This window comes from Pseudomonas sp. A214, from assembly GCF_900156295.1.
Classification (GTDB): domain Bacteria; phylum Pseudomonadota; class Gammaproteobacteria; order Pseudomonadales; family Pseudomonadaceae; genus Aquipseudomonas; species Aquipseudomonas rhizophila.
The window spans coordinates 5,137,876-5,253,218 of record NZ_LT707062.1; the positions used below are offsets into that span (position 1 = coordinate 5,137,876).

The following is a 115,343-nucleotide window of genomic DNA, read 5'->3' on the forward strand; positions in this document are numbered from 1 at the left end:
AGGATGATCGACACCAGTGGCCGTTCGGCGTGCTGATAATCGATCTGGTAGGTCAGCGGCTGGGCCGAAGTGACCTGGGCGCGATAACCCCGGGCAGCCAAGTGACGGGTCAACACCTGACGCTCTTGAGGGTTTTCTTCCTGCGCCGGGGCGTTGCAGATCAACAACGGCTCGGCCAGATGCGCCAGGCCGCTGAGCCCTTCGTCCTCGATCAGGCGCAACAGCAGGTCCAGTTCCAGGGCCTGGGTGTATTGCGCGGTAAAGCCACGGGCCTGGGTCAGCACCTCACGGCGAATCAGCCAGTGCCGCGCCATCAACGAAGGCACCGATTGCAACAGATCGAGGTTGACCCCCGGACGGAATACGTCGGTGAGGCCGCCATCGGCCTTGCGCTGGATTTCATCCATGGCCACCGCGCGCACGCCCTCGGCACCGATCAGTTCGAGACTGGCGCGCAGCAGGCCGCTTTGGGTGAACTGGTCACCGGCTTCGGCCAGCAACAGCCAGTCGGCGGTGGATTGCCCGACGATCTGATTGATGCGCTCGACGTAATTGGTGGTGCTGACTTTGACGAAGTGCACGGTGTCACGCGCGGTGGTGGTCGCCGGCAAGTCACCCGTGGTGAACACCACGACGTTGAATGCTTTGCAATGGCCGTTGACCAGGCTGTCGAAGGTAGCCTGCAACTTGAACATGTCAGCGTCCAGATCCAGCAACAGGATGCCAAACCGCGGCCCGCCCTGATGCTCGGCCAGGTGGGCGGCGATGGACTTGAGTTGCTGTTCATCGGGGTTACGTGCTTCAAGCCAGCTCAACAAGCGACCGGAGTGCATGTTCTCCAGTAACCGGCGATCCTGCTGCCCCGGCACCGAGTCCAGACGCTCGAGCCAGGCCTGCAACTTCACCGATTCTTCAGGCTCGTCGCTGTTCTTCAACGACTCGGCCAGGCGCTTGACCACGGTACGATTGAACGCGTACAGGCCTTGGGCCTCCCACAAACGACTGCGCAATGTGCGCTCGTCGTCATTGGGTTGCACCTGCATCAATTCGTGCTGGCGCAGCAGGATGCCTTCCAGTTGCTGAAGCTGAAGGCGACCGGCCGGCATTGCATGCAGCAGGAATTCAAACTGGGTCAGCAGATCGAAAACCCTCTGATTATAAAATGGCATTTCGACAAACTGTTGTGGGCCAAACGAACGTATCGGCTCGCCCCCTGCTTCCAGCCAGGCGGAACGAATGATCTGTGTACCTTTGAGTGAGCGCCCCTGCTGCAAGCAGTCAGCCATGGCCGCAAAACTGTCCAAAGCAATCTGTTTGATACGCTCCGGAGCCTGCTCGGTAAGCTGGGTAGGCACGGATGCGAGAAACTCGGCGAACTGTTCCCGCTCGGCAACGCTTTTGGCGTCCTTGTAGCTAAGCACGGTCAACACATTGGTGTTGTGTTCGGAACCGCCGTAGTTGAGTTCGCGCACGGCGAACGGAATCGGCAGGATCCGCGCCTTGGCGCACGCCAGCAAGTAAAAGGTATGACCGATTTCCTGCCATTCGAAACTGGTGCCTGGCGGCAGCATGCCGTACCACTGCTGCAGCAGGTCGGTGCGGGTCACGGCGTAGAACGGCGGAAGGAACTGATCCATGAAACGGATCACACGGTCCTCGGCCAGTTCGCTGTTGTAGTCCTCATGCACCTTGCGATCACGACGGAAGTAGCAGACTTCTGTGGCGCAGGACAAATACATGATCCCGTAGCCATGGCACAGGCCATAGTCAGGGTTGGCTTCGAGGAACTCCACCGATTCGGTCAAGGCATCGTGCAGCAGGAAATCGTCATCGGCGGCGAACACCATGTAGGGCGTCGTGACCTGATTGACGCCGTACACCAGCTTGTCTTGCAGCCCCTTGTAAGTGAACTGAGGCAAGTGCCGGTAATCGACCGAGGGAAAATCCCGGGCAATTTGCTCATCGCGCTCGACCGATGAATCAAGCACCAGCACCGAACACGGATAGCCGCTGTAGTAATGCAATGTCCGGCGCAGGAACGCACTGCGGTTGTGGGAGATCACCACCACTGTGAACCGCTCGTTCAGCGGTGCCACGTTGCTTTGAGCATTGTTTCGAACCTGCATATTTCCTGTCCCCACAACCTGCCAGACGCCAATGATTTGATACGGATGAATTAACGAACCCGGCGCAGATAGCCATCCGGTGCAACGGTGATCAGCAGCTTGTTCTGCAACTGCCGGTCAATTTCGAAATCGCCATTTTCCTCGAGGTATTTCCACACCGCGGTTTTCGGGTTGTCGCCCGGGCCCCATGGACGATCCGGGAAAAAGTCCGCCGGCATGTCCTCGACCACGGTGTCCATCACCACGCAATAGCTGCCTACCGAAACCAGCGGCGCGTACAGACGCAGTTCTTCGAGCACATGGTCGTGGGTGTGGTTGGAATCGAGCACCAGGATGACTTTCTTGCCTTTGGCCGCTGCATGGACCTGCTCGGCGATGGCCGGATCGATGCTCGAACCCTCGATCATCGAGATGCGTTTGCTCATCGGGTGGCTCTCGATGGCTTCACGGTTATGGGGGCGGATATCCAGGTCGATGCCCAGCACTTCACCGTGGCCTTGCAGCTCCAGCAACGAGGCGTAATAGATGATCGAACCACCGTGGGCGATGCCGCACTCGATGATCAGGTCAGGCTTGATCTGCCAGATCAGTTCCTGCATGGCCATCATGTCCTGCGGCAACTGGATGATGGGGCGGCCCATCCAGGAAAAATGGTAGCTGTACTTGTGACGGGCCGATTCGTTGAAGAACTCTTTGGCCAGGCCAACGAGTTTCTGGTCTTGGCCTTGACCGGCGATTTCGGTCTGGCATTGGGCTTCGAAGGCTTTATGGATCGTGTTGTCGGTCATGTTCGAATCTCGTGGTTATTGGAACGAAGCACTGTCAACGGCGTGGTAGACGTAACGCCCACCGGTCATCCGCTTGATCTCTTCAAGGTAATTGGAATTCATCACAAACACGTGCGCCCCTTCAGGCAAGGTATCCATCGCCTCATCCGGTGAGCAGACACGCGCGCCACTCAAGGGTAGATACCGTCCCTGCTTGGCCGGGTTGATATCCACCACGCAGTCCACCGCCACACCAGCGCGTTGCAGGAACAGCGAATAGATCACACCTTTGGACGAAGCCCCCCAGATCGCCGAGCCCTGCTGCGGCGCAGCCTGGATAATCTGCACCGCGCGCCCGAGACTGGCAGTGAAGCCGTCCGGCAACGCGAGTTCCGCCGCGGGTTCTTCCGGCGTCAGGCGCAACGTAGCCAGGTCAGCCACGATGTACAGGTACTGGCCGCCGAACAGATGTCCGGCTTCATGCACCGTGCCGAACATTCGGCGCAGGTCATCGAGGCGGAAATAATTGACATGCTCGTAGAACAGGTCGAACCAGGCGCGATGCTCCAGGATCCAGTCCAGGCATGGCACTTCGATGTAGATCTGGCCGCCCTGATTGGCCGCTGCGATTTCGGTGAGAAAGCTCAGCGGGTCCTGGATGTGCTCAAGCACATGACGAAGCACCACCGCGTCGGCCGACAGGCCCAGGTCACGAGTGAACGGCGCCTTGATCACATCGGCGTTATCGCCCTCGTAGGCCGGGTCGATGCCCGTGATGGCGTAGCCACGCTGCTTGAGCAGTTCCAGGAAATAGCCCTTGCCACAACCGACCTCGATCAGCTCCTGGGCGCTGAAGTGCCGGGCAATGATGCCTTCTACCTCAGACAGATGCCGCTGGAACTGAGCCGAGTGGGCCTGTTCGTTCTGATAATCACTGTTGTAGCTGAGCTTGTCGGCATCGAATGCCTGGTTGAAGACCAACCCGCTCACTTCGTCCTGGACGAGTACCATATCGGCACACGCCGAGGCTTTGGCCGACTGCTCATCGGCAAAGGTCCGGTTTTGCAAAACCGGAAGACCGGTGGCCCGGTACAGCTCACGCGTCATGTGCGGCTCCCAATAAGTTTTGCAAACGGTCGGCCACGCCCCAGAACGCCATGGGTTCGTGAGTCGGGTAAGGATAATGGCCCAGGTTCAGGCGAAGGGCGGCACCACGCTCGCGCAGGTGTGCTTCCACCAGCGCGCGCACTGACACCGGTTCGCCGCTGGAACAATTGACCACGCCATTGAAACGGCGCCGCAGCAGCAGGCCAGCCAAATGGGCGGCCGCAGTCTCGATCGGCAGGTAATCGCGCAACTGCTCCCCCCCGGACATATCGAATACCGCTGCTTGCGCATCGATGGCCCGGTCCAGCGCCGCCAGCAGGCTGTTGGGGTTCTGGCCAGCGCCATGCAGGTAGAACAAGCGGGCCCACTGCAAGGTAAAGGGATGCTCGCGTTGCAGGTGTTCGAGAAACAGGCGCAAGGTGTTTTTCGCCAATCCGTAAGGATTGGCCGGTTGCGGCGCAGTCTGCTCGTCGAGCGGCCCGCTTTGCAGGCCGTATTCGAAACAGGTGCCAGTGACCAGCACTTGGGAAATGCCTGCCTCGACGGCCTTTTTGATGAAGCGATAATCAGCCATCAAGTTGTGTTCGAAATGAAACAGTGCCTGGTAATTCGGCAACCCAGGCCAGGCCAGGTGCGCCAACGCATCGACCCCTTCGACCAGCGCCGCGACGTCCAGCGCCTCGTCGTGGACATCAGCCGCCACGAACTCGACCTGGTCGAACCAAGGCAATGCTCTCGCCGGTTCGACCCGACGAGCAACAGCCCTTACCTCACAGCCACGCGCTAGCAACGCCTGGACCAGATGACGGCCGACGAACCCTGTAGCGCCAGTCACCAGGACCTTCATAGCATCGTCAACTCAGGCACGGCTATCACGAACTGCCCACCCCATTGACGAACCTCGGCCAACTGCTGGCTGACTTCGCTCAACAGGTTCCAGGGCAGGACGAGGACGTAATCGGGTTTCTCCCGCGCGATACGCTCGGGCGATACGACCGGGATTCGGCTGCCCGGCAAGTACTTGCCCTGTTTGTGCGGATTGGCATCGGCTACCCATGCCAGCAGGTCGGGTTTGACCCCGGCATAGTTGAGCAACGTATTACCTTTGGCGGCCGCGCCATAACCGACCACATGCTTGCCATCAGCCTTGGCCTGCAACAGGAAGCGCAGCAAACCATGCTTGATGGCCTCAGCGGCCGGCGCCAGGGTGGCGTAATACGCAGAGGTTTTCACGCCAGCGGACAGCTCAGCCTGCAATTGCTGTTGCACCGTGGCCAGCACCGGACGACGCTCGCCATCGGAGCGCTGGACGAACACCCGCAACGAGCCGCCGTGGGTCGACAGTTGGCTGACATCGAATACTTCCAGCCCGTTGCGCTCGCACAGTGTTTGCACGGCCGTCAGCGACAGGTAGGAAAAATGTTCGTGATACAGGGTGTCGAACTGCTGCCCGGCCATCAGCGTGAGCAATTGCGGAAACTCAAACGTCGCGACGCCCGTCGGCTTCAGCAGCGTGGCGAAACCAGCGAGGAAATCATTGATGTCCGGCACATGGGCGAGCACGTTATTGGCCGCCATCAGGTCGGCTGCCCAACCCTCACCCATGAGTTGCAACGCGGTATCGCGGCCAAAGAACAGCTCGCGAATTTCCAGACCTTTTTCACGAGCCGCCTCGGCGGTGCTGCGGGTCGGCTCGACGCCCAGGCACGCAATGCCGCGCTTGGCCACGTACTGCAACAGGTAACCGTCGTTGGCGGCAATCTCCACCACGCGGCTGTCCGGGGTCAAATCGAAGCGTTCGACCATCTCGGCCACATAGCGCTCGGCATGGGCCAGCCAGGTACTGGAGAACGAACTGAAATAGGCGTAGTCGGCATCGAACAGACTGTCGGCGCGGGTGTAATCCTCGGTCTGTACCAGCCAGCACTGCTGGCATACCGCAACCTTGAGCGGCACCCACTGCTCGGCCTGCTCCAGTTGGTCGGCCCGCACGTATGCGTTGGACGGCGGCGACGTGCCAAGGTCAATCAGTGGCAACACCAGGGCAGTCCCGCAACCTCGGCAATTCATACACGCACTCCAGCGAAATGCTCGTCGAGCAAGGGATGGCTGCTGTCCCGCATCGACAGATTATTGACAGGCAGCGGCCAGGCAATCGCCAGCCGCGGATCATTGACCGATACGCCACCCTCATGCTCCGGGGCGTAATCGGCACTGTGCAGATACAGGAGCTCGGCATCGTCGGTCAGGGTCTGGAACCCATGGGCAAACCCGGCCGGGATCAACAGGCTGCGGCCGTCACCCGCCGTTAAATGTTCGGCATGCCAGTGCAGGAAAGTGTCGGAATCGGGGCGCAAATCCACCGCCACATCCCAGACCCCACCGCGCAGGCAAGTGATCAATTTGGCCTCCGGTTGCGCCGCGCTCTGGTAATGCAGACCCCGTACGCTACCTCGCTCACGGGTGCAGGAATGGTTGATCTGACGGATATGAAACGGTTGGCCGAACGCGCTCAGACTGCCCTCGCAGAACAGCCGGGCAAAATGCCCGCGCTGGTCTTCGAAGCGTTTGTGCTGGACGCTGAACAGCCCGGCAAGAGGCAATGCCTTTAACAAAAACTCGCTCACAACGCGCCTCGGTACAGGTTCAATTGGCCGAGGGTGACCTGACGCATGTCATCGCCGTTTTGCCACGCCAAATGCCAATCGAGGGTCTGGGCAAGACACTGCTGCAACGACCAGCGCGGTTGCCAACCCAGCAACTGACGGGCACGGCTGCTGTCCAGGCGCAGCAGGCCGGCTTCATGCAAATCACTCGGTTCGATCCGTAGGCCCGGGGCCAGCGGCCAGCGCTCGGCGAGCAACTGGACGACTTCGCCGACGCTGCACATGTCGGCCTCGCCGGGGCCAAAGTTCCAGGCACCGGCAAACTCCGGGCCTTGCTCATAGAGGCGTGCGGCCAATTGCAGGTAACCGGCCAGCGGCTCCAGGGCGTGCTGCCAGGGGCGTACGGCCTGGGGATAACGCAGCGTCACCGGTTCGTCCGCCGACCAGGCCTTGAGCACGTCTGGAATCAGCCGTTCAGGGGCGAAATCACCGCCGCCCAGCACATTACCGGCCCGGGCCGTGGCCAGGGCCAGGCCGTGTTCGGCGTAACGATCGGCGGAGAAAAACGAGGCGGCATAGGACTGCGCCAGCAACTCGCAGCAGGCCTTACTGCTGCTGTAAGGATCGTGGCCACCCAGGGCTTCGTTTTCGCGGTAGGGCCACAGCCATTCCTGATTGGCGTAGACCTTATCGGTAGTGACCAGGACACAGGCTCGCACGCCGCCAATCTGGCGGACCGCTTCGAGCAGGTTCAGGGTGCCCATGACGTTACTGGAATACGTGCCCAGCGGATCGCGATAACCCTCGCGTACCAATGGTTGAGCCGCCAGGTGCAGGACGATCTGCGGCTGCACGTCGGCGAGCACTTCCAGCAACGCGCCGAGGTCGCGCAAATCACCGCGCCGATCATCGATGCCCTCGCCTACCCGTGCCAGCTCGAACAAGCTGGGCTCGGTGGCCGGATCCAGGGAAAAACCGCTGACCCGAGCGCCCAGGCTTTGCAGCCACAGCGCCAGCCAACTGCCCTTGAAACCGGTGTGGCCGGTGACCAGCACCCGCTTGCCGCGCCAGAACTCCGGGCTCAACCCCATTGTTTCCATGGGGCCTCCCCGCTTTGCCACAGGGCCTCAAGATGATTTTTATCGCGCAGGGTGTCCATCGGGTGCCAGAAACCGTCGTGCTGGAACGCCTGCAGTTGCTGTTCCGTTGCCAACGCTGCCAGCGGCTCGGCCTCCCAGGAAGTCTGATCGTCAGCAATGTAAGGCAGGACCTTCGGCGAGAGGACAAAAAAACCACCGTTGATCCAGCCACCGTCACCCCGAGGTTTTTCGGTGAAACCCAGGACGCTATCGCCGTCACGCTCCAGCGCACCGTAACGTCCAGGAGGCTGGACTGCCGTCACCGTGGCGAGCTTGCCGTGCGCCAGGTGAAAATCCACCAGCGCACCGATGTTGAGGTCCGAGACGCCGTCGCCATAGGTAAAGCAAAACGCCTCTTCGTTTTCCAGATAACGCGCCGCCCGCCGCAGCCGGCCGCCGGTCATGGTGTCTTCACCGGTGTCGATCAAGGTCACGCGCCACGGCTCGCTGTAGTTCTGGTGAACGTCCATGCGGTTGTTGCACATGTCGAACGTGACATCGGAGGTGTGCAGGAAGTAGTTGGCGAAGAAGTCCTTGATGGCGTAGCCCTTGTAGCCCAGGCAAATGACGAAGTCGTGGATTCCATGGGCGGAATACTGCTTCATGATGTGCCAAAGAATTGGCTTGCCACCGATCTCGATCATCGGCTTGGGCTTGAGGTGCGACTCCTCGCTGATCCGCGTGCCGAGACCACCTGCCAAGATAACTGCCTTCATCGTCTCCCCTCTTGTCCATCACCGGGCTCGGCCAAGCGTTGTTTCGCTTTGCGGGCGCGGGGATTACACCTTCGATGCCGATCCGGGCGCCGCGGAATGCCGCAAGCGCTCGTTTTATGGCGATATGAGGGGGGCTTGCAGGAAACGCGCCAGCTCGCCGGAGGGGATTTGAATCAAAACAGGGTTGAATACTGATCTTAGTGGCGAGGGAATTTTATCCCCTCGCCACAGGCCTTCCGGCCCAAACAGCTCATGCTCAGTCCGGCAACCAGCCCCACAACCAATGCTGCAAGTTGTCGCCGCTGAGCATGAAATCACGAAGCACCGCTTCGCGCAGTTCATCGCCCATGCGGTAGCTGGCGTCAGGGTCGGCCAGGTGCATGCGGATTGCCGCGATCCATTCCTCGGTACTGTTGCTGCGCACCTTGGTACACGGCAGGAAGCCGTCGTAGGCCTTGGTGTCGGTGCAGATAACCGGATAGCCGCAGGCGCCGTACTCCAGCAAGCGCAGGTTGCTCTTGCAGTCATTGAAGATATGGAATTCCAGCGGGGCCAAGGCCAAGTCCAGGTTCAGGCTGGCCAATTTGGAAGGATAAGTGCTCAAGGCAACCGACCGGTGGAATTCATGGATGTACGGCCGCAGCGCATCCGGACACATACCAAAGAAGACCCACTCCACCTCGCCTGCCAGCTCGCGAACCACGTCCGCAATGATCTCCAGGTCGCCGCTGTGACTTGTCCCACCTCCCCAACCCACTCGGGGCTTGGAGGACGTACCGCGGCGACTGGTCAACCGACTCCATGGCTTGGGCGGCAGCATGTTGGGCACGATACGGATCTCATGGTGCATGCTGGACAACGCATCAGCGAGCGACGGCGTCGTCACTACCACGCGATCACACAATCCGATCCCTTCGCGCAGCATCTGCTCGATATTGACCGGCTTGTTGCGCGCATGAGTGTTTTTCTTGGGCGCATTGACGACGTAATCGTCAAGCTCGAAGATCCGCAGGGCATTGGAATACTTCTTCATCCTCAGGATATCGCCGGCGGCACCTTCACTGTAGCGCCCCTGCAAGACGATCGTATCCGGCGACAAGCGCTCGACTTCAACGGTCGAAGGCGATTCGTAGGCGACTCGGGCAATCACCCGTCCCGCAGCCTCCAGTTCGGCCAACGGAGCCGTAACACGATAATGGCCGACCGCGGTGGCGTTGACCGGCAAGCCAAGCACCAATGGCAACGCGCGGGTGCAGAACGGATTCCAGTTGTTGCGCAGCGAAGGCTCCAGGCTGAAGCTTGATGCCCCCAGGCTCAGCGCAGGATTGTAGGCAGGATCCCGGGCAATCTGCGGCAACCATCTACGAGAGAAGATTTCGTGTTCGCGCTCCATCAACGTGGTTTCGTCCGGCCGGACAACGCTCGATTGAGGGTCGATTTTCATCACGGTGGCGTAAGGCGTCCAAACCACCAGATAGCCGTGCTGGCCAGCGCGCAAGCACAGGTCGGCATCGCTGAGACCGAGGGTAAAGGACGCTTCGTCCAGGTAGCCGAGCTCATCGAAAACCTGCTTGCGCACCATCAGGCAGTCGCTGCTGACCGAACTCCAGTTCTGGGTGGTGTGCAAACGTTGCATATAGCCCCGGGAAGCCGCTGGCTCACCGTAGAACGGCGTCCCCACCGGCCCGGCCAACCCGAGAATCTGCCCGCCGCCAACAAGAGCGCCTTGAGGGCTGAGGATCCTGGCACCTACCACCGCGACCTCAGGTCGCTGGGCATGATTGATCATCTCATCCAGCCAATCATTATCGCGGACGATCGTGTGCGCACTGAGCAGTAGCAAGTATTCACCACTGGCTTGGCTGGCGGCAAAATTACGCACGGCGGCGTCATTGGCCTCGCCGACATGACGCAGTACCCGCAGCATGCTCGCCCCCAACTGCGCCATGCTCGCCAGCCAGTCGAGCATAGCCGGATCCTGAACGCCGCTGTCCACGATCAGGATTTCATAATGGGTATAGGCAGTACGCTCGATCAGGCTTTCGGTGCAGTGTTGCAACGCCGCAAGCGAGTCGCCGGTACGCACGATAATCGACACCAGCGGACGTGCACCGTGTCGATAGTTGATGCGATTGATCAACGGCATCGTATCCGGTGAGATCTTGTGTTCGATGCCGATACGATCCAGATGCGCGCCAACCAACCGGGCATTGCCTTCGATGACCTCGGGCAGCGACAACCATTGGGCGAAGCTCAGGGCCGACTCGACCTGGATTTCCGGAATGTGTTCGATGGTCTGAGGGCCGGCCTCTTCCACCAGGCGCCAGAGCAGATCGTGGGGCGCCAGTTCGCCCTGGGTCGGCTCGAAGCCGCCCGCGGTCATGAACCGCTCACGCTCGAAAGCCAGGGTCCGACCGACATAGGGATAGGCGCGCATCAGGTCCAGATTGAAGTCCGGCTTGAATACCGGCTCGAAGGACTCCCCGTCCACCAACGCACCTTCATCACTGTAGACGCAAAGAATGCCCTGCCTCCCGGCCACGCGCTCGGCCAGGATCAGCAATGCCGAATCGCGCAAGACGTCGCCCGCTCGCAGCAGATAAAACCAGTGCGCGCCTTCCAGCTGTGGAACGATGGCATTGAGCTGACGCGGCCAATCGGCCTGATAAGGCAACTGCAGCACTCGCTCGTCGACCTCGCAATGCGCATCGGAAAGCACCACCACGGCCTGGGCGCGATACAGCTGGCCCTTGATGCTACGCAACGTCGCCGCAAGCGACGTCGCATCACCGAGGGCGTCGATGATCACAGGCACGATGTTCGGCTGAAATGGCCAGCTATCGATGCGCGCGGGCATGACACGCCGCTCAACCTCGCTGAACTGGCGGACGCTCAGCCATTCGCGGTAAAAGTCGGCGTAGCTCTCACTTTGCGCCCCTACCCGACCATTGACGACGGTATTGCGGTTGCCCAGCACGCGGGTTACGCAGAGTTCCTGCCAGGCATGAGGCTGGTCAGTGATTTTGTTCAAATCGATGCAGCGCACCCAACCCGAGGCCGGAGCCGCTTCGCCGCTGCGCGCAACAAGCATCTGCGCCAGCCACCCCCCTTCTGCCTTCGCGGCCTTGAGCATTTCCGGAGTCTTGCTCAAACGCTCCGGGTACAGCCGCTCGACACTCAACACGGTATTCAAGGCAATCAAGTTGCCACGACGCATCAGGCAGACGAACAAAGCAAAGTCGAGCAAAGCGACAAAACCGGCACCGTCCTGAAGGAGCGCCGGCAGCAATTCCAGCACATCGGCGCGGCGCATCAGCGTCGAACTGAAATTGCCAACAAAGTTGGTCAGCGTGCTCTCGAAAATCGCCAGCATGTCATCGCCCTTGAGCAGGGCATCGTTCGGCGAGAAGCGGCAATTGTCCACACGAGGCGGCAAGATGAAGTTACCCGCGTCACACAACAACCGAAGCGCGAACACAACGCTGACGTCAGCATGATCCATCAACGCCTGGGCCTGCATCGCAATGCTCGGCGCAAACAGCCGATCATCGTCGCACAGCACTTTGATGAACTCGCCCCTGGCCTCTTCGACACAACGCAACAGGTTGCCCTGAAGCCCCAGTCGCTGCGGATTTCGCAGATAGCGGATCGGATGGGACGGCTCAGTGAAGGAATCGACTATCCGGCGAATCTCATCGCCAGGCGAATCGTCGCAAACAACGATTTCGATCTGCTCGTAAGTCTGGGCCAGGGCACTGAGCAGTGCCTGATCGAAGAACCGGGGGTTGTACGCAGGAATGACAATACTGACGAGGGGCAATGGTTTCACGGCGAAAACTCTCGAGCGGCGGGCCCCGACCTTTTCAGGCCGGAGCCCCGGAACCGCTTAAAAAAGACGGTTGGCGGCTCGGTCGATACCGGCTCAGATCTTGTTGAACAGGCCCAGTTGGGTGATCTTGCTGAAAGCCAGTTGCGAGGCTTGCAGCATGGTCTGTTGCAACGTCAAGCGGGTCATCACTTCGGCCGGATCGGAATCGCGGATCGACGATTGGGTCTGGCTATTGGCCAACAACAAGCTCTGGTTCGTGTCGCTTTGGGTTTCCAGAGCCTGACCACGCCCACCTACCGAACTCAAGGCGCTGGACAACTGATCGGTGCCGCTGGCCAGGTTGCCAATACCGGAGGCCAGCGAAGCCTGCAGCTTTTGCAGCGCAATCGGATCGTTGTTGGTTGGCGTGCTCAACGCGGTTTTCAGTTGGTTCACGGTGTCCAGAATGTTCTGGGTCTCGTGGGTATTGACCGCGATGCTGAACTGATCGTCCGCACCGGGCGTACCGTCCAGGGTGAAGCTCACGCCCGAGGCGGTGGCCACGTTGCCGGCCAGGGTGCCGCTGGACACCGGCTGGCTGTTGGCGGTCAACGGCGCGGCGTACAGGTCGAAGTCGGTGGCGCTGGTGAACTTCAATACGGCCGAACCGGTAGGGAAACTGGCGTGATACGCCACCGGGTCGGTGATCTCGCTGCCCGTGACCTGGACGGTGGTCGGGTTGCCCGGGCTGCGGGTCGCGGCAAAGGTGTCCGGCTTGGCGGCCAGGGTGAAGGTATGGCCCGGCAACACGGTATTGGCATCATCACCGGTTTGCAGATTGATGTTCAGGGTCAGTTCCAGACCACGGAACTGCACCGCCTGACCTTTTTTGCTGCTGGGATCAAAAGCGCCGCCCTGGCTGGCTTCGGCGGTGACGTCGTTGCCGCCGGAGTCGGTGATTCTCAGCTGCGTGCCGCTGGTGAATTCAACGGTATAGGGTTCGCCGCTGCGGAATTTGCTGTTGTAGCTGACACTGGACGAGACCTGACCGTTGGACAGCACCACGCGACCATCGTCCACCGCCGGCGCGGTCATGGTGACCTGGCTGCGGCTGGTGTTGACGGCCTGCTGGAACACTTCCCAGCCGGTGCTGTTGGTGGCCATCGACATGGTATCGCCGACCGGCAGGTCGAGGGTCACCTGGTCACCGTTGTAACTGTAGCTGCCATCGTTGTTGCGGGTGAACGGGATGGTGTCGCCCTTGGAACCGGCAAAAATGTACTTGCCGTTTTCGTCCTTGCTGTTCATCAGGCTGAGCAACTGCTCTTCGATCTGCGCCAGCTCCGAGGCGTTGGCCTGGCGGTCGGCGTCGGTGTAGCCAGCGTTGCCGGCACCGACGGCCAATTCCTTGGCGCGCTGCAGCACGTTGCCAATGCTGGTCATCACCGCTTCAGTGGTGCCCAGCGTCGCCTTGATGGTGTTGGCGTTGGTTTCGTACTGAGCCAGCATCGAGGCCTGTGTGCCCAGTTGCAGCAGACGTGAAGCCCCTACCGGGTCATCGGCAGCGGTATTGACGCGCACCAGGCTGCTGGCCTCTTCGCTGGTCTTGACCACATTGGCGAAGTTTTTCTGATAGTTCGCAGCCGTGGATTCGTAAAACTGGGCGGTAGAAATTCGCATGGGCTACGACTCCTTAAAGACTGTTGATCAATGTGCTGAAGATTTCCTGCGCAGCCTTGATGATCTGCGAAGACGCGGTGTAGTACTGCTGATACTTGACCAGGTTGCCGGTTTCTTCGTCCAGGTCCACGCCCGACAGCGAATCGCGAGCGCCCTTGGCGTTATCCAGGATCGCGCCGGTGGCAGCGCTGTCGAGCTTGCCCTGGGCGGCCTTGGAACCTACGCCCTCCACCAGCTTGCCGTAGGCATCGTTCAACGAAATGCCCTTGCTGGCGGAACCGGTGTCCACGGTCTTGGCAGTCTGCAAACCGGCCAGGACAGTGCCGTTACGGTTATCCAGGCTGCCGGCCTGGCTGACGCTCACATCGATCGCGGCACCGTTGGACGGTGCGCCAGCAATCGACATGTCGAAGGTGACGGTACGCTGCACCGGCGGTGCCGAGGAGTCCATGATCGGGTTGCCGCTGGCATCCTTGAGTGGAACGCTCAGGCTCAAGGTATTGCTCTGGCCGGGCTTGATCGTGCCATTGCTGATCTCGACACCCGTGGCATCGAGCAACTGGTAAGCCTGGCTGGTACCGTCGGCGGACGTCGCGCCGAAGACCACCTTGACTGGCATCGAGGTCTTGATGCCGTTCTGGATGATGGTGGTGGTGGCTTCGTCGTAGATGTCCAACTGCGACGTCATGGTCGGCTGGCCGCTGGCCGGAATGGTCAGCGTACCGCTGCCGCCCGGCACGATGGCTGCGCCCAGCGGCGCGGCAATCGCCAACCGCTTGGAGTCGGTCATCTCGGTCTTGATACTGGTCGCCGCGTTGCGGGTCGGGGTGATCTTGAACGAATCGCCAGCGGCAGCGGTGCCATTGGCGAAGGTCATCGAAAAGCCGTCGATCACCGGCGGCGGCGTCGTCGCGGTATTGAACGAACCCATCGAAGTGCCGTCAGGCAGGCGCTGGACCGTGTAGTCGGTGGCGCTGGTGAACTTCACCTTGTAATCATTGGTGGTCAGCGCGCCGGTGTCTTCGATGGCCACGTTGAAGTTGCCGGAACCGGCGCTATTGTTCAACGCGGCAATACTGCGCTGACTCATCTGCGCGGCACTGTTGATGTTGGTGAACAGGTTGGAACCGAAGGCGCCGTTCTTGTCGATGCCCGAGGCCTGGATCGCGTTCATCTGGTCGGCGACCACCAGGGCCACGCGGCCCAGTTCATTCATGGCCGGGTCAAGCACAGTGCTGCGATAGCGCATCAGGCCGCCGATCTCGCCGCCGGTAAGTACCTGGGTGAGGTCCATGACACTGGAACCGCTATTGAGCTGGATCCCCAGGCGGCCCGGATCGTTCTTGTCCGGCACGGTTTCCAGGGTGTTGACCGTATTGCCCATCACCAACGGCTGGCCGGAACCCAAGTAGATGTCCAGGCTGCTGCCGTTCTCCACGATCTGAGTGCCGGTGAAGGCCGAGAGCTGGAGAATGGTCTGGTTGCGGGCGTCGAGCAGGTCGTTGGGAGCACCGCCGGAGTTGGAGACTTCGGCGATTTTCTTGTTCAACTGAGCGACGGTGGTAGCCAGTTTGTTGACCTGATCGACCATGCTCGACAGGTTGCCGTTGATGTTCTGATTCTGCTCCGTCAATTGGCTGGCGACCGAATTGAAACGATTGCTCAAGGCTTGCGCATCGCTGAGCAGCAACTGACGGGACGCATCATCGCCCGGCTTGGCGTTGACGTTCTGCACCGAGGCGAAGAACTTGGTCAGCGCGCCATTGAGGCCCGTGCCGCTGTCCGACAGCAAGGCATCGAGCGGGGTGATCTGCCCTTGATACGCGGCCGCATCGCTGTTGAGCGAGGTCGTGGTCTTCAACTGCGCTTCAAGGTAGGCGTTATAGACCCGGCGCACATCGGCCAGGGTGGTGCCGGAGCCGATGAAGACGTTGCCGTATTGATTGGACGCCTTGGTGGTCTGCACGGTCTGCTGACGCGAATAACCGGCGGTATCAACGTTGGCAATGTTGTTACCCGTGGTCACCAATGAGGTCTGACTTGCGGACAGACCCGACATCCCGATGTTGAGCAAACTCATGGTTCAGACCTTATAAAGTCGTAGTGGCGCCAGCCGAAGCGTAGTTTTGGTAACTGGTCATCTGCCGGGCTATATTCGAAATCTTGCTGGCGTAGTTCGGGTCGGTGGCGTAACCGGCCTTCTGCAACTCACGCACAAACTGTTCCGGGTTATCGGCCGACTTCAGCACATCTTGATAGCGACTGTTGCTTTGCAGCAGATTGACCAGGTCATGGAAGCTGTCGCGATACGAAGCGTAGGAACGGAACTGGGCCGTCTCCTTGACCATCTCGCCATTGCGGAATTCGCTGGTGATCGCCCGCGCCGAATCGCCCGTCCAGTTCTTGCTGGCCTTGATACCGAACAGGTTGTGGCTGCTGCTGCCATCAGGCTGACGCATGACCGACTTGCCCCAGCCGGTTTCCAGGGCCGCCTGGGCCACCAGGTAACGAGGGTCCACGCCGATACGGTCCGCGGCTTCCTTGGCCATTGGCAGCATGGCATCGACGAACTCGTCAGCATCGCGGAAGGCCTTGCGGGCTGGCGCCAGGGGTGGCTGCGCCACGGCACGCCCGTACACCTGCATGGACTCGCTCGGCTCTGACGCCTTGAGCGCGGCCAGCCAGTCGCCATTGGCCAGTTCGCCGGTGGCAGGCTTGACGGCGGTGATGGCACGATCCGGCAAAATATTCTGCGCCTTGACGTCAGGCGCGACGGCAGCCGAAGGCACCAACCCGGCAAGCAGCCGATCGGCCAGTTTGGGCGGCAAGGCCAGGCGGCGCTGGTTGAGCAATTCCATGTCGTTGCGGTGAACGCCCTCGCCCACCCCTTGCGGCGCACTCACGGCCCGCGAAGCCCACAGCGGACGCTGGCCGTTGGAGCGCGACAATGGCCCGTCGGGCAACGTGCCGGCGGCAATGGGCGTCGGCACCGGGGCCTTGACGGCCTCGTCCAACGCTTGCTCCTGCTTGCCGGCCGACAGCGTTGCCGCCTCGCCTGACACCAGGGGTTTGTTCTTGGACATCTGGCGCAGCAGCACGTCGGCCAGGCCGATACCACCGCCCTCGCGAGACATGGAAACGGCCAACTGCTGGTCGTACATTTCCTGGTACTGCTTGGCTTCAGCGGTATTGAGCGGATTGTCCTTGCCCATCGACTCGGTCGCCGCACGCATGGACTTGAGCATTTCACCGATGAACAGCGACTCGAATTCCTGCGCCACTTTGCGCAGGTTGCCGTCACTGTTCTTGTCGCCGACCTTGAGCTGGTTCAGGCGATTGAGGTCCGAGTAGGAACCCGAATCCCCGCTGATCAAAGCGCCCTTGCGCATATCCATGGCTCGTTCCTTAAATCACGATCAGGTCGGCTTGCAACGCGCCGGCCTGCTTCAAGGCTTCGAGAATCGCCATCAAGTCGCCCGGCGCCGCGCCGACCTGGTTCACCGCCCGGACAATTTCATCCAGGGTAGTGCCCGGGCCGAACTTGAACATCGGCTTGGCTTCCTGCTCGGCATTGACCCGCGAACGGGGCACCACGGCGGTCTGGCCGTTGGACAAGGGTCCAGGCTGGCTGACGATCGGGTCTTCGGTAATGGTCACGGTCAGGCTGCCGTGGGTCACCGCGGCGGGTGAAACCTTGACGTTCTGGCCGATCACAATGGTGCCGGTGCGCGAGTTGATGATGACTTTCGCAACCGCCTGGCCCGGATCGACTTCGAGGTTCTCCAGGATCGACAAATAGTCGACCCGCTGACTCGGATCCAGAGGCGCGGTGACGCGCACCGAGCCGCCGTCGATGGCCTGTGCCACGCCAGGGCCGAGCATGTCATTGATCTTGTCAACGATGCGCTTGGCGGTCGTGAAGTCATAACGGTTGAGGTTCAGAGTCAGGCTGTTGCCTTGGTTGAAACCGCTCGGCACCGCACGTTCCACCGACGCACCACCAGGAATGCGGCCAGCCGACGGAACGTTGACGGTGATCTTGGAACCGTCACGGCCTTCGGCGTCAAAGCCACCCACCACCAGGTTGCCCTGGGCGACGGCGTAGACGTTGCCGTCGATACCCTTGAGCGGCGTCAACAACAGGGTGCCGCCGCGCAGGCTCTTGGAGTTACCGATGGACGAAACAGTGATATCCACCTGCTGCCCGGGCTTGGCGAACGCCGGCAGGTCGGCACTGACCGACACCGCCGCCACGTTCTTCAACTGCACGTTGCCCGAACCCGCCGGCACCTTGATGCCGAACTGCGACAACATGTTGTTGAAGGTTTGCAGGGTGAACGGGGTCTGGGTGGTCTGGTCGCCCGTGCCATTGAGACCCACGACCAGGCCATAGCCGATCAACTGGTTGGAGCGCACGCCGGAAATGCTGGCGATGTCCTTCAGACGCTCGGCTTGAGCGGTGAAGGCCGCCGACATCAGCAGTGCCCCCATCAACAGCTGCTTGAGATTCAACCGCTTAAGATTCAACTGGGCCACCTAGAAAGGGAACTTCGGGCTGAGGAAGAAACGGTCGAACCAGCCTGGCTGACTCGCATCGGCAAAAGCACCGGTGCCCGAGTAGGTAATACGTGCATCGGCTACACGGGTCGACGAGACGGTGTTGTCGGTAGCGATATCATCGGCGCGAACCATGCCGGCGATGCGCACCAGTTCGTCACCGGTGTTGAGGGTCAGCCACTTCTCGCCCCGCACAACGATGATGCCATTGGGCAACACATCGGCGACGGTCACGGTGATCGAGCCGGTCAGGCTGTTGCTCTGTCCGGACTTGCTGTCGCCCTTGGTGGCCCGGTCGGAGCCATAACCGGCGTTGAGGCTCAGGTCCCCGCCACCGATGGGATTGTTGGTGGTCAGGCTGGAGCCGAACAACGACGTCAGGCCAACGCTGGTCTCGCTGGTCTTGTCGATCTGCGAGTTGGCGTTCTTGCTGGCCTGGGTCCGTTCGTTCAGGGTGATGGTGATGATGTCCCCAACCCGGAAAGCCTTACGGTCGCTATACAGGTTCTGCTCGAAGCCAGCCTGGTAGATCGAACCGTTGTTGGCAGCGGCCGGCAACGGCGTGCGCGGCAACACCGGAGCGTAGTACGGGTCATTGGCCTTGGGCGTTGGCGCGACACAGCCCGCGAGCGCAGTAACTCCACTCAGTGCCAGAACAGATACGAAGCGATTCATGACCCTACCTCTTGGTGTTGCAGGTGGCCTCAGGCCGCCCTATAGACGTGATTACAGATTCTGCGTAACGAACGAGAGCATCTGGTCGGCGGTGGAGATCACCTTGGAGTTCATCTCGTAGGCGCGCTGGGTGGTGATCATGTTGACCATCTCCTCCACGGTGCTCACGTTGGACGTTTCCAGGGTGTTCTGCAGCGTGGTACCGAAGCCGTTCAGGCCTGGCGTGCCGACTTGTGGCGCGCCGCTGGCCGCGGTTTCCAGGAACAGGTTGTTACCCACCGCTTGCAGGCCGGCCGGGTTGATGAAGTCGGCAGTCTGCAGGTTGCCGATCACCTGCGAAGCAGGGTTGCCCGCCACAGTGATGGACACGGTGCCGTCGCGGCCCACGGTGAACGTTTGGGCGTCGTTCGGGATGATGATCGCCGGTTCCAGGGCGAAACCGCTGGCGTTGACGATCTGGCCATTGGAATCGAGGTGGAACGTACCGTCACGGGTGTAGGACGTGGTGCCATCGGGCTGCAGGATCTGGAAGAAACCGCGACCGTCGATGGCCATGTCCAGCGGCTGCTCGGTGGTTTGCAGGCTACCGGCGGTGAAGTTTTTCTGGGTGCCGACGATGCGCACACCGGTACCCACTTGCAGGCCCGACGGCAATTCGCTGTCCTGGGTCGATTGGGCGCCTGGCTGGCGTTTGACCTGGTACAGCAGGTCCTGGAACTCGGCGCGATCACGCTTGAAACCCGTGGTCGACACGTTCGCCAGGTTGTTGGAAATAGTAGAAAGGTTGGTGTCCTGGGCGGACAGACCTGTTTTGGCAACCCAAAGAGCCGGAAGCATTCGATTCTCCTCGTACGCCTGTTTTTCGGCGCGACGCTGTAATTAATGATTAGATCTGCAAGACCCGAGCCATGGCTTCGTCGCCTTCTTTGGCGGTGTTCATCATCTTGACGTGAAGCTCGAACTGCTTGGCCAGGGCCAGCACCGAAGTCATCTCGTCCACGGCATTGACGTTGCTCGCTTCCTGGAAACCCGACACCAGTTGCACGTTGGCATCAATGACAGCCGGCTGGCCGTCCTTGGTGCGGATGGTGCCGTCCAGGCCCTTGGTCATGTTGCGAAGATCCGGGTTGACCAGCTTGATGCGGTCGACTTCAGCCATCACGCGCGGGCCTTCACCCATGGCGCGGATACTGATGGTGCCGTCCTGGCCGATTTCGATTTTCTGCTCTGGCGGCACGGCGATCGGACCACCGTTGCCCATCACCGGCATACCGTTGCCGGCCCGCAGCACGCCCAGGGCGTCAACGTTGAGGCTGCCGGTGCGCACGTAGCTTTCACCGCCTTCAGGGTTCTGCACAGCCATCCAGCCCGGCCCGCTGACTGCCACGTCGAGGTCGCGGCCGGTTTCCACCAGCGCGCCAGGGGTGAAGTCAGTGGCTGGACGCTCGGACATGGCAAATGCCCGCGCCGGAAAGCTGTCGCCAAACACCGGCATCGAACGAGCCTGCTCCAGGTCTTTCTGAAAACCGTTGGTGGAGATGTTCGCCAGGTTGTTGGCATGGGCCCGCTGCGCCAGTGCGTTCTGGCTGGCGCCGGTCATTGCCACATAAAGGTACTTGTCCACTGTCGTTCCTCTGCATGCCGGACGTTTGCCGTCCACTGCTGTACTGCTGAGCACTAAGCAATTTGCAGACCAACTTTTTTCTGGCGCCGTCGAGCCGCACAAACAAAGGGCTTCAGGGTTATTGAAGGGATTTGGGGAAATGTATCGAAGACGAAAAACCGGCGGTGTCATGCCGTTTGGTGGCAACGCTTGACCTTCTGGCAACGGCTACTGCCGTCATCGCGAGCAGGCTCGCTCCCACCATGGATCTTGGGTGCTCGCAGGATTTTGAACACTCGATACCCCTGTGGGAGCGAGCCTGCTCGCGATAGAAGTCCCCACCAAACACAACAGGTAAGCAACTATTATGAGCCGGCCTTACCCACCTCATACTCACGCAACTTATTGGCAATGGTCGTATGGGAAACCCCCAGCCGCTTGCCCAGTTGCCGGCTGCTGGGGTGTTCGGAATACAGCCGCTCAAGCACGGCTTTCTCGAATCGCCCGACGATGTCGTCCAGCCCACCCTCCAGGGAAAAGTCCCCCAGAGGCTGACGCACGCCGTAGTCCGGCAGACGGATATGCTCGGCTTTCACCGTTGCGCCATCACACAGGGAGACAGCCTGGAACAGCACGTTCTCCAACTGCCGAACGTTGCCTGGCCAGTGGTAGTGGCTGAGACGGTCCATCGCCGCCGGGGCCAGTTTCGGTAGCGCACAACCAATCTGCCGACTGGCCTGGTCAAGAAAATGCTCCACCAGCGGCATCAAGCCATCGAGGCATTCGCGCAGGGGCGGGATGTGCAGCGAAAGGACGTTCAAACGGTGGTACAGATCCTGACGAAATTCCCCTCGGGCGCAGAGCTCAGACAAATCCACCTGGGTCGCACAGATCACCCTGACATCCAGGTACACCTCTTCATCGCTGCCTACACGACGGAAGCAACCGTCCTGCAAAAAGCGCAGCAATTTCACTTGCAGGCGCGGGCTCATTTCCCCTACCCCGTCGAGGAACAGCGTGCCTCCGGCGGTCAGTTCGAGCAAACCGAGCTTGCCTTCGGCCCGGGCCCCCTCGAAAGCACCCGGGCCGTAGCCGAACAGTTCGGTCTCGGCCATAGACTCAGGCAACCCCGCACAGTTGAGTGCCATCAACGGTGACTGCCCGCGCGGACTCGCCAGGTGACAGGCGCGAGCCAGCAACTCTTTGCCAGTGCCGGTTTCGCCTTCTATCAACAGCGGCGCATCCAGTGGCGCCATGCGCCGGGCTTCCCGGACGACCGCGGCCATCACCTTCGAACTCTGGAAAATGCTGTCGAAGCCGCGCAGTTCCTGCTTGCGCACGTTATAAATGCGCTCGCCAACCCGGTCCGCCCGATGCAACGTCAGCACCGCACCGGCCATGGCCTCGCTGTCGTCGTGCTCCGATTGCAGTGGCGCGATGTCCGCCAGAAACACATCGCCCCTGACCTTGACCCGCAAGCCGTTGATGCGTGACTGATTGGCGCGCACCAGCTCCGGCAGGTCAAAATCCTCGGCGTACCGGGACAGTGGGATCCCCGGCACTTCATCCACCCGCACCCCGAGCAACTGCGCCGCAGCCCGGTTGGCGGCGACGATGGAACCCCCCATGTCGATGGACAGCACCGGAAACTCCAGGGCGCCGAGCAGCGCGTTGAGCTCCATGTGCCGACGCTCACTGGGCATCAACCCCACCCGCTTGACGCCGAAGACCCCGGCAATGCCTTCGAACTTCGGGCGAAGCGCCTGAAACTGGATGTTGATCAGATTCGGGCAGTGCAGATAAATCGCATTGCCGTGCTCACCACCCACTTCCCCGCGGGCGACGTTGATGCCGTACTCCACCAGCAGGTTGAGGATGTCCCGCAGGATGCCGATGCGGTTCTGGCAATGGACTTTGATGCGCATGAAAAGGCCCGATATCAATGTGTATGCAAGCATGGGAGAGCGGACTGCTTCGCAGCCCAGCGGGAGCAAGCTCCCTCGCTACAAGTTTTTCTGCTTGGCAGCGCAAATAAACGTCAAGATTATGTGACAGTTGTAGGCCATTTCCCAGTCGAAAAACCCGACAATAGCGAAGAACAGCTGGAGCCGTAACGAAAACTTTACGAAACCACACCTTTATCGCGATACCCACTCTTGCCTGCCTGCTGCACACATCCCTGCTTCGGGTTATCTCTAATGCATCGCTGGATATAACAACAAACAAGCCGTCCCCCAGAGGGAAATCAGCAGGAGAGCAGCATGAAGCAGACGCAATACGTGGCCCGCGAGCCCGATGCGCAAGGTTTTATTCACTACACCGCCGAAGAACACGCGGTGTGGAACACGCTGATCACCCGCCAGCTCAAAGTCATCGAAGGCCGTGCGTGCCAGGAGTACCTGGACGGTATCGACAAGCTGGGCCTGCCCCACGACCGTATTCCTCAATTGGGTGAAATCAACAAGGTGTTGGGTGAAACCACCGGTTGGCAAGTGGCCCGGGTACCAGCGCTGATCCCCTTCCAGACCTTTTTTGAATTGCTCGCCAGCAAGCAGTTTCCCGTCGCGACGTTTATTCGTACCCGCGAAGAACTGGATTACCTGCAAGAGCCGGACATTTTCCACGAGATATTTGGCCACTGCCCGCTGCTGACCAACCCCTGGTTTGCAGAATTTACCCACACCTACGGCAAACTCGGCCTACAGGCTTCCAAGGAAGAACGCGTCTACCTGGCGCGCTTGTACTGGATGACCATTGAGTTCGGCCTGGTGCAAACCCCGCAAGGCCGACGCATCTACGGTGGCGGCATCCTGTCTTCGCCCAAGGAAACTGTTTACTGCCTGTCGGACGAGCCGGAGCATCAAGCCTTCGATCCGCTGGAAGCCATGCGCACGCCGTATCGCATCGACATCCTGCAGCCGGTGTATTTCGTGCTCCCCGAGCTCAAGCGCCTGTTCGACCTGGCCCACGAAGACATCATGGGCATGGTCAAGCGTGGTCGCGAACTGGGCCTGCACGCTCCGAAATTTCCGCCAAAAGCTGCGTGAACCGCGTCTTTTAATCTCAATTGAGTCTGTTGCACAACGCGGCTTTGCTTTAGCGTGAGTGCATCGACGTTTTTCAAATATTCGATCCGGGAACACACCATGAACACTCTGAACCAAGCCCATTGCGAAGCCTGCCGCGCCGACGCGCCACAAGTCAGCGACGAAGAACTGCCGGTACTGATCAAGCAGATCCCGGACTGGAACATCGAAGTGCGCGACGGCGTGATGCAGCTGGAAAAAGTCTTCCTGTTCAAGAATTTCAAGCACGCCCTGGCCTTCACCAACGCCGTCGGGGAAATCTCCGAGGCCGAAGGTCATCACCCGGGTCTGCTCACCGAATGGGGCAAAGTCACCGTGACCTGGTGGAGCCACTCCATCAAGGGCTTGCACCGCAACGACTTCATCATGGCCGCCCGCACCGATGACGTGGCCAAGACCGCCGAGGGCCGCAAGTAATGCATTTCGATGCCATCGGCCGGGTGCCCGGCGATCCGATCCTCGGCCTGATGGAGGCTTACGCGGCGGACAGTAATCCGGGCAAGTTCGACCTGGGCGTGGGCGTCTATAAAGACGCCCAAGGCCTGACGCCGATTCTTGCGGCAGTCAAACAGGCCGAGCAGCGCCTGGTGGACCGCCAGAGCACCAAGACCTACATCGGCGGTCATGGCGACGCCGCGTTCGGCCAGTTGATCAATGAACTGGTGCTGGGCGCCGACTCGACGCTGATCAAGGACAAACGTGCCGGTGCGACCCAGACGCCGGGCGGCACCGGCGCCCTGCGCCTGAGTGCCGACTTCATTGCCCAGTGCCTGCCGGGCCGCGGCGTTTGGTTGAGCAACCCGACCTGGCCGATTCACGAAACCATCTTCGCCGCCGCCGGGGTCAAGGCCAGCCATTACCCCTATGTAGGCACCGACAACCGCCTGGATTTCGAAGCGATGCTGGCGACCCTGAGCCAGGCACCCAAGGGCGATGTGGTGTTGCTGCATGCCTGCTGCCATAACCCCACCGGCTTCGACTTGACCCAGGAACAATGGCGCCAGGTGCTGGAAGTGATGCGCAGCCGCAACCTGCTGCCGTTGATCGACTTCGCTTATCAAGGTTTCGGCGATGGGCTGGAGCAGGACGCCTGGGCCGTCCGGCTGTTTGCCCAGGCACTGCCTGAAGTTCTGATCACCAGTTCCTGTTCGAAGAACTTCGGCCTGTACCGCGACCGCACCGGTGCGCTGATCGTCTGCGCCGGCGATGCCGACAAACTGGTGGATATCCGCAGCCAACTGGCGAACATCGCTCGCAACCTGTGGTCGACGCCACCGGATCATGGCGCGGCGGTAGTGGCGACGATCCTGGGCAACCCGGACCTCAAAAGCCTGTGGGCCGACGAAGTGCAGACCATGCGCCTGCGCATTGCACAGTTGCGCAGCGGCCTGCTGGAAGCGCTCGAACCCCACGGTTTGCGTGAGCGCTTCGCCCATATCGGCGTGCAACGGGGAATGTTTTCCTACACCGGCCTGACGCCGGAACAGGTCAGACTCCTGCGCGAACGCCACAGCGTGTACATGGTCGGCACAGGCCGGGCCAACGTGGCAGGCATCGACGCCACGCGCCTGGATTTGCTGGCTGAGGCTATTGCTGACGTGTGCAAGTAACCAGCCTTTGAATAGCTGAACACATCCCCTTGTGGCGAGGGGATTCATCCCCGCTGGGCTGCGCAGCAGCCCTTAAATCCGTCACCTCGGAGAGTCAGGTTGCCTTGTATCGAAGGTTTTGGGGCTGCTACGCAGCCCAACGGGGATTTATCCCCTCACCACAGATAAGTCCTTTTCACCACAGAAGCTGCGCCAGACGCTAGACCTGCGGGCCCGTCCACTCCCGGACAAACTGCCCGACGTCTTCCTTCGGCGCCGTGCGTGCTTCTTTCTGCGGTGTGCCCAGGTAGAGAAAACCGATCACCTCTTCACCGTCCTCAAGACCAAGCCCCTTGGCCACATGAGGTGAATACGCCAGCTCACCCGTACGCCAGACTCCGCCCACCCCTTGGGCGTAAGCCGCCAACAGGATTGCGTGGGCTGCGCAGGCGGCCGCCAGCATTTGTTCGGACTTGGGGATTTTGAAATGGTCCTGCAACCGTGCAATCACCACCACGACCAGCGGTGCGCGCAGCGGGCCGTTGAGCGCCTTCTCCACGACGGCTTCGGCTACCAGCGGATCATTGAACCGCGCCGCTTCGGCCAGGAGCTCGCCCATGCGATGACGCGCCTGCCCTTCGACCGTCAGAAATCGCCATGGCCGCAACTGGCCATGATCCGGAGCCCGCATCGCCGCGGCGAACATGACCTCGCGCTGTTCGGCGGTAGGCGCCGGGTCCACCAGGCGCGGGACGGAAACACGGTTGAGCAAAGCGTCGAGAGCCTGCATCGGCCACCTCCTGAAAAAATGTCCAGCTATTCTAGTGGCTTGTACGGCGAGTTCGTTAGCTCAAATTCCGCAACCAGAAGTCCATTGCGCAGGCCACTGGACTCACGCGCCACCGGGTGCCGGTTTACATGCCGCTTGTCGCGGGTAGAATGACGCCCTTCCCTTTCAGCCCGAGCGGACTTCATGGCGTTGCCGACCCTACGGATCATTGGTTTCATCATCGGCATCTTCCTGATCACCCTGGCGATCTTCATGGTCGTGCCCATGGCCACCTTGCTGATCTTCGAGCGCACCAACGACCTGCCATCGTTCCTCTGGTCGAGCATGATCACCTTTGTCGCCGGCCTGGCCCTGATCCTTCCCGGACGCCCGGAACACGTGCATCTGCGGCCCAGGGACATGTACCTGCTGACCGTCAGCAGTTGGCTGGTGGTGTGTATCTTTGCCGCGTTGCCCTTCCTGCTGACCCAGCACATCAGCTACACCGACTCGTTCTTCGAAAGCATGTCCGGGATCACCGCCACCGGCGCCACGGTCCTGAGCGGCCTGGATAACATGTCCCCCGGCATCCTGATGTGGCGGTCGTTGTTGCACTGGCTCGGCGGGATCGGCTTCATTGCGATGGCGGTGGCGATCCTGCCGCTGTTGCGCATCGGTGGCATGAGACTGTTCCAGACCGAATCCTCCGACCGCTCGGAGAAAGTCATGCCCCGCTCCCACATGGTGGCGCGGCTGATCGTGGCGTCCTATGTAGGCATCACCATTCTCGGCACCCTCGCACTGTGGTGGGCGGGGATGAACCTGTTCGATGCCATCAACCATGCGATGTCGGCGATCTCCACCGGCGGGTTCTCGACGTCGGACAAATCCCTGGCCAAATGGACCGAACCGGCGGTGCATTGGGTCACTATCGTCATCATGATCCTCGGCAGCCTGCCGTTTGCCTTGTACGTCTCGACACTGCGGGGCAATCGCCGGGCGCTGATCAAGGACCAACAGGTCCAAGGCCTGCTGGCGGTGCTGCTGGTGACCTGGGTGGTACTGGGCACCTGGTATTGGGCGACAACCGACCTGCACTGGCTGGAGGCCCTGCGGCACGTGGCGTTGAACGTGACGTCGATCGTCACCACCACAGGCTTCGCGCTGGGAGACTACAGCCTGTGGGGCAATTTCTCGCTGATGTTGTTCTTCTACCTGGGTTTCGTCGGCGGCTGTTCCGGTTCGACGGCCGGCGGGATCAAGATCTTCCGCTTCCAGGTTGCCTACATCCTGCTCAGGGCCAACCTCAAGCAATTGATCCACCCGCGCGCGGTGATCAAGCAGAAATATAACGGCCACCGCCTCGACGAAGAAATCGTACGCTCGATTCTCACCTTCTCGTTCTTCTTCGCCATCACCATCTGCGTGATCGCCCTGCTGCTCTCGCTATTGGGCGTGGAATGGATGACCGCCCTGACCGGCGCGGCCAGCACCGTGTCCGGCGTCGGCCCGGGACTGGGAGAGACCATCGGCCCGGCCGGCAACTTTGCGCCGCTGCCGGATGCGGCCAAGTGGATTCTGTCGGCTGGCATGCTGCTGGGCCGACTGGAGATCATCACCGTGTTCGTGCTGTGTATCCCGGCGTTCTGGCGTCACTGACCGGGCTGGCCGTTTGACCGCGCCCGGTATTCGCCGGGCGTTGTGTCGAACCAGCGTCGAAAGGCCCGGAAAAAATTGCTCGGGTCGGCGAAGCCCAGCAGATAGGCGATTTCCAACAGGGTCAGGGCCGGCTGCGCCAGATACTGTTCGGCCAGTTCGCGGCGGGTGTCATCGAGCAGGCTCTGGAACGTGGTGCCCTCTTCCTGCAAGCGTCGCTGCAAGGTGCGCTGGGACAGGTGCAGCGTCTGCGCCACCACGTCACGCTTAGGCTCGCCCCGTGGCAGCAGCCGGCACAACACTTGCCGGGTCTGGTGGGTCACGCGGCTTTCGGAAAAACGCGCCAGGTATTCACCGGCAAACCGGTCGTGGAGCTGCGCCATGGCCTCGTTGGCGGTGGGTAACGGTGCCTCCATGTCGCTACGTTCGAAGATCAACGCGTCGTAAGGTGCGCCGAACATCAGTGGCGCGGGAAACGCCTGTTGATAAGGCGCCAGATCAACCGGTTCGGCGCCCTGGAACAGCACCTTCATCGGGTGCAAGGTGCGTCCGGTCAACCAGTTGCACATGGCCAGTGCACAGGCCAGGGAAGCCTCGGCACTCTGGCGGGTGGGCGGGAGATGGTCGCCATGCACTGTCAGAACCAACCCGTAGCCCCCCTCCATCTGACGAAAGCTCAGGTCGGCGCTTTCAGCGATGATCCGCTGATAACGCACGAGCCGCTGGAAACCCTCGACCAGCGTGCGGCTGGACATCAAGGCATACCCGACCACGTGAAACGACGCCGGGCGCACCACTTTACCCATGTTCAAAGCGATGGCCGGGTTGCCCGACAACTCCACGGCGCGTTGCCAGAGTCGGGTCATCGAATCCTGGGGGAAACGTGCATCCGGATCTTCCAGCGCGTCATAGTCCAGCCCCAGCTGTTTGAACAGCATCCGACAATCCAGGCCGTCCATTTCCAGTGCCTTGACAATCCCCATCGCCCAGCTTGAAGAAGTCGTTCGTTCGCTCATGACGTTTTACTTGCATGACGAGCCGCAGGGTACGGCTGGATTTGCGAAGGATACTAAAGTGGCGCCCATTGTCACTGGTCGTTGCAAGTGATCGCTCTAGACTTCAATCAAACCGTTGGTCGCCCAGAACCAACAGAACAATAACCACAGAGCCCGCAGTCGTGGAAAACACCAGACGCTTCAATACGTTCGCTGAGTTCTATCCCTATTACCTCAGCGAACACAGCAACAGCACCTGCCGGCGCTTGCACTTTATCGGCACCTCTCTGGTCATCCTGATTGTTGCCCTGGCTCTGATCGTCGGCAACGGCTGGTGGCTGATCGTCTTGCCCATTGCCGGCTACGGCTTTGCCTGGGTCGGGCATTTCTTCTTTGAAAAGAACCGTCCCGCCACGTTCCAGCACCCGTTCTACAGCCTGCTCGGCGATTTCGTCATGTACCGCGACATGCTGCGGGGCAAAGTTGCGTTCTAGCCACTCTCAAAGGACTGCCCATGAACTCCCACGCGCGCTTTACCCACATGAAGGACGGTACTGAGGAAGACTGGGCAATCATCGCTGCCGACTTCAGCGCCTATGCCCGGCAATTACCGGGTCGAATCCTGACCCATTTGGAGTTGCTGGACGGCGATTTCGGTGGTTTTCCGGTGGATCGCCTGACCCATTCCCTGCAAACCGCCACCCGCGCCTATCGTGACGGACGGGACGAGGAATATGTGATCTGCGCCTTGCTTCACGACATCGGCGACACCTTGGGCAGCTACAACCACCCGGACATTGCCGCCGCCATCCTCAAGCCGTTCGTCAGCGCCGAAAACCTGTGGATGGTGGAGAAACACGGGATATTTCAGGGCTATTACTTCTTCCATCACCTGGGCATGGACCGGCACCTGCGCGAGCAATTCAAAGCGCATCCCCAATACCAGGCGACCATTGATTTCTGCGCCCGATACGACGCCGCGGCGTTCGATGCCGAGTACGACACCCTGCCGTTGAGTTTCTTCGAGCCGATGCTGGAAAGGCTGTTTGCCGCACCGAAGCAGTCGATCTACAAGGCGGCGATGGCTGAACAGGCTCAAGCCTGACTGATTGCTGGGATCGCTATGCGGTCCATCGCGGGCAAGCCTTGCTCCCACAGCTGGTGCTTGCTCTCGCAGGCTGTGAATACCTGTGGGAGCAAGGCTTGCCCGCGATGGCTTCAGATCGGCTCACGCCGGTTCGGTGACTTTCAACTCAGCCCGGATCAACGCCTCCCGCGCCTGGGCATCGGCCAACCGATACAACTCGATCGACCCGTCCCAATGCTCGATCAGCGCCGTGCACGACTCGACCCAATCGCCACAATTGAGATACTCCACCTCGCCCACCCTGCGCATCTCGGCATGGTGGATGTGTCCGCACACCACACCGTGCAGTTCACGCTTCACACATTCATGGGCGATGGCTTCTTCGAAGTCGCTGATGAAGCTGACCGCCGTCTTGACCTTGTGCTTGAGGTACGCCGACAACGACCAGTAACCGTAGCCATAACGGGCCCGCCAATGGTTGAGCCAGCGGTTCAGGGTCAGGGTGAACTCGTAGGCCGAATCGCCAAGGAACGCCAGCCAACGGTGGTACCGGGTGATGACATCGAACTGATCGCCATGGATCACCAGCAAATGCCGGCCGTCCGCGGTGACGTGCACCGCTTCGTCCACCAATTGGATATTGCCCAGGATCAGCTTCGAATATCGCCGCAGAAATTCGTCATGGTTACCGGTGACGTAGATCACCTCGGTGCCGCGCTTGCTCATGGTCAGCAAGCGGCGAATGACGTTGGTGTGAGCCTGTGGCCAGTACATGCCGCCGCGCAGCTTCCAGCCGTCGATGATGTCACCCACCAGGTAGATCTTGTCGGTATGGTAGCCCTTGAGAAACTGCGACAAATGCTCGGCCTGGCAGTCCCGGGTGCCCAGGTGCACATCGGAAATCCATAAGGTGCGAACACGCTGTTTGCGGCTGGGTCTGGCGAGCTCGGCGCTGGTCATGGGCAACCCTCTGATCGTTTTAGCCACTGTGCCTCCCTGCGGTTAATACCCCATGACAAACACAAGTCCGTTATATGACAGCGCGAAGCAGCGTGGCCTCGGTGTATGCTGACGGCCTGCCCCGGGAGACCGAGATGAGACCGACCCTGACGCTACGCCATTACAGCCACGACCTGATTGTCCACAGCCACGACCACGCCCAACTGGTGTTCGGGTTGTCCGGGCTGTTGGATTTCGAGGTCGAAGGTTGTGGCAGCCAGGTCGTGCAGCAGAGTTTCGTGGTGATACCCGCCGGTGCCCATCACGCCTGCGGCAGCCCCCGTGGCAGCCGTTGCCTGGTGCTGGATGTGCCGAGCGATGACTGGATCGGGCAAGCCTTGGGTGATCACGCCGACGCCAGCCGCCGATTGCTCGACAATGCCGCGCGCAGGCCCCTGGATGCGGGGCAAAGCCAGTTGGTCAGTTGGCTGGCGGGCAGCCCGGTGGACGACCCGGTGATCGCCCAACAAGGGGCCGTGCTGCTCCTGGCCAGCCTCAATGGCACTGGCCAGGACATCGTCGGCGGCCGGCGCCTGCCCTATGCGGCGCTCAACGCCCACATTGACCAGTACGCCGCCTATCCGCTGCAAGTGGCGGACCTGGCCCAGGTCGCCGGGCTCTCCAGTGCCCGCTTGCATGCACGCTTCGTCGCTGAATGCGGGCAAACCCCGATGGACTACATCCGCAGTCGCCGTCTACACAAGGCGGTGGACCTGCTGCGTGATTCGCAACTGCCCATCGGTGAAATCGCCCACCGGGTCGGTTATAGCTCGCAAAGCGCCTTTGCCGCCGCAGTGCTGCGCGAATTCGGCGCCTCACCGGGCAAGCTGCGGCGCCAGCGCTAGCTTCGCGCTAAAAAACGCGAGGATCGCGACAGACATGAACGGCCGGTAGCGGGTTCAATACCCAGACGCTCAACCGTTGGACAAGGATCGCAATGACTCCCCGTACCGCCCTCGGCGCCCTGCACATTGGCGCACTCATGTTTGGCCTGACCGGTGTATTCGGCAAGCTCGCCGCCGCCTCGCCAGCGGTCATTGTGTTCGGCCGCGCCGTATTCGCCGTGCTGGCCCTGGCGTTTTTTGCCCGCTTCGCCAGCAGCGCCCGCTGGCACAAGCTCCACGCACAGGACCTTCGACGCCTGCTGCTGGGCGGCCTATTGCTCGCCGGACACTGGGTGAGCTTCTTCATATCGGTCAAAGTCGCCGGTGTGGCAATCGCCACGTTGGGCTTTACCAGCTTCCCGGCCTTCACGGTGTTGCTCGAAGGGTTGATTTTCCGCGAGCGGATCCGTGCCAATGAAATCCTGTTGGTGGCAATGGTAAGCATCGGCCTGGTGCTGGTCACACCGCACTTCGACCTGGCCAGCGGCGCCACCACCGGCCTGCTGTGGGCCGTGCTTTCGGGGTTGCTGTTCTCGCTGCTTTCGCTGGTCAACCGCGCCGGTTCCACACGGGTGCCGCCGGTACAGGCCGCTTTGTGCCAAAACCTGGTGGTCGGCTTTTGCCTGTTGCCAATGGCAGCGCCGCAACTGATTGACGTGCGCCCTGTCGACTGGCTTTGGATCGCCCTGCTGGGGGTGTTCTGCACCGGCCTGGCCCATAGCCTGTTTGTCGCCAGCCTGGCGGTGATCAAGGCCCGCACGGCGGCGGTGGTGTTTGCCATGGAACCGGTCTACGGCATCACCATCGCCTGGTTGCTATTCGATGAAAACCCGACGTTGCGCATGCTGCTGGGTGGCGCGCTGATCATCGTCGCGATCGTGATGTCGAGCCAACTCAGTGGCGGCACAAAGAAACCGGGTGTAAGCGCCCAAGCCGCGTCTCACTGAACCCGGTCGTTGTGGCCCAGGTCCCGCTCCGGGTCGATCCGGTCGCGGACCCGCTGCTTGAGAACCTTGGCCTCGGGAAAACCACCATCGGCCTTGCGTTCCCAGATCTGCGTGCCATCGCAACTGATATGAAACACCCCACCGGTGCCCGGCACCAACGACACCTTGCCCAAGTCGTCGCTAAACGTGCTGAGCAGTTCCTGAGCCAGCCAGGCGGCGCGCAGCAGCCACTGACATTGGGTGCAATAGGTGATGACGACTTCCGGTTTGTGCTCGGTCATTGCGGGTGAACTCCTGGGGGCAAAGGCATCGCTATAATACCTGCCTTTGATTGCCCGCCCCGAGATTGACGATGCGCCGCCTGCTGCCTTGCCTGCTTCTGCTACTGCTGCCCCTGCTCGGCCATGCCAACGAGCCCGCCGTCGAGGCGCCGCGTCCGAAAATCGGCCTGGTACTGTCCGGCGGCGCCGCCCGGGGCCTGGCCCACATCGGGGTGCTCAAGGCCCTGGAGGAGCAAGGCATCCAGATCGACGCCATCGCGGGCACCAGCATGGGCGCAGTGATCGGTGGACTGTATGCCTCAGGTTACAAAATCGACGAGTTGGAAAAACTCGCCCAGGGCATCGACTGGCAACAGGCCCTGTCCGACGCTCCGCCGCGCAAGGACGTACCGTTCCGGCGCAAGCAGGACGATCGGGACTTTCTGGTGAAACAGAAACTCAGCTTTCGTGATGACGGCAGCCTCGGCCTGCCCTTGGGCGTTATCCAGGGGCAGAACCTGGCCCTGCTGCTTGAAAGCCTGCTGGCCCACGCCAGCGACACCCGGGACTTCGACAAGCTGCCAATCCCTTTCCGCGCCGTGGCGACCGACATCGCCAGTGGCGAGAAGGTGGTGTTTCGCAAGGGCCACCTGCCCAAGGTCATCCGCGCCAGCATGTCGATCCCGGCGGTATTCGCGCCGGTGGAACTGGACGGCCGGTTGCTGGTGGATGGCGGCATGACCGACAACATCCCGCTGGATGTGGCCCGGGAAATGGGCGTGGACAGGGCCATCGTGGTGGACATCGGCACCCCGCTGAGCACCCGCAAGCAATTGGTCACCGTGATCGACGTCCTGAACCAGTCGACCACCCTGATGACCCGGCGCAACTCCGAAGAACAATTGGCAACGCTCAGAGAAGACGATGTGCTGATCCAGCCGGCGCTGGCGAGCTTCGGCGCCACAGACTTCGGCCGCGCCCAGGAAATGATCGACGCCGGTTACCGTGCCACCCAAATACTCGAGGCCCGCCTGGCGCACCTGCGCCCCACGGAGCCGGCCGACCCCGAGCTCATGGCGGCGCGTACCCCAAGCGAGCGCACGCCGGTCATCACCGCCATTCGCGTGGAGAACGACTCCAAAGTCGGTGACGACGTGATTCGCTATTACGTTCGCCAGCAAGTCGGCGAGCCGCTGGACCTGGGTCGTTTGCAGACCGACATGGGCACGTTGTACGGGCTGGATTACTTCGAGCAGGTGCAATACCGCGTAGTGCACAAGGCCCCGGACCATACGCTGGTCATCAGTGCCCGGGGCAAACGCACCGGCACCGATTACCTGCGGCTGGGGTTGAGCCTGTCGGACGACATGCGCGGCGACAGCGCTTTCAACCTTGGCGCCAGCTATCGGGTCAATGGCATCAACCGCCTGGGCGCCGAGTGGCTGACCCGGGCACAGATTGGCGACAAGCAGGAGCTGTACAGCGAGTTCTACCAGCCGCTGGATGTCGGCTCGCGCTACTTCATCGCACCCTACGGGCAATTCGAATCCCGCAACGTCGAGTCCATCCTGGACAACGACCCGGTGGCCCAGTACCGCGTCGAACGTTATGGCTTTGGCCTGAACCTGGGCCGGCAGATTGGCAACAGCGGCGAAATCCGTTTCGGTGTCGGCCAAGCCTGGGGCGAGGCAGATGTACGCATTGGCGATCACGACCAGCCCAGCGAAAGTTTCAATGAAGGCTTCTACGACCTGAAGTATTCATTCGACTCCTTCGACAATGTGTACTTCCCCCATGAAGGCGAAGACATCGGCCTGACCTGGCGCCAGTATGAGCCGGGATTGGGTTCCGACCAGCGTTACCGCCAATGGGAACTCAATCTGGACAAGGCGCTGAGCCACGGCCCGGACACCTTCATCCTCGGTGGGCGTTACGGGCGTACCCTGGACACCGCTGAAGTGGTGACTTCAAGCTTTGTGCTCGGTGGTGCGCGGCAACTGTCGGGCTTTCGCCAAGACGGCATCTCCGGGCAGAACATAAGCCTGATGCGCGCTGTGTATTACCGAAGGCTCACACCGCGAGCCTACCTGCCGCTGGATTTCCCGCTGTACATCGGCGGCTCCCTGGAACGCGGCCGGGCGTGGAACAACGACAATGAGTTCGACAGCGGCTACATCAATGCCGCCAGTATTTTCCTGGGGTTTGATACGCCGTTGGGGCCACTGAATTTCAGCTATGGGTTTAACGATGATGATGAGCGGGCGGTGTATCTGAATCTGGGGCAGACGTTTTGATGGCCCTGTATCCGCAAGCCCCCACATTGGTTTCGTGTCGTTCGCGGGCTTGGCGTTCACCGCAAATCCCCTGTGGGAGTGAGCCTGCTCGCGAAGGGCCAGCAGGCTCACTAATAAAGGACTTCAGCGAATCCCCGCCAGGAGCACGCGCGCGGTTTGCCTGAGAGGTTCGTTGCCCTCTTCGAGCAACTCTTCCAGCAGTGCGACGGCGGTTTTCAGATCGCCATCGTCAATGCAGTTCTGCGCTTGCTCCAGCTTGTCGGAGTGTTCCGGTACCTGAAGCTCTTGGTGGACAGGCTCAAGGACCATCGGCTCCAGTTCCAGCGACTGCTCTTCATCGGCAAACCCGTCGAGAAATGCATCGTCCAGCGATTCGGTTTCAGACGGTGCGCTCCACTGCAGGTCGGGCTCGTCGAAACTCGAAAGCGACAAGTCCCCAAAGCCTTCGGGCGCAACAGGGGTTTTTTCAGTGGCGCTGTGCTGCGGCTCGGCAAGATCCCAACTGGTTTCCATGGACAGCGCATCCAGATCGAGTTCGAACTCGTCACTGGACGCAGGAGCGACGTCAGTCAGCGGCGGCTGAGGTTCTGTGACCATGGGCGCGGCCACCGCGGCGACCTTCGGATAACGCCCGCGGATTTCTTCGAGTGTGCTGACGTCAATGCCCTGCGCCAACAAATGATGTTCCTGGGCCTGGAAACCGATGGTATCGCCCTGCTTGCCCAGCACTTCCAGCAACTTGAGGCCCAAGTCGGTGCGCGCGGGCTCCGTCAGCAGCGCGGCGCGCAGCAATCCCGCCGCTTCGGTGAAACGACCGTAGGTCAGGTAAATCCCGACCCCTTCCAGCACGTCCCCCAAAGGTGCATCACCGTTGCTGAACGACGTGGCGGCCTCAGGCTGTTCCGTGTCGGCGGTCGAAGCGTAGGTTTGGGTGTCGTCTTCCAGCATCGGTTCAGGACGCTCGGGCAGGGACTCCATTTCCGCCTGTTCTTGCTGCCGCCGACGAAGGAACAGCAATAACCCGAGCAACCCCAACAGCCCCACCAGCGCTGTTATCCACAGCCAGTTAATGCCCTCCTCTGGTTCCGGGACCGGTTCTGTGACGGGTGGTGCTTGATCTGGCGGCGCGGGGGTTGCGGCAGGCACAGACTCCGGCTGCGCAGATTCAGCAGGGGCTGGCGTGAGCTCGGCCAGTTGTGTCTGCAACTCGCTGATCTGCTTGCGCTGACTCGCGATTTCTTCGTCCTGGGACTGGAGCAGCGCCTGCAGTTGCTCGATGGTTTTTTGTTGCTGCTCGTTTTGCAGCACGCTGGCGGCCAGTTGCTCGTCGGACATGGCGGAGGCCGGGGCGGCAGCCGTTTCTGTCGCTGATGGCAGAACCGCAGAATCGGGCAGCAATAAACGCTGGCCCACGGAAAGCCGGTCACTGCCGGGGTTCAGGGCCTGGATGCCCTGCATCAGCTCATTGACCGAAGCATTGCTGCCGGCGTCATGCAGGCGTTTGGCGATGGACCAGGGGTTGTCTCCCTGCACGACGGTATAGCGCTTGCCTTGAGTAGCCGCAGGCGGCTTGACCGCAGGCGTTGCCTGGGCCGCGGCGGAAGGCTCGTCCCGCGCCGGTACGATACCCGGCGTGCCCGGTGGGTCGATCAGCACGGTGTATTCGCGCAGCAGACGCCCGTTGGGTTGATTGAGCTGCACCAGGAAATTGAGGAAGGGTTCCTCCACCGGTTTGCTGGAGGTCACCCGAATGTAGCCGCGCTCGCCGCGCAGCACTGGCGTGAAGCGCAAGCTATTGAGATAGAACACCCGCTCCACGCCGGCACGGCTGAAATCGTCCGCGCTCGCCAGGCTGGCCGACAAATCGCTTTCACTTACCCCGGTCACATCGACCAGGGCGATATCGGCACGCAACGGCTGATTCAGGGCGGAATGGAGGGTGATCTCCCCAAGCCCCAGCGCCGATGCCAACGCCGAATACCCCATGGCTGCCACGACTACCAACACGTTGAGCCAACTGCGCAACGTGAACTGCAAACTTACAAGCATGGGCATCCCTTTTGATTACCAGACTGAGCGCCTAAGTACTGGTTATAGTTCGCGAACCGCCGAATCTCAAAAGTCTGACGCCTGGGATATGCCTCAGGATTTTTCCAGATTGGCCAGAATCGTGCCGTGGACCCGCATGCACACTCGCATGTCGGCTTCATCGACCCCCTCGAACAACTCGCGGCGCAGTTGCGTGGCAATGGTTTCGATCTGTTCGATCAGCGGCAGCGCCGGTGCACAAAGCACGATTTTCTTGGCACGACGATCCTCGGCCACGGCCTGACGCTGCACCAGGCCCTGAGCTTCCAGGCTGTCGAGCAACCGGGCCAGGGTCGGGCCTTCGACAGCGACACTCTGGGCCAGTTCGCGCTGGGTCGGCGCCTGTTCGAAACGGGCCAGGTGCAACAGCACCAGCCAGCGGGCCTGAGACAGACCCAACCCGGCCAGGCGACGATCCAGCTCGGCACGCCAGCCTCGAGACATTTGCGCCAACTGCATGCCAAAACGGTGTTGATCGGTTAACGGCATAAAAAAACTCATCAGATCTGAAATAGAGAAAAACTAATTATTAGTCAGCTAAGCATGAGCTTCGGATTCAGGCAAGGTTTACCCTGTAGTGAATCGTTAAAGGAAGGTAACTCACTGATCAGACTTCAAATTCCGACTGCAACGCAGCCCTGACGCAATACAGGACACCTTCTGGAACCCGACCGACAAACAGTGCTGCAACTTCCGACACCGGTGGCAACTCGCCTTCGCCGTCCAGAAACGCATCCTGCACCTCGCCCATCAATTCCTCGGGTAAATCCAACGCCTGCTCCAAAGACAACTGCTGCTTGCCGATGGCCTCGGCCAGCATCGTATAAACGTTCTTTTCCGAGCATTGCAGTTGCCCGGCGATCTGCAACGGGGTCATGCCAGCGCGGGCCAGGGTGATCAATTCGTGGCGAACATCGGCCACCGCTTTCGGCGCTTCGGCCTCGCCGCCCAGCACTTGGAGGAAGGCTTCGCCGTAACGCTCCAGCTTGCGCGCGCCCACGCCACTGACCCGGGCCATTTCCGCCAGGGAGGTGGGTTGGCTGCGGAGCATCTCCAGCAGCGTCGAGTCGGGGAAGATCACATACGGCGGCACGCCATGCTCTTCGGCCAGCTTGCGACGCAAGGCGCGCAAGGCTTCCCACTGGTCGCGCTCTTCGCCGCGCACCAGTTGGCTGGCCTGGCTCTTGCTGTTCTTGATCGCCGTTGCCGGCTTGAGATCACGGCGCAGTTCGAGGGAGACCTCGCCTTTGAGCAACGGCCGGCAACTCGCACTCAGGCGCAGGCCGCCGTAGCCTTCCAGGTCGATATCGGCCAGCCCGCGGGCCACGAGCTGGCGGAACAATGAACGCCACTCACTTTCCGTGCGTGCCTTGCCCACACCGAACACCGAAAGATGCTGGTGGCCAAAGCTGCGCACTTTTTCGTTGTCCTTGCCCAGCAGCACGTCCACCAGATGCCCCACGCCATAGCGCTGGCCGGTGCGATAAATCGCCGACAACGCCTGGCGGGCCGGTTCGGTGGCGTCCCAGGTTTCCACGCCGTCGACGCAGTTGTCGCAATGTCCGCAAGGCTGGGGCATGTCTTCGTCGAAATAGGCCAGCAAGGTCTGGCGCCGGCAGCGGGTCTCTTCGCACAGCGAAAGCATGGCGTCGAGCTTGTGCTGCTCAAGACGCTTGTGGCGCTCGTCGCCCTCGGAGTTCTGCAGCATCTGCTTGAGCATCACCACGTCTTGCAGGCCGTAGGCCATCCACGCGTCGGCCGGCAAGCCATCACGGCCGGCGCGCCCGGTTTCCTGGTAATACGCCTCGAGGGATTTGGGCAGGTCCAGGTGCGCGACGAAACGCACGTTGGGCTTGTCGATGCCCATGCCAAACGCCACGGTGGCCACCATGATCAGGCCTTCCTCATTGAGGAAGCGCTTCTGATGATAGGCCCGCAAGTCATTGGGCAGGCCGGCGTGATACGGCAACGCCGGAAAACCTTGCTCGCAGAGAAACGCCGCCACTTCATCGACCTTTTTGCGCGACAGGCAATAAACGATGCCGGCATCGCTGCGCCGCTCGGCAATAAACGCCAGCAACTGCTTGCGCGGCTGCTCCTTGGGCACGATGCGGTAGAAAATGTTGGGTCGGTCGAAGCTGGAAAGGAAGCGCTCGGCGTTCTGCAAATGCAGGCGTTCGACGATTTCTTCGCGGGTGCGTTTGTCGGCGGTGGCGGTCAGGGCGATGCGTGGCACGTCGGGAAACAGTTCGGCCAGTTGCCCCAGTTGCAGGTATTCACGGCGGAAGTCGTGGCCCCATTGGGACACACAGTGGGCTTCGTCGATGGCAAACAGAGCGATTTCCAGGCTCTGCAGGAAGGCCAGCATGCGCGGCTGCACCAGGCGTTCCGGGGCCAGGTAGAGCATTTTTATTTCACCGCGCTTGATTCGCGCCGCCAGGTCCCGTTGCTGCTCGGCGCTGAGGGTCGAGTTCAGCGAAGCGGCTGCAACCCCCAGTTCTTCAAGGGTCGCGACCTGGTCGTCCATCAACGCAATCAGCGGCGAGACCACTACCGCCAGGCCGTTGCGCAACAGCGCCGGCACCTGGAAGCACAACGATTTGCCGCCGCCGGTGGGCATCAGCACCAGGGCATCGCCACCGCTGGCCACGCGCTCAATAATGGCACCCTGGCGGCCACGAAAACTGTCGTAGCCGAAGATGTCCTTGAGGACGCGTTGAGCCTGTTCGAGCATAAAAACTCCAAAAATCACCGAAACATCCCTGCAAGGCTGGTTCAGAATCAAAAACGCTGCACCGGCAAATCGTAAGTGCGCGTTTCGAAACGCCGGGACGCCGCAGGGCATCACAAAACGCGGCAGTATACCCGAGGGTTTCGTTGTAAAGGGTGATGCTGACAAGAGGTGTCGGGGGGCTTCCGGTTGCCATCAGTCCCTGTGGGAGCGAGCCTGCTCGCGATGACATCGGCCCATTCAACATCAATGCAAGCTGCTCCACCGCTATCGCGAGCAGGCTCGCTCCCACATTTGATCTGTGGGCGAGCGCAAATTTGTGTCCACCCCGGGCATTGGAGAGGCAAATACACCACGCGGCTGGCCTGGGCGCTCAAGAAGGCCTAGAATTCCCGCATTGTTTATTCCCCAAGGTAGCCTGTAATGTCCTTCGCTGAGCAACTGACCCGCCTGCAAGTCTTCCTCGACGCCGATGAGCTGCACGAAGAGGCGCTGGATTACGTGGCCGCTCACGGCTACCTGACCGCCCTGTCCATCTGCTCCGAACAGGTGCCGGAGCGTGAGTGGATCGACGCGCTGTTCGCCGAAGAGCCGCATTACGCCGACGATGCCGAGCGTGAGGTCATCGAAACCACGCTGGTGTTGCTCAAGGCCCACATCGCCCGTCAGTTGGCTTCCGACGAAGAATTCGAATTGCCATGCGAGCTGGACCTGGGCGATGACCCGGACGATTCGGAACTGCGTGGCTGGTGCATCGGTTTCATGGAAGGCGTGTTCCTGCGCGAAGCCGCCTGGTTCGAAACCGCCGAGGAAGAAGTCAGCGAAATGCTGCTGCCGATCATGGTCGGTTCCGGTCTGTTCGACGAGCAACCGGAGTTTTCCGACATCGCCGCCGACGCGAACCTGATGGACGACATGATCGTGCAGATCCCTGAAGCCCTCACCGCCCTGTACCTACTGTGCAACGCCCCGGACGAGAAACCGGCGATCCTCAAGCCGCGCCACCACTGAGCCACCGGGTGCCCGCGCCCATCGGCAACCGCTCGCTGATCCTGCGCTACGTTCTGCTGGCCATTGGCTGGTTGAGCGTGGTGCTGGGGGTCATCGGGATCTTCATTCCCGTATTGCCCACTACCCCTTTCCTGCTACTGGCCGCGGCCTGCTTCGCCCGCAGTTCGCCACGTTTCTATCGCTGGCTGGTGGGCCATCCGCGGCTCGGCCCCTGGATCGCTGACTACCTCAGCGGCAACGGCATCCCGCTCAAGGGCAAGGTCTACGCCATCGGGCTGATGTGGGTGAGCATCCTGTTGTCCTGCTACCTAGTGCCCCTGCCGTGGGCGCGCGCATTCATGCTGACCAGTGCGGTGCTGGTGACGGTTTATATCCTCAAGCAAAAAACCCTGCATAAGCCCTGAAGACGCGCCCACCTGCCCACGCTGTCCGCGCATCCCCTCGCCACAGGGGCCTGTACTCCGAGCAAAAATCTGCGTGTCCATCAGCCAGCCCCTCACCAACCATTCGTCTTAAACCCGCCTTCACCTGTTAGTTCTGTCAGTAGTCAGCTTCCTCGGTCTGGCGTGTGATAACCGTGCCCGAGAGGCCGCGCCTCGTCACCTGCCAGGAGAACATGATGGACATCCATTCCTCTGAGTTAGACGAACTGTTCAAGATGGTCCCTGTGATCATTCCGGGTTGGATAACGCCAGTGAAGCCGGCCGGCCTCGCCCATGGGGGCATTCCCAAGAGCCTCTACGACGGTCAGGCGCGGGGCCTTCAATGCCTGATTGAGCCACTGGTGGAAATGCAGCGGCACGCCTGGACGCTGGAGGCTTGGGACCGGGTGGACCTGTATGTCAATGACGACCCCACTCCTGCCGCTGGCGATACCGTTCAGCCGGGGGAGGAAGCAAACCGCATGCCCTTGTATATCCCCCACGGACGCTTGAACCATGGGGTCAACAGGCTGCACTACCTCGTGACCCGTCCCAGCGATAACTCTTCGCAGCCCTCCGAGGACTTGTTCGTGCTGTATCACCTGCGCGCGCCGGGTGAGCCCGCGCCCGATGGCCTGGATCTGGTGATCCCGTCCGATGTTGTCATCGAGGGCGTCAGCGCCGAGCGCGCAGCGCAAGGCGTCGAGTTCGGTTTTACCTACACCAACCCGCGGGACTACGACCGCATCAACTTTTTAGTGGGAAATTTCCCCGTCCCCTTTGAGGTAACCGACGCTTCGATGCCGGTGGTAAAAACCCTGTTCACCGACACCTTCCAACAGGCGGGGGACAACCCCAATACGCTGCTCGAATACCGGGTGACGGACCAATTGGGCAACTCCAACCAGTCGCCGATCAAGCGTTTGAATATACATCTTGGCCAACCGCTGGAGCTGTTTCCCCCGAGCATTGACGAGGCCCTGGGCGACCAGCTCGACCCTGCCAATACGCCCAACGGCGCCACGGTGCGGATACCGGCCGAGGTCAATCTGCTGGAGGGTGATTCCGGAGAAGTGCGCTGGGTAGGACTACCCGGTGCGGGCAGCATCAACGTGCCGTTTACCATTTCAGCCAGCGAAGCTGGGCAGGCCAAGACCGTGCCCGTGCCGAAGTCGGTGGTGGAGGCGAATATCGATCAGACCATCACGTTGGACTACACGCTGCGGCGTCAGGGAGGGTCGCCTCTACCTTCGGATCCGGCGGTTTATGACATACGGCGGCAGGTGGGTTCTGGACAGTTGTTGGTCATGGGTGCGCGTAGTGTGTTTTTCAAACATTGGGCAACCAGCGAGATACGTCAGCTGACGGCATTGGATTCAACGACGCGCAAGCCACGCGAGGCGCTGTGGCAGTACGACGGGGACAGCGAAAGTGTGAATGCAAGCCACTTTCCGGATACCCAACCATCAAAATTGCTGCACGTGCGCAGTGGTAATGATTGGGTTCGTATCAATCCCGTTAATGTCTTCAGCAATGGCAACAATGTGTACACCGACCACATGGCGCCCTATGCCGCTTTTGTGGCTCGCCGTGACAGTGGTCATCTGGTCGGATGGGGCATGGCACTGTATGGCGGTGATATCCCGTCGACAATCAGGACCTTCACCGACATTGTCGAAGTCGCTGGTTCGGCCTTTTCCTTTGCAGCGTTGCGCGCCAATGGCCATGTGGTTGCCTGGGGCAGTTCAGTGCATGGTGGAGAGGTACCGGAGTCGATCGCCAGGCTCAAAGATATCAATGCGGTATACGCTAACGCTTACGGGTTTGCGGCGCGGCGCACCGATGGCAGATTGGTTGCTTGGGGTGATGAGAGATTTGGTGGCGCGCTGCCAGGGCCCATCGAGGCACTGGCTGGCATTGATGAGGTCACAGGAGCCCACTGGACCTTTGCTGCGCGCCGCACCAATGGTCAGGTGGTCGCCTGGGGTCCTGCTTTTGCAGGCGGCACGGTGCCGAACGACCCCCAATACAACAACGTAGAACGGGTAGTAGCCTCGGCCGCGGCTTTTGCAGCACTGCGTACCGATGACAGTGTGGTCGCGTGGGGCCATGCCGGCGGAGGCGGTGAGGTGCCGCGCGACATCGCCACGCTCGACGACATCATCGACGTAGCCGCCACCCATGTGGACGCTAATGCCGATCTCGACCACGGCGCCTTTGCCGCACTCCGTGCCAACGGGCATGTGGTCGCGTGGGGCCATCCATCTCTAGGTGGATCAGTGCCTCAGGATATCGCCGAGCTGAACGACATCTTACAGCTGACATCCAGCTCGGGGGCCTTTGCTGCGTTACAGGCCGATGGACATGTAGTTGCCTGGGGCCACCCGGAATATGGCGCAGCGGTGCCGGGGCCGATCCTCACACTTGATAACATCGTGCAAGTGACCTCCACACGAGGCGCTTTTGCTGCTCTGCTGGCCGACGGCACAGTGGTGGCATGGGGGCTTACGGCCTGGGGCGGCGACACTGGGGCAGTGGCTGATCAGCTCTTCGACGTTCAAGCTGTCTACGCCAACAATCAGGCATTTACGGCGCTGACAAACGATGGACGCGTGGTCACTTGGGGCTTGGCCGATGCTGGCGGCAACAGCGACGCCGTCCAGAACCAACTGCGCGGTCAAGTTTCCTACTACGCCACCCCGGCATCACGCGGTGCCGCGCTCACGCTTCAGGCTCGCAGCCAGGAAACCAGAAGCAGTTGAAGGAATAATCCACTAAACCGGTGAGACGCCCCGCGTGCCTCACCCTCAAACCACCGATTCTTGCGCCATTGCCTACAACTGCGCCAGAATCCGCCGGCTTGTGCGCCTTGGGGTCGGGCTTTATCGTTTCCTGGTCGCTGATGAATCAGCGATCGGGTTTAGCAGCTCGAACCATCAAGGCACGCCAGTGTCGCCATTGATCAGTCGATCATCTTCGGCTGGTCAGCATTATGGCGGCTATGCGTGGGGCACTTCGGTGCGCCGGGTTCCTTGATGCCTGGTCTGCTAACCCGCGTACAGCCGCCACCTTCTTCGTTTAGCAGCGATGGATGACGGCTCCACTCATCAAGGAGTTTCATCATGTTCAAAGTAACCCCCAACCCACCAGACACCGCCCCGTCATCCCCCTGCGACACTCTCGATTCGAAAGCATTCGACCAAGCCGCCGAACGCGCCCTCGACTTTTACCTGAAACCCAAACCGACCCAACCCGAAACTGATCCGCCTCCAGGCCAACTCTTCACTGTCGTCAACGGCGTCGACACCGAATGCCTGCTCGCCAACCTGCGCGAAACCCTGGCTTCGGCCGACGCCATGATCAGCGATTTGGCCTTCGAGCTGAACGGCTCGCGACGGCATGTGGCGCTGGGTATTCAGCAATTGATCGAACTGGGCGGATTGCTGGCAAACCGCGCGCTGGATAACGTCGACCCGCGCTAGTCGACACCTTCTCCCTCGCCACAAAAGCATGCATGCCGTTCACGCCAAAAGCGTGCATCCCCTCAAAAACACAAACCCGCCATGTCCTATTTGAACATGACGGGTTTTGTCGTTTCAGTTCACCTCACACGGTGTCCACCTTCAACGAGTGATCATTCAACATTCCGTTGATGATGGTCGCCGTATCCGCGCCGGCGATCATGCCGTCCACGCCCGGTGTGACGCCGTAGTAGCTGGCGAGGTTGACGCCGGCCAGATCGATGGTCTGGTTCGGCGCGGCGCCGGCCGTGGAGCTGACGTCGATGCTGGTCATGACCGACGCACCACTGCCGGTGACGCTGAAGTGCAGGTAATCGTCCAGGGACGCGCTGCTGCCGTTTTCCCCCAGCAACAGTTGCGACAGGTCAAGTTTGTCGAGGCCTGGGGTGAAGTCCGTGACCAGGTCATGGCCGCTGTTGCCCACCTGCCATTGGAAGGTATCAGCGCCGCTGCCTCCGGTCAGGGTGTTGTTGCCCAGGCCGCCGATCAACACGTCATCGCCACCACCGCCATTGAGCACGTCGTCGCCCAGGCCGCCGTTGATGCGGTTGCTGGCACTATCGCCGGTGAGGGTGTCGTTGAAGTTCGAGCCGACCAGGTTTTCGATGCCCGCCAGGGTGTCGATGCCGGCGCCCACGGTGTTTTGCGCGGCTAACAGACCCAGGTTCACCGTAACCCCGGCACTGGCGTGGGCGTAGCTGGCGGTGTCGTTGCCGGTGCCACCGTCGAGCAGGTCGTTGCCGGCGCCGCTGTAGAGCAAGTCGTTGCCCGCCTCGCCATGCAAGACGTTGTTGCCCGAACCGGCGCTGAGTATGTCGTTGCCGTCACCCGCGTTGAGGATGTTGTCCCCCTCGCCGGCGATCAGCACGTCGTCTCCGGTCGTGCCCGTCAGGGTGTGGCCTGCCTGATAGCTGATGCCGACCGCTGCGCTGTCGCTGCCACCGTGATTGTCGCTGGCGGTGTAGCTGCCGTGGTAATCCGGCGTACTGTCCTGGGCGCCGGCGTAGTTGACGGTCAAGGTCAGTTGGTAGTTTTCCGCGCCGTTGGGGTTGCCACCACTGCCATTGGCGATGTTGGTGACGTGGATCTGGTAGTTGCCATCGGCCGCCGCGGTGAACGAGGCACCGTCGGTGATCGTGATGAAAGGCCCGCCGTTGAGGGAGTACTCCAGGGCGATGCGTCCGGCCGCCAGATTGTGGTCCAGGGTGAGGGTTTCCCCCTGCTTGAGGCTGATGTTGAGCCGGTCTTCATCGTTGGTGTTGTGGTTGGACACCATCCCCAGCGCACCGCTGACCACCAGCACCGCGGTCATGGTCGCGGCATTGGCGACAAAAGCGCCGCGGTTGAGGTTGATCGACTGCACGTTGTTACCGGTGAAGCTGACCGTGCCGGTACTGCCGGTGAAGTCTGCGCCCCTGGCAACCCAGCCGGTGTTGAAGCCGGTGGGCGACGCCGTGAGCGGGTCGCCGTTGGCGTCGCTGTCGTTGCCCAGCAGCATTTCTCCCGGGATCACGATGTTGCCCGACAGGACGTTGGTGATGATGTTGTCGTCGACTGCCACGGGCGGGCTGTTGGGGAGAACCTTGACCACCAGGCTGGAACTGGCCAGGTCGCCGTCGTTGTCGCTGACAGTGAAGCCGATGGTCTCGGTGATCAATGTGCTGGTGGCGGTCTGGGACGTGTAGCTGTACTCGCCGGTGTCGAGATTCACTACCAGGGTGCCGTCGTGGTCAGTGGCGATACTCAGCGTGTTGTTGGCCGTGTTGAAAGTGCCATGGTTGGCCCCGCCGCTGGCGGTCAACGCACCCTGACCGGCGTTGGCGGCCGGATCGTAGCTGTAGGTGGTGCCATCGACCACTAGGCTTTTGACAAACCCGCCGTCGGCGCCGAACGAACCGCCCTCGCCCAGCAGGCTGCCAGTGACTGGCACACCCTGCACGGTGCCGGAGAGCACCGAGTTGAGCTGGTTCAGGTCGGTGACCAGCACCGCGTCGGTGTTGGTGTGGGTACTGCCGTCGTAGGCCAGCGGGTCAAGGTGAGTGTCACTGACCCCACCGCCCAGGCCGATGGCGTAGTTCTTGATGCCATTGGCGTCGAGGAATGCTTTCCACGCCGCTTCGTCCGCCGCATCAATCCCCTGGCCCGTCGTGGGCTTGCCGTCGGAGAAGAAGTAGCCAATGTTCTGTGCTCCGGTCAGTTGCCCCGAGGTGACAAACGCGGTCTTGGCCGCCGCTACCGCCGCATCGTAGTTGGTCCCACCGCCCGCTGACAGGCCGGAGAGGAGCGACTTGGCGGTCGCCACGTCCACCCATACGGAAGTCTGGTCGGTGGCGCTGCTGCTGAAGGTCACGAGCTGGACTTTCACATCCCCCAGATCGTCGTATTTATCGAGCAAGGCACTGATGGCCTGTTTCGCCAGGTCCAGCCGCGAGAGCCCCGGTACACCCGAGGGGTCGGCCATGCTCCCGGACACATCGAGCACGATCAACAGGTTCGAGTCGATCTCCACCGCCGTCACCGAACGCTCGGACGCGACGGCCGTGGGCACGTCGTCGACGATGCTCACCACCAGGTTGCCGGTAACACTGTTGCCCAAGGCGTCCGTGGCCTGGTAGGTGAAGCTTTCGCTCAATACATTCGGGCCGTCGTTGGCGTTGGGCGCCGTCGTGGCGGGCGAAGTCAGCGTGTAGGTGTACGAGCCATCGGGGTTGAGCAACAACTGGCCGTAGGCGCCGGTGGCGTTGCCCACCAGACTGAACGTCAGCGCACCACTGGCACCAGTCACCGAACCGACCAGGCTACCGCTGGCGGTTTCGCTGGTGGCGCTCGGCTCGCTGCCGGTGACGGTACCGGGGGCCAGGTCCTGGCCGTCCTGATTCAGGTCCAGGGCTTTTTCGTAGACGGTAATGTCCTGATCGGTTTCAGCGACGAGGCAACTGTTGTAGACATCGATGGTGATGGTGGTGGTGCTTTCATCGCCGTCGGCATCGCGCACGGTGTAGGTGAATACGTCAGTGGCCCCCGGCGCGCCGACGGCGTCCGGGTTGCTGTGGTAGACCGCGTTGCCATTGGCGTCCAGCGTGAGATAGCCGTAGGTGCCGTTGATCTGGGTGTTGAGGCCACCTGTTGCAGGGGTTGAAGTGTCGTTGCCGGCACGTACGCCGATCACTGCGCCACCGTCGGCGCCGAGCACGTCGTTGTCCAGCACATTGCCATTGACCGTGCCGCCCTCCACCACCGAAGCCAAATCGGCATGGGCGTTGGGCACGTCGTCAACGATGTTGATAACGATGGTGCTGGTGACGGTATTGCCCAGTGAATCGGTGGCTTGATAGGTAAAGCTTTCGCTCAGGACATTCGGACCATCGTTGGCCGAAGGTGCGGTGGTGGCTGGCGAGGTCAGGGTGTAGGTGTACGAACCGTCGGGGTTGAGCAGCAGTTGCCCATAGGCACCGGTGGCGTTGCCTACCAGGGCGAAGGTGACGGCGCCGATTGCACCTGTGACCGAGCCGACCAGGCTACCGCTGGCCGTTTCAGTGGTAGCGTTCGGTGCGCTGCCGGTGACGGTGCCGGGAGCCAGGTCCTGACCGTCCTGATTCAGGTCCAGGGCTTTTTCGTAGACGGTGATGTCCTGATCGGTTTCAGCGACGAGGCAGCTGTGGTAGACATCGATGGTGATGGTGGTGGTGCTTTCATCGCCGTCGGCATCGCGCACGGTGTAGGTGAATACGTCAGTGGCACCGGGTGCACTGACGGTGTTCGGGTTGCTGTGGTAAACGGCGTTGCCATTGGCGTCCAGCGTGAGATAGCCGTAGGTGCCGTTGATCTGGGTGTTGAGGCCGCCAACCGCCGAGGTTGAGGTGTCGCTGCCAGCACGCACACCGATCACCGCGCCGCTTGCGGCGGGTCCGTCGGCACCGCCCACATCGTTGTTCAGAACGTTGCCGCTGACCGTCCCGCCTTCGTCCACCGAGGCGGAATCAGCATGGGCGGTGGGCAAATCATCAACGATATTCACATCCAGATTGCCAGTGGCCGTGGTGCCGTTGTCGTCGGTGACCACGACGGCAAATTGCTCGCTGAGGCTGTTGGCGCCATTGGCGTTTGCGTGGGCTTCGTTGTCCAGCAAGGTGTAGCTGTAACTCACCACACCCGTGGCGGCGTTGAAGCCGGTGATGGTCAGTGTGTTGCCCAAGGCCGTGGTGATGGATTGTGGGAAACCGGCCGCAACACCACCCGTGACGACATTGATGCCACCTACGCTCAGGGTCTGCACACCGTCCAGCGCGGTGATGGTGAAGGTGCCGCTTTGGGTCAGCGCTGGAGCGTCCGGGCTGGTGCCGTCGCTGAGGTTTTTCTCCTGAAGGCTCAGCTCACCGCCTTCGGTGTCCAAACCTTCGATGATCACCGGGTCGTCGTTGTTGTGCACCTGCAACACCAGATTGGCGGTGCTGGTATCGCCGTCGGCGTCAGTCAGGGTGTAGGTGAAGGTTTCGCTACCGCTGCCGCCGCCGTGCAGGCCTTTGAAGTCGGCGTCGGCGGTGTTGAGCGTGTAGGTGTAGGAACCGTCGGCGTTGAGGACCAGCGTGCCGTATGTCCCGATAAAAGTGCCGGGCGTGACCGGGCCGGACGCCACGCGATCCGCACCTTCGGTGTCATTGGTCAGCACGCTGCCCGTCAGGGTCAAGTTGGTTTCCGAGGCGGTGCCGGCGTTGCTGTCGTCTACGGCTTGAGGCACATCATCAACGATATTCACGTCCAGATTGCCGGTGGCCGTGGTGCCGTTGTCGTCGGTCACCACAACGGCAAATTGCTCGCTGAGGCTGTTGGCACCGTTGCCGTTTGCGTGGGCTTCGTTGTCCAGCAAGGTGTAGCTGTAACTCACCACGCCCGTGACGGCGTTGAAGCCGGTGATAGTAAGCGTATTGCCCAATGCCGTGGTGATGGACTGTGGGAAACCGGCCGCAACACCGCCCGTGACGACATTGATGCCGCCCACGCTCAGGGTCTGTACACCGTCCAGCGCGGTGATGGTGAAGGTGCCGCTTTGGGTCAGCGCGAGAGCATCCGGGCTGGTGCCGTCGCTGAGGTTTTTTTCCTGAAGGTTCAGCTCACCGCCTTCGGTGTCCAGGCCTTCGATGATCACCGGGTCGTCGTTGTTGTGTACCTGCAGCACCAGATTGGCGGTGCTGGTGTCGCCGTCGGCGTCGGTCAGGGTGTAGGTGAAGGTTTCGCTACCGCTGCCGCCGCCGTGCAGGCCTTTGAAGTCGGCGTCGGCGGTGTTGAGCGTGTAGGTGTAGGAACCGTCAGCGTTGAGAACCAGCGTGCCGTAAGTGCCAGTGAAGGTACCGGGCGTGACCGGGCCGGACGCCACACGATCCGCGCCTTCGGTGTCATTGGTCAGCACGCTGCCCGTCAGGGTCAGGTTGGTTTCCGAGGCGGTGCCGACGTTGCTGTCGTCCACGGCTTGAGGCACATCATCAACGATATTCACGTCCAGATTGCCGGTGGCCGTGGTGCCGTTGTCGTCGGTCACCACGACGGCAAATTGCTCGCTGAGGCTGTTGGCGCCATTGGCGTTTGCGTGGGCTTCGTTGTCCAGCAAGGTGTAGCTGTAACTCACCACGCCCGTGGCGGCGTTGAAGCCGGTGATGGTCAGCGTGTTGCCCAAGGCCGTGGTGATGGACTGTGGGAAACCGGCCGCAACACCACCCGTGACGACATTGATGCCGCCCACGCTCAGGGTCTGTACACCGTCCAGCGCGGTGATGGTGAAGGTGCCGCTTTGGGTCAGCGCTGGAGCGTCCGGGCTGGTGCCGTCGCTGAGGTTTTTCTCCTGAAGGTTCAGCTCACCGCCTTCGGTGTCCAGGCCTTCGATGATCACCGGGTCGTCGTTGTTGTGTACCTGCAACACCAGGTTGCCGGTGCTGGTGTCGCCATCGGCGTCGGTCAGGGTGTAGGTGAAGGTTTCAGTGCCACTTCCGCCGCCGTGCAACGCCACGAATTGCGGGTCGCTGGTGTTGAGGGTGTAGGTGTACGTGCCGTTGGGCTTCAGCACCAGGGTGCCGTAGGTGCCGGTGAACGTGCCGCCAATGATCGGCCCGCTGTCAGGACCGGTGGGGATGCGGTCGGCGCCTTGATGATCGTTGGGCAAGACGTTGCCGGTGAGCGTGACAAGACTTTCCGATGCGGTGCTGGCGTGGCTGTCGTCAATCGCCTGGGGTACGTCGTCGGTGATGTTGACGTCCAGGGTCCCCGTAGCTGTATCGCCATCGCTGTCGACGGCCACGACGGGGAACTGCTCGCTGATGGTATTGGCCCCGCCCCCGGCGGGATGGCTTTCATTGTCCGTCAGGGTATAGCTGTAGCTGACCACACCGGTCGCGGGGTTGTAACCGGTGATGGTCAACGTGTTGCCCAGCGCCGAGGTGATGGATTGGGGAAAACCTGCGGGCACGCCACCGGTGATCACGGCGATTCCACCGATACTCAGGCTGCTCAGCCCATCGGGCGCGGAAATGGTGAAACTGCCGCTTTGCACCAGCGCGCCAGGATTGCTGGCGGAACCGTCAGACAGGTTCGCCTCATTGGCGGTCAATTCACCGCCATCCACGGTCAAGCCATCAAGGATAACGGGGTTGTCCGGGGTTTCAGGGTCTACCGGTGGCACGATTGCATCGTCGCCGCCGTCATCCGGATCACCGGCCAGACGCAGGTCTGGAAACTCGGGTATCCCGTTGAACCCGGCGGTGGGAAAACCGATCTGCGGATCGACCTCCCCGCCGACCTCTTCCAGCAACACAAAACTGTGGCCGCCACCCACGCCCCCCGGATTACCGCCCTCGGCGCCTGCAGCCGTCGCCTCGCCGGTCTGGGTCGGGTCAGCGCCGGCGGCGATGGCTTGTTGCAGTTTTTGCACATCGGTCAGTTGCGCATCACTGGGGGTGGTGGCCTCAGGCGTATCGCTAGCAGAGGCCTGGTTGGCGAGCAATTGCGGGCTCAGCGTCAGGTCACTTCCGCGGCCCAGGGTCAACTCCTTGCCGTTTTGCAACTGCACAGCCACCGCCCCTTCGGCCCCGGTGATCAGGTGCTCGCCGGCATAGAGCCGATCACCCTCAACCAGAGGTCGCCGCAGACCGCCGACGGCTTCTGCGAAAACCTGTCCTACCACCTTGCTGACGGTACCGATGAGCGCTGCCATGTGCATTCCTCCGTTGCCAACCGCAGTCGGCACCTGTCTGGGTGAAGAATTGGTGCTCGGATTGGCAGCCAGGGAATCTGGAAAATCTGCCAGCTTTCGGGGACGTAAAAGGCGCTAGCTATTCGCCACAATGACAAAAAACCGTCACTTAAAATCGCCTTTCAGGTCGTCCTTTTCGGCACCTCTTCACATCGCTTCAAAATGATTATGGAACTTTATTGACGCCCAAAATCCGTCAGGACCCGCAGATTCAAAGGCTTTCGCTTTGAACAATGTGCCGCTTTTTTCCAAGCACATAAGTTTTTTTTGGCATAAGTCTTATGAGAAATTCTTCTTAGGTTTTGCGCAGGATGTTCTTAGCTGTGTTGTTACAAGCTTGAAACGGTTTTGATCTTAAATACGTCAATATTTTGGCGACAGCGAAGCACAACAGACCTTAGGAGATGCACCCCATGCGCGTTCTTTCCCCCCTCTGCAGCGCGGTTTTGCTGGCCATGGCCTGCTCTTCTTCAGCGCAGGCCATGTCGTTGACCGAAGCGATCCAGAGCACCATTGCTACTCACCCGGAACTGGCGCAACGGGTCGATAGCCGTCTGTCGGCCAATGAAGACGTCAAGGTCGCCAGAGGGGGGTTCTTCCCGTCGGTGGACTTGAATGCCGGCTACGGGCGCGGCTACAGCGACAACACCAACACCCGGGCGCTGGGCAATCACCACACCAATATCCTGACTTACACCCAGTCGGAGCTGCGCCTGCGGCAGATGCTGTTTGACGGGTTCAACACTGCCAATGAAGTGGAACGCACCAAAGGCGTGGTCAATTCCCGGGCCTACTACGCCCAAGGCACCGCCCAGGACCTGGCGCTGCGCACCATCGAGGTTTACCTGGAAGTGCTCAAGCGTCGCGAGCTGGTGACCCTGGCCAAGAACAACCTGCAAGCTCACCTGCGCGTCAACGACCAGATCGGCCTGCGCACCGAGCGTGGCGTGGGCAGTACCGCCGACTCCGATCAGTCCAATGCTCGCCGGGCCCTGGCGGAAAACAACTACGACACCGCCCAGGTCGACCTGGCCGACGCCGAGGCTAACTTCTACAGCGTGGTCGGACGCATGCCCGATGAGCTGGAAACACCGCCCTCGACCAAAGGCGAGATGCCCGCTGACCTGCGCGAAGCCCAGCAAAGCATGGTGGACAACAACCCGTACCTGAAATCGGCCCAGGCCGACGTACAGTCCGCCGAAAGCCAGTATGAAGTGGCCAAGTCGCCGTTCTATCCGCGGTTCGACGCCGAGGCGGCGGTGGGCGCCAATAACAACCTCGGCGGCGAAGAAGGCCACGACAACAACTGGCGGGTCGGCGTGGTGATGAACTACAACCTGTTCCGCGGCGGCAGCGACAAGGCGCGGTTGGCGTCCAATGCCCACCAGATCAACCAGGCCATGGACATCCGCAACAACGCCCTGCGCCAGCTCAACGAAGACACCCGCCTGGCCTGGAACGCGATGCTCAACGCCCGCAAGCAGACCCCCACCGCCCGGGAATATGCCGAAACCACTTCCCGTGTACGCGCCGCCTATCAGGATCAGTTCGGTCTCGGCCAGCGGACCCTGCTTGATGTGCTCGACAGCGAAAACGAGCTGTACAACGCCAACCGTCGCTACACCGAAGTGCGCTACACCGAGGAATACTCGATGTATCGGGTATTGGCGAACATGGGCCAGCTGTTGAGCAAACAGCGCGTGGTGCTGCCGGCCGACGCGGTCGCTCAAACAGAAGTCAAAAACGAAGCGCGGCTGCCAGAACTGAAGTAGCCCCCCAAAAAAATGGGAGCGATCAATGTGACCAGCATGGAACCCGCAACCCTCAGCACCGATCCGCGGCTGAATGTCGATGATCCCTTGCTTGACGGTCTGTTGATCCTCTGCAAACTCCATGGCGCGACAGTCAGCCGCGCCAGCCTTGGCGCCGGGCTTCCAATGGCGCACCAACGTCTGAGCCTGGACCTGCTGCCGCGCGCAGCGGCCCGGGCCGGTTTGCAGGCGCGCTTGCTGCGCCGAGAGCTAGCCGATATTTCGCCACTCAACCTGCCGGTGATGCTGATTCTGGCCGGTGGTCGTTGCGCCGTGTTGCGGCGCTGGAGCGAGGACGGCCAGGCGCTGATCCTGCCCAGCGAAGCCGATGGCGGCGAGCAGTGGGTAAGCCGCGACGAACTGAGCGCCGTCTACAGCGGCCAGGCTTTGTTCGCCCGGCCGCGCCATGAACTCGAAGACCTGCGCGCGCCCCTGGTTCCACGGGTCGAGGCCTGGTTTCGTGACACCTTGAAACTGTCGCGCTGGCTGTACAGCGACGCGATCCTGGCAAGTTTGCTGATCAACCTGCTGGGGCTGATGGTGCCGCTGTTCGTCATGCAGACCTATGACCGCGTGGTGCCGAACCAGGCCACGTCGACGTTGTGGGTGCTGGCCGTGGGGCTGTTGATCGGCACGGGATTCGAACTGGTTTTGCGCGTGGTGCGCGCCCATCTGCTGGACACCGCCGGCAAGAAAACCGACGTGATCCTCTCCGCGACCCTGTTCGAACGCATCACCGGCATGGCGATGAAGGCCAAACCGGTGACCATCGGCGGGTTCGCCCAAAGCATCCATGACTTCCAGGGTCTGCGCGAATTCCTGACCGCTGTCACCCTCACCAGCCTGATCGACCTGCCCTTCGCCGTGCTGATGCTGGTGGTGATCGGGTTGCTGGGTGGCTGGCTGGTGGTGATTCCGGTGGTGGCTTTTCCGCTCACCATTATTTTCGCCATGATCATCCAGGCACGCCTGCGTGACACCGTGCAAAAAAGCCTGGCCCTGGGCGCCCAGCGCCAGGCATTGCTGATTGAAACCCTCGGCGGCCTGGAAACCCTCAAGGCTTGCAGCGCCGAAAGCGAGCGCCAGCATCAATGGGAAAGCACCCACGGCGCCCTCACCCGCCTGGACAGCCACGCCCGCAGCCTCTCGGCGCTGGCCACCAACGGCACGCTGTTTTTGCAACAACTGGCCGGCATGGCGACCATCGTCGCCGGGGTCTACAGCATCATCGCCGGTAACCTCAGCGTCGGCGCGCTGGTGGCGACCTACATGCTCGGCAGCCGGGTGCTGGCGCCGCTGGGGCAGATCGCCGGGCTGATCACCCGCTACCAGCAGGCACAACTGACCATGCGCAGCACCGATGCGCTGATGGCGCTGCCCCAAGAGCGCGATGCCAAACAACGGCCGCTGGATCGCACCCAATTGCAGGGCGCGCTGGACGTCAGCGGCGTGACCTTCCATTACAACGGCCAGAACGCCCCGGCGCTGGCGAATGTGAGTTTCAGCCTCAAGCCCGGCGAACGGGTCGGGATCATCGGTCGCAGTGGCTCGGGCAAGAGCACCCTGGCGCGCCTGGTGATGGGATTTTATGAGCCCCAGGAAGGCCAGTTGCTGCTTGATGGGCTCGACCTTCGGCAACTGGACGTGGCGGACCTGCGCCAGCAGATCGGCTATGTCGCCCATGACCTGCCGCTGCTGGCCGGCAGCCTGCGGGACAACCTCACCCTCGGCGCCCGCTACATCAGCGATGCACGCATGCTGGAAGTGGCGGAACTGACCGGCGTCACCGAACTGGCCCGCCAGCATCCCCAGGGCTTCGACCGCCCGGTGGGCGAGCGCGGGCAGTTGCTCTCCGGTGGGCAACGCCAGGCCGTGCTACTGGCCCGCGCCCTGTTGCTCGACCCGCCGATCCTGCTGCTGGACGAACCCACCAGCGCCATGGACAACAGCAGCGAAGACGTGTTGCGGCAAAAGCTCCATACCCATGTGCAGGGCAAGACGGTGCTGCTGGTGACCCATCGCACGTCGATGCTCAGCCTGGTGGATCGGCTGGTGGTGCTGGACAACGGCCGGGTTGTGGCCGATGGGCCGAAGGAAGCGGTGATCGATGCACTGCGTAAAGGACGGGTGGGGTCTGCGGCGGTATAGAAACAACACCGCAACCTGTGGGAGCAAGGCTTGCCCGCGATACAGGCGCCTCGGTTCCAGTGAGACCGCATTAGCTTCATCGCGGGCAAGCCTTGCTCCCACAGATAACCCCCTCAAGCCACAGGTATGTGTTCGGCTTTATTTTTTCTAACTGACGGGTATCGCCCATGTCTGCTCAAACACCCGATTCAGCGGCCCGAAGCTACTTCGGCAGTTTCAGCAAAAGCGCCGAAAGCGAGTTCATGCCGGAAACCGCCGGTGCCGCGCTGCAGGATTCGCCCCGTCGCTCGCGGGTCACGGTGTGGCTGGCGGCCGGACTGATCATCACCGCGTTGGTGTGGGCCAAACTGGCAGTCTTGCAGGAAGTCACCACCGGTGAAGGCAAGGCCATTCCTTCGAGCAAGATTCAGGTAATCCAGAACCTGGAGGGCGGCATCGTCACCGAGATTTTCGTGCGCGAAGGGCAGATGGTGAACAAGGGCGACACCCTGCTACGCCTGGACGACACACGGTTTCTGTCGAACAAGGGCGAAAGCGAGGCCGACCGTTATGCCCTGACCGCCCAGGTCGAACGCTTGTCGGCCGAAGCCGAAGGCCGACCTTTCGAACTGTCCGCTGAAGTCATCAGCAAGGCCCCGCAAGTGGCCGAGGACGAACGCTCGCTGTATGAACAACGACAGCGGCGCCTGGCCAGCGAACAGCGGACGCTGTCCGAACAACTGCGCCAGAAAACCCAGGAGCTGGCGGAGTTTCGCTCCAAGCAGGGCCAGTTCAGTTCCAGCCTGGCCTTGCTGCAAGAAGAGATGAACATGTCGGCACCACTGGTGCGCACCGGGGCGGTGTCGCCGGTGGAAATCCTGCGGCTCAAACGCAGCGCAGTGGAAATCCGTGGCTCACTCAACGCCACCACCCTGGCGATTCCTCGGGCCGAATCGGCGATCAACGAGATCAAGAGCAAGATCGACGAATCGGAACAGTCCTTTCGCTCCGAAGCGGCCAAGGAACTCAATGAGAAACGCACGGAGTTGTCAAAAATCACCGCTTCGAGCATTGCCATCGACGACCGCGTGACCCGCACCACCGTGGTCTCGCCGGTACATGGGGTGATCAAGCAGCTAAAGGTCAACACCATCGGCGGCGTAGTGCAGCCGGGCAGCGACATGGCAGAAATCGTGCCGCTGGAAGACAACCTACTGATCGAAGCCAAGGTCCGCCCCCAGGACGTGGCCTTCCTGCATCCGGGCCAGAAAGCCATGGTCAAGTTCAGTGCCTATGACTACACGATCTACGGCGGGATGAGCGCCAGGCTCGAACTGATCGGCGCCGACACCATCACCGATGACAAGGGCAACAGCTTCTACCTGATCCAGGTGCGCACAGATAAAAATCACTTGGGCGGCGATGCCAAACCGTTGTTGATCATTCCTGGGATGGTGGCGACGGTGGACATCATTACCGGGGAGAAAAGTGTCCTGGATTACCTGCTCAAGCCGGTGTTGAAGGCGCGGACTGAGGCGATGCGTGAGCGGTAGACCTTGAGCTGAGACTTTGGTTGATTGTGCTGCCGCTATCGCGAGCAGGCTTGCTCCCACATTGGATCTGTGGTGTTAGCAGATTTTTGCATGCACTGGAGATCAACTGTGGGAGCGAGCCTGCTCGCGATGAGGCCAGCAAAGGCACCACTCATTTCTCGGCATGATTACGCCGAAAAACCTCCTCCCCCATCGCCGCTATCTGCCCCTCGATCAACGCTTCGAACGGCCTCAGCAACGGCTCAAAACAGGTCGGTGCCTCAAGGGTTTGCAGCGCCTGGACAACCGCCTCCACCGTCGACAACGCCCCTGGCCCTGGCGCCTTGCGCAAGCGGTATCGAGACACACTGCCCGCGGCCAGTGTCACCCTCGGCAGCGCCGCCAACAGAGGGTTGAGGTGCAGCAACTTGCGCGCCTTGCGCCAGGTGCCGTCCGGGACGACCAGTAGTAGCGGATCCTCAGACGGAGCATAAGCATGCATGGGCTGCGCCTCTTCGCCGGGAAACAAAAGCCGCGCCTGATAACCCGGTTGATTGAGCAGCCCAGGCAAATCCTCGAACACCTCGCCCACGATCAACTCGGCATTATTGAGCCCCAACGCCGCCAGCCGCGCGGTGTTCAGGGCATGGTTCACCTCGCTGGGATGCTGCAACAACAGCACCCGAGTGCGGCTGTCGAGGCTGGGGATCAGCGGGCACAAACAATGGCTTTGCGGCCTGTGGCAGCGCGGACAATGAATTCTGGACATGACGGCACCTCAGGCCTGGTTGAGCTGCGCCTTGAGCAGATCGCGAAAAGTCTGGATCAGCGGCTCACGGCTGCGGCCACGGCGTACGATCATCGAAAACGGTGCCTGATAACCAAAAGTGGCCGGCAACAACACGCGCAAATCGCCCTTGTCCACCCAGGCCTGGGCATAGTGTTCGGGCAGATAGCCGACGTAGGCACCGGACAATACCAGGATCAACTGCGCCTCCATGCTCTCCACCGTCGCCGCGCTGTGCTTGAAACCGTGGCGGGCCAGTTCGGCCTGGCTCCAGTAACCGCGCCCGACCATGCGTTGCTGGGTGATGAGTTGCTCAGGGATACGCCGCTCGTTGAACAGCGGGTGACGGTTGCTGCAATACAACCAGTGCTGCTCACGGTACAGCGGCATGTAGACCAGGCCGCTCATGCGCGTGGAAAACGCGCCGATGGCCAGGTCCAGGCGGTTGTCCTGCACGCCCAGTTGCAGTTCGTACGGGCTCATGACCGACAGGTGCAGGTGGACTGCCGGATGCTCCTGGCTGTAGGCGCCGATGGCTTCGGCGAACGGCAGGGCTTTGTCGCTGACGGTGGAATCGATCACCCCCAGGTTCAGCGTGCCGCGCAACTCACCCTTCAGCGCGGCGGCGTATTGCTCGAACCCTTCAAGCTCGCCCAAAAGACGCAGGGTCTCCTGGTGGAACAACTCGCCCTTGCTGGTCAGGCTGAACCCACCCCGCCCACGATGACACAACACCAGGCCCAGGGCCGATTCGAGCTGGCTCATGTAGGTGCTGATGGCCGACGTGGAAAGGTTGAGCTCGTGCTGGGCATTGGCGAACCCCTGGTGCCGCACGACGCTGACGAAAATGCGCAACAGTTTCAGGTCGGGTAGAGCGTTGGCCATGGGGTCTCTCCATACAGGCGGGTCACTGCACACTTTGTGGCAAGGGGGTTTATCTGTGGGAGCAAGGCTTGCCCGCGATGAAGTCAACGCGGTTTCCCCCTTGGAACCGAGGCGCCTATGTCGCGAGCAAGCTTTGCTCCCACAGCTTTGCTTGCACAGCTTGCAAGCATGGTGTTGCCCCCAGAGATCAATCGCGAGTCTATCGCCCCATCCCGCATTAGTTTAGAAAAATCTGAACTAAGTATTTGCCCCCAGCGATTCTTCCACTCCCAGGCTTTTCGCAGAATCGGCCCCTGATAAATAAAACAACGATGAGGCCCTACCCGTGGACAAGATTCTTCACCAACCACTGGGCGGCAACGAAATGCCGCGCTTCGGCGGCATCGCCACCATGATGCGACTCCCCCATTTACAAACCGCTGCCGGCCTGGACGCTGCTTTCGTCGGCGTGCCGCTGGACATCGGCACCTCCCTGCGCGCCGGCACCCGTTTCGGGCCCCGCGAGATCCGCGCTGAATCGGTAATGATCCGTCCCTACAACATGGCCACCGGTGCCGCGCCGTTCGACTCGCTGTCGGTGGCCGATATCGGTGATGTGCCGATCAATACCTTCAATCTGCTGGACGCCGTGCGGATCATCGAAGAGTCGTACCACAAGATTCTGGAACACAACGTCATTCCCCTGACCCTGGGCGGCGATCACACCATCACCCTGCCGATCCTGCGGGCGATCCACAAGAAACACGGCAAGGTCGGCCTGGTGCACATCGACGCCCATGCCGATGTGAACGATCACATGTTCGGTGAGAAAATCGCCCACGGCACCACCTTTCGCCGCGCCGTGGAAGAAGGCCTGCTCGATTGCGACCGCGTGGTGCAGATCGGCCTGCGGGCCCAGGGCTACACCGCCGATGACTTCAACTGGAGCCGCAACCAGGGTTTCCGCGTAGTCCAGGCCGAAGAGTGCTGGCACAAATCCCTCGCCCCACTGATGGCCGAAGTCCGCGAGAAGGTCGGCGGCGGCCCGGTGTACCTGAGCTTCGATATCGACGGCATCGACCCGGCCTGGGCCCCTGGCACCGGCACCCCGGAAATCGGTGGCCTGACCACCATCCAGGCCATCGAAATCGTGCGTGGCTGCCAGGGCCTGGACCTGGTCGGTTGCGATCTGGTAGAAGTCTCGCCGCCCTACGACACCACCGGTAACACCTCGCTGCTGGGCGCCAACCTGCTGTACGAGATGCTCTGCGTACTGCCCGGTGTGGTCCATCGCTGAGGCGCGGTCATGAACGATCAGGCTCAAGTGCTCAAGGCCGCCGCTGAACTGGTGTCGGCCTTCGCCCGCAATGACCGTGACGCCTACTTCGGCGCCTTCACACCCGACGCGAGTTTCGTGTTCTACACCCTCGAACAACCTCTGCTGTCTCGCGATGCCTACCAGGCGTTGTGGGACCGCTGGCGGTCCGAGGATGGCTTCGAGGTGCTGTCGTGTACCTCGAGCAACGCCTTCGTCAGCCTGCAAGGGGACGTGGCGATTTTCATCCATGACGTGGCCACCGAGTTGCGCATGCAAGGGGAGCGACACTTTAGCCAGGAGCGCGAAACCATTCTGTTCCGCAAGCAGGAAGGACGCACACAAGAACAACAGGGCCTATGGCTGGCCTGCCATGAACATTTGTCCGCTATGCCGGAAGGGCTGCCACCCCCTTAGCCAAACAGACGACGCTCGCACACGATGGGCGCGCCTTTATGATCGGAGCAGATCATGCATAACAATAACGACAAAAGCCTTACGCAAATCGAAACCAACGGGGTCGAACAGATCCCGGACCATGAGCGAACCGCTGGCCCGACGGATCTGTTTCGACTGATCTTCGGCGGCGCCAACACCTTCGCCACCGCCGTGCTCGGCAGTTTCCCGGTGCTGTTCGGCCTCTCGTTCCAGGCCGGGGTCTGGGCGATTGTGCTGGGGGTGGTGCTCGGTTCGATCATCCTCGCGCCCATGGGCCTGTTCGGCCCGCTCAACGGCACCAACAACGCGGTGTCCTCCGGGGCGCATTTCGGCGTACACGGGCGGATCGTCGGCTCGTTCCTGTCGCTGCTGACGGCCATCGCGTTCTTCTCCCTGTCGGTGTGGAGTTCGGGAGATGCGTTGATCGGTGGCGCCAAGCGCTTGATCGGCGTACCGGAAACCGACTTGAGCCTGGGCCTGGCCTACGGCCTGTTCGCCTTGCTGGTATTGACGGTGTGCATCTACGGCTTTCGTTTCATGTTGTGGGTCAACCGCATCGCCGTGTGGGCCGCCAGCCTGCTGTTTCTGCTGGGCATCGCCGCCTTCGCGCCGGCCTTCGACAGCCAGTTCGCCGGCACCGTCGGCCTAGGCCAGCCGGGCTTCTGGGCGGCGTTCATCGGCGCGGCACTGGTCGCCATGAGCAACCCGATTTCCTTCGGCGCGTTCCTCGGTGACTGGTCGCGTTACATCCCGCGCAACACGCCCAAGCGACGCATCATGCTGGCGGTGATCGCCGCTCAACTGGCGACGCTGATCCCGTTCCTGTTCGGCCTTGCCACGGCCACCATCGTGGCGATCAAGGCACCGGACTACATCGCAGCCAATAACTATGTGGGCGGCCTGCTGGCGGTTTCGCCGGGCTGGTTCTTCCTGCCGGTGTGCCTGATCGCGGTGATCGGCGGCATGTCCACCGGCACCACGTCGCTGTATGGCACCGGGCTGGACATGTCCAGCGTGTTCCCACGAGTTCTGTCGCGGGTCAAGGCCACGCTGCTGATCGGCGTGCTGTCGATTGCCTTCATCTTCATCGGGCGCTTCGCCGCGAACCTGGTGCAGAGCGTATCGACCTTCGCCGTGCTGATCATCACCTGCACCACGCCATGGATGGTGATCATGATCATCGGCCTGCTGGTGCGCCGCGGCTTCTACTGCCCGGATGATCTGCAAGTGTTCACCCGTGGCGAAACCGGCGGGCGCTACTGGTTCAGCCACGGCTGGAACTGGCGCGGCCTGGGGGCCTGGATTCCCAGCGCGCTGGTGGGGCTGTGCTTCGTCAACCTGCCTGGGCAGTTCGTCGGACCGCTGGGCGAACTGGCCGGTGGCATCGACATCGGCCTGCCGGTGACCCTGGGCCTGGCCTCGGTGATTTACCTGGTGCTGCTTGGGTTGTTTCCGGAGCCGGCGGCGGTGTATGGGCCGGATGATCCGCGTAGCAAGGGTTCTTCGGTGCCAATCGAGAAACCCTCCCTCAGACAGACCGCCTGACCTGAGCAAACGAAATACCCGTGGCGAGGGAGCTTGCTCCCGCTCGGCTGCGCAGCAGTCGCCATCAGGGGCAGCTTCGCAGCCCAGCGGGAGCAAGCTCCCTCGCCACAAAAGCGCGTTCACACAGAGGTTGCAGTGCCAGGGCACGGTACCAACCGACTTCACTATAAAAAAGACAATCGGAGACACGCCATCATGGCTTTGGATTTAATCGTCGTTCTCATCTATGCCACCGGCATGATTGCCCTGGGTTGGTACGGCATGCGCCGCGCCAAGACTCGTGACGACTACCTGGTCGCCGGGCGCAACCTCGGCCCGGGCTTTTACCTGGGTACCATGGCCGCCACCGTTCTGGGCGGCGCCTCCACCATCGGCACCGTGCGGCTGGGCTACGTCCATGGGATTTCCGGTTTCTGGCTGTGCGGCGCCATCGGCCTGGGCATCGTCGGGCTGAGCCTGTTCCTCGCCAAACCGTTGCTCAAACTCAAGATCTACACCGTGACCCAAGTGCTGGAGCGCCGCTACAACCCCGCCGCGCGCCACGCCAGTGCACTGATCATGCTGGTTTATGCGTTGATGATCGGCGCCACCTCGACCATCGCCATCGGCACGGTGATGCAGGTGTTGTTCGGCCTGCCGTTCTGGGTGTCGATCCTGGTGGGTGGCGGCGTCGTCGTGCTGTATTCCACCATCGGCGGCATGTGGTCGCTGACTCTCACCGACATCGTGCAATTCTTGATCATGACCGTCGGCCTGGTGTTCCTGCTGATGCCGATGTCCATCAGCGATGCGGGCGGCTGGGACGCGATGGTGGCGGCCTTGCCGGCCAGCTACTTCGATTTCACCGCGATTGGCTGGGACACCATCCTCACCTACTTCCTGATCTACTTCTTCGGCATCTTCATTGGCCAGGACATCTGGCAGCGGGTGTTCACCGCCCGTAGCGAAGGCGTGGCGAAAGTGGCCGGTACCGCCGCAGGCCTGTACTGCGTGCTGTATGGCCTGGCCGGAGCCCTGATCGGCATGGCGGCCAAGGTATTGCTGCCGGACCTGGAAAACGTCAACAACGCCTTTGCCAGCGTCGTCCAGACCAGCCTGCCCAACGGCATTCGCGGGTTGGTCATTGCCGCCGCCCTGGCGGCCTTGATGTCCACCGCCGCGGCCGGCCTGCTGGCAGCCTCCACCACTGTGGTCCAGGACCTGCTGCCGCGTCTGCGCCAGGGTCGTGAAAGCGGCAATGGTGACGTTCATGAAAACCGCATCGCGACCCTGCTGCTGGGCGTGGTGGTGTTGGGCATCGCCTTGGTGGTGAGCGATGTGATCAGTGCCCTGACCCTGGCCTACAACCTGTTGGTGGGCGGCATGCTGATTCCGCTGATCGGCGCCATCTACTGGAAACGCGCAACCACGGCCGGCGCGATCACCAGCATGTCGCTGGGCTTTTTGACCGCGCTGTTCTTCATGATCAAGGACGGCCTGGACGCCAATACGCCGATCTACTACAGCCTGAGCGTGGCGCTGGTGAGTTTCGTGGTGGTGAGTCTGTTGTCACCACGGTCGAAAATGATGGCCAAGGCGGTCTGAAAGCAGTTTTTCTTCGAGGGTGTGGCGTCGGTTGCCACACCTTTTTTTTTTGCCCTTGTATCGCTCAGTTCCAGACGATGAAAACCCTGTGGGAGCGAGCCTGCTCGCGATAGCGGTGTATCAGCCAATATCAATGGTGGCTGATCCGCCGCGATCGCGAGCAGGCTCGCTCCCACAGAGATTTTCCTTCAAAAACAAAAAAGATCGCAGTCTCAGGCTGTTTCAACTGAAACAGCCTGAGACTGCGATCTCTCCGATATTCGCGGTGTCTTTACCGACGGCGCGGCTGGCGGCGGCGCTGCTCGTCATCGGTGCGGATAGGGATCGGTTGCATGGGCGGCTCGATCAGGCCGAGCGCGACACCCAAGTCATGAAGCCAGTTCTGGATTTTCTCTTTCATCGTGGTGCCCCCTTCAGGGTGGTACGAGCGGCAAAATTCTGTGGCCCCTTCGCACTGATAATAGTCCGAAGTCCTACGCAATGCTCGTCACACATTGCAATGATCTGTTACTGAATTGATCCAAATCCACCTCCCGGAGTTCAAGCTGATCGCGTCGTCATCACGGGCGCCCGCGGCCAGGCCTGTTGCTGCAGTTCAATCCAGGCGGTGAGATTGGCCCCCACCATCCCTTTGCGCCACATCAGCCAGGTCGTGGCACTGGCAAACGGCTCGGCCAACGGATGCATCCTCACACGCTCGCGGCCCGGCAGGCTGGCGAGCATCGACTCGGACATCAGCGCCACCCCGGAGCCGGCAATCACACAGGCCAGCATCCCCTGATAAGACTCAATCTCCATCGCCCGGCCCATGGCCGCATGGTCATGGGCAAACCAGGCTTCCAGACGCATGCGGTAGGAACAGCCCTGGCGAAAGGTGAATACCGAGCGGCCCTGGACATCCAGCGCACTGCGCACTGGCGGGTGATCGGCCTCGGTGATCAGCACCAGCCGCTCGTCGCACAACGGCACCCCGTCCAACCCCGCCAGCTCCAGCGGGCCGTCCACCAGCGCCGCGTCAAGGCGCCCGGTGAGCAAGCCTTCGAGCAATTCACCGCTGGGCGCCGACTGCACCTGCAAGTTCACCGCCGGGTACGTGCGGTGATAACCGGCCAGCAGGTCCGGCAAATGAATCGCCGCCGTGCTGTACATCGTACCCAACACAAAATCCCCGGCCGGTTGCCCGCCCTGCCCGGCAGCATGGGCTTCGTCGTGCAGAGCAAAAAGCTTGATCGCATAGTCCAACAGGACTTTTCCCGCTGGCGATAGCTGCAAACGCTGACGCTCGCGCAGGAAAAGATCTACGCCCAGTTGCTCCTCAAGCTGCTTGAGCCGGGTCGAGAGGTTCGACGGCACCCTATGCAGCCGCTCGGCGGCGCGGGTAATGGAGCCTTCCTCGGCCACGGCCTGGAAAATCCGCAATTGGCTGAACTCCACGACATTCTCCAAAAATGAACAAGTTACTCACTATTATTCATTTTTAATGAAAGTCAATCAGTCCTAGCCTGACGGTCATTCGCCTCAACGCTGGAGACCCGCCATGTCACCTCTGATTCGCCTGCTCGGCAGTTTCATCGCCCTGATGATGGCCATGGGCATTGGCCGCTTCGCCTTAACACCGCAGTTACCTCATTTAATCGGCGAAGGTCAGATCGACTTGACCGCCGCCGGTCTGATTGCCGCGGCCAACTACCTGGGTTACTTCCTCGGCGCGCTGGACGCCATGTTCGCCCGCCGTCCGGAACAGGTGCGCCGGCGTTTGATCGGAGGCCTGTGGCTGTGCGTGCTGCTGACCCTGGCTTCGTTCTGGGCCTGGGGCTTCTGGCCACACTTGGTGCTGCGCTTTGGTACCGGAGTGGCAAGCGCCTGGGTGTTGGTGATGATCACCGCCCTGAGCCAACCCTTGGCTGCGGCGGCGGGACGGCCACGGCTCGGCGCCCTGGTGTTTGCCGGCCCAGGGTTGGGGATTTTTCTGACCGGTTTGCTCGCCTTGGGCTCGAACCTGCTCGGCCAGACCTCCGCGACCCTGTGGCTGGTGTATGCCGGCGTGGCATTGGCGATGCTGCTGGTGATTCTGCCGATTCTGCCGCAACCCACCGCAGCCGCGACCGCTACAGCGCCAGTCAGCGCCTCGCCGAACCGTGGCATCGCTCGACTTGGCGTGGTGTATGCCCTGTACGGCTTGGGCTACATCATTCCCGCCACCTTCCTGTCGCAGATGGCCTCGGCGCAGTTCCACGGGCAATGGCAAGCAGACCTGTTCTGGCCCTGCTTCGGTCTGGCCGCCGCCACTGGCGTGTTGCTGGTCAGCTTGCGTCGTCCCAACCCGAACACCACCGGTCGCTGGCTGATCGGTACACTCTGGCTGCAAGCCGCCGGAGTGTTCACCTGCCTGCTGGGCAGCGGGCCGGGGCTGGCGCTGGGTGTAATCCTGTGTGGAGCACCATTCCTGGCCTGCATGCAACTGGTAATGCTGCGCTCCCGGGAACTGGCACCCCACGCCACCCAGCGCAACGCGGGCCTGTTGACCGCCTGCTTTGCCTTGGGCCAGCTCAGCGGGCCATTGCTGGCGGCGTTGAGCAGCCACTTCAGCGGTGGCTTGCAACCGGCGCTGATCATTGCCGGCAGTGGCCTGCTGCTGGCTGGCGGGCTGTTACTGCGGCCCGCCAGCCGGGATACGGTGAGCCCTTGCGCCCAGACCGCCCTGCGTTAATCAGGCCTGGCCGAGCGATGGGCTCAGATGCACGGTCGAGTCACGCCGTGCCAAGGCGAAATACAACACCCCGCCCAGGAAGCAACCGGTGAACCAGGCGAAATTGGCCATCGGTTGCAACATCGGCGTGAAGGTAATCGCCACGCCCATCAACGTCGCCGGCACCAGCGCCTTGACCGCCGTCCAATTGATGCCGCCGCTGTAGTAATAGCGCCCGCTGGGTCCGTCATTGAACAGCGCGTCGACGTCGATCTGCTGCTTTTTGATCAGGTAGTAATCCACCAGCAGAATTCCGAACAGCGGACCGATGAAGGCTGCCAGCACGTCCAGGGTGTAGTGGATCACTTCGGGGTTGTTGAACAGGTTCCACGGCGTGATGAATATCGATGCAATCGCGGCAATCATGCCGCCGGCACGCCAGCTGATCTTGCTGGGAGCGACGTTGGCGAAGTCGAACGCCGGGGATACAAAATTGGCGACAATATTGATGCCGATGGTGGCAGTCACAAAGGCAAAGGCGCCCAGCAACACCGCCACGTCGTTGTCGATACGCGCCACGGTGGCGATCGGGTCATGGAGCATTTCGCCGAACACCGGCAACGTCCCGGAAACAATCACCACGGTCACCAGGGAGAATGCCAGGAAATTCACCGGCAGCCCCCAGAAATTGCCACGGCGCACGTCAGACATGCTCCGGCAGTAGCGACTGAAATCACCAAAATTGAGGGTCGGGCCGGAGAAGTACGACACCACCAACGCCGTCGCGACGATCACCTGACCGAACGCTTGCCAGCCGGACAAGGACTTCTCCGCCAGAGTGAAGTTGATGTTGCTCCAACCGGCTTTCCATACGATCCAACCCGCCAACAGGAACATCACGGCGTACACCACCGGCCCGGCCCAGTCGATAAAGCGACGGATCGACTCCATACCGGCCCAGAACACCAGCGCCTGGACGAACCACAAGCTGAGGAAACCGAACCAGCCCAAGTAGGACAATCCGGCAAATTGCGGCGTGGCATAGACTTCCATGGAAGGAAAAAACCGCAGCACCACAATGATCAGTGCACTGGAAGCCAGGTACGTTTGAATGCCGTACCACGCCACAGCGATCAAACCGCGGATCACCGCAGGAATATTCGCCCCGAATACCCCAAACGCCAGGCGACAGATCACCGGATACGGCACCGCCGCTTGCTGGCTCGGCTTGGCAACCAGGTTGGCGATCAACTGCACGATGCAGATGCCGCAGAGCAACGCAATCAACACCTGCCAACTCGCCAGCCCCAGCGCGAACAGGCTGGCAGCGAACACATAACCGCCGACACTGTGCACATCACTCATCCAAAACGCGAAAATGTTGTACCAGTTCCATTTCTGCGGCAGCGGGCCCAGGTCTTCGTTATAGAGACGAGGGCTGTAGCCGTTGGGCAATTGCTCGGACATTGCGGGCTCCTTTTGAGTACCGCCGTGCCCCCGTATCGACCTGCTCACCATACTGCGCACGGGAGCCGGCATGGTTTGTATACGGGTTGCTACGCAGAATGCGTGCCACAGGTGGGGAATGTGAGACAACCTGCGGTGTGTGGCGGGGGCTGAAGCCGGGCAGGAGCAGGCACACGCCCACGAACAGGGCGCGAATGCATGCTAAAGGTGCAGGGTTTTGTATACAGAGGAGAGCCGAATACCGCTCCTGTGGCGAGGAGATTTTGAGGAACGGCGCACCGCTGTGGGAGCAAAGCTTGCTCGCGAAACAGGCGCCTCGGTATCAGAAAGACCGCATCGTCTCCATCGCGAGCAAGCCTTGTTCCCACAGCGGCCTCCCCTGGCCACATGAATCCTTATTTGCCGTGGCTCGACTGAAGATCAGCTCAACTCAATCCGATCAGCATGAATGACAATTTGCCCATTCTTGTAGAGCGCACCAATGGCTTTCTTGAAGTTGCCCTTGCTGACACCAAACAGGCTGCTGATCAGCACCGGGTCGCTCTTGTCGCTGACCGGCAGCGTGCCGTTGTTTTCGCGCAACTTGGCGAGGATCTTGGCATTGAGGCTGGTCGCCGCTTCCTGACCCACGGGTTGCAAACTCAAGCTGATCTTGCCGTCCGGGCGGATTTCCTTGATGAAACCTTTTTCCTGCTTGCCGGCGCGCATGAACTTGAAGATTTCGTTCTTGTGAATCAGGCCCCAGTGCTTGTTATTGATGATCGCCTTGAAGCCCATGTCGGTGGCTTCGGCGACCAGCAAATCGACTTCCTGCCCCGGCGTGTAGTTGGCCGGGGTCTTGTCCAGATAACGGTCCAGACGCGCCGTGGCGGTGATGCGGCGGGTGTGCTTGTCGAGGTAGACGTGCACCACGCAATATTCGCCGGCGGTCATCTGGCGCTTTTCTTCGGAATACGGCAGCAGCAAGTCCTTGGGCAGGCCCCAGTCCAGGAATACACCGATGCTGTTGACTTCAACCACTTTCAGGCTGGCAAACTCACCGACCTGAACCTTGGGTTTTTCCGTGGTAGCGATCAGTTTGTCGTCGCTGTCCAGATAAATAAAAACATTGAGCCAGTCTTCATCTTCGCTGGGAATATCCTTGGGGATATAACGATTGGGCAGCAGAATTTCGCCGTCCGCACCGCCGTCCAGATATAAACCGAAGTGAGTGTGTTTAACCACTTGCAAACTGTTGTAACGCCCGACTAAAGCCATTTCCAATACCCTCATTGCGTGGGCGGCATTCTACCCGGTTTTGCGGCGTGATTCGTGGCCTCTGGCGCGGGCGGCCGGAAGGGCCTTGTGCAGCCGTTGATTTCCCTGGGTTTTCCTCGCGTATGCGGCCATTCGTCAGGCGGACAACGGCCCTCCAGGCCGTTTCGGCCAGCCGTTTTTAAGTTATACAGTCCAAAGGGTTGCTATTTAAAACAGTGGCTTATGGCAATAATGACGGCATAAACCGCCCCTTATTCCAGCGCCCGGCGTGATAATTGAGGGAGTATATTTGCCAAGCAATTGTCAAGTATTTCCTGTACGATGCCTGGCCCAATTAATTATTTACAGGTTAATGGCCGTCATGCGCGTAAAAGCATCCAACAGCAAAGCAAAGCCCGCTCCAGCCGTGGAAACCAGCGAGTCTATCAACGACCAGATCGCTGCATTCCTCAAGTCCGGCGGTGAAATCCAGCAAATTGCCAAGGGCGTCAGCGGCCAGACATTCGGCCCGTCCAAGCAGATCAGCCTGGGCAAAAAGTAACCCGCGCGTCACCTGGTCCCAAAGCGCTTTGAGCTTCGAAGCGCTTGGACTGGAACCTCCCCGCTTACCCTCATCCTGCAAAAATCGACGAACGGCCCTCGCTGCCGAGCATTCGCCGGTATGCTTGCACCTCTCTAGCTCAAGTGTTTCAGCTTGATGACCGATCCTGCTCCTCGCTATCCATGGAGTGAAGCATGCGCATTCCCATTGTCTCCCTGACGCTCAGCCTGCTGGCGTGCCCCTTCGCCCATGGGCAGGTGTTTCAGCGCGAGCTCGGCGACTTCGACCTCAAACTCGGCACCACGCCCAGCCGCAGCATGGCCCAGGGCCTGGTCACGCCGTCGAGCACCGGCTCGTTTCATGGCGGCCTGGACCTGAGCCACGACAGCGGCTGGTACGTGGGCCAGTGGTCGCCCAGCGTTGGCCTGAGCCCATCGAGCAATCTTGAAGTCGATTCCTACATGGGCTTCAAACAGCCCTTCGACCAGACCCTGGGTTACGAAATCGGCCTGATCCACTACAGCTACCCCACCCTCGACACGCTCGACAGCCAGGAATTCTTTGGCGGCCTGACCGTGCTGGGCAGCCGGTTCGGCGCGGCCTTCAGCAACGACCCGGATAAACAGAACAGCACCTTGTTTGCCGACCTGGGCGGCAACGTGCCGTTTGGCATTGGTGTCAGCGCCAAATACACCACCCACCAGTACAACTCACCCGTGTCGGTGGAGGACGGTTATGTAGGCAGTTTCAGTGACTGGTCGTTGAAAATTTCCCGCCCCTGGAGAGGCATCGACCTGGACCTGATCTACAGCGACTCCAGCCTGAGCGGCAGCCGTTGCTCGGCGTACTCCGGCCACAACAGCGAATGCGACGGCCTGCTGACCCTCAAGATGGCCCACCCTTTTTACTAAGCGTTACTTATTCGATCGGCTGAACTGCCGCGCACCTGCCATGCTCAAACAAGACAATTACGGCTTCGCAACCCATGCCTTCGCAAGGACTCGCTCATGTCGCGCTGGTTCACCCGCATCGCCCTGCTCATGGCCCTGCTGCTCACCGTCACCGCCTGCAGCCGCGTGGGCCTGGCCTACCGCAACCTCGACCTGATCATCCCCTGGACGCTCAACGACTATCTGGACATCAATGGCGAGCAAAAGGACTGGTTCAACGACCGTCTCAATGAACACTTGAACTGGCATTGCACCACACAACTGCCCGGCTACCTTGACTGGCTGGACCGCTTGAAGAACATGGTGCAAACCAACCAGGTCACCGACCAGGCCCTGCAACAGCGTACCCGGGAAGCCAAGGCCGCCATCGCCGAAACCGCCCGGGAAATCACCCCGTCTGCCATCGAGTTATTACAGGGATTGAACGACGATCAGGTCGCGGACATGGACGCCGCGTTCGTCAAAGACCAACGCAAACGCCAGCAGCAATACCTCAAGCCGACGTTGCAGCAGCAAATCCAGGAGCGCAGCGAACGCATGGAGAAACGCCTGAACGACTGGCTCGGCCCGCTCAGCGAAACCCAGCGCCAACGCGTGCAGGCCTGGTCCCGCGCCTTGGGCGATCAAAACCAGCAATGGATCGCCAACCGCGCGCACTGGCAAAACCAGTTCAGCGAAGCTGTGGCGCAACGCCACAGCCCCGATTTCCCCAAGCGCATCGAGCAACTGCTGGTCGACCGCGAAAGCCTCTGGACCCCCGCCTACCGCCAGGCCTTCGACAAAACCGAAGCCCAGGCCCGCAGCCTGCTGGTGGACGTGATGGCCGACAGCACCCCGACGCAACGCGAACACTTGCTGAGGAAGATCGACCGGGTGAAAAAGGATTTCAGTGATTTGAAGTGCCTGAAGGCAGCACGCTCATAACACCACTGAGATGCATGTGGGAGATCGAATGTGGGAGCGAGCTTGCTCGCGATAGCGGCAGAACAGGCAACAGACCTGTTGATGTCAGACCGCTATCGCGAGCAAGCTCGCTCCCACAGGGCTCAGTGCAGGCCTGTCAGGCAATCTGCGCCTTCGAAGCCACCTCATCAAAAGTAAACTCATCCAGCGCATCTTCCTGCTCATCCAGCACCTGGCGCGGATGATCATTGCCCGGAATGCTGCTGTCGATCAGGCTCAACAACCGCGAGCCACGGGGCGTCAGCACAAAGTTCTCGCCGTTACCGCCCTCTTCCTCCGGCCGAGGCTCGATATAGTTACGCTCCAACAGCAGCTTTTCGTACTCCCCGGCGACCGCTTTCAGATGATCGAGGTTCTCGATCGGCTCGCCTGCGGCTGCCTTCTCTGCCGCGTACTGCTCCGCATAAGGCCGAGGGGTAAAGCTGTGGCCGGCGCCGTTTTGCACTTCGTGCAACAACCGTTCGATCAAGTCCCAGTTATAAGTCGTCATCCTGGTCCATCCTCCAAAGAGTGAGATGCCTACTTAAAGTGTGACCCAGGCGCTGCGCTGCCGTTCAGCCGGGCTTACCGGTGGGCTATTGCCCAAGCCGACCAACGGCCTGTCGAATTCACACTGGGCCAAACGACCACTGACAGAAGTGCCGAATCAGCGGCTCTGCCACGCAGGAGAATTCACCATGAACGTAGAAAATCATGCCGTCGTCTCGCGGGAAGAATGGCTCGCCGCCCGTCGCCAGCACCTGATCCACGAAAAAGCCTTCACCCGCGAACGCGACAAACTCAGCGCAGAACGCCGCGCCCTGCCCTGGGTAAAAATCGACAAACCCTACCGCTTCCAGGGCCCCAACGGCGAACTGAGCCTGGCCGACCTGTTCGGCGGCCGCAGCCAACTGATCATCTACCACTTCATGTTCGGCCCCGGCTGGACAGAAGGCTGTGATGGCTGCTCATTCCTGTCCGACCACATCGACGGCGCCAACCAACACCTGGCCCACCACGACGTCGCCGTGGTCGCGGTGTCCCGCGCGCCGTTCGCCGAGTTCCAGCCGTTCAAACGTCGCATGGGCTGGGCCTTCGACTGGGTCTCGTCAGAAGGCTGCGACTTCAACTACGACTTCGGCGTCAGCTTCAAACCCGAAGACACCGCCGCCGGAAAAGCCACCTACAACTACGAAAAAACCGACACCACCGAAGGCGAACTCCCCGGCCTAAGCGTCTTCTATCGCAACAAAGCCGGCGACATCTTCCACACCTACTCCACCTACGCCCGCGGCCTCGACATCCTGGTCGGCACCTACAACTACCTGGATCTCACGCCCAAGGGCCGCAACGAAGACGAAATCATGGACTGGGTGCGGCATCACGATAAATACGAAGAGGCCAAGCCTCATAGCTGCTGCCATGGCTGATACGCCAACCCGCGCAAGTCGAGCGCGCTCCCCGTGGCGAGGGAGCTTGCTCCCGCTCGACTGCGCAGCAGTTGCCTGCTTGGCCTCAGCCAAAGCCGACAACTGCCAGGCCAAAGGTCCTACATGAAGCTCGGAAAGCGGTGTCTTGTGGCTCAAGAGTGGATCGCTCTATAGTCCTTCGTCACCCAAAAAAGCGACCGGGTTTGGCGACCCGACCTACAGAGAGACTCAATCAACTTTCGAGGCTCTGACTATGACCAGATACATGTCCATCACCGGAATTGACTGCACCCCGGCCACCCTGCTCATCGACACCGACGCCCCGCTCGATGTCCTCTTCGAAACCGCCGACTACCGCATCCGCACCGTGACCCAACTGCTGGAAAATATCGCGTTCCGTTCGGATATCAGCTCCGATACGCTGGTGCTTTCGGACTTTTGCAAGATGCTGACGATAGCGTTGCGTGATGGGTGTGATGTGATGGACGTGATTGGGAGGCGGTTGCGGGCGCAGGCTGCTGAATAACGAAAACGGGCGACCTTTGGGTCGCCCATTTCATGCTCGAATAAGGGAGATACACTTTGCATACTTTTCACAAACAATAAGAGAAAAACGGTGACAGACCACGTTTCTACATCATAGAAAACGTGGTCTGTCCCCGTTCGTCATCAGCGGTTGCCAGAACATAACGTTGGCCAACAGGAACGCCAGGCCGCGCTTGGGCATGCCCCAGAAATGCTCGCGGGTTTGCAAGGCAGCAGAAGGCTGGCGGGCCAGAAAGGCGTGTTGGCGGTCGTCCATGATCGGGTCTCGTTGCAGCAGGAATTAGAGGAATACATCCACGCGGAAGTAGATCGGCGCTTCGCGCTCGGTCAGGGCATCCGGGCGTTCCAGGGAATGGGCGAAGGTGACGCTGGCGCTCAGGTGCTGGCCGCGGGCGAACAACTCCAGCGAATTGCTCGACATGCGCCCGTGCTGGTCGTCGTTGTAGCGGCCGCCACGAATCACGCCTTGGTCGTAACCGAGGCTGGTGCCGTATTCAGCGAACACCGGGCGCAACCACTCCAGCGTCACCGGGCGGCTCCAGCGCAGGTCGTTGCGCCAATAACCACCGCTGTCGCCGGACAGCGACTGGTCCTTGTAGCCACGAATCGACGATTGTCCGCCCAGGCTCATGCGCTGGGGGCTGAACAGCACGTCCTCGCTGCGCTGGCCGGTCATCAGGCTGCTGAAACTGAACGATTCGCCCCACAACTTGAACGGTTGCAGGTAACTGACGGTGGCGGTGTATTTGCGATAACGGGCGTCGGCCTGGCCGGGACCCGGATCGTGATCGCCCTGGGCATCGAAAGCGCCGATGCCTTGCTGCACACCCAGGTCCAGGTTGACGAAAGCACTGCCGACCCGTCGGCCATGGTTGATGCCAAACTGCCCTTCACTCAGGCGATTGCTGCTGACGTCCAGTTTGCTGTCTTCAATGAAGTTATTGGTGCGCAGGTAGGCCAGGCCGGTGTTGAGAGACGTCTTGCTCAGGGCGTCGCGGTGAATCACCCGTTCGACTCGCAACTGATGGTTCTGGCTGTCGCCGGTCTGCTTGAAGTTGAAACCGTTGGCCGGGATCTGCGAGCGGTACTCGCTCCGACTGTAGGTGTAACTGACGTTCCACCAGCCAAAAGGCAAGTTGTAATAGAGCATGGCGTTGTTGGAGGTGTGTTGGTGGTCGGTCATCGCATCGTGACCACCGCGCAACATCAACTGATCGGCCAAGCCCAGCGGGCTGTCCCACTCAAAACTGGTGCCCCACTGCTGCTCGCCGGTGCTGCGCTGGCCGTCGTTGCTACGCGACAGCCCGGCACGCCAGGGCTTTTGTACTTCGTTGGTGACGCGCACTTCACTGCCACCGACGTTCTGGCCGGGGGTCAGCTCCATCTTCGCCTGATTCGATGGCAGGCGATTGAGCTGATCGACCATCTGCTCGATCTCTCGCAGGTTGACCAACTCGCCGGTCTTGCCAGGAAAGGCCATCGCCAATTCACGGTCCGAGAGCTTGCTGTTCTCGGCGCCCTTCAAGCCTTCTAGCCGCCCTTCGACCACCAGCACGCTTAAATGCCCGCCGGACAAATCCTGCTGCGGTAAATAGGCCCGGCTGGTGACCAGGCCTTTTTCGATGTAGCGATCGGTGATGACTTTGAGCAGTTCATTGAGCTGCGTCACGCCCAGGCATTGGCCGATGTAAGGTTTGAGCAACGCTTCCCGCTCACTGGCCGACAGACTGTCGGCGCCCTTTAGTTCGATGGTCTTGATGGGGAAACATCGGGCATCGGCAGGCGCTGTTGGCTGGGCCGGTTTCTCCGCCTTGCCGGGTAAGTCCTTGAGTTCTTCCAGACGTTGACGCTGCTCTTCGAGCAAGCGGTTCTGACGCTCGCGGATAAGGTCGGTTTCGCCGGGGGTGGGGGCAGCGTGAGCAAGGGGAAGCGGAGAAAGGCACAGCAAAGCTACGCACAACCTCGCCCAAAGTAAGGGGGAGGACATGTTAGATCCCTCTAGCAAAAACGATATCAAAATAGTGGCGCGATACTAATTAGCCATCATTTTGACGTCAACTATTTGTTTGAGTCCGCGGGACTATTACCGAAACCATCCATCTGAAATAAGACGCCTCCCCCACGGAAGTACGAAAGGTCCGATGCGGAACCGGAAACTGCCTGCGAGAGGGACAGAAACAATCGCGGGCGTGCCTCGCAACATCCAGCCAATGAACTTTCCACCCTCGCGTGGCCTCAACCCCTTATCAGCCCAACAAGGAATACGAGGCCCCTGCCATGAAAACCCTCCTCAAACTCACCCTCGCCGCCACCCTCACCTGCGCCCTGCCTGCCTGGGCCACTTGCACGCCCGAGCAAGCCACCGCCAAGCGTGAACAATTGGCCAAGGAAGTGACCAGGCTCACCGAACAGAACCCGGAGAAGGCTAAGGAAATGAATAAGGAACTGCAGGCCATGGACCTGGAGACCGCCAGCAAAGATGTGCCGGACAAGTGCCAGTTGATTGATGAGCGTCTTCAAGAGCTCAAGAATGCTGAGAAGAAAGCGGGGTGACGCCCGGAGCGGATACAGCTTGCTTTTGTGGCGAGGTAGCTTGCTCCCGCTGGGTGCGAAGCGCCCCCTGAAATCGAAGCGTCAACTCGTTAGATGATTGTAAATTCCACTTTGTTGGGGCTGCTGCGCAGCCCAGCGGGAGCAAGCTCCCTCGCCACGGGTTTTGCGTCAGATTCAGTTATCCATAAAAAACCGGACTCAAGGTCCGGTTCTTTTTATCAAGCGCTGACGCAGCTTCACTCAGCCGCTGGCGCCTCCGGCTTGCGGCGCTTGAGTGGGGCCATGCCGTCCTTGCTGACCAGCGACAAAGCGTCGGTCTTCGGACGGTTGGCGATCTTGCGCTTGGTCGGGGCCTTGGCGCCGGTTTTCTTCTTGTCGCCCTTGGCGTCGACCTTTTTCTTCTTCACGCCAACGGCCTTGCCCGAGGCCTTGACCTTTTTCGGTCCGCCGTAGGTGCCTTTGACTTCCTTGATGGTGCGGCGCTCGAAGCTCTGCTTGAGGTAGCGCTCGACGCTCGACATCAGGTTCCAGTCGCCATGGCAGATCAGCGAAATCGCCAGGCCATCGTTGCCGGCGCGTCCGGTACGACCGATACGGTGCACGTATTCGTCGCCGCTGCGGGGCATGTCGAAGTTGATGACCATGTCCAGGCCTTCCACGTCCAGGCCGCGGGCGGCGACGTCGGTGGCGACGAGGATTTTCACGCCGCCCTGCTTGAGGCGGTCGATGGCCAGCTTGCGGTCTTTCTGGTCTTTCTCGCCGTGCAGCACGAACGCCTTGTATTCCTGGGCCACCAGGCGACCGTAGATGCGGTCGGCCATGGCGCGGGTGTTAGTGAACACGATGGCTTTTTCGTAGGTTTCGTTGGCCAGCAGCCAGTTCACGATCTGTTCTTTGTGCTGGTTGTGGTCAGCGGTGATGATCTGCTGACGGGTCGTGGAGTTCAGCTGGCTGACCGCGTTGAGCTGCAAGTGCTCAGGGTTGTTCAGCACCTTGGCGATCATTTCCCGCAGGCCCGAACCGCCGGTGGTGGCGGAGAACAGCATGGTCTGCTGGCGGTTGGTGCATTCGTCCACCAGGCGCTGCACGTCTTCGGCAAAACCCATGTCGAGCATGCGGTCGGCTTCGTCCAGCACCAGCACTTCGACTTCCTTGAGGTCGAGGTTGCCGGCGTTCAGTTGCTCGATCATCCGCCCTGGCGTGCCGATCAGGATGTCCGGTACTTTGCGCAACATGGCGGCCTGGACCTTGAAGTCTTCGCCACCGGTGATCAGGCCAGACTTGATGAAGGTGAACTGCGAGAAGCGTTCCACTTCCTTGAGCGTTTGCTGGGCCAGTTCACGGGTCGGCAGCAGGATCAGGGTCTTGATGCTGACACGAACCTTGGCCGGGCCGATCAGGCGGTTGAGGATCGGCAACACGAACGCCGCGGTCTTGCCGCTGCCGGTCTGCGCCGTCACCCGCAGATCACGCCCCTGGAGCGCGAGCGGAATAGCCGCTGCCTGCACCGGCGTTGGCTCGACAAATTTAAGCTCGGCCACGGCTTTGAGCAGGCGTTCGTGCAGGGCGAATTGGGAAAACACGGGTGCTACCTCGAAGAAATGCAAAAAAACAGCTGCATAGGGTAACGGTTTCGAGCGCGAAGGCCGAGTTTCTTTATACGAACGGCGCTAATCAGTGGCTTTTTTGTGAGCCGACTCGTCATCAAGGGTCACTTAACCTGGCTTAAATGCTCTAATCGCACCGTCGCGTCTTTATAGAAGAACCGTTTCGTCCATGGACATCAAACAGCTCTGGGTCAACATTCAAGACCTTTGGGGTGCTCTCGATAAGCATCCCCTCCTGCATTCCAGCCTTGCACTGATACTGCTGCTGGTGATTGCCCTGGTGCTGGGGCGCGTGGCGCGTTACCTGATCCTGCACGGTGCCAAGTTGCTGGGTCGCCAGCCGGCCCTGCACTGGGTCAACGACCTGCGCCAGAACAAGGTTTTCCATCGCCTGGCGCAGATGACGCCCTCGCTGGTCATCCAGTTCGGCCTGCACCTGGTGCCGGAACTGAGCAAGACCAGCATGATTTTCCTGGGCAATGTTGCCCTGGCTTTCACCATCCTGTTCATGGTGCTGGCCATCAGCGCCCTGCTCAGCGCCCTTCTGGATGTCTACGCCCGCACCGAACACGCCCGCACCCGCTCGATCAAAGGCTACGTGCAACTGACCAAGATGGTGCTGTATGTGTTTGGCGCGATCATCATTGTTGCCACCCTGATCGACCGCTCGCCGCTATTGCTATTGTCGGGTTTGGGGGCCATGTCGGCGGTGATTCTGTTGGTCTACAAGGACACCTTGCTGTCGTTCGTCGCCAGCGTGCAGTTGACCAGCAACGACATGCTGCGGGTCGGTGACTGGATCGAGATGCCTCAGGTGGGGGCCGACGGTGATGTGGTGGACATCACGCTGCACACGGTCAAGGTGCAGAACTTCGACAAGACCATCGTCTCGATCCCCACCTGGCGCCTGATGTCCGAGTCGTTCAAGAACTGGCGCGGCATGCAGCAATCCGGCGGGCGGCGGATCAAGCGCAGCCTGTTCATCGACGCCGGCGGCGTGCGTTTTTTGCAGGACGAGGAAGAACAGCGCCTGACCCAGGTTCATCTGCTGACCGATTACATCAGCCGCAAACAGGCCGAACTCAAGGCCTGGAACGAAGCCCAGGGCAACGTCGCGGCGATGTCGGCCAACCGCCGGCGCATGACCAACCTGGGCACCTTCCGCGCCTACGCCTTGGCGTATCTGAAAAGCCACCCGGACATCCAGCCAAACATGACCTGCATGGTCCGCCAGATGCAGACCACGGCCCAGGGCATCCCGCTGGAAATCTACTGCTTCACCCGCACCACTGCGTGGGCCGACTATGAGCGTATCCAGGGGGATATTTTCGATTACCTGCTGGCGGTAATGCCGGAGTTCGGGTTGAACCTGTATCAACAGCCCAGTGGCATGGATCTGCGTTCGGGGCTGTTGCCGGCGGCATTGGGGGCCAGTCCTCTGCCGGAGCCGCAGAAGCAGGTGGTTTGACCTTCAAGTCGCAGAGATCCCCGGTGGGAGCGAGCCTGCTCGCGAAAGCGCAGTGTCAGACAACAGATACAGCGACTGATACGACGCCTTCGCGAGCAGGCTCGCTCCCACAGGGGTTCAGTGTGCAGGCAGCGGCTGGCGTACCCCCAACCGACTGATCCACACCGCCGCTAATATCACCGACCCGCCCAGCAGCAACCGCCCCAGTTCCTCGTGCTGGTTCCAGATCAGCAGGTTCACCAGCAGCCCCACCGGCACATGCAAGTTGTTCATCACCGCCAGTGTGCCGCCGTTGACCATGCACGCGCCTTTGTTCCACCAGTAAAGCCCCAAAGCGGTGGAGACCAGGCCGAGGAATATCAGTACGCCCCATTGCAGCGGTGCTTCTGGCCAGAAATCCGCCTTGCCGAACATCAGGAAGGCCGGCAACGCCACCGCCAGTGCGCCGAGGTAGAAGTAGCCGAAACGCCGGTAGTGCGGCAGGTCGCTGGGATGGCGAGCGACGAGATGTTTGTACAGCACCTGCCCGGCCGCATAGGTGAAGTTGGCCAGTTGCAGCAGCAAAAAGCCCATGAAGAAATCCGGGTTGATCCGGTCGTAACGAATCACCGCCGCGCCAGCCACCGCCACCAGCGCCGCGATCAAGGCCCAGGGATTGAAGCGACGATTGAGCGCGTCTTCGATCAGGGTCACGTGCAGCGGCGTCAGGATGGTGAAAAGCAGGACCTCAGGCACCGTCAGCACACGAAAGCTCAAGTACAGGCACACGTAGGTCACGCCGAACTGCAAGGCGCCGATCAACAGCATGCCGCGCATGAACGACGGTTCCACCTGACGCCAGCGGGTCAGCGGAATGAACACCAGCCCCGCCAGCACAACCCGCACCAGCACCGCGAAGTAACTGTCGACATGCCCGGCCAGGTATTCGCCAATCAGACTGAAGGAAAACGCCTGAATCAGCGTGACAAAAAGTAGATAGCCCATACGCCCCTCGTTTCGGATGGCGGCGAAGATAGCGGTTTTTGCCGGTTGTCGCTAACCGCAGTAGCCAACCCAGGCACTGAACCCTGTGGGAGCGAGCCTGCTCGCGATGGCGGAGTGTCAGGTGATTTCTCTTACACAGTCACACTGCAATCGCGAGCAGGCTCGCTCCCACAGGGTTGTGTGGCTGGCCTGGAATTGCAGGCAAAAAAAAGCCCGATCTCGCTAAAGCGTTCAATCGGGCGACTGCACTCAGGAGCAACAAGTGCCAAGGGAGGTTCGATGCGCAAAACAGCTTGAAGGGAGCGCCAGGCCACTAGACCACCTGGCGATTACCTGAGGATTAACGGATCAGGCGACCTGGGACAGCTTGGCGTTGGCCTGATTCAAGCCCTTCTCCTGGAAATCACCGCCCAGGTTCATGCCCTCGGCATGGATGAAGGTCACGTCGTGGATGCCGATGAAGGCCATGACCTGACGCAGGTAGGGTTCCTGATGGTCGGAGCTGGCGCCAGCATGAATGCCGCCGCGAGCGGTCAGGACGAAGGCACGTTTGCCGGTCAGCAGGCCCTGGGGACCGGTGGGGGTGTACTTGAAGGTCACACCGGCACGCAGTACGTGGTCCAGCCAGGCTTTCAAGGTACTCGGGATGGCGAAGTTGTACATCGGCGCGGCCATCACCAGCACGTCAGCGGCCAGCAACTCATCGGTCAACTGGTTGGAGCGTTCCAGGGAAGCGTTTTCGATGTCGTTGCGCTGCTCGACGGGCTTCATCCAGCCCCCCAGCAGATTGGCGTCCAGGTGCGGTACCGGATGGATGGCCAGGTCACGAACACTGATTTCATCGGCCGGGTGCGCAGCTTTCCATTGGTTGATGAAGGTCTGGGTCAGTTGACGGGAAACCGAGTCTTGCTGGCGGGCACTGCTTTCGATGATCAGAACGCGGGACATGGGATGTAGCCTCCATCGGAGAATGTTGTCAGTCGATGGAGTGAAGCTTAAACATGGTTACATCGATCAAAAAGCGCAAATAATTGCTGCAAAACATCGATAAATTCGTTTATAAGCGGAGCAAGGATTGGCTCGCTCCTGTGTCACCGACTTATTTCGGCTGGCAGGTCAGTGTGATGCGCAGCTTGATGATGTTGCGGTTGAACTTGGCGGTGGCGTTCTTGAACTTGCCGGCGGCGACTTCGATCTTGCGGGTACGTGGTGCTTCAGGGCCGTTGCGAAACACCACAGTGCAGGCCGCGTCGGTGCCGCCGTAGTTGTTGACCTGAATGGAGCCAATGTCGGCGTCGGTGTCATAGGCGGTGTAGTCGATGCTCAGGCCGTTGAGGTGTTTTTCCACATCGATCGGGTACGCGAACGCAGTCAGCGGCAACAGGGCCAGCACCACACAACAGATTTTTTTCATTAGGCAGTCTCCACCAAGGGACCGCCAGCTTAGGACAAGAGGAGCTCAATATGAAAGCGCCCCGCGTGACCCTGGATCAATGGCGAACCTTGCAAGCGGTGGTCGACCACGGCGGCTTCGCCCAGGCCGCCGAGGTGCTGCACCGCTCCCAGTCGTCGGTGAGTTACACCGTGGCCCGCATGCAGGACCAGCTCGGCGTGCCGTTGCTGCGTATCGATGGGCGCAAGGCCGTGTTGACCGAAGCCGGCGGCGTATTGCTGCGTCGTTCCCGTCAATTGGTGAAACAGGCCAGCCAACTGGAAGACTTGGCCCATCACATGGAGCAAGGCTGGGAAGCGGAAGTGCGGCTGGTGGTCGATGCCGCCTATCCCAACGCCCGCCTCGTACGTGCCTTGACCGCGTTCATGCCGCAAAGCCGTGGCTGTCGCGTGCGCCTGCGCGAAGAAGTGCTATCGGGTGTCGAGGAAGTGCTGCTCGAAGGCGTGGCGGACCTAGCCATCAGCGGCTTCAGCATTCCCGGTTACCTGGGCGCCGAACTGAGCGATGTTGAATTCGTCGCGGTGGCCCATCCCGAACACGCCCTGCATCGCCTCAACCGCGAACTGAACTTCCAAGACCTGGAAAGCCAATTGCAGGTGGTGATTCGCGACTCCGGTCGCCAGCAACCCCGCGACGTCGGGTGGCTGGGGGCCGAGCAACGCTGGACCGTCGGCAGCCTGGCCACCGCCGCGACGTTCGTCGGCAGCGGCCTGGGCTTCGCCTGGCTGCCACGGCACATGATCGAGCGGGAACTCAAGGAGGGCTTGCTCAAGCGTCTACCCTTGGAACAAGGCGGCAGCCGTAACTCCACCTTCTATCTTTTTTCCAACAAGGAAAAACCCTTGGGCCCGGCCACGCAAATCCTCATCGAACTGCTGCGCACCTTCGACACCGCGCCGCTGGATGCGCCGTTCGCCGCCCCTGAACAAGCCTGACAAGGATTTTGCCAATGGCCTATTTCGCCCACGAAGATTGCAACTTGCACTACGAGGAATATGGCCACGGCGCGCCCTTGATTCTGGTCCACGGGCTGGGCTCGAGCACCCGCGACTGGGAAAAACAGATCCCGGTATTGTCCGCCCACTACCGTTTGATCGTAGTGGACGTGCGCGGCCATGGACGCTCCGACAAACCTCGCGGGCCTTACAGCATCGAAGGTTTCAGCGCCGACCTGATCGCCCTGTTCGAACACCTGGACCTAGGCCCGGTGCATCTGGTGGGCTGGTCCATGGGCGGCATGATTTGTTTTCAACTGGCCGTGGATGAGCCAGGGCGGGTCAAGAGCCTGTGCATCGTCAACAGCGCGCCGCAAGTCAAAGTCCGCACGCCTGATGACTGCTGGCAATGGTTCAAGCGCTGGAGCCTGATGCGCCTTCTGAGCCTTGAAACCATTGGCAAGGCCTTGGGCGCCAAGTTGTTCCCCAAACCGCAACAGACCGAGTTACGCCTGGAAATGGCCCGGCGCTGGGCAAAAAACGACAAACGTGCTTATCTCGCCAGCTTCGATGCCATTGTGGGTTGGGGGGTTCAGGAACGACTGTCGCAGGTGGCCTGTCCAACCCTCGTCATTTGCGCCGACCACGACTACACCCCCGTGGCCTTGAAAGAGGCCTATGTGAAACTGCTGCCCGATGCCCGGCTGGTGGTCATTGCCGACTCACGGCACGCGACCCCGCTGGATCAACCCGAGCGCTTCAACCAAACCCTGCTCGAATTTTTGACCGCAATCGACTCAACTACTCAGGATCACTGAACCCATGCTGAAAAAAATCGCCCTCGCCGCCGGCTCCGTCCTGTTTGCCGCCAACCTGATGGCCGCGCAGCCGACCAAGGCGCCCCACGTATTGCTGGACACCACCAACGGTCAGATCGAAATCGAGCTGGATCCGGTCAAGGCGCCGATCAGTACCAAGAACTTCCTTGAGTACGTGGACAGCGGCTTCTACAACAACACGATTTTCCACCGCGTGATCCCGGGCTTCATGGCCCAGGGCGGCGGTTTCACCCAACAGATGCAACAGAAAGACACCAAGGCACCGATCAAGAACGAAGCCAGCAATGGCCTGCATAACGTTCGTGGCACCTTGTCGATGGCGCGTACTTCCAACCCGAACTCGGCCACCAGCCAGTTCTTCATCAACGTGGCCGACAATGCGTTCCTCGACCCGGGCCGTGACGCCGGTTACGCGGTGTTCGCCAAAGTGGTCAAGGGCATGGACGTGGTGGACATCATCGTCAACTCCCAGACCACCACCAAACAAGGCATGCAAAACGTGCCGATCGATCCTGTGATCATCAAGTCGGCCAAGCGCATCGACTAAACAGCACAGGGCAAGCCTGAGCGGCGGCGGCGATCCCGCGCCGCTCACAGGAAAAAAGGAGAGCCCGGCCCGGGCTATGTACCCATGGTTTATCGCCGTTTCGAAACACTGATCGACATTTTCCGCGACGCCCCTACCTCGGCACCACCGAACCGCGTCCTGCCCTTCTACACCTATTATCTGAAACAAGTCTGGCCCAGCTTCGCCGTGCTGCTGGTGGTGGGCCTGATCGGCGCACTGATCGAGGTGGCGCTATTCAGCTACCTGAGCCGCATCATCGACCTGACCCAGGGCACGCCGAACGTGGACTTCTTCAAGCTCCACGGCCTGGAGCTGGCGTGGATGGCGGTGGTGGCGCTGGTTTTCCGGCCGATCTTCGTGGCCTTGCATGACCTGCTGGTGCACCAGACCTTGAGCCCCGGCATGACCAGCCTGATCCGCTGGCAAAACCATAGCTACGTGCTCAAGCAGAGCCTGAACTTTTTCCAGAACGACTTCGCCGGACGCATCGCCCAGCGCATCATGCAGACCGGCAACTCCTTGCGCGACTCAGCGGTGCAGGCCGTGGACGCGCTGTGGCACGTGCTGATCTACGCCATCAGCTCACTGGTGCTGTTTGCCGAAGCCGACTGGCGCCTGATGATCCCGCTGCTGATCTGGATCGCCGCCTACATCGGTGCACTCTGCTACTTCGTGCCGCGGGTCAAGGAGCGCTCCGTCGTATCGTCCGATGCCCGCTCCAAACTCATGGGCCGGATCGTCGACGGCTACACCAACATCACCACGCTGAAGCTGTTCGCCCACACCAACTTCGAACAGCAATACGCCCGCGAAGCCATCCAGGAGCAGACCGAGAAAGCCCAATTGGCCGGCCGCGTGGTCACCAGCATGGACGTGGTCATCACCAGCATGAACGGGCTGCTGATTGTCGGCACCACGGCGCTGGCCCTGTGGCTCTGGACCCAGTCGCTGATCAGCGTGGGCGCGATTGCCCTGGCGACCGGGTTGGTGATCCGTATCGTCAACATGTCCGGCTGGATCATGTGGGTGGTCAACGGCATCTTCGAAAACATCGGCATGGTCCAGGACGGTTTGCAGACCATCGCCCAGCCCGTCAGCGTTACCGACCGCGATCAGGCCAAGCCTTTGGCGGTGGCCCGTGGCGAAGTGCGCTTCGAGCATGTGGATTTCCACTATGGCAAGAAAAGCGGGGTGATCGGCGACTTGAACCTGGTGATCAAGCCGGGGGAAAAGATCGGCCTGATCGGCCCGTCCGGTGCGGGCAAATCCACGCTGGTCAACCTGCTGCTGCGTCTGTATGACGTGCAAGGCGGGCGCATTCTGATCGATGGGCAGGACATCGCAGAAGTGGGCCAGGAAAGCCTGCGCGAGCGCATCGGCATGATCACCCAGGACACGTCGCTGCTGCACCGTTCCATTCGCGACAACCTGCTCTACGGCAAACCCGACGCCACCGATGCGCAACTCTGGGCGGCGGTGCACAAGGCCCGCGCCGATGAGTTCATCCCACTGCTGTCGGACGCTGAAGGCCGCAGCGGTTTTGATGCCCATGTGGGTGAACGCGGAGTGAAGCTGTCCGGCGGCCAGCGTCAGCGTATTGCCATCGCACGGGTGCTGCTCAAGGATGCGCCGATCCTGATTATGGACGAAGCGACGTCAGCACTGGACTCGGAAGTCGAAGCGGCGATCCAGGAAAGCCTCGAGACCCTGATGCAAGGCAAGACCGTGATCGCCATCGCCCACCGCCTCTCCACCATCGCGCGAATGGACCGACTGGTGGTGCTGGAAAACGGCCGCATCGCCGAGACCGGCAGCCATGCCGAACTGCTGGCCCATGGCGGGTTGTATGCGCGGCTGTGGCAGCATCAGACGGGTGGGTTTGTGGGCATCGACTGAACCGGGTTGGCTTCTACAGACAGGAGGCGTGGGAGTCGTGTGGGAGCAAGGCTTGCCCGCGATGAAGATGACGCGGTCTCCCGGATGGCCCGAGGCGCCTGCCTCGCGAGCAAGCTTTGCTCCCACAGCCCAGCGCCCGAGCGCCATTCTGAAAAATTCTGTCCAGGATCCATTTAGCCCACACCGCAACCGCATACTCCCCACCGTCCAAGGCCGAAACCGCCACAGTCCATGACTCTGGCGGTTTTTTAATGCCGCTGGATTTGTCGCAACGTTCTGCTGTACTCAGCCCAGGTTCTGGAGATGAACCTGTCGTAACTCTGCTGGATGCATAACCGATTATCACGACTGTTCTATCAAGGATGCTTATGTCTTTACTCAAACGATCAACGACTGAGTTGTTGGGTACGTTCTGGCTGGTGTTGGGCGGCTGTGGCAGCGCTGTATTGGCCGCTTCCGGGATTGGCGTGCTGGGGGTTGCCCTGGCATTCGGCCTGACGGTGTTGACCATGGCGTTCGCCATCGGCCATATCTCAGGTTGCCACCTGAACCCGGCCGTGTCGGTGGGCTTGTACGTAGGCGGGCGGTTTCCGGCCAAGGAACTGCCTGCCTACATCATTGCCCAGCTCATTGGAGGGGTGCTCGCCGCCGCGTTGATCTACTTCATCGCCAGCGGCAAGGAAGGCTTCGACCTGGCCGCTTCCGGCCTGGCAGCGAACGGTTACGGCGAACATTCGCCCGGTCAGTACTCCATGGTGGCCGGCTTTGTGACTGAGCTGGTCATGACGGCAATGTTCATCCTGATCATCCTCGGCGCCACCGACAAACGTGCGCCAGCCGGCCTGGCACCGATTGCCATCGGCCTGGCCCTGACGCTCATTCACCTGATCTCGATCCCGGTCACCAACACCTCCGTCAACCCGGCCCGCAGTACCGGTCCGGCACTGATCGTCGGCGGCTGGGCCATCGAGCAATTGTGGCTGTTCTGGGTGGCACCGTTGCTCGGCGCCATCGTTGGCGGTGTTGCTTACCGCTGGCTGGGCAAGGAAAACAGCTGAGTCACGCCGGCGAAGATCAGCATTGCCGATAAGGCAGTGCGGTCTTCGCCTCTTCGGCATACGCCAACACGCCCTCCTGCTCCCGGACCAGAAAGTCTGCAACCGCCGCCTTCAGGCCAGGATGGCGCAAGTAGTGCCAGGAACGGGTGATCACCGGCTCGAAACCACGAATCAGTTTGTGCTCGCCCTGGGCACCGGCATCGAAACGCTGCAAGCCGTGGGCAATGGCGTAATCCATGCCCTGATAAAAACAGGTCTCGAAGTGCAAACGGTCGAATTCCGCCAGGCAACCCCAGTAACGCCCATAAAAACTGTCACCGCCCACCAGGCTGAACGCCATCGCCACCGGCCGTGAACCTTGCTTGGCCAACACCACGCGAATGGCCTCGGGCATGCGCTCGGCCAGCAGACTGAAAAACGTCCGGGTCAGGTACGGCGCTTGCCGACGCACCGCGTAAGTATTGGCGTAACAGGCGTAGACAAAATCCCACTGGGCCTGGTCCAGTTGATGACCTTCCAGCCATTGGAACTCGATGCCCTGCCCCGCCACTTGCTCACGTTCCTTGCGCATCTGCTTGCGTTTGCGGGAACTGAGCGCGTCGAGAAAATCCTGGAAGTCCCGATAACCGCGATTGCGCCAGTGGTACTGGCAACCAATCCGCTGCAGCCAGCCCTCCTGCCCGGCCAGCGCTGCGTCGGTAAAGGCATCGGTGAAGTTGATGTGGGCACTGGAGAGCGATTCGATTTCCAGATAACCCGGCAGGCTGGCAAGCAACTCCAACCCGTCTTCCCCACTCGCCGCCAGCAGCCGCGGGCCACTGACCGGGCTGAACGGCACCGCCGTCAACAGCTTGGGGTAATAGTCGATCCCGGCCCGGGCGCAGGCGTCGGCCCAGGCATGGTCGAACACGTACTCGCCGTAGGAATGCCACTTGCGATAACTGGGCAGAGCCGCCAGCACACGCCCGTCTTCAATATGCAGCAGATGCTCGGCCTGCCAGCCTGATTGCGGGCCCAGGCTGCCACTGTCTTGCAGGGCCGTGAGGAAAGCGTGGCGCAGGAAAGGTTGATTGACGGGCACCAGTGCGTCCCACTCTTGCGGCGCGATGGCGGACAGGCTGTCCAGAACGTGTAGCGGCATGCGGCTCCCCGATATCCAGAATGCGGATGGGGCGAGTATCGCCGATCCTGAGCGGACGGACGTAAAAAAAAACCCCGCCAGAGGCGGGGTTCAAAGGAGCTATAACGGATGAAACATGAAGCGTTGAATCAAATCAGCACGACTTAGAACACGTACTGGGCGCGCATGACAAAACCGTCACCATCGTCGTCGCCGTTGGCATTGGTCACGTTGTCGGCCTTGGCCTTGACGTAGGCAGCGGAGATTTTCACCGCTTCGTTGGCGTACCAGTTCACACCCAGGTTGTGCACCTTGGCTTCGGCATCGCCCACGTCACGGGTCGCGGAGGCAGTGGTGATGTTGTCGTCTTCGACGGTCATGCTGTCGTAGCGATAGAACACTTCCCAGGCGCCGATGGATTTGTTCTGGGGTTTGATCGCGTCAAACTTGCCGACTTTATAGCCACGGGACTCACCAGTGATGGTATAGGCACCCTGGACGTAGAAGCCGTGGCCTTTGATGTCTTCGAAGGCATCGCTGTCAGCCTTGGTTTTACGCGAAATGTATTCACCTTGGATCGACGCAGGCCCCATGGCGAAAGCGGCTTCCAGGCCGAACGCCGTGTCGGTGTCGTACGAACCGGCCGGCGAGTTGTTCGCGCCACCCAGCAACGGACGGTTGCCGTTAGGGCCGGCATCGTTGCCACCCAGCGTTTCGACGCCACGCATGCCCAGGCGGGAGCGATAACGTGCATCGAATACGGTGTCGGAGACGTCACGGGAGGCGACGTTCACACCGAAGTGCAGAACGTTGCCGGAGTCGTGCATCGGCGCGAATACGAAGCGACCGTTGACCTGCTTGACGCTGTCGCCGTCGGTGTCGTTGTTGTCCTTGGCGAATACGCCAGCGGAGGCATAGAACGAATCGGCGAAGGTGCTGGACGCTTGCAGACCCAGACCGTTCTGGTGGCCGTTGGCCCAGTCGATCAGATCATAAGCAGCGTTACGCTCCGGCGCGGTCACCCACTTGGAACTGGTGGCTTTTTCCAGGCCGAAATCCGGGTCGAAACGACCGAATTTGATCGAGACCGGCTTGAAGCCGTTGTAGGCCATGGACGCTTCGTCAAAGTAACCGTCGTCTGAACTGCCGGCGTTATGCGAGAAGTCGTAGCTGATGGTGTAGGCCCAATCCGTGTACAGCACGCCGGACAGTTCCAGGAAAGCGCGACGAAAGTAAGCGGCGTCGGCCGAATTGCCATTATCGGTGTAGAGACCGTCGAACTGGCTGTAGTCAGCCTGCAAACGACCGCCAAGCTTGAAGCTGAACTCTTTGTCGGTGGTAGCGACCTCAAGGCCGCCCTTGGTTTTGACCACGATATCGGCGCCATCGGTGGTGACGGTGCCGGCGAAAGCCTGGGCGGTTACTGCCATTGCCAGTGCGCTGGCGGCAACACCTGCGAAGTGCTTACGGATCATCGAAGAATTCCCCTGTTGGTAGTCTATGCCGTTAGAAAACACGCGGAACTGAGCCCGCTGGTGTTGGAGGGGATCTTGGCGATGGGTTGTGTCAGCGCAGTTGCTGTCAGATAAAGATTTTATGACAGGGGAACTTTTTACTTCGAAAGGGAATAACCGATGCACCAATACCAGTGGGAGCGAGCCTGCTCGCGATAGCGGTCAATCAGCCGGCATTGATGTCGAATGAAACAATGCCATCGCCAGCAGGCTCGCTCCCACAGGGGCGTAGGGGTGTCTGGGACTCAGCGAATATTTTTACGGCGCTCGGCCGCGAGTTTTTCAGCCAACTGATCCAGATTGGGAACCGGCGATTCAGGCAGCTTTCTGAGCGTGGCCTGCATCAGGCGCATCTGGCGAATGAAACGCCGGCACGTGGCACAGAACATCAGATGATGGCGCATCATCAGGCGCTCACGAAAACTCAGTTGGCCGTCGAGAAAATCGCTGGAGCGCGCCACTTGTTCCTTGCAGGTCAGCATTCGCCGGTTTCCTCGAAATGTTCTACGGTCGCAAAGACCTTCAGCCGTGCCCGATGCAACAGCACACGTACGTTGGAGAGCGAGATGTCCAGAAGATTACAGATGTCTTCCAGTTCCAGGCCCTGACGTTCGCGCAGGGTCAAGACACTGCTTTGCAGTTGCGACAGACTGAGCAGCGTGTGCTCGAGGCATTCGCGCAGCTCACTCATCGTGAGCAGCGCCTCCGGTGTGTCCTGATGCCAGGCGAACGGTGCTAGCAGCCAATGGCCATCCGCGGCGAAACGATCATCGCCCAGGGTGCCGTGGGGCGACGGCAGATCATCGAGCAACACCTCCCGACGGTTCTGCTTGTAGCGGCCCTTGGCGGCGTTGGCGGTGATGGTCAGCAGCCAGGTCTTGAGACTGGAGCGGCCCTGGAAGCCATTGAGGTTGCGCACCACTGACAACCAGGCGTCCTGCACCACTTCATCGGCATGCCGACTGCCCACGATGGCGTAGGCCACGGCGCGCATCGGGCTCTGGTAGGTGCTGACCAGCTCTTTGAAGGCCTGCTGCTCACCGGCCAGGAGGCGTTGGAGCAGTTGTGTGTCGTCGGTGACGGTCATTCAACGCCCATTGCTGAATAGATCGCGGCTGTGGCGAGGGGGCTGATGTGGGAGCAAGGCTTGCCCGCGATGCGGTCCTTCATAAACCGCGCTGCCTGTTTCGTGAGCAAGCTTTGCTCCCACATGACCTTGCTCCCACAAAAAATTCGTCGCCGCCAGAGGATTAATGCTTACGCAGAATCACGCTGCCAATCGAATAGCCGGCGCCGAACGAGCTGAGTACGGCGACCGAACCGCTGGGCAAATCATCCTGGTAGGAGTGGAACGCAATCACCGAACCCGCCGAGCTGGTGTTGGCGTAGCGGTCGAGGATCACCGGCGCTTCTTCTTCGGTGGCTTCGCGACCCAGCAGCTTGCGCACGATCAGGTGGTTCATGCTCAGGTTGGCCTGGTGCAGCCAGAAACGCTTCACTTCACCGACGCTCAGCTGATTTTCTTCCAGGTGCACGCCAATCAGTTCGGCCACCATCGGGCAGACATCGCGGAAGACTTTACGACCTTCCTGGACAAACAACTTGTCACGGCTGCCGATCCCCTCTTCCCCGGCGCGGTTGAGGAAGCCGAAGTTGTTGCGGATGTTGTTGGAGAATTTGGTGAGCAGCTTGGTGCTGACCACGTCGAACTGATACGGCGAGGTCGCCAGGTCCGCCCGTTCGATGATCACCGCGGTGGCCGCGTCGCCGAAGATGAAGTGGCTGTCGCGGTCGCGGAAATTCAGGTGGCCGGTGCACACCTCAGGGTTGACCATCAGGATCGCCCGGGCCTGGCCCAGTTGTACGCTGTTGGCCGCGGCCTGGATGCCGAACGTCGCCGAGGAACAGGCCACGTTGATGTCGTAACCAAAACCTTCGATGCCCAGCGCTTCCTGGACTTCAATGGCGATGGCCGGGTACGGACGCTGCAGGTTGGAACAGGCGACGATCACGCCATCGATGTCGGCGGCGGTGCGGCCGGCGCGCTCCAGCGCCTGTTTCGCCGCGCCGACAGCCATTTCACACAGCACCGACCACTCGTCGTTGGAGCGCTCGGGCAGGCGCGGGGTCATGCGTTGCGGGTCGAGGATGCCATCCTTGTCCATGACAAAGCGGCTCTTGATGCCGGAGGCTTTTTCGATGAACGCCGCGCTGGATTCGGTCAACGCCTCGACTTCTCCCCGCTCGATGGCTTGGGCATTGTCGGCGTTGAATTGCGCGACGTAGGTATTGAAAGACTGCACCAGCTCTTCATTGGAGATGCTGTTGGCCGGGGTGTACAGGCCGGTGCCGCTGATGACGACGTTATGCATGGTCGTGTCTCTGATCTGTTCAGGCAGAAAGCGTTGGCACCGACGTACCAACACACAAGGGGTCTTTTCCCATCCAGGGGAAGCAGACCTGGCAGCGCTTTATTCCGATCCGCCCGTGATCATCGACGCTAAAAACCACGGGACCGGCATTTATAGGCGCGAAGTTTGCCATAAACGCTGGCGTTTGGCCCATTCTCAGTGAATTACAAAACCAAACCCTGTGGGAGCGAGCCTGCTCGCGATAGCGCTGGATCAGCCAGCATCAATGTTGACTGACCCACCGCTATCGCGAGCAGGCTCGCTCCCACAGGTCTTGCGCCGGGGTCAGGGCTCCACCTGCCCCCACTGCTTGCTCAAGCGCTTATCCGAAATCGGCACCTTGGTGCCCAGTTGCTGGGCGAACAGCGACACCCGGTACTCCTCCAGCCACCAGCGGTACAGCTCCAGTTGCGGGTCGCGCTTGCCTTCCTGGGCGTGTTTGCTGGCGCGGGTCTGGTACTGGGCCCAGAGGTTCGACAGTTCACCGCTCCAGACCCGGTCCTTCTGCACCTGGCTGCCGAGTTTCTCCAAGCGCTGCTCGATGGCCTTGAGGTAGCGTGGCAGCTCCTTGAGCCACTGATGCGGGGTTTCGCGCACAAATCCCGGGTACACCAGATGGCTGAGTTGCTGTTTGATGTCGTTCAGGGCCACGGCCTGGGCCAGGTCGATCTTGCCCTTGAAGCGTTTTTGCAGGCCGTGCCAGAGTTTGAGGATCTCCAGGGTCAGCTTCGCCAGGCGTTCGGCGTGTTCGGTCCAGCCGCCGCGTTTGCGCTCGGCCAGGGATGCTAGTGCGGCGCCATCACGGGGCAGGCTCGCCTCGCCTTCCAGCACGCAACTGTCGAGACTGACCAGCAGGATGTCTTCCACCAGGCTGTCGATGCGTCCCAGTTCGCGGTACAGCAGGCCAAGTTCCGTCAACCCGGGCAGTTTGCCGCGCAGGAACTTGGCCGACTCTGCCAATTGCTGCATCAGCAACCGCTGCAAGGCGCGACGGTGCTGGAACTCGGCTTCAGCCGGGGTCGGGAAGCGGCCTTCCTTGACCACACCGCCCTCTTCCACCAGCGCCGGGTACACCGTCATCGACAGCCCGGCAATCTTCTGTTGGGTTTTCTCGGCCACCGGGGCGAAGATTTTCGCTTCCACCGGCGCCTGGCTTTTCGCCGTCTGCGGCACGGCCAAGGCGGCCTGGCTGGCTTCGGCAAAGCGCGCCGTCAACTCGGCCAGGTCACGGCCTTCGCCGAGAAACTTGCCCTGGCCGTCGACGATTTCCAGATTCATGCGCAGATGGCTTTCCACCTGCTGCGCAGCTTCCGCCCAGGCTTCGTCGCTGACCCGCGCGCCGGTCATGCGCAGCAGTTCGCGGCCCAGGGATTGCGGCAACGAACCCTCAGCAAAGGTGATGCGTTGCAGCGCGGCCTTGACGAAATCCGGCACGGGCACGAAGTTTTTGCGCAGGGCCTTGGGCAGGTTGCGCACCAGGGCGATGCACTTGGCTTCGATCATCCCGGGCACCAGCCATTCCAGACGCTCCGGCGGCAACATGGGCAGCAGCGGTGCCGGCACGCGCAAGGTCACGCCGTCGCGGGGATGGTTGGGTTCAAAATGGTAGCTCAGCGGCAAGGTCAGCTCACCGACGCGCAACGTGTCGGGGTAGTACGCGGCAGTGACTTCACTGGCCTCGCGGGCCAGCACGTCTTCTTCGCGCATGATCAGCAGTTGCGGGTCTTTCTGGCTGTTGATCCGGTACCAGCTGTCGAAGGTCGCGGTCTGGTGGATCTCGGCCGGCAAGCGCGCATCGTAGAAGGCGAACAGGGTTTCCTCGTCCGCCAGGATGTCGCGACGGCGGGCCTTGGCTTCCAGTTCGTCGAGTTGCTCCAGCAGTTGGGTATTGGCACTCAGGCACTTGGCCCGGGACTGGATCTCGCCGCGCACCAGCGCCTCGCGGATGAACAGTTCCCGCGACACCACCGGGTCCACCGGCCCGTAATGCACCGGCCGGCGACCGACCACGATCAGCCCGAACAGGGTGATCTGCTCATACGCCACCACCTGCCCGCGCTTTTTCTCCCAATGGGGTTCGAAGTGGTTTTTCTTGATCAGGTGGCCGGCCAGCGGTTCGATCCAGTCCGGTTCGATCTTGGCCACCATGCGCGCGTACAGCTTGGTGGTTTCCACCAGTTCGGCGGTCATCAGCCATTGCGGACGCTTCTTGCCCAAGCCTGACGAGGGGTGAACCCAGAACCGTCGTTGACGGGCACCGAGGTAGTCGCCGTCTTCGGTTTTCTGGCCGATCTGGCTCAGCAGGCCGGAAAGCACCGCCTTGTGCAGCTTCGGGAAATCGGCCGGCTCTTTATTGAGGCTCAACTGCATGTCGCGGCAGATCAGGCTCAACTGGCGATGGGAATCGCGCCACTCGCGCAGGCGCAGGTAGTTGAGGAAATTCTTGCGGCACCAGTTGCGCAGCGGGCTGGCGGTCAAGGCCTGGCGCTGCTCTTCGAAACCACGCCACAGATTGACCAGCCCGGCGAAGTCCGAGTCGGGGTCTTTCCACTGGGCGTGGGCCTGGTCAGCCGCCTGCTGACGCTCCGGTGGACGCTCGCGCGGGTCCTGGATCGACATGGCGCTGGCGACGATCAGCACTTCCTGCAAGCTGCCCAGTTTCGCCGCTTCCAGCAGCATACGGCCCATGCGCGGGTCCACCGGCAAGCGCGCCAACTGGCGGCCCAGCGGGGTCAACTGACTGTTGCGGTCCACCGCCGACAGCTCTTGCAGCAAGTTGAAGCCGTCGCTGATGGCCTTGCCGTCCGGCGGTTCGATGAACGGGAAATCGGTAATCTCCCCCAAGCGCAAGTGCAACATCTGCAGGATGACCGCCGCCAGGTTGGTGCGCAGGATCTCGGGGTCGGTGAATTCCGGCCGGCCGAGGAAATCCTCCTCGCTGTACAACCGCACGCAGATCCCCGGCTCGACCCGCCCGCAGCGGCCCTTGCGCTGATTGGCGCTGGCCTGGGAAATGGCTTCGATGGGCAGGCGCTGGACCTTGGCGCGATAGCTGTAGCGACTGATGCGCGCGGTGCCGCTGTCGATCACGTAGCGGATGCCCGGCACGGTCAGCGACGTTTCAGCGACGTTGGTCGCCAGCACCACGCGACGGCCAGGGTGGGACTGGAAGATCCGCTGCTGTTCGGCTGGCGACAGCCGCGCATACAACGGCAGGATTTCGGTGTGTTTGAGCTGGGCCTTGCGCAGCATTTCCGCCGCGTCGCGAATCTCCCGCTCGCCCGGCAGGAACACCAGCACGTCACCGGGGCTGCGGCGTTCGCTACGCTCATAGGCGGCGATTTCATCGAGGGTGGCGAGGATCGCCTGGTCGACGGTCAAGTCGTCCTCGACCCGGTTGCCTTCCTCGTCCTGCTCCAGGGTCAACGGGCGATACCAGGTGTCCACCGGGAAGGTGCGACCCGAGACTTCCACGATCGGCGCGTCATCGAAGTGCTTGGAAAAACGCTCCAGGTCGATGGTCGCCGAGGTGATGATGACTTTGAGGTCCGGGCGACGCGGCAGCAGGGTCTTGAGGTAGCCGAGCAAAAAATCGATGTTCAGGCTGCGCTCGTGGGCTTCGTCGACGATGATCGTGTCGTAGCGTTCCAGGTAACGGTCGTTCTGGGTTTCGGCCAGCAGGATGCCGTCGGTCATCAACTTGATCAGAGTGTTGGCGTCGCTCTGGTCTTCGAACCGCACCTGGTAACCCACCAGCGCCCCCAGCGGCGTGGCCAGCTCCTCGGCGACCCGGCTGGCGACGCTGCGCGCGGCGATCCGGCGCGGCTGGGTATGGCCGATCAAACCGTGCTGGCCGCGACCGATTTCCAGGCAGATTTTCGGCAGTTGCGTGGTTTTGCCCGAGCCGGTTTCGCCAGCGATGATCAGCACCTGGTGCTTGAGCAGCGCGTCCTTGATTTCGTCGCGCTTGGCGGCGATCGGCAAGCTGTCGTCGTAACGAATGACCGGCAGGCTGGCCTTGCGCGCCAACACCTGATCACACGACGCCTGCATGCGCGTCACCCACTGGGCCAGCTTGGCCTCGTCGGGTTTCTTGCGCAGCTCGAGCAACTGACGCCGCAACCGGTGACGGTCGGCGAGCATGGCGTGGTCGAGGTTTTTCAGCAGTTTGTCGATAGCGGGGGCTTGGTCAGTCATCAGGTACGCAAGGGTCGTCGGTTTGTGCAGGGGGCCGATTGTCGCAGATTTGCGCAGGCTGCGCCGACCCATGGCAGCCTGCCCGCTGTTCCCTTGTGGGAGCGAGCCTGCTCGCGATAGCGGTGTGTCAGTCGACATTAATGCTGGCTGATCCATCGCTATCGCGAGCAGGCTCGCTCCCACAGAGGTTTTGCGCAGATTTCGGGGTTATTCGCTGTCCAGGTCTTTACGCCGATAGGGGAACACGTCGATCACCTTGCCCGCCCGAATCGCCTCTTGCAGGCCCTTCCAGTAATCGGCGTTGTACAACTCGCCGTGCAGTTGATCGAACAGTTTGCGTTGCCCCGCGTCGGCGAACAGGAAAGGTGGGAACTCTTCGGGAAAAACGTCCAGCGGCCCGATGGAATACCACGGCTCGGAGGCCATTTCGTCTTCCGGGGTCCGCGGCTGGGGAATGTGACGGAAGTTGGCTTCGGTGAGAAAGCAGATTTCGTCGTAGTCGTAGAACACCACGCGGCCGTGGCGGGTCACGCCGAAGTTCTTGAGCAGCATGTCGCCAGGGAAGATGTTGGCCGCCGCCAGTTGTTTGATCGCCAGGCCGTAGTCTTCCAGCGCCTCGCGCACCTGGTCCTGGTTGGCGTTTTCCAGGTAGAGGTTCAGTGGCGTCATGCGCCGTTCGGTCCAGCAGTGACGAATCAATACCGTGTCGCCTTCCACCGACACCGTGGACGGCGCCACGTCCAGCAGTTCCTCCAGGCATGCCGGTTCGAACTTGCTCAGGGGAAAGCGGAAATCGGCGAATTCCTGGGTATCGGCCATGCGCCCGACCCGGTCGACGCTTTTCACCAGCCGGTACTTTTCGATCACGGTCGCGCGGTCGACGTTCTTCGACGGCGAGAAACGATCCTTGATGATCTTGAATACGGTGTTGAAGCCCGGCAGGGTGAATACGCTCATGACCATGCCACGTACACCAGGGGCCATGATGAACTGGTCGTCGGTATTCGCCAGATGGTTGATCAGCGCCCGGTAGAACTCGGATTTGCCGTGTTTGTAGAAACCGATGGAGGTGTACAGCTCGGCGATGTGCTTGCCCGGCAGGATGCGCTTGAGAAAGCCGATGAATTCCGCCGGGACCGGCACGTCCACCATGAAGTAAGAACGGGTGAACGAGAAAATGATCGACACCTGCGCCTCGTCGGTAATCAGCGCATCGATCTGGATGCCCCGGCCTTCGCGGTGCAGCAGCGGGATCACCAACGGCCATTGGTCGTCCTGCGTATAGATCCGGCCCACCAGGTAGGCGCCCTTGTTGCGATAGAGCACCGACGAAAACAATTCCACCGTCAGTTGCGGGTCCTTGCAGACCCAGTCGGGCAGGTTCTCCCGCAATTGGGCTTCAAGGCGCTGCAAATCGCCCGGCAAGTCGGCGTAATCCTCGCTGAAACGGTAATCGGCGAAAATCGCCGCCAGCATCCGGTCCAGCTGGCCCTCAGGTTTGTAGGTACGGGTCTGGGCGGCTCGGGCGCGGCGCAGGCTGGGCCGGGTGGTATGGATGAACATGGTGCCGTCGCTGATCAGGTCATGGCTGAACAGCCCGCAGAAGATCGAGTTGTACCAGGTCTCGGACAGCTCATCGTCGAAACGCAGGTCGATCAGGCTGATGTAGGCGCTTTTGACCAGCGGCCAGCAACTGACGTCCATCAGCGCCTCGGCTGCGAAAGCCTTGCGCAAGCGGGCGACGGTTTCGAAGACCTTTTCTTCATACAAGTTGATCCGCGCCGCAGACGCCTCTTGTGCCTCCTGCCAACGGGCCTGCTCGAACCGGGCGCGGGCGCCATCGGTGATCTGCCGGAAATGCTCACGGTAATCGTCAAAGCCTTCGAGGATCGAACGGGCGATATCGGCGGCGGGCCATGGCTGCGGCATAGGGTAAACCTCGGCGGGTCATGCTTGTTATTGGCGACTGAGCTTAGAGGCCAATCGCGCGGCAACGCAACCATTGCCATCGGTCTTGAGCGAGGCGACACTTGCGACCCGATCAAGGAAGGAATGCGCTGTGAACCCCGTTGATATCCTGCGTTTGCTGTCATTGGCCGCCATCTGGGGAGCCAGTTTCCTGTTCATGCGCATTATCGCCCCTGTCATTGGCACAATCCCCACTGCATTTTTTCGCGTGTCCATCGCTTTTGTCGGCTTGCTGGTGATCCTGGCGTTGATGCGTATCGACTGGAATTTTCGCGGCAAGCTGAAAATCGTGATGGTGCTGGGCCTGATCAACTCGGGCATTCCGGCGACGTTTTATTCGCTGGCGGCCCAGGTGCTGCCGGCCGGTTACTCGGCAATCTTCAACGCCACCACACCCTTGATGGGGGTGTTGATCGGCGCGCTGTTCTTCAGCGAAAAACTCACCATGACCAAGGTCAGCGGTGTGTTCCTGGGATTGTTCGGCGTCGGCATCCTGACCGGCGCGGGGCCGGTGGCCTTCGATCTGCAATTGCTGATGGGCGCCCTCTCCTGTCTGCTCGCCACCACCTGCTACGGTTTCGCCGGGTTCCTTGCCCGCCGCTGGCTTGATCATCAAGGCGGGCTGGACAGCCGTCTCGCGGCCCTGGGCAGCATGTTCGGCGCCACGGTGTTGCTGTTGCCATTGTTTGGCTACAGCGTCATCAGTCACCCTCCGGCCAGCTGGGGTGGCTGGAGCGTCTGGCTGTCGCTGCTGGGGTTGGGCCTGGTGTGTACAGCGCTGGCGTACATTCTTTATTTCCGCCTGCTCAGTTCCATTGGCCCGGTCAAATCCATGACCGTGACCTTCCTGATCCCGCCGTTCGGCGTGTTATGGGGGGCGTTGCTGCTGGATGAGCCGTTGGGGATGGCGCACCTGTATGGCGGGGTGCTGATTGCGGCGGCGCTGTGGCTGGTATTGAAACCAGCGGCGAGCGCGACCAAGGAGCCGCTCCCAGACCAGCGCAACTGAACATCCCCCCACCCTTGTGGCGAGGGGATTTATCCCCGCTGGGTTGCGAAGCGCCCCCATAACTGACACATCGAGGTGACTGAGCTGTTCTGGGGACTGCTGCGCAGTCCAACGGGGATAAATCCCCTCGCCACAATAACCTTCGCTCACCAGTCGCTGGGGGGCACGATTACTGCTGAGTCTCCTGCTCGGTGAACAGATCACTGAACAACATGCTCGACAGGTAGCGCTCACCCGAATCCGGCAGGATCACCACGATGGTCTTGCCCTGCATTTCCGGCTTTTCCGCCAGGCGCACGGCTACAGCCATCGCCGCGCCACAGGAAATGCCGCACAGGATTCCCTCCTCCTGCATCAGGCGCAGGGCCATGGCCTTGGACTCCTCATCCGTAACCCGCTCGACCTGATCGACGATCGACAGATCGAGGTTTTTCGGCACGAACCCAGCACCGATCCCCTGGATCTTGTGGGGGCTGGGCTTGATCTCGTCCCCCGCCATCGCCTGGGTGATCACCGGCGAAACCACAGGCTCCACCGCCACCGACAGAATCGGTTTGCCGCAGGTGTTCTTGATGTATCGCGAAACCCCGGTAATGGTCCCGCCGGTGCCGACGCCCGCCACCAGCACATCCACAGCGCCGTCGGTGTCGTTCCAGATTTCCGGGCCGGTGGTTTTTTCATGAATGGCCGGGTTGGCCGGGTTATCGAACTGCTGCGGCATGAAGTATTTGGCGGGGTCGCTGGCGAGGATTTCGGCCGCTTTTTCGATGGCACCCTTCATGCCCTTGGCCGGATCGGTGAGCACCAGCTCCGCGCCCAAGGCCTTGAGTACCTTGCGCCGCTCGATGCTCATGGAGGCCGGCATGGTCAACATCAGCTTATAGCCGCGGGCGGCGGCCACGAACGCCAGACCGATCCCGGTGTTGCCGGAAGTCGGCTCGACGATGGTCATGCCGGACTTGAGCTTGCCCGAGCTTTCGGCGTCCCAGATCATGCTGGCGCCGATCCGGCACTTGACCGAGTAACCTGGGTTGCGCCCTTCGATCTTGGCCAGGATGGTCACGCCACGCGGGGCAATGCGATTGATCTGCACCAGTGGCGTATTGCCGATGGAATGGGCGTTGTCAGCGAATATGCGGCTCATGACTGGGTCCTTAATGCAGCGGGGATTTAGCGCTTAAAGGTATGCCTGTTGCCCATGGGCGTCCAGTTGCACCGAACGTTCCAGTTGTTACAACAGTCAATGTTTTAACAACGCGGGAGACTGACTGAAATGAAGCGTCGATACAGCTGGCCACTGTGGACTTTCGCCGCCATCGTTGCGGTGCTGGTGGCCCTGCATTTCACCTTGCCGTTCCTGGTGCGCGACTACCTGAACGACAAACTGGCCGACATGGGTGACTACCGCGGCCAGGTGACCGATGTGGACCTGGCGCTCTGGCGCGGGGCCTACCGGATCAACGGCCTGGAGATCGTCAAGGTCGACGGCAAGGTTCCCGTGCCATTTGTCGAGGCGCCACTGATCGACCTGTCGGTCAGCTGGCATTCGCTGTGGTACGACCATGCGGTGGTGGCCGAGGCGGAGTTCGTCCGTCCCGAAGTGAATTTCGTCGACGGCGGAGCCGACCGGCAGAACTCCCAGACCGGTAGGGGCACCAACTGGCGCGAGCAACTGAGCAAGCTGCTGCCCATTACCTTCAACGAAGTGCGGATCCGGGATGGCAAGGTGACATTTCGCAACTTCAACTCCAAGCCGCCCGTGAACCTGCGGGCTACCGACGTCAATGCCAGCTTCTATAACCTGACCAACGTGGTCGACACCGAAGGCAAGCGCGACGCCCGTTTCGAGGGCAAGGCCCTGGTGGCCGAACATGCGCCGCTGGAAGTGCAGGCGACCTTCGACCCGTTGAGCGACTTCGAGGATTTCGACTTCCGCTTGCGCGCCAGGGACATCGAACTCAAGCGCCTCAACGATTTCGCCGCGGCCTATGGCAAATTCGATTTCAATGCCGGCCATGGCGACCTGGTGGTGGAGGCAGAAGCCGAGAACGCCCAGCTCAGCGGCTACATCAAACCGCTATTGCGCGACGTTGACGTGTTCGACTGGCAGCAGGATGTGGAAAACGAAAAAAAGAACATCTTCCGTTCGGTCTGGGAGGCCTTGGTGGGCGCGGGCGAAACGGCCCTGAAGAACCAGCGCAAGAACCAGTTTGCCACCCGGGTGGAACTCAGCGGCAATGTCCATCAGCAGGACATCAGCGCCTTCGAAGCCTTCCTCCAGATCCTGCGCAACGGTTTCGTCCAGGCCTTCAATGCCCGGTATGAGCAGCCGCCGCCGTCGGCCGACTGAGTCAACATGTGACGCTCCATTCAGAGACTGAATACAGCGTCTGCGTTCACAGTCGGCGGGGCACCGCGTTATAGTCGGGCACGACATTTATTTCGCGCGCCCCGCCTCGTCAGGCCGGCGTCACGTTCGAGGAAATTACAGATGAAGTTCGAAGGCACCAGCGCCTACGTGGCCACCGATGACCTGAAGCTGGCCGTCAACGCCGCCATCACCCTGGAACGTCCCTTGCTGGTCAAGGGCGAACCGGGCACCGGCAAGACCATGCTGGCCGAACAACTGGCTGAATCCTTCGGCGCGCGCCTGATCACCTGGCACATCAAGTCCACCACCAAGGCCCATCAAGGCCTCTACGAGTACGATGCGGTCAGCCGCCTGCGGGACTCGCAGTTGGGCGTGGACAAGGTGCACGACGTGCGCAACTACCTGAAGAAGGGCAAGCTCTGGGAAGCGTTCGAGTCCGAAGAGCGGGTGATTCTGCTGATCGACGAGATCGACAAGGCTGACATTGAATTCCCCAACGACCTGCTGCAAGAACTCGACAAGATGGAGTTCTACGTCTACGAGACCGATGAAACCATCAAGGCCAAACAGCGGCCGATCATCATCATTACCTCCAACAACGAAAAGGAACTGCCGGACGCCTTCCTGCGCCGCTGCTTCTTCCACTACATCGCCTTCCCCGACCGCGTCACCCTGCAGAAAATCGTCGACGTGCATTACCCGGATATCAAGAAAGACCTGGTCAGCGAAGCGCTGGACGTGTTCTTCGACGTGCGCAAGGTGCCGGGCCTGAAGAAAAAACCTTCCACCTCCGAACTGGTGGACTGGCTCAAGCTGCTGATGGCCGACAACATCGGCGAAGCGGTGCTGCGCGAGCGCGTCCCAACCAAGGCCATTCCGCCCCTGGCCGGTGCCCTGGTCAAGAACGAACAGGACGTGCAACTGCTCGAGCGCCTGGCGTTCATGAGCCGCCGTGGCACCCGCTGAACCCTCTTCGTTTCAACAAGAGCGAGGGCGATTGCCATGCTGCTTAACCTGTTCAATGAAATGCGCGCCGCCAAGGTGCCGGTGTCGGTGCGTGAACTGCTGGACCTGATCAACGCCCTGAAACAGCGGGTGATCTTCGCCGACATGGACGAGTTCTATTACCTGTCCCGGGCGATCCTGGTGAAGGATGAACGGCATTTCGATAAGTTCGACCGGGCGTTCGCCGCCTACTTCAATGGCCTGGAGAAACTCGATGATCATCTCCAGGCGCTGATTCCCGAAGACTGGCTGCGCAAGGAGTTCGAGCGCTCGCTGACCGACGAAGAGCGGGCGCAGATCCAGTCCCTGGGCGGCCTGGACAAGCTGATCGAGGAGTTCAAGAAACGCCTGGAAGAACAGAAGGAACGCCATGCCGGCGGCAACAAATGGATCGGCACCGGCGGCACCAGCCCGTTCGGCTCCGGCGGTTTCAACCCCGAAGGCATCCGCGTCGGTGACGCCGGCAAGCGCCAGGGCAAAGCCGTAAAGGTCTGGGACCAGCGCGAGTACAAGAATCTGGACGACCAGGTGGAACTGGGCACCCGTAATATCAAGGTCGCCCTGCGCCGCCTGCGCAAGTTTGCCCGCCAGGGGGCCGCCGAAGAACTGGACATCGATGGCACTATCGACCACACCGCCCGGGACGCCGGCCTTCTGAATATCCAGATGCGCCCGGAGCGACGCAACACCGTCAAGTTGCTGTTATTGTTCGACATCGGCGGCTCGATGGATGCCCACGTAAAAATCTGCGAAGAACTGTTCTCGGCCTGCAAGACCGAGTTCAAGCACCTGGAGTATTTCTACTTCCACAACTTCGTCTATGAATCAGTGTGGAAAAACAACCTGCGCCGCACTTCCGAACGCACCTCGACCCAAGACTTGCTGCACAAGTATGGCGCCGATTACAAAGTGATCTTCATCGGCGACGCCGCCATGGCCCCGTATGAAATCACCCAGGCCGGCGGCAGCGTCGAGCATTGGAACGAAGAACCGGGGTATGTCTGGATGCAGCGCTTCATGGAGAAGTACAAGAAACTCATCTGGATCAATCCATACCCGAAGGACACCTGGGGCTACACCGCGTCGACCAACATCGTGCGCGAACTGGTGGAGGACCGCATGTTCCCGCTGACCTTGCGAGGGCTGGAAGAAGGGATGCGGTTTCTTTCCAAGTAAGATTTTTTCTGCCCTTGAGGGCCTCATCGCGAGCAGGCTCGCTCCCACAGGGTCTCGAGTCCAATGTGGGAGCGAGCCTGCTCGCGATGCTTTCAGCCTCCGAGCGATGTTACAGCCCGCGCAAATCGCGCTCTTCAATCGGTCGGCTCTGGCGCAGACGCCTGCCGCCCAGCACCACCCAGTCGATCAGGCGGAACAGGCACTCCAGGCCAAACGACAGCAACATGGCGCCACTGAGGCCCCAGATCATCGCCTCGGGGGTCAGCAGGATCTGGTAGCTGTAGCCGTTCCAGGTTTCCTTGCGAATTTCCGGGTCGGCCGCCAGGGCCACTTGCAGCAAACGGATGTACCACGGCCCCTGCATTGCCTGGAATTGCTTGTCCAACGCCTGCTGACGGACGAGCAACGTGTTCAGGCTGTCAGCATCACTGCGAAAGATCGGGTCTTCGCTGGCACGGTAGTGAGCCACCAGCGCTTGCATGTCGCCCTTGAAAAACTGGTTGGCGGTGCCCTGGAAGCCTTTCAGTCCTGTCTGCGCTTCGATCAGGTGCGCCTCGACCCGCTTGGCGTAATCGCTGATGAAACCGGGCACCTGCACCCCCACCAACAGGCCTACCGCGAACAACACCAGCCGTAGATAACTGAGCAACATAATCGTGAAGTCCTTATTCGGTCTGGCCATGGCTGACGCATTCGCCGCGCCGCCACAGGCTCCATTGGCCCGGTTCGTAGCGGGTCCAGGTTTCGTTTTCAGTCAAGGGTTCGGTGGCAATTACCGTGACCACGTCATTGGGCGTGGTTTCGGCGTGGAAATCCACGATCACGTCCACATCCTTGAGCCGCGCCGGGCCGAACGGCGCGCGACGGGTGATCTGGACCAGTTTGGTCGAGCAAAAGCAGAACAGCCAGTCACCATCGCTGAGCATGCAATTGAACACGCCCTTGCTGCGGTATTCGGTGCAGGCCTGGATCAACGACGGCAACAGTTGCTCCACCTCCACCGGTTCCGGGAACGCCTGGCGCACGCGATTGAGCAAATCGCAGAACGCCGCCTCGCTGTCGGTATCGCCCACCGGACGATAGAAGCTTGCGCCCGGCTGGAAATCGGCGAGTTGGCCATTGTGAGCGAAGCACCAGTTGCGGCCCCACAACTCACGTACGAACGGGTGGGTGTTGGACAGGCAGACCTTGCCGACATTGGCCTGGCGAATGTGCCCGATCACCACTTCGCTCTTGATGGGATAGCGCTGCACCAGGTTCGCCACTTCCGACTCGCTGCTGGCGGCCGGGTCCTGGAACAGGCGCAGGCCACGACCTTCATAGAAGGCAATGCCCCAGCCGTCCCGGTGCGGTCCGGTCTTGCCGCCACGCTGCATCAGCCCGGTGAAGCTGAACACGATATCGGTCGGCACGTTGGCGCTCATGCCCAGTAACTCACACATGCTCGGACCCTCGCTTCAATGGGACAAGCCTGGCTACAGCCGCGGTTCGATGCGCGAACGCTGAGGGTTGCTCGGTACTGGCGGGCGACCGTAACGGTCATCACCCGCCACGCCGAACGGCTGCTCATCCTGTAGTTCATCGGCAGCGGCGGCGGCTTTGGCGGCAGCGGCTTTTTCCTTGCGAGCGCTGGCTGCACGCTCGATGGGGAAGCGGATCAGCACGAAGATCAAATAAAGACCAAAGACGATCATGCCGTACATGAACAGATCGGATACCGCACGCCAGGCGTTGTTGCCGACCTTGAACAGCACGTCCAGGGCAACGATGGCCAGGGCCGGAGCAACCTGTTCCTTCACGGGGTCGACGATAGTGGGGCTGAACAGCAACACCGCCATCAACAGGCGCAGGGGCTCGCGCAACCAGCGCCAGATCCAGCGGGTCATGCGCATCCATACCAGCAGGCAGCCCAGGGCGGCGAAGGCATAGAGGCCCCAGGCGATCAGATAGTCGTTCTCGGTCATGGTGTCCATGGCAAGGCAGGCAAATAGGCGCTTATAGTAACGGCTTTTCGCTCGTCAGGCTGCCCCGGCGTCTGTCGAGTGGTCTGTGCCGCAGTATCTGTCGGTTAATTTCTGCCGCCGCAGGTGGCTGACCGAACTAACCACACCGGCCATCAGTCCCTATTTCGTACAACGTTCGAGAGCCTTTCATGCCCCTATCTGCCCACGTTTGCAACGCCCCGATTGCCCGCAGGGACCCCGGTGTTGATCCCTACGCCTGGCTGCAGGAGCGCGACACCGACGCCGTGCTCGACTACCTCAAGGCTGAAAACAGCTATCAGGACGCGCAACTGGCTGACCAGGCCGAACTGCGCGAAACCCTGTTCCAGGAAATCAAGGGCCGGATCCTGGAGACGGATCTGTCCCTGCCTTCGCCTTGGGGTCCGTACCTGTACTACACCCGCACCACGGCCGGGGACGAATACCCACGTCACTACCGCTGCCCGCGTCCGGTGGACGACAGCCTGACGGTGGATGAAAGCCGCGAGCAATTGTTGCTGGACCCTAACGTGCTGGCTGGCGGCGGTTTCTTTTCCCTGGGTGCCTTCAGCATCAGCCCCGACCACCAGCGTCTGGCTTACAGCCTGGACACCACTGGCGACGAGATTTACACCCTGTTCGTCAAAGAGCTGGCCAATGACAAAGTCAGTGAACTGTCCTTTGAGGATTGCGACGGCAGCATGACCTGGGCCAATGACAGCCTGACGCTGTTCTTTGGTGAGCTGGATGACACCCATCGCCCGCACAAACTTTGGCGCTATCGCCTGGACGGAACGGCGGCCGAAGAAGTGTTTCATGAGCCGGACGGACGTTTTTTCCTGCATTGCTACCGTTCGAGCTCGGAAAAACAGTTGATCCTGTCCCTGGGCAGCAAAACCACCAGTGAAGTCTGGGTCCTGGACGCCACCCAGCCAGACCAGCCTTTCACCTGCCTGGCGCCACGGGTGGAAGACCATGAATACGACGTCGACCATGGTTTGCTCGACGGTCAGTGGAGCTGGTTGATCCGCAGTAACCGCGACGGGATCAACTTCGCGCTGTACCAGGCTGCCGACACGGGCCTGGCGCCGACCGAGGCCGACTGGCAGAACCTGATCCCCCACAGCGACACGGTGATGATCGACGGCCTGAGCCTGAACGCCGGCGCCATGACCCTGAGCCTGCGTGAAGGCGGCCTGCCCATCATCGAAGTTCACCCACAGGGTTTGCCGGCGTATCGGGTGCAACTGCCGGACGCGGCCTACAGCCTGCATGTGCAGAACAGCCTGGAGTTCGTCAGCCCCCGCATTCGCTTGCGCTACGAGGCGCTGAACCGTCCGGCACAGATTCGCCAGCTGGACCTGGCCAGCGGCGAACAGGTCGTACTCAAGCAAACCCCGGTCCTGGGTCCATTCGATGCCGATGACTACGTGAGCCAGCGGCTGTGGGCGACCGCACCGGACGGCACGCAGGTGCCCATCAGCCTGGTGGTCAAGCGCCAGGCCCTCGGCCAGCCGGTGCCGCTGTACCTGTATGGCTACGGCGCCTATGGCGAGAGCCTCGATCCGTGGTTTTCCCATGGGCGGCTGAGCCTGCTCGATCGCGGCGTGGCGTTTGCCATTGCCCATGTGCGTGGTGGCGGTGAGCTGGGGGAAGCCTGGTATCGCGCCGGCAAGCAGGAGCACAAACACAACACCTTCAGCGACTTCATCGCCTGCGCCGAGCATTTGATCGCCAATGGCGTCACCCGCGCCGATCAACTGGCGATCAGCGGCGGCAGTGCCGGTGGCTTGTTGATCGGTGCGGTGCTCAATCAACGCCCGGATCTGTTCAAGGTCGCGATTGCCGAAGTGCCGTTCGTCGATGTGCTTAACACCATGCTCGACCCGGACTTGCCGCTGACCGTCACCGAATACGACGAGTGGGGCAATCCCGAGGAGCCCGCCGTCTATGATCGGATCAGGGCCTATGCCCCGTACGAAAACGTCAGCGCCCAGGCGTATCCGGCGCTGCTGGTGATCGCCGGTTACAACGACAGCCGCGTGCAGTATTGGGAAGCAGCCAAATGGGTGGCGAAATTGCGCGCCACCAAGACCGATGACAACCCCTTGCTGCTCAAGACCGAACTGGGCGCCGGCCACGGCGGAATGAGCGGGCGCTACCAGGGGTTACGTGACGTAGCCCTCGAATATGCATTTGTTTTGAAGGTTTTGGGGTTGGTCTGAGGAACTCCGTCGGATGGCCGGGTCTTAGCTCCATGCGCAGGGCTCTGATACCACCACCCAATGTGGGAGCAAGCCTTGCTCCCACAAAGGAATCGCCTTACATCCAAACCCTTGCAACCGCCCCAGACACAAGAAAAAGACCGTGACGACATGTCAGAACCGACCTTACTGAACAACGAAATCCGCGACTGGCTGATGGACTGCGGCCTGTTCGACCAGTTGCAGCCTGTCGACTTCGCCGCGGCGTCGGGCTACTTCAGCATCAGCGCCATTGCCCAAGGGGAAGCGATTTTCCGCGAGGGCGATGCCGGCAGCTTCATGTGCATCATCCATTCAGGGCAAGTGGCCGTGCAGAAAACCGGCCCCGACGGTCAACCCGTCACCATCGCCACGCTGCGCAGCGGCCGGGCATTCGGGGAAATGGCGGTGCTGGACGGAGAACGGCGCTCGGCCAGTTGCATCGCCGCCAGTGATTGCCAATTGCTGAACCTGGGCAAGGATTCCCTGGAAAAAATGCTCAACGATGCACCGAAGATCGCCGCCAAGATCATCCGCGCCCTCGCCGTTTCCCTGTCCAAACGCCTGCGCATGGCCGATGGGCAGTTGTTGTCGCAGCAGGTTTAGCTCTCCTCTGTCAGTTGAAATGCAGAACCTGTGGGAGCGAGCCTGCTCGCGATAGCGTCGGATCAGCCAACATCAATGTTGACTGGTTTATCGCTATCGCGAGCAGGCTCGCTCCCACAAGTTTTTTGCCATTCAGTGATCTCATTAACAAGCATTGGGCCTACCCCCCCGGCGACTTGGCCTTCGGTGGTTTTGGCTCCATCCCTGGTATCGGCTGGTCCTTGGGCGGCTTGGGCATTTCGATTGGCGGCAGCAACGGCGGTCCGCTTCCGGGGCTGGGCGTGGGTACGCCGCTGGGCGTGACCGGCGGGTATGGCATCGGTGTGGGGGTGCCGGGCGAACCGGGAATGCTCGGTGGGCTCACCGGAATCGTGGGCTGCTGGGCCTGCACCCAACTTATCGAGAGCGCTGCCAGGGCAATGGCCGTTAGAATGGTGCGCTTCATCAATGGCTCCGTGGCGATTGTCTGTCTTCAGGCTAGTCCTTACCGCGCCGCTTTGCCCTTCCTTTGCATGAGACATCCATGAAACGTTTCGTTCTACTGGACACCACCCCCATCCCTGACAATGGCGGCGCCCTGTGCCTGTTCGAGTACGGCGACGACTTCGTCATCAAGATCCAGGGCGGTGACGGTGGGCAGTTGATGAATACGCGCATGCACGGCTCCGAAGACGCCCTGGCCGAGATTCCTTGCCGCAAGGTTGCCGGCCGTCCCGGCTCGCGCGTACTGATCGGTGGCCTCGGCATGGGGTTCACGCTGGCCTCGGCCCTCAAGCACCTGGGCAAAAATGCCGAAGTGGTGGTGGCCGAACTGGTGCCCGGCGTGGTGGAGTGGAACCGTGGCCCTTTGGGCGAAAAGGCCGGTCGCCCACTGTCGGACCCGCGTACCGTGATCCGCATGGAAGATGTGGCCAAGGTGCTGCAAGCCGAACCCCAGGGCTTCGACGCCATCATGCTGGACGTCGACAACGGCCCCGAAGGCCTGACGCAGAAAGCCAACAGCTGGCTGTATTCAGCTGGCGGCCTGGCCGCCTGCGCCAAGGCCCTGCGGTCCAAGGGTGTGCTGGCAGTATGGTCGGCCAGCGCCGACCGGCAGTTTTCCGACAAACTGAAAAAGGCCGGCTTCAAGGCCGAAGAGGTGCAAGTCTTCGCCCACGGCAACAAAGGCACCCGCCACACCATCTGGATTGCCGAGAAGCTCAAGGGCTGAGCTAAACTCTGTTCAACCGTCATCAGTCTTTTTTACAAAGGTGAACCCATGAGTTCGTCAACGCCACCGTCCAACACCGCCAAGCTGGATCGCATCCTCGCCGATGCCCAGCGTGACCGGGAAATGGGTTACCGCGACAAAGCCCTGAAAATGTACCCCCACGTCTGTGGCCGCTGCGCCCGTGAGTTTTCCGGCAAGCGCCTGAGTGAACTGACTGTTCACCACCGCGACCACAACCATGACAACAACCCGCAGGACGGTTCCAACTGGGAACTGCTGTGCCTGTACTGCCACGACAACGAACACTCGCGTTACACCGACCAGCAATATTTCGGCGACGGCTCCCTGAGCACCCCGAAAATCGCCAAGGCGACCCACAACCCGTTCGCCGCACTGGCCGGGTTGATGAAAAAGGACGAGTAGCCAGCCATTGTGGCGAGAGGATTTATGTGGGAGCAAGGCTTGCCCGCGATGAAGCCAATGCGGTCTTTCAGAAACCGAGCCGGCTGTTTCGCGAGCAAGCTTTGCTCCCACAGGATTTTGCGAACAACACGAATCCACTGTGGGAGCGAGCCTGCTCGCGATGGCGATCTTCAGAGCAATACATCACCAGAACCGAGCCCAGCCCGGACATTCCCCGTATAATCGCGCCTTTTCCCCAAAGGCACCCCGCCCGTGGCCAACAAACGCTACAGCTGCATCGGTCTGTTCAACCCCAAATCTCCGGAAAACGTCGGTTCGGTCATGCGTGCCGCCGGCTGCTACGGCGTGGCGTCGGTGTTCTACACTGGCAAACGCTATGAGCGCGCCGCGGACTTCGTCACGGACACCAAGAAAGTCCACTACGACATCCCGTTGATCGGCATCGATGACCTGAAAAAAATCCTGCCCCTGGGCTGTGTGCCAGTGGCCGTGGAACTGGTCGACGGTGCTCGTCCCTTGCCCGAATACACTCACCCGGACCGGGCGCTGTATATCTTCGGCCCGGAAGATGGCTCGCTGGATAAAGACATCCGTGACTGGTGCGAAGACGTGGTGTACATCCCCACCACCGGTTGCATGAACCTGGCGGCCACGGTCAACGTCGTGTTGTACGACCGCATGGCCAAAGGCAATAACACCCGTTCGGGGCCGCAATTCCGCTGATCGGTGCGCAATTGGATTGAACAAGGGAATCGCTCGGGCAGTCAGTTTTATACCAACCCCACACCGGAGACAGATCATGAGCGATAACAACCCGTTCGAGCCGATTGAGACCACCCCTTTCCAATCTCATCCGCCGCAAAACGTGCATGGCTGGGAACGCATTGGCTCATTGGCCGGCGGAGTCCTGATGATGGGCAAGGGCTTGCGCCGTGGCGGCGTGATCGGTTTGGCCCAACTGGCGATCGGCGGCATGGCCCTGGCGCGCGGCATCACCGGGCACTGCTCGGCCAAGACCTTGCTGGAAAAGAATCGTCAGAACCTGCACCACGCCCGTGCCCGCATCGAGCAGGCCGGTGATGAGCTGAGCCGCATGAAAGCCAGCGCCGAGGCCGCGACCAGCACGGCTACAGTGACGGGGAATGATTCGTTGAGTTCGCCGAAGGTTGGGCTTTGATTTTACTGGCTGATGGCCCCATCGCGGGCAAGCCTTGCTCCCACATTTTGAGTGCAACGCTGGTCAATGTGGGAGCGAGCCTGCTCGCGATAGCGGTATTACTGAAGTAACCGCGTATCCAGCACAGTAGAACTCTCCCCCAGAACGCTCTCGCTGAGCTGGACAAACTCCTGGGTATCAACCGTCTCCAGACGCATGGCGGCGTGCAGCACGTCATCGAGCGAGCGCTTGTTGCGGGTTTTCAAACGAATCTCGCGGTCCAGCTCCTGCAACAGCAACACCGCCTTGGCCACCGTCGCCGGGCGGACCTGCTCGCCACGCAAGGTGCTGACGCCTTTGCTGTCCCGAGCCAACCGGTCGTTCAGGCTCTGGTAGCGCTCATCACTCATGCCGCCAGCCCGACGCAGCAATTCGATGGCGTAATACTCGGCCAGCCCTTCGCTGATCCAGTCACTGCGCTCACGATCGTTGACGCGCGCCAGCATCTGCACCAACTCGCGCAACATCGGGCTATTGCCGCGTTCGCTGACCAGCGGCGGACGACTGTGCAGATAAATCGATTCATGCCCGGCCTGGGCGCCACGCCACATCGGGTCTGACGCGCCGATGATCAGCAGCTTGCCGGGATGACGCGGCACCAACGCCTGCACTTGCGGCCAGACGAACGTCAGCAGCGTCAGCACATCCATCCGGCGCATGCCCTGGCCTTGGGGTGAGGCCACCGTCACCTCGGTCTCTCCCAGGCGTGTGCGACGGCTGCCGAGTTTGCCGGCGAGCATCCAGCCGGTGGGACGATCGAACAGCCGCGCGGGGTTGTCGATGCGAAAGCGTTGCTTGCCGATGCGCGGCCAGGCCGTTTCGATGCTTTTCCAGCCGTCGGGCAGTTCAAATTGCAAACGTGACACCAGCTCAGTGCCATCCTGCTGATCCAACTTGGCCGGCGGCACAAGATCGTCGCCACGCAGAAGCCCCCATCCCGGGGTCATACGGGTTTCAAACGTACCGTTCTTGCGAGTATTACTGATGCGCACGCGATAGCTCAGGCTCGCCTTGTCGGCACTGGGACGCCAAACGCCGCGTGTGTCCTTGCCCAGGATGAGCTGCCATTGACCGTCGGCCTTGAAGTGGCTGTAGCGGCTGCCATCGCCGAGGTCGAAGTCCAGGCTGCGCACTGCCGAACCCCGCGCCAGGGTCAGGCGCACTTCGGCCTGATCGCTTTGCGGCAACAGGTGCACGTGATAATCCAGATCGACTTTCTGCGCCGCCCACAGCGGCCCGCACACCGCCCACAGCCCGGCTGCGAGCATCCTTTTCAATCCTGCTGCCATGGGTTCTCCCTGATGGTGCGATGCCCGGCATTCAGCCGGCGCGAAAAATCAGATGATCTTCCCAATCGTCCTCGGGCACGCTGCCTTCGGCCAGCATGCGCCCGGATTGGGAAATGCGTTCGTGGTGCACGGCATCGCGATCGCCACAGACCAGGTGGTGCCATAACGGCAGATCCTTGCCCTCACTGACCAGACGATAACCGCAGGTCGGTGGCAACCATTTGAACTCATCGGCCTTGCCCGGTGTGAGCTGGATGCAATCGGGAACAAAGTCGCGGCGCCGGGAATAGTCGGTGCACTGGCAGGTTTTCAAGTCCAGCAATTTGCAAGCGATGCGCGTGTAGTAGACGCTGTTGTCGTCTTCGTCTTCGAGTTTTTGCAGGCAGCACAGGCCACAGCCGTCACACAGCGATTCCCATTCCTGCGCATCAAGCTGATCGAGGGTTTTACGTATCCAGAACGGTTCGACTTTGGCGGCCATGGCTCAAGCAATCAGCATCAGATGGTGAAAAGGCCGTCAGTCTAGTGCCGGGGCCTCTTCAGGCCAAGCATGGGCGACTGTCGGTAGGGCGTTGTGTTGGCGAAGTCCGTAAATGGATTGGCCGAGAACACCGATGGGGTGACCGCTGAAGATCACTGTGGGAGCGAGCCTGCTCGCGATAGCGCCGGATCAGCCAGCATTGATGCCGACTGGCAAACCGCTATCGCGAGCAGGCTCGCTCTCACAAGTTGATTGGCTCGGTCTAATATCCCCGATCGAAATCCACTTCCCCGCGCAAGGTTTCGCCGGCCTGGTAGGCCCGCAGGTTTTCCAGGAACAACTGCACCATCATCGCCGGCGACGTCGGTGCCGAGCTATGGCCGGTCAGCAGCAGGCCCCAGGCCGTCCAGAAAGGATGCCGCTGTGGCAACGGCTCCTGGCGGCAAACGTCAATGACCGCGCCGGCCAGGTGCCCTTCCTTCAAGGCTTGCACCAGATCGGCATCGACCACGGCCACGCCGCGCCCGACATTGATGAACAGCCCGGTGGGCTTGAATTGCCTGAACAGCGTCGCGTCGTATATATCGTGGGTGTCCGGCGTGTTGGGCAGCAGGTTGATCACATAATCCACCTCCCCCACCATGCGCGGCAGATCCTTCAGCGCCCCGACCTCAATGAACGGCGCCAGCTCCCGGGCTTCGCTGGCAATGCCATACAGCTGCACACCAAACGGCAGCAGGAACTGCGCTACCCGCTGGCCGATATCGCCGGTCCCGACGATCAGTGCCTTGCGCCCGGCCAGACTCTGGCCCTGACGGTTGTCCCACTTGCGCTCGACCTGGCTGACCAGCCGCGCCAGCACCTCGCGCTCATGACCGAGCATATAGGTAAGGACGTACTCGGCCATCACCTGGCCGAAAATGCCCACCGCACGGGTCAGGCGATAATCACGCGTCAAGCCCTCGGCCAGCAGCGGCGTGATGCCCGCCCAGGTCGATTGCAGCCACTGGGGCTGATGGCCTTGACGCAACAGGGTGGCCAGCAGATCGGGCTGGCCCAGCCAGACCGGGCAGTCGGCGGCCAGTCGCGACAGTTCGGCGGAGTCGCCACTGGTCAGGACTTGGATATCGGGTGCAGCCTGTCGCAGAAGCTGGGCGTACACCGCGTGATCGTGTTCGGCAATCAGAACGCGCATGGATCAAACCTTTCAAAAACTATGCAGACGACCGCCGACAGAGTGTCGCTCCATCCTTGCGGCCATCGCCAATAAACCATTCCAGTGTTTCAAGAGGCCCGGGAAAGGTGCCTCGGGGTACCGTCAGACCGGGTCGTTGCGTCGCAGCAACTCTTCCGGCAGATGCTCGATGTATTCGTCTTCAGCCGGTGGCATCTGCAAGTGATAACCCTGGGTATCGAGGTTTTCCAGCACCAGGTTGATGTCCTCCCGGGACAGCTTGCGCTCGGGGCTCAGCACCAGGTCAAAGGCATGGATCGCCTTGCCAAAGGCAGCCATCAGGGGCTCGGGCACACGCTCCAGGGCATCGCTTTTGAGCACATACAGGTACATCTCGTT

96 protein-coding genes and 1 pseudogene (2 of these 97 only partly in view) are annotated in these 115,343 nt (G+C 61.0%); 43 read left to right on the forward strand and 54 right to left on the reverse strand.

All coding sequences use genetic code 11. From position 1 onward, the window contains the following. The 17 genes from BW979_RS22890 to BW979_RS22970 all read right to left on the reverse strand — a co-directional run. A protein-coding gene (locus BW979_RS22890; protein WP_076385840.1) for a TIGR00180 family glycosyltransferase crosses the window boundary here: on the reverse strand, positions 1 to 2,126 show its 5' portion. Its footprint begins 808 nt before the window's first position; 2,126 of the gene's 2,934 nt are visible here — the first part of the coding sequence; it begins with the start codon at positions 2,124 to 2,126; its stop codon lies off the left edge, out of view. Between the two features lie 50 nt (positions 2,127 to 2,176). Next, complete coding sequence (locus BW979_RS22895; RefSeq protein ID WP_025212481.1) at positions 2,177 to 2,914, reverse strand: cephalosporin hydroxylase family protein; 738 nt, start codon at positions 2,912 to 2,914, stop codon at positions 2,177 to 2,179. A gap of 15 nt (positions 2,915 to 2,929) precedes the next feature. Next, positions 2,930 to 4,000 carry a class I SAM-dependent methyltransferase gene (locus BW979_RS22900; RefSeq protein WP_076385842.1) on the reverse strand — a complete coding sequence of 357 codons (1,071 nt, stop codon included), beginning with the start codon at positions 3,998 to 4,000 and terminating at the stop codon, positions 2,930 to 2,932. Then, positions 3,990 to 4,847, reverse strand: a complete 858-nt coding sequence (locus BW979_RS22905; protein WP_076385844.1) for an NAD-dependent epimerase/dehydratase family protein — start codon at positions 4,845 to 4,847, stop codon at positions 3,990 to 3,992. Before BW979_RS22905 ends, BW979_RS22900 begins: the two co-directional genes overlap by 11 nt. Beyond that, positions 4,844 to 6,070, reverse strand: a complete 1,227-nt coding sequence (locus tag BW979_RS22910; RefSeq protein WP_076385846.1) for a class I SAM-dependent methyltransferase — start codon at positions 6,068 to 6,070, stop codon at positions 4,844 to 4,846. Before BW979_RS22910 ends, BW979_RS22905 begins: the two co-directional genes overlap by 4 nt. Further along, complete coding sequence (locus BW979_RS22915; RefSeq protein ID WP_076385848.1) at positions 6,067 to 6,627, reverse strand: dTDP-4-dehydrorhamnose 3,5-epimerase family protein; 561 nt, start codon at positions 6,625 to 6,627, stop codon at positions 6,067 to 6,069. The genes BW979_RS22910 and BW979_RS22915 overlap by 4 nt, the downstream gene beginning before the upstream one ends. Then, positions 6,624 to 7,706, reverse strand: coding sequence for a CDP-glucose 4,6-dehydratase (rfbG, locus tag BW979_RS22920; protein WP_076385850.1), 1,083 nt, complete (start codon positions 7,704 to 7,706; stop codon positions 6,624 to 6,626). The genes BW979_RS22915 and rfbG overlap by 4 nt, the downstream gene beginning before the upstream one ends. Continuing rightward, positions 7,688 to 8,461: a glucose-1-phosphate cytidylyltransferase gene (gene rfbF / locus BW979_RS22925; protein ID WP_076385852.1), complete on the reverse strand. Its 774-nt coding sequence runs from the start codon at positions 8,459 to 8,461 to the stop codon at positions 7,688 to 7,690. Before rfbF ends, rfbG begins: the two co-directional genes overlap by 19 nt. Before the next feature lie 256 nt (positions 8,462 to 8,717). Then, positions 8,718 to 12,290: a glycosyltransferase gene (locus tag BW979_RS22930; protein ID WP_076385854.1), complete on the reverse strand. Its 3,573-nt coding sequence runs from the start codon at positions 12,288 to 12,290 to the stop codon at positions 8,718 to 8,720. 93 nt (positions 12,291 to 12,383) lie between these two features. Beyond that, complete coding sequence (locus BW979_RS22935; RefSeq protein ID WP_047226221.1) at positions 12,384 to 13,949, reverse strand: flagellar hook-associated protein 3; 1,566 nt, start codon at positions 13,947 to 13,949, stop codon at positions 12,384 to 12,386. Between the two features lie 13 nt (positions 13,950 to 13,962). Next, positions 13,963 to 16,029 (reverse strand): flagellar hook-associated protein FlgK, encoded by a 2,067-nt coding sequence (gene flgK, locus BW979_RS22940; RefSeq protein ID WP_047226220.1) that lies wholly within the window; start codon positions 16,027 to 16,029, stop codon positions 13,963 to 13,965. A gap of 10 nt (positions 16,030 to 16,039) precedes the next feature. Continuing rightward, entirely contained in the window at positions 16,040 to 17,344 is a 1,305-nt protein-coding gene (gene flgJ / locus BW979_RS22945) for a flagellar assembly peptidoglycan hydrolase FlgJ (RefSeq protein WP_076385856.1), read from the reverse strand. Between the two features lie 10 nt (positions 17,345 to 17,354). Beyond that, positions 17,355 to 18,440 carry a flagellar basal body P-ring protein FlgI gene (locus BW979_RS22950; protein ID WP_160892017.1) on the reverse strand — a complete coding sequence of 362 codons (1,086 nt, stop codon included), beginning with the start codon at positions 18,438 to 18,440 and terminating at the stop codon, positions 17,355 to 17,357. 45 nt (positions 18,441 to 18,485) lie between these two features. Beyond that, complete coding sequence (flgH, locus tag BW979_RS22955; RefSeq protein WP_047226218.1) at positions 18,486 to 19,181, reverse strand: flagellar basal body L-ring protein FlgH; 696 nt, start codon at positions 19,179 to 19,181, stop codon at positions 18,486 to 18,488. A 51-nt stretch (positions 19,182 to 19,232) separates the two neighbouring features. Continuing rightward, positions 19,233 to 20,018 (reverse strand): flagellar basal-body rod protein FlgG, encoded by a 786-nt coding sequence (flgG, locus tag BW979_RS22960; protein ID WP_047226217.1) that lies wholly within the window; start codon positions 20,016 to 20,018, stop codon positions 19,233 to 19,235. A 49-nt stretch (positions 20,019 to 20,067) separates the two neighbouring features. Then, complete coding sequence (locus BW979_RS22965; RefSeq protein WP_047226216.1) at positions 20,068 to 20,805, reverse strand: flagellar basal body rod protein FlgF; 738 nt, start codon at positions 20,803 to 20,805, stop codon at positions 20,068 to 20,070. A 344-nt stretch (positions 20,806 to 21,149) separates the two neighbouring features. Then, positions 21,150 to 22,709, reverse strand: a complete 1,560-nt coding sequence (locus BW979_RS22970; RefSeq protein ID WP_076385858.1) for a sigma-54-dependent transcriptional regulator — start codon at positions 22,707 to 22,709, stop codon at positions 21,150 to 21,152. A gap of 336 nt (positions 22,710 to 23,045) precedes the next feature. On the opposite strand from BW979_RS22970, the gene phhA reads away from it, so the two are divergent. The 3 genes from phhA (at position 23,046) to BW979_RS22985 (ending at position 25,480) form a co-directional block, all read left to right on the forward strand. After that, entirely contained in the window at positions 23,046 to 23,831 is a 786-nt protein-coding gene (gene phhA / locus BW979_RS22975; RefSeq protein ID WP_047226214.1) for a phenylalanine 4-monooxygenase, read from the forward strand. A gap of 99 nt (positions 23,832 to 23,930) precedes the next feature. Beyond that, a complete protein-coding gene (locus BW979_RS22980) occupies positions 23,931 to 24,287 on the forward strand; it encodes a 4a-hydroxytetrahydrobiopterin dehydratase (protein ID WP_003184087.1) in 357 nt (118 codons plus the stop codon). Beyond that, positions 24,287 to 25,480, forward strand: a complete 1,194-nt coding sequence (locus tag BW979_RS22985; protein WP_076385860.1) for an amino acid aminotransferase — start codon at positions 24,287 to 24,289, stop codon at positions 25,478 to 25,480. The genes BW979_RS22980 and BW979_RS22985 overlap by 1 nt, the downstream gene beginning before the upstream one ends. A gap of 199 nt (positions 25,481 to 25,679) precedes the next feature. On the opposite strand, the gene BW979_RS22990 is transcribed toward BW979_RS22985, so the two are convergent. Then, positions 25,680 to 26,249, reverse strand: coding sequence for an NAD(P)H nitroreductase (locus tag BW979_RS22990; protein ID WP_076385862.1), 570 nt, complete (start codon positions 26,247 to 26,249; stop codon positions 25,680 to 25,682). Positions 26,250 to 26,432: 183 nt separating this feature from the next. Between BW979_RS22990 and BW979_RS22995 the strand changes: the two genes are divergently transcribed. Then, on the forward strand, positions 26,433 to 27,887 hold the full coding sequence (locus BW979_RS22995) for a TrkH family potassium uptake protein (RefSeq protein WP_076385864.1): 1,455 nt from the start codon (positions 26,433 to 26,435) through the stop codon (positions 27,885 to 27,887). On the opposite strand, the pseudogene BW979_RS23000 reads toward BW979_RS22995, so the two are convergent. Then, positions 27,844 to 28,900: pseudogene (locus BW979_RS23000) on the reverse strand (AraC family transcriptional regulator). The gene BW979_RS22995 and the pseudogene BW979_RS23000 overlap by 44 nt on opposite strands. A 161-nt stretch (positions 28,901 to 29,061) precedes the next feature. Here BW979_RS23000 and BW979_RS23005 point away from each other — a divergent pair. Together BW979_RS23005 and BW979_RS23010 are read left to right on the forward strand one after the other, a co-directional pair. After that, a complete protein-coding gene (locus BW979_RS23005; RefSeq protein WP_047226210.1) occupies positions 29,062 to 29,373 on the forward strand; it encodes a DUF962 domain-containing protein in 312 nt (103 codons plus the stop codon). Positions 29,374 to 29,393: 20 nt separating this feature from the next. Then, entirely contained in the window at positions 29,394 to 29,984 is a 591-nt protein-coding gene (locus BW979_RS23010; protein ID WP_076385866.1) for an HD domain-containing protein, read from the forward strand. A gap of 123 nt (positions 29,985 to 30,107) precedes the next feature. Here the strand turns inward: BW979_RS23010 and BW979_RS23015 are convergent, their stop codons facing one another. Continuing rightward, positions 30,108 to 30,926 carry a UDP-2,3-diacylglucosamine diphosphatase gene (locus BW979_RS23015; protein WP_047226208.1) on the reverse strand — a complete coding sequence of 273 codons (819 nt, stop codon included), beginning with the start codon at positions 30,924 to 30,926 and terminating at the stop codon, positions 30,108 to 30,110. A 134-nt stretch (positions 30,927 to 31,060) separates the two neighbouring features. Here BW979_RS23015 and BW979_RS23020 point away from each other — a divergent pair, with 134 nt between their 5' ends. Together BW979_RS23020 and BW979_RS23025 are read left to right on the forward strand one after the other, a co-directional pair. Continuing rightward, entirely contained in the window at positions 31,061 to 31,810 is a 750-nt protein-coding gene (locus BW979_RS23020) for a helix-turn-helix transcriptional regulator (protein ID WP_076385868.1), read from the forward strand. Positions 31,811 to 31,902: 92 nt separating this feature from the next. Beyond that, complete coding sequence (locus BW979_RS23025) at positions 31,903 to 32,796, forward strand: DMT family transporter (RefSeq protein ID WP_076385870.1); 894 nt, start codon at positions 31,903 to 31,905, stop codon at positions 32,794 to 32,796. Here the strand turns inward: BW979_RS23025 and BW979_RS23030 are convergent. Continuing rightward, the gene (locus BW979_RS23030; protein WP_047226205.1) at positions 32,790 to 33,077 is read right to left on the reverse strand and encodes a SelT/SelW/SelH family protein; all 288 of its coding nucleotides are present in this window, start codon (positions 33,075 to 33,077) and stop codon (positions 32,790 to 32,792) included. The two genes, BW979_RS23025 and BW979_RS23030, sit on opposite strands and share 7 nt — an antisense overlap. Positions 33,078 to 33,148: 71 nt before the next feature. On the opposite strand from BW979_RS23030, the gene BW979_RS23035 reads away from it, so the two are divergent. Continuing rightward, a complete protein-coding gene (locus BW979_RS23035; protein WP_076385872.1) occupies positions 33,149 to 35,350 on the forward strand; it encodes a patatin-like phospholipase family protein in 2,202 nt (733 codons plus the stop codon). A 123-nt stretch (positions 35,351 to 35,473) separates the two neighbouring features. On the opposite strand, the gene BW979_RS23040 is transcribed toward BW979_RS23035, so the two are convergent. The 3 genes from BW979_RS23040 to recQ form a co-directional block, all read right to left on the reverse strand. Continuing rightward, on the reverse strand, positions 35,474 to 37,399 hold the full coding sequence (locus BW979_RS23040; RefSeq protein ID WP_076385874.1) for a FimV/HubP family polar landmark protein: 1,926 nt from the start codon (positions 37,397 to 37,399) through the stop codon (positions 35,474 to 35,476). A gap of 93 nt (positions 37,400 to 37,492) precedes the next feature. Continuing rightward, positions 37,493 to 37,927, reverse strand: a complete 435-nt coding sequence (locus tag BW979_RS23045) for a MarR family transcriptional regulator (RefSeq protein WP_047226202.1) — start codon at positions 37,925 to 37,927, stop codon at positions 37,493 to 37,495. A gap of 118 nt (positions 37,928 to 38,045) precedes the next feature. Beyond that, the gene (gene recQ / locus BW979_RS23050) at positions 38,046 to 40,172 is read right to left on the reverse strand and encodes a DNA helicase RecQ (RefSeq protein ID WP_076385876.1); all 2,127 of its coding nucleotides are present in this window, start codon (positions 40,170 to 40,172) and stop codon (positions 38,046 to 38,048) included. A 420-nt stretch (positions 40,173 to 40,592) separates the two neighbouring features. On the opposite strand from recQ, the gene BW979_RS23060 reads away from it, so the two are divergent. The 4 genes from BW979_RS23060 to BW979_RS23075 all read left to right on the forward strand — a co-directional run bounded on the left by BW979_RS23060 (position 40,593) and on the right by BW979_RS23075 (position 45,084). After that, positions 40,593 to 41,180 (forward strand): UPF0149 family protein, encoded by a 588-nt coding sequence (locus tag BW979_RS23060; protein ID WP_047226200.1) that lies wholly within the window; start codon positions 40,593 to 40,595, stop codon positions 41,178 to 41,180. 8 nt (positions 41,181 to 41,188) lie between these two features. Continuing rightward, on the forward strand, positions 41,189 to 41,584 hold the full coding sequence (locus BW979_RS23065) for a YbaN family protein (protein WP_047226199.1): 396 nt from the start codon (positions 41,189 to 41,191) through the stop codon (positions 41,582 to 41,584). 215 nt (positions 41,585 to 41,799) lie between these two features. After that, the gene (locus tag BW979_RS23070; protein ID WP_076385880.1) at positions 41,800 to 44,364 is read left to right on the forward strand and encodes a hypothetical protein; all 2,565 of its coding nucleotides are present in this window, start codon (positions 41,800 to 41,802) and stop codon (positions 44,362 to 44,364) included. 360 nt (positions 44,365 to 44,724) lie between these two features. Then, the gene (locus BW979_RS23075; RefSeq protein ID WP_076385882.1) at positions 44,725 to 45,084 is read left to right on the forward strand and encodes a DUF6124 family protein; all 360 of its coding nucleotides are present in this window, start codon (positions 44,725 to 44,727) and stop codon (positions 45,082 to 45,084) included. 124 nt (positions 45,085 to 45,208) lie between these two features. On the opposite strand, the gene BW979_RS23080 is transcribed toward BW979_RS23075, so the two are convergent. Next, on the reverse strand, positions 45,209 to 52,324 hold the full coding sequence (locus BW979_RS23080) for a retention module-containing protein (protein ID WP_076385884.1): 7,116 nt from the start codon (positions 52,322 to 52,324) through the stop codon (positions 45,209 to 45,211). A gap of 452 nt (positions 52,325 to 52,776) precedes the next feature. Between BW979_RS23080 and BW979_RS23085 the strand changes: the two genes are divergently transcribed. The 3 genes from BW979_RS23085 (at position 52,777) to BW979_RS23095 (ending at position 57,854) form a co-directional block, all read left to right on the forward strand. After that, the gene (locus BW979_RS23085) at positions 52,777 to 54,135 is read left to right on the forward strand and encodes a TolC family outer membrane protein (protein WP_047227895.1); all 1,359 of its coding nucleotides are present in this window, start codon (positions 52,777 to 52,779) and stop codon (positions 54,133 to 54,135) included. A gap of 27 nt (positions 54,136 to 54,162) precedes the next feature. Next, positions 54,163 to 56,322, forward strand: a complete 2,160-nt coding sequence (locus BW979_RS23090) for a type I secretion system permease/ATPase (RefSeq protein ID WP_076386721.1) — start codon at positions 54,163 to 54,165, stop codon at positions 56,320 to 56,322. A 167-nt stretch (positions 56,323 to 56,489) separates the two neighbouring features. Further along, positions 56,490 to 57,854: an HlyD family type I secretion periplasmic adaptor subunit gene (locus tag BW979_RS23095; RefSeq protein WP_047227896.1), complete on the forward strand. Its 1,365-nt coding sequence runs from the start codon at positions 56,490 to 56,492 to the stop codon at positions 57,852 to 57,854. Between the two features lie 151 nt (positions 57,855 to 58,005). Here the strand turns inward: BW979_RS23095 and BW979_RS23100 are convergent, their stop codons facing one another. After that, entirely contained in the window at positions 58,006 to 58,602 is a 597-nt protein-coding gene (locus tag BW979_RS23100) for a tRNA-uridine aminocarboxypropyltransferase (protein WP_076385886.1), read from the reverse strand. A gap of 9 nt (positions 58,603 to 58,611) precedes the next feature. Continuing rightward, complete coding sequence (locus BW979_RS23105; protein ID WP_047227898.1) at positions 58,612 to 59,505, reverse strand: LysR family transcriptional regulator; 894 nt, start codon at positions 59,503 to 59,505, stop codon at positions 58,612 to 58,614. Positions 59,506 to 59,830: 325 nt separating this feature from the next. On the opposite strand from BW979_RS23105, the gene speB reads away from it, so the two are divergent. From speB to BW979_RS23125, 4 genes are all read left to right on the forward strand, one after another. Beyond that, entirely contained in the window at positions 59,831 to 60,781 is a 951-nt protein-coding gene (gene speB, locus BW979_RS23110) for an agmatinase (protein WP_003198979.1), read from the forward strand. Positions 60,782 to 60,790: 9 nt separating this feature from the next. Next, a complete protein-coding gene (locus tag BW979_RS23115; RefSeq protein WP_076385888.1) occupies positions 60,791 to 61,216 on the forward strand; it encodes a YybH family protein in 426 nt (141 codons plus the stop codon). 51 nt (positions 61,217 to 61,267) lie between these two features. Beyond that, positions 61,268 to 62,782, forward strand: coding sequence for a purine-cytosine permease family protein (locus tag BW979_RS23120; RefSeq protein ID WP_171061410.1), 1,515 nt, complete (start codon positions 61,268 to 61,270; stop codon positions 62,780 to 62,782). A 195-nt stretch (positions 62,783 to 62,977) separates the two neighbouring features. Beyond that, positions 62,978 to 64,366, forward strand: a complete 1,389-nt coding sequence (locus BW979_RS23125) for a sodium:solute symporter (RefSeq protein ID WP_076385892.1) — start codon at positions 62,978 to 62,980, stop codon at positions 64,364 to 64,366. A gap of 271 nt (positions 64,367 to 64,637) precedes the next feature. Here BW979_RS23125 and BW979_RS27980 read toward each other — a convergent pair whose 3' ends face one another. Beyond that, positions 64,638 to 64,766 carry a PA1414 family protein gene (locus tag BW979_RS27980; RefSeq protein ID WP_256222727.1) on the reverse strand — a complete coding sequence of 43 codons (129 nt, stop codon included), beginning with the start codon at positions 64,764 to 64,766 and terminating at the stop codon, positions 64,638 to 64,640. A gap of 140 nt (positions 64,767 to 64,906) precedes the next feature. Continuing rightward, a complete protein-coding gene (gene ptrR, locus BW979_RS23130; RefSeq protein WP_076385894.1) occupies positions 64,907 to 65,800 on the reverse strand; it encodes a putrescine utilization regulator PtrR in 894 nt (297 codons plus the stop codon). Positions 65,801 to 65,903: 103 nt separating this feature from the next. Between ptrR and BW979_RS23135 the strand changes: the two genes are divergently transcribed. After that, a complete protein-coding gene (locus BW979_RS23135) occupies positions 65,904 to 67,076 on the forward strand; it encodes an MFS transporter (protein ID WP_076385896.1) in 1,173 nt (390 codons plus the stop codon). Here the strand turns inward: BW979_RS23135 and BW979_RS23140 are convergent, their stop codons facing one another. Beyond that, on the reverse strand, positions 67,077 to 68,522 hold the full coding sequence (locus tag BW979_RS23140) for an NCS1 family nucleobase:cation symporter-1 (protein WP_076385898.1): 1,446 nt from the start codon (positions 68,520 to 68,522) through the stop codon (positions 67,077 to 67,079). It abuts the gene before it with no gap. 420 nt (positions 68,523 to 68,942) lie between these two features. After that, complete coding sequence (locus BW979_RS23150) at positions 68,943 to 69,779, reverse strand: CvfB family protein (protein WP_047227905.1); 837 nt, start codon at positions 69,777 to 69,779, stop codon at positions 68,943 to 68,945. Positions 69,780 to 70,131: 352 nt separating this feature from the next. Here BW979_RS23150 and BW979_RS23155 point away from each other — a divergent pair, with 352 nt between their 5' ends. The 3 genes from BW979_RS23155 (at position 70,132) to BW979_RS23165 (ending at position 72,194) form a co-directional block, all read left to right on the forward strand. Continuing rightward, positions 70,132 to 70,320: a hypothetical protein gene (locus tag BW979_RS23155; protein ID WP_018607615.1), complete on the forward strand. Its 189-nt coding sequence runs from the start codon at positions 70,132 to 70,134 to the stop codon at positions 70,318 to 70,320. 194 nt (positions 70,321 to 70,514) lie between these two features. Further along, positions 70,515 to 71,231: a TorF family putative porin gene (locus BW979_RS23160; RefSeq protein ID WP_076385900.1), complete on the forward strand. Its 717-nt coding sequence runs from the start codon at positions 70,515 to 70,517 to the stop codon at positions 71,229 to 71,231. A gap of 96 nt (positions 71,232 to 71,327) precedes the next feature. Continuing rightward, the gene (locus BW979_RS23165; RefSeq protein WP_076385902.1) at positions 71,328 to 72,194 is read left to right on the forward strand and encodes a DUF6279 family lipoprotein; all 867 of its coding nucleotides are present in this window, start codon (positions 71,328 to 71,330) and stop codon (positions 72,192 to 72,194) included. A gap of 136 nt (positions 72,195 to 72,330) precedes the next feature. Here BW979_RS23165 and BW979_RS23170 read toward each other — a convergent pair whose 3' ends face one another. Continuing rightward, positions 72,331 to 72,723, reverse strand: a complete 393-nt coding sequence (locus BW979_RS23170; RefSeq protein ID WP_076385904.1) for a transcriptional regulator — start codon at positions 72,721 to 72,723, stop codon at positions 72,331 to 72,333. Positions 72,724 to 72,910: 187 nt separating this feature from the next. On the opposite strand from BW979_RS23170, the gene BW979_RS23175 reads away from it, so the two are divergent. After that, positions 72,911 to 73,642, forward strand: coding sequence for a DUF899 domain-containing protein (locus BW979_RS23175; RefSeq protein WP_076385906.1), 732 nt, complete (start codon positions 72,911 to 72,913; stop codon positions 73,640 to 73,642). A 253-nt stretch (positions 73,643 to 73,895) separates the two neighbouring features. Then, the gene (locus tag BW979_RS23180) at positions 73,896 to 74,168 is read left to right on the forward strand and encodes a hypothetical protein (RefSeq protein ID WP_076385908.1); all 273 of its coding nucleotides are present in this window, start codon (positions 73,896 to 73,898) and stop codon (positions 74,166 to 74,168) included. 111 nt (positions 74,169 to 74,279) lie between these two features. Here the strand turns inward: BW979_RS23180 and BW979_RS27490 are convergent, their stop codons facing one another. After that, on the reverse strand, positions 74,280 to 74,444 hold the full coding sequence (locus BW979_RS27490) for a hypothetical protein (protein ID WP_155417175.1): 165 nt from the start codon (positions 74,442 to 74,444) through the stop codon (positions 74,280 to 74,282). A 24-nt stretch (positions 74,445 to 74,468) separates the two neighbouring features. Continuing rightward, positions 74,469 to 76,175: a ShlB/FhaC/HecB family hemolysin secretion/activation protein gene (locus BW979_RS23185; RefSeq protein WP_076385910.1), complete on the reverse strand. Its 1,707-nt coding sequence runs from the start codon at positions 76,173 to 76,175 to the stop codon at positions 74,469 to 74,471. 290 nt (positions 76,176 to 76,465) lie between these two features. Between BW979_RS23185 and BW979_RS23190 the strand changes: the two genes are divergently transcribed. Further along, positions 76,466 to 76,741, forward strand: coding sequence for a hypothetical protein (locus BW979_RS23190; RefSeq protein WP_047227911.1), 276 nt, complete (start codon positions 76,466 to 76,468; stop codon positions 76,739 to 76,741). A gap of 236 nt (positions 76,742 to 76,977) precedes the next feature. Here BW979_RS23190 and BW979_RS23195 read toward each other — a convergent pair whose 3' ends face one another. Further along, on the reverse strand, positions 76,978 to 78,324 hold the full coding sequence (locus tag BW979_RS23195; protein WP_047227912.1) for a DEAD/DEAH box helicase: 1,347 nt from the start codon (positions 78,322 to 78,324) through the stop codon (positions 76,978 to 76,980). 193 nt (positions 78,325 to 78,517) lie between these two features. Here BW979_RS23195 and BW979_RS23200 point away from each other — a divergent pair, with 193 nt between their 5' ends. Further along, on the forward strand, positions 78,518 to 79,816 hold the full coding sequence (locus tag BW979_RS23200; RefSeq protein WP_047227913.1) for a mechanosensitive ion channel family protein: 1,299 nt from the start codon (positions 78,518 to 78,520) through the stop codon (positions 79,814 to 79,816). A gap of 117 nt (positions 79,817 to 79,933) precedes the next feature. Here the strand turns inward: BW979_RS23200 and BW979_RS23205 are convergent, their stop codons facing one another. From BW979_RS23205 to BW979_RS23215, 3 genes are all read right to left on the reverse strand, one after another. Beyond that, positions 79,934 to 80,800 (reverse strand): carboxylate/amino acid/amine transporter, encoded by an 867-nt coding sequence (locus BW979_RS23205; RefSeq protein WP_047227914.1) that lies wholly within the window; start codon positions 80,798 to 80,800, stop codon positions 79,934 to 79,936. A 348-nt stretch (positions 80,801 to 81,148) separates the two neighbouring features. Next, a complete protein-coding gene (locus tag BW979_RS23210) occupies positions 81,149 to 81,748 on the reverse strand; it encodes an FMN-dependent NADH-azoreductase (protein ID WP_047227915.1) in 600 nt (199 codons plus the stop codon). Between the two features lie 151 nt (positions 81,749 to 81,899). Continuing rightward, positions 81,900 to 82,214: a hypothetical protein gene (locus BW979_RS23215; protein WP_047227916.1), complete on the reverse strand. Its 315-nt coding sequence runs from the start codon at positions 82,212 to 82,214 to the stop codon at positions 81,900 to 81,902. Positions 82,215 to 82,264: 50 nt separating this feature from the next. Here BW979_RS23215 and BW979_RS23220 point away from each other — a divergent pair, with 50 nt between their 5' ends. The 5 genes from BW979_RS23220 to aqpZ all read left to right on the forward strand — a co-directional run bounded on the left by BW979_RS23220 (position 82,265) and on the right by aqpZ (position 87,549). Continuing rightward, the gene (locus tag BW979_RS23220) at positions 82,265 to 83,188 is read left to right on the forward strand and encodes a LysR family transcriptional regulator (RefSeq protein ID WP_076385912.1); all 924 of its coding nucleotides are present in this window, start codon (positions 82,265 to 82,267) and stop codon (positions 83,186 to 83,188) included. 14 nt (positions 83,189 to 83,202) lie between these two features. Next, positions 83,203 to 84,006, forward strand: a complete 804-nt coding sequence (locus tag BW979_RS23225) for an alpha/beta fold hydrolase (protein WP_047227918.1) — start codon at positions 83,203 to 83,205, stop codon at positions 84,004 to 84,006. 4 nt (positions 84,007 to 84,010) lie between these two features. Further along, on the forward strand, positions 84,011 to 84,574 hold the full coding sequence (locus BW979_RS23230) for a peptidylprolyl isomerase (protein WP_076385914.1): 564 nt from the start codon (positions 84,011 to 84,013) through the stop codon (positions 84,572 to 84,574). Between the two features lie 84 nt (positions 84,575 to 84,658). After that, complete coding sequence (locus BW979_RS23235; RefSeq protein ID WP_076385916.1) at positions 84,659 to 86,491, forward strand: ABC transporter ATP-binding protein; 1,833 nt, start codon at positions 84,659 to 84,661, stop codon at positions 86,489 to 86,491. A 368-nt stretch (positions 86,492 to 86,859) separates the two neighbouring features. Next, a complete protein-coding gene (aqpZ, locus tag BW979_RS23240) occupies positions 86,860 to 87,549 on the forward strand; it encodes an aquaporin Z (RefSeq protein ID WP_047227921.1) in 690 nt (229 codons plus the stop codon). Between the two features lie 16 nt (positions 87,550 to 87,565). Here the strand turns inward: aqpZ and BW979_RS23245 are convergent, their stop codons facing one another. The 7 genes from BW979_RS23245 to aceK all read right to left on the reverse strand — a co-directional run bounded on the left by BW979_RS23245 (position 87,566) and on the right by aceK (position 98,720). After that, positions 87,566 to 88,690, reverse strand: coding sequence for a GNAT family N-acetyltransferase (locus BW979_RS23245; protein WP_076385918.1), 1,125 nt, complete (start codon positions 88,688 to 88,690; stop codon positions 87,566 to 87,568). Positions 88,691 to 88,833: 143 nt separating this feature from the next. Next, a complete protein-coding gene (locus tag BW979_RS23250; RefSeq protein WP_047227923.1) occupies positions 88,834 to 90,144 on the reverse strand; it encodes an OprO/OprP family phosphate-selective porin in 1,311 nt (436 codons plus the stop codon). Positions 90,145 to 90,428: 284 nt separating this feature from the next. Then, on the reverse strand, positions 90,429 to 90,665 hold the full coding sequence (locus tag BW979_RS23255; protein WP_047227924.1) for an anti-sigma factor family protein: 237 nt from the start codon (positions 90,663 to 90,665) through the stop codon (positions 90,429 to 90,431). Continuing rightward, positions 90,659 to 91,270 carry an RNA polymerase sigma factor gene (locus BW979_RS23260; RefSeq protein WP_047227925.1) on the reverse strand — a complete coding sequence of 204 codons (612 nt, stop codon included), beginning with the start codon at positions 91,268 to 91,270 and terminating at the stop codon, positions 90,659 to 90,661. The genes BW979_RS23255 and BW979_RS23260 overlap by 7 nt, the downstream gene beginning before the upstream one ends. A gap of 163 nt (positions 91,271 to 91,433) precedes the next feature. Further along, the gene (locus tag BW979_RS23265; protein ID WP_047227926.1) at positions 91,434 to 92,555 is read right to left on the reverse strand and encodes a beta-ketoacyl-ACP synthase III; all 1,122 of its coding nucleotides are present in this window, start codon (positions 92,553 to 92,555) and stop codon (positions 91,434 to 91,436) included. A gap of 324 nt (positions 92,556 to 92,879) precedes the next feature. After that, a complete protein-coding gene (hrpA, locus tag BW979_RS23270) occupies positions 92,880 to 96,791 on the reverse strand; it encodes an ATP-dependent RNA helicase HrpA (RefSeq protein WP_047228035.1) in 3,912 nt (1,303 codons plus the stop codon). Between the two features lie 207 nt (positions 96,792 to 96,998). Further along, positions 96,999 to 98,720: a bifunctional isocitrate dehydrogenase kinase/phosphatase gene (gene aceK / locus BW979_RS23275; RefSeq protein WP_047227927.1), complete on the reverse strand. Its 1,722-nt coding sequence runs from the start codon at positions 98,718 to 98,720 to the stop codon at positions 96,999 to 97,001. A 130-nt stretch (positions 98,721 to 98,850) separates the two neighbouring features. Here aceK and BW979_RS23280 point away from each other — a divergent pair, with 130 nt between their 5' ends. Next, positions 98,851 to 99,768 carry a DMT family transporter gene (locus BW979_RS23280; protein WP_076385920.1) on the forward strand — a complete coding sequence of 306 codons (918 nt, stop codon included), beginning with the start codon at positions 98,851 to 98,853 and terminating at the stop codon, positions 99,766 to 99,768. Positions 99,769 to 99,937: 169 nt separating this feature from the next. Here the strand turns inward: BW979_RS23280 and cysK are convergent, their stop codons facing one another. Next, positions 99,938 to 100,912, reverse strand: a complete 975-nt coding sequence (gene cysK / locus BW979_RS23285; RefSeq protein WP_047227929.1) for a cysteine synthase A — start codon at positions 100,910 to 100,912, stop codon at positions 99,938 to 99,940. A gap of 129 nt (positions 100,913 to 101,041) precedes the next feature. On the opposite strand from cysK, the gene BW979_RS23290 reads away from it, so the two are divergent. The 3 genes from BW979_RS23290 to BW979_RS23300 all read left to right on the forward strand — a co-directional run bounded on the left by BW979_RS23290 (position 101,042) and on the right by BW979_RS23300 (position 104,320). Further along, the gene (locus BW979_RS23290) at positions 101,042 to 102,118 is read left to right on the forward strand and encodes a DUF748 domain-containing protein (RefSeq protein ID WP_047227930.1); all 1,077 of its coding nucleotides are present in this window, start codon (positions 101,042 to 101,044) and stop codon (positions 102,116 to 102,118) included. A gap of 141 nt (positions 102,119 to 102,259) precedes the next feature. Next, positions 102,260 to 103,105, forward strand: a complete 846-nt coding sequence (locus BW979_RS23295; RefSeq protein ID WP_076385922.1) for an AAA family ATPase — start codon at positions 102,260 to 102,262, stop codon at positions 103,103 to 103,105. Positions 103,106 to 103,141: 36 nt separating this feature from the next. Continuing rightward, positions 103,142 to 104,320 (forward strand): vWA domain-containing protein, encoded by a 1,179-nt coding sequence (locus tag BW979_RS23300; protein WP_076385924.1) that lies wholly within the window; start codon positions 103,142 to 103,144, stop codon positions 104,318 to 104,320. A 109-nt stretch (positions 104,321 to 104,429) separates the two neighbouring features. Here BW979_RS23300 and BW979_RS23305 read toward each other — a convergent pair whose 3' ends face one another. From BW979_RS23305 to BW979_RS23315, 3 genes are read right to left on the reverse strand one after another with little or no spacing between them, the layout of a single operon-like run. Then, the gene (locus BW979_RS23305; protein WP_047227932.1) at positions 104,430 to 104,972 is read right to left on the reverse strand and encodes a DUF2937 family protein; all 543 of its coding nucleotides are present in this window, start codon (positions 104,970 to 104,972) and stop codon (positions 104,430 to 104,432) included. A 13-nt stretch (positions 104,973 to 104,985) separates the two neighbouring features. Beyond that, complete coding sequence (locus tag BW979_RS23310) at positions 104,986 to 105,762, reverse strand: class II glutamine amidotransferase (protein ID WP_047227933.1); 777 nt, start codon at positions 105,760 to 105,762, stop codon at positions 104,986 to 104,988. A 33-nt stretch (positions 105,763 to 105,795) separates the two neighbouring features. Continuing rightward, positions 105,796 to 106,293: a hypothetical protein gene (locus BW979_RS23315; RefSeq protein WP_047227934.1), complete on the reverse strand. Its 498-nt coding sequence runs from the start codon at positions 106,291 to 106,293 to the stop codon at positions 105,796 to 105,798. A gap of 179 nt (positions 106,294 to 106,472) precedes the next feature. On the opposite strand from BW979_RS23315, the gene BW979_RS23320 reads away from it, so the two are divergent. Continuing rightward, positions 106,473 to 108,527, forward strand: coding sequence for a S9 family peptidase (locus BW979_RS23320; RefSeq protein WP_076385926.1), 2,055 nt, complete (start codon positions 106,473 to 106,475; stop codon positions 108,525 to 108,527). Positions 108,528 to 108,677: 150 nt separating this feature from the next. Continuing rightward, on the forward strand, positions 108,678 to 109,151 hold the full coding sequence (locus BW979_RS23325) for a cyclic nucleotide-binding domain-containing protein (protein ID WP_047228036.1): 474 nt from the start codon (positions 108,678 to 108,680) through the stop codon (positions 109,149 to 109,151). Between the two features lie 160 nt (positions 109,152 to 109,311). Here BW979_RS23325 and BW979_RS23330 read toward each other — a convergent pair whose 3' ends face one another. Beyond that, positions 109,312 to 109,596, reverse strand: a complete 285-nt coding sequence (locus tag BW979_RS23330) for a hypothetical protein (RefSeq protein ID WP_076385928.1) — start codon at positions 109,594 to 109,596, stop codon at positions 109,312 to 109,314. 78 nt (positions 109,597 to 109,674) lie between these two features. Between BW979_RS23330 and BW979_RS23335 the strand changes: the two genes are divergently transcribed. The 4 genes from BW979_RS23335 to BW979_RS23350 all read left to right on the forward strand — a co-directional run bounded on the left by BW979_RS23335 (position 109,675) and on the right by BW979_RS23350 (position 111,961). Further along, positions 109,675 to 110,361: a spermidine synthase gene (locus BW979_RS23335; protein WP_047227938.1), complete on the forward strand. Its 687-nt coding sequence runs from the start codon at positions 109,675 to 109,677 to the stop codon at positions 110,359 to 110,361. A gap of 48 nt (positions 110,362 to 110,409) precedes the next feature. Beyond that, positions 110,410 to 110,784 carry a YajD family HNH nuclease gene (locus BW979_RS23340; protein WP_003184246.1) on the forward strand — a complete coding sequence of 125 codons (375 nt, stop codon included), beginning with the start codon at positions 110,410 to 110,412 and terminating at the stop codon, positions 110,782 to 110,784. Positions 110,785 to 111,036: 252 nt separating this feature from the next. Continuing rightward, entirely contained in the window at positions 111,037 to 111,507 is a 471-nt protein-coding gene (locus BW979_RS23345) for an RNA methyltransferase (protein WP_003184248.1), read from the forward strand. Between the two features lie 76 nt (positions 111,508 to 111,583). Continuing rightward, the gene (locus BW979_RS23350; RefSeq protein ID WP_047227940.1) at positions 111,584 to 111,961 is read left to right on the forward strand and encodes a YgaP family membrane protein; all 378 of its coding nucleotides are present in this window, start codon (positions 111,584 to 111,586) and stop codon (positions 111,959 to 111,961) included. A 98-nt stretch (positions 111,962 to 112,059) separates the two neighbouring features. Here BW979_RS23350 and BW979_RS23355 read toward each other — a convergent pair whose 3' ends face one another. From BW979_RS23355 to BW979_RS23370, 4 genes are all read right to left on the reverse strand, one after another. Beyond that, entirely contained in the window at positions 112,060 to 113,289 is a 1,230-nt protein-coding gene (locus BW979_RS23355) for a hypothetical protein (protein ID WP_076385930.1), read from the reverse strand. A 31-nt stretch (positions 113,290 to 113,320) separates the two neighbouring features. Beyond that, entirely contained in the window at positions 113,321 to 113,770 is a 450-nt protein-coding gene (locus BW979_RS23360) for a YcgN family cysteine cluster protein (RefSeq protein WP_047227942.1), read from the reverse strand. 262 nt (positions 113,771 to 114,032) lie between these two features. Further along, positions 114,033 to 114,965, reverse strand: a complete 933-nt coding sequence (locus tag BW979_RS23365; protein WP_047227943.1) for a D-2-hydroxyacid dehydrogenase — start codon at positions 114,963 to 114,965, stop codon at positions 114,033 to 114,035. Between the two features lie 123 nt (positions 114,966 to 115,088). Next, positions 115,089 to 115,343, reverse strand: partial view of a YcgL domain-containing protein gene (locus BW979_RS23370; RefSeq protein ID WP_047227944.1) — the 3' portion only. 39 nt of this gene lie beyond the right edge of the window; the window shows 255 of its 294 coding nt (coding positions 40-294); its start codon lies beyond the right edge, outside the window; it ends in the stop codon at positions 115,089 to 115,091.

What these genes read in the sequence shown, in the direction of transcription:
- BW979_RS22895 (WP_025212481.1), bottom strand. Translation starts at nt 2,914, where the DNA reads ATGACCGACAACACGATCCATAAAGCCTTCGAAGCCCAATGCCAGACC.
- BW979_RS22900 (WP_076385842.1), bottom strand. Translation starts at nt 4,000, where the DNA reads ATGACGCGTGAGCTGTACCGGGCCACCGGTCTTCCGGTTTTGCAAAAC.
- BW979_RS22905 (WP_076385844.1), bottom strand. Translation starts at nt 4,847, where the DNA reads ATGAAGGTCCTGGTGACTGGCGCTACAGGGTTCGTCGGCCGTCATCTG.
- BW979_RS22910 (WP_076385846.1), bottom strand. Translation starts at nt 6,070, where the DNA reads ATGAATTGCCGAGGTTGCGGGACTGCCCTGGTGTTGCCACTGATTGAC.
- rfbG (WP_076385850.1), bottom strand. Translation starts at nt 7,706, where the DNA reads ATGGAAACAATGGGGTTGAGCCCGGAGTTCTGGCGCGGCAAGCGGGTG.
- rfbF (WP_076385852.1), bottom strand. Translation starts at nt 8,461, where the DNA reads ATGAAGGCAGTTATCTTGGCAGGTGGTCTCGGCACGCGGATCAGCGAG.
- BW979_RS22935 (WP_047226221.1), bottom strand. Translation starts at nt 13,949, where the DNA reads ATGCGAATTTCTACCGCCCAGTTTTACGAATCCACGGCTGCGAACTAT.
- flgK (WP_047226220.1), bottom strand. Translation starts at nt 16,029, where the DNA reads ATGAGTTTGCTCAACATCGGGATGTCGGGTCTGTCCGCAAGTCAGACC.
- flgJ (WP_076385856.1), bottom strand. Translation starts at nt 17,344, where the DNA reads ATGGATATGCGCAAGGGCGCTTTGATCAGCGGGGATTCGGGTTCCTAC.
- BW979_RS22950 (WP_160892017.1), bottom strand. Translation starts at nt 18,440, where the DNA reads ATGGGGGCACTGCTGATGTCGGCGGCCTTCACCGCTCAAGCCGAGCGT.
- flgH (WP_047226218.1), bottom strand. Translation starts at nt 19,181, where the DNA reads ATGAATCGCTTCGTATCTGTTCTGGCACTGAGTGGAGTTACTGCGCTC.
- flgG (WP_047226217.1), bottom strand. Translation starts at nt 20,018, where the DNA reads ATGCTTCCGGCTCTTTGGGTTGCCAAAACAGGTCTGTCCGCCCAGGAC.
- BW979_RS22970 (WP_076385858.1), bottom strand. Translation starts at nt 22,709, where the DNA reads ATGCGCATCAAAGTCCATTGCCAGAACCGCATCGGCATCCTGCGGGAC.
- phhA (WP_047226214.1), top strand. Translation starts at nt 23,046, where the DNA reads ATGAAGCAGACGCAATACGTGGCCCGCGAGCCCGATGCGCAAGGTTTT.
- BW979_RS22980 (WP_003184087.1), top strand. Translation starts at nt 23,931, where the DNA reads ATGAACACTCTGAACCAAGCCCATTGCGAAGCCTGCCGCGCCGACGCG.
- BW979_RS22985 (WP_076385860.1), top strand. Translation starts at nt 24,287, where the DNA reads ATGCATTTCGATGCCATCGGCCGGGTGCCCGGCGATCCGATCCTCGGC.
- BW979_RS22990 (WP_076385862.1), bottom strand. Translation starts at nt 26,249, where the DNA reads ATGCAGGCTCTCGACGCTTTGCTCAACCGTGTTTCCGTCCCGCGCCTG.
- BW979_RS22995 (WP_076385864.1), top strand. Translation starts at nt 26,433, where the DNA reads ATGGCGTTGCCGACCCTACGGATCATTGGTTTCATCATCGGCATCTTC.
- BW979_RS23010 (WP_076385866.1), top strand. Translation starts at nt 29,394, where the DNA reads ATGAACTCCCACGCGCGCTTTACCCACATGAAGGACGGTACTGAGGAA.
- BW979_RS23015 (WP_047226208.1), bottom strand. Translation starts at nt 30,926, where the DNA reads ATGACCAGCGCCGAGCTCGCCAGACCCAGCCGCAAACAGCGTGTTCGC.
- BW979_RS23020 (WP_076385868.1), top strand. Translation starts at nt 31,061, where the DNA reads ATGAGACCGACCCTGACGCTACGCCATTACAGCCACGACCTGATTGTC.
- BW979_RS23025 (WP_076385870.1), top strand. Translation starts at nt 31,903, where the DNA reads ATGACTCCCCGTACCGCCCTCGGCGCCCTGCACATTGGCGCACTCATG.
- BW979_RS23030 (WP_047226205.1), bottom strand. Translation starts at nt 33,077, where the DNA reads ATGACCGAGCACAAACCGGAAGTCGTCATCACCTATTGCACCCAATGT.
- BW979_RS23035 (WP_076385872.1), top strand. Translation starts at nt 33,149, where the DNA reads ATGCGCCGCCTGCTGCCTTGCCTGCTTCTGCTACTGCTGCCCCTGCTC.
- BW979_RS23040 (WP_076385874.1), bottom strand. Translation starts at nt 37,399, where the DNA reads ATGCTTGTAAGTTTGCAGTTCACGTTGCGCAGTTGGCTCAACGTGTTG.
- BW979_RS23045 (WP_047226202.1), bottom strand. Translation starts at nt 37,927, where the DNA reads ATGCCGTTAACCGATCAACACCGTTTTGGCATGCAGTTGGCGCAAATG.
- recQ (WP_076385876.1), bottom strand. Translation starts at nt 40,172, where the DNA reads ATGCTCGAACAGGCTCAACGCGTCCTCAAGGACATCTTCGGCTACGAC.
- BW979_RS23060 (WP_047226200.1), top strand. Translation starts at nt 40,593, where the DNA reads ATGTCCTTCGCTGAGCAACTGACCCGCCTGCAAGTCTTCCTCGACGCC.
- BW979_RS23070 (WP_076385880.1), top strand. Translation starts at nt 41,800, where the DNA reads ATGGACATCCATTCCTCTGAGTTAGACGAACTGTTCAAGATGGTCCCT.
- BW979_RS23075 (WP_076385882.1), top strand. Translation starts at nt 44,725, where the DNA reads ATGTTCAAAGTAACCCCCAACCCACCAGACACCGCCCCGTCATCCCCC.
- BW979_RS23080 (WP_076385884.1), bottom strand. Translation starts at nt 52,324, where the DNA reads ATGGCAGCGCTCATCGGTACCGTCAGCAAGGTGGTAGGACAGGTTTTC.
- BW979_RS23085 (WP_047227895.1), top strand. Translation starts at nt 52,777, where the DNA reads ATGCGCGTTCTTTCCCCCCTCTGCAGCGCGGTTTTGCTGGCCATGGCC.
- BW979_RS23095 (WP_047227896.1), top strand. Translation starts at nt 56,490, where the DNA reads ATGTCTGCTCAAACACCCGATTCAGCGGCCCGAAGCTACTTCGGCAGT.
- BW979_RS23100 (WP_076385886.1), bottom strand. Translation starts at nt 58,602, where the DNA reads ATGTCCAGAATTCATTGTCCGCGCTGCCACAGGCCGCAAAGCCATTGT.
- BW979_RS23105 (WP_047227898.1), bottom strand. Translation starts at nt 59,505, where the DNA reads ATGGCCAACGCTCTACCCGACCTGAAACTGTTGCGCATTTTCGTCAGC.
- BW979_RS23115 (WP_076385888.1), top strand. Translation starts at nt 60,791, where the DNA reads ATGAACGATCAGGCTCAAGTGCTCAAGGCCGCCGCTGAACTGGTGTCG.
- BW979_RS23125 (WP_076385892.1), top strand. Translation starts at nt 62,978, where the DNA reads ATGGCTTTGGATTTAATCGTCGTTCTCATCTATGCCACCGGCATGATT.
- BW979_RS27980 (WP_256222727.1), bottom strand. Translation starts at nt 64,766, where the DNA reads ATGAAAGAGAAAATCCAGAACTGGCTTCATGACTTGGGTGTCGCGCTC.
- BW979_RS23135 (WP_076385896.1), top strand. Translation starts at nt 65,904, where the DNA reads ATGTCACCTCTGATTCGCCTGCTCGGCAGTTTCATCGCCCTGATGATG.
- BW979_RS23140 (WP_076385898.1), bottom strand. Translation starts at nt 68,522, where the DNA reads ATGTCCGAGCAATTGCCCAACGGCTACAGCCCTCGTCTCTATAACGAA.
- BW979_RS23150 (WP_047227905.1), bottom strand. Translation starts at nt 69,779, where the DNA reads ATGGCTTTAGTCGGGCGTTACAACAGTTTGCAAGTGGTTAAACACACT.
- BW979_RS23155 (WP_018607615.1), top strand. Translation starts at nt 70,132, where the DNA reads ATGGCCGTCATGCGCGTAAAAGCATCCAACAGCAAAGCAAAGCCCGCT.
- BW979_RS23160 (WP_076385900.1), top strand. Translation starts at nt 70,515, where the DNA reads ATGCGCATTCCCATTGTCTCCCTGACGCTCAGCCTGCTGGCGTGCCCC.
- BW979_RS23165 (WP_076385902.1), top strand. Translation starts at nt 71,328, where the DNA reads ATGTCGCGCTGGTTCACCCGCATCGCCCTGCTCATGGCCCTGCTGCTC.
- BW979_RS23170 (WP_076385904.1), bottom strand. Translation starts at nt 72,723, where the DNA reads ATGACGACTTATAACTGGGACTTGATCGAACGGTTGTTGCACGAAGTG.
- BW979_RS23175 (WP_076385906.1), top strand. Translation starts at nt 72,911, where the DNA reads ATGAACGTAGAAAATCATGCCGTCGTCTCGCGGGAAGAATGGCTCGCC.
- BW979_RS23180 (WP_076385908.1), top strand. Translation starts at nt 73,896, where the DNA reads ATGACCAGATACATGTCCATCACCGGAATTGACTGCACCCCGGCCACC.
- BW979_RS27490 (WP_155417175.1), bottom strand. Translation starts at nt 74,444, where the DNA reads ATGGACGACCGCCAACACGCCTTTCTGGCCCGCCAGCCTTCTGCTGCC.
- BW979_RS23185 (WP_076385910.1), bottom strand. Translation starts at nt 76,175, where the DNA reads ATGTCCTCCCCCTTACTTTGGGCGAGGTTGTGCGTAGCTTTGCTGTGC.
- BW979_RS23190 (WP_047227911.1), top strand. Translation starts at nt 76,466, where the DNA reads ATGAAAACCCTCCTCAAACTCACCCTCGCCGCCACCCTCACCTGCGCC.
- BW979_RS23200 (WP_047227913.1), top strand. Translation starts at nt 78,518, where the DNA reads ATGGACATCAAACAGCTCTGGGTCAACATTCAAGACCTTTGGGGTGCT.
- BW979_RS23205 (WP_047227914.1), bottom strand. Translation starts at nt 80,800, where the DNA reads ATGGGCTATCTACTTTTTGTCACGCTGATTCAGGCGTTTTCCTTCAGT.
- BW979_RS23210 (WP_047227915.1), bottom strand. Translation starts at nt 81,748, where the DNA reads ATGTCCCGCGTTCTGATCATCGAAAGCAGTGCCCGCCAGCAAGACTCG.
- BW979_RS23215 (WP_047227916.1), bottom strand. Translation starts at nt 82,214, where the DNA reads ATGAAAAAAATCTGTTGTGTGGTGCTGGCCCTGTTGCCGCTGACTGCG.
- BW979_RS23220 (WP_076385912.1), top strand. Translation starts at nt 82,265, where the DNA reads ATGAAAGCGCCCCGCGTGACCCTGGATCAATGGCGAACCTTGCAAGCG.
- BW979_RS23225 (WP_047227918.1), top strand. Translation starts at nt 83,203, where the DNA reads ATGGCCTATTTCGCCCACGAAGATTGCAACTTGCACTACGAGGAATAT.
- BW979_RS23230 (WP_076385914.1), top strand. Translation starts at nt 84,011, where the DNA reads ATGCTGAAAAAAATCGCCCTCGCCGCCGGCTCCGTCCTGTTTGCCGCC.
- BW979_RS23235 (WP_076385916.1), top strand. Translation starts at nt 84,659, where the DNA reads ATGGTTTATCGCCGTTTCGAAACACTGATCGACATTTTCCGCGACGCC.
- aqpZ (WP_047227921.1), top strand. Translation starts at nt 86,860, where the DNA reads ATGTCTTTACTCAAACGATCAACGACTGAGTTGTTGGGTACGTTCTGG.
- BW979_RS23245 (WP_076385918.1), bottom strand. Translation starts at nt 88,690, where the DNA reads ATGCCGCTACACGTTCTGGACAGCCTGTCCGCCATCGCGCCGCAAGAG.
- BW979_RS23250 (WP_047227923.1), bottom strand. Translation starts at nt 90,144, where the DNA reads ATGATCCGTAAGCACTTCGCAGGTGTTGCCGCCAGCGCACTGGCAATG.
- BW979_RS23255 (WP_047227924.1), bottom strand. Translation starts at nt 90,665, where the DNA reads ATGCTGACCTGCAAGGAACAAGTGGCGCGCTCCAGCGATTTTCTCGAC.
- BW979_RS23260 (WP_047227925.1), bottom strand. Translation starts at nt 91,270, where the DNA reads ATGACCGTCACCGACGACACACAACTGCTCCAACGCCTCCTGGCCGGT.
- BW979_RS23265 (WP_047227926.1), bottom strand. Translation starts at nt 92,555, where the DNA reads ATGCATAACGTCGTCATCAGCGGCACCGGCCTGTACACCCCGGCCAAC.
- hrpA (WP_047228035.1), bottom strand. Translation starts at nt 96,791, where the DNA reads ATGACTGACCAAGCCCCCGCTATCGACAAACTGCTGAAAAACCTCGAC.
- aceK (WP_047227927.1), bottom strand. Translation starts at nt 98,720, where the DNA reads ATGCCGCAGCCATGGCCCGCCGCCGATATCGCCCGTTCGATCCTCGAA.
- cysK (WP_047227929.1), bottom strand. Translation starts at nt 100,912, where the DNA reads ATGAGCCGCATATTCGCTGACAACGCCCATTCCATCGGCAATACGCCA.
- BW979_RS23290 (WP_047227930.1), top strand. Translation starts at nt 101,042, where the DNA reads ATGAAGCGTCGATACAGCTGGCCACTGTGGACTTTCGCCGCCATCGTT.
- BW979_RS23295 (WP_076385922.1), top strand. Translation starts at nt 102,260, where the DNA reads ATGAAGTTCGAAGGCACCAGCGCCTACGTGGCCACCGATGACCTGAAG.
- BW979_RS23300 (WP_076385924.1), top strand. Translation starts at nt 103,142, where the DNA reads ATGCTGCTTAACCTGTTCAATGAAATGCGCGCCGCCAAGGTGCCGGTG.
- BW979_RS23305 (WP_047227932.1), bottom strand. Translation starts at nt 104,972, where the DNA reads ATGTTGCTCAGTTATCTACGGCTGGTGTTGTTCGCGGTAGGCCTGTTG.
- BW979_RS23310 (WP_047227933.1), bottom strand. Translation starts at nt 105,762, where the DNA reads ATGTGTGAGTTACTGGGCATGAGCGCCAACGTGCCGACCGATATCGTG.
- BW979_RS23315 (WP_047227934.1), bottom strand. Translation starts at nt 106,293, where the DNA reads ATGGACACCATGACCGAGAACGACTATCTGATCGCCTGGGGCCTCTAT.
- BW979_RS23320 (WP_076385926.1), top strand. Translation starts at nt 106,473, where the DNA reads ATGCCCCTATCTGCCCACGTTTGCAACGCCCCGATTGCCCGCAGGGAC.
- BW979_RS23325 (WP_047228036.1), top strand. Translation starts at nt 108,678, where the DNA reads ATGTCAGAACCGACCTTACTGAACAACGAAATCCGCGACTGGCTGATG.
- BW979_RS23330 (WP_076385928.1), bottom strand. Translation starts at nt 109,596, where the DNA reads ATGAAGCGCACCATTCTAACGGCCATTGCCCTGGCAGCGCTCTCGATA.
- BW979_RS23335 (WP_047227938.1), top strand. Translation starts at nt 109,675, where the DNA reads ATGAAACGTTTCGTTCTACTGGACACCACCCCCATCCCTGACAATGGC.
- BW979_RS23340 (WP_003184246.1), top strand. Translation starts at nt 110,410, where the DNA reads ATGAGTTCGTCAACGCCACCGTCCAACACCGCCAAGCTGGATCGCATC.
- BW979_RS23350 (WP_047227940.1), top strand. Translation starts at nt 111,584, where the DNA reads ATGAGCGATAACAACCCGTTCGAGCCGATTGAGACCACCCCTTTCCAA.
- BW979_RS23355 (WP_076385930.1), bottom strand. Translation starts at nt 113,289, where the DNA reads ATGGCAGCAGGATTGAAAAGGATGCTCGCAGCCGGGCTGTGGGCGGTG.
- BW979_RS23360 (WP_047227942.1), bottom strand. Translation starts at nt 113,770, where the DNA reads ATGGCCGCCAAAGTCGAACCGTTCTGGATACGTAAAACCCTCGATCAG.
- BW979_RS23365 (WP_047227943.1), bottom strand. Translation starts at nt 114,965, where the DNA reads ATGCGCGTTCTGATTGCCGAACACGATCACGCGGTGTACGCCCAGCTT.